Source organism: Pseudoalteromonas sp. PA2MD11 (assembly GCF_017808125.1).
Taxonomy (GTDB): domain Bacteria; phylum Pseudomonadota; class Gammaproteobacteria; order Enterobacterales; family Alteromonadaceae; genus Pseudoalteromonas; species Pseudoalteromonas simplex.
On record NZ_JADKNF010000016.1, the window covers coordinates 1 to 96,028 of the forward strand.

At 41.5% G+C, this 96,028-nt stretch carries 75 protein-coding genes and 2 pseudogenes; 35 read left to right on the top strand and 42 right to left on the bottom strand.

Going from position 1 to position 96,028, the window contains the following annotated elements:
- Nucleotides 1-172 precede the first annotated feature (172 nt).
- The 3 genes from ISP07_RS15970 to ISP07_RS15980 form a co-directional block, all read right to left on the bottom strand.
- Complete coding sequence (locus ISP07_RS15970; RefSeq protein ID WP_054553516.1) at nucleotides 173-688, bottom strand: zf-TFIIB domain-containing protein; 516 nt, start codon at nucleotides 686-688, stop codon at nucleotides 173-175.
- A gap of 20 nt (nucleotides 689-708) precedes the next feature.
- A complete protein-coding gene (locus ISP07_RS15975; protein WP_194441235.1) occupies nucleotides 709-1,296 on the bottom strand; it encodes a DUF4202 domain-containing protein in 588 nt (195 codons plus the stop codon).
- Nucleotides 1,297-1,378: 82 nt separating this feature from the next.
- The gene (locus tag ISP07_RS15980; protein ID WP_209328195.1) at nucleotides 1,379-1,831 is read right to left on the bottom strand and encodes a TlpA family protein disulfide reductase; all 453 of its coding nucleotides are present in this window, start codon (nucleotides 1,829-1,831) and stop codon (nucleotides 1,379-1,381) included.
- Between the two features lie 154 nt (nucleotides 1,832-1,985).
- On the opposite strand from ISP07_RS15980, the gene ISP07_RS15985 reads away from it, so the two are divergent.
- Nucleotides 1,986-2,552 carry a Tll0287-like domain-containing protein gene (locus ISP07_RS15985; protein WP_209328196.1) on the top strand — a complete coding sequence of 189 codons (567 nt, stop codon included), beginning with the start codon at nucleotides 1,986-1,988 and terminating at the stop codon, nucleotides 2,550-2,552.
- Nucleotides 2,553-2,737: 185 nt separating this feature from the next.
- The gene (locus ISP07_RS15990; RefSeq protein WP_209328197.1) at nucleotides 2,738-3,073 is read left to right on the top strand and encodes a zinc ribbon domain-containing protein YjdM; all 336 of its coding nucleotides are present in this window, start codon (nucleotides 2,738-2,740) and stop codon (nucleotides 3,071-3,073) included.
- Nucleotides 3,074-3,140: 67 nt separating this feature from the next.
- Here ISP07_RS15990 and ISP07_RS15995 read toward each other — a convergent pair whose 3' ends face one another.
- From ISP07_RS15995 to ISP07_RS16030, 8 genes are all read right to left on the bottom strand, one after another.
- Entirely contained in the window at nucleotides 3,141-3,545 is a 405-nt protein-coding gene (locus ISP07_RS15995) for a hypothetical protein (RefSeq protein WP_209328198.1), read from the bottom strand.
- Between the two features lie 23 nt (nucleotides 3,546-3,568).
- Nucleotides 3,569-4,549, bottom strand: coding sequence for a hypothetical protein (locus ISP07_RS16000; protein ID WP_209328199.1), 981 nt, complete (start codon nucleotides 4,547-4,549; stop codon nucleotides 3,569-3,571).
- 157 nt (nucleotides 4,550-4,706) lie between these two features.
- Nucleotides 4,707-6,320 carry an aldehyde dehydrogenase family protein gene (locus ISP07_RS16005; protein WP_209328200.1) on the bottom strand — a complete coding sequence of 538 codons (1,614 nt, stop codon included), beginning with the start codon at nucleotides 6,318-6,320 and terminating at the stop codon, nucleotides 4,707-4,709.
- Between the two features lie 178 nt (nucleotides 6,321-6,498).
- Nucleotides 6,499-7,707, bottom strand: a complete 1,209-nt coding sequence (gene arsJ, locus ISP07_RS16010; RefSeq protein ID WP_209328201.1) for an organoarsenical effux MFS transporter ArsJ — start codon at nucleotides 7,705-7,707, stop codon at nucleotides 6,499-6,501.
- A gap of 4 nt (nucleotides 7,708-7,711) precedes the next feature.
- Nucleotides 7,712-8,722, bottom strand: coding sequence for an ArsJ-associated glyceraldehyde-3-phosphate dehydrogenase (locus ISP07_RS16015; RefSeq protein ID WP_209328202.1), 1,011 nt, complete (start codon nucleotides 8,720-8,722; stop codon nucleotides 7,712-7,714).
- 2 nt (nucleotides 8,723-8,724) lie between these two features.
- Nucleotides 8,725-9,225, bottom strand: a complete 501-nt coding sequence (locus ISP07_RS16020; RefSeq protein ID WP_209328203.1) for a dual specificity protein phosphatase family protein — start codon at nucleotides 9,223-9,225, stop codon at nucleotides 8,725-8,727.
- A 13-nt stretch (nucleotides 9,226-9,238) separates the two neighbouring features.
- The gene (gene arsB / locus ISP07_RS16025; RefSeq protein ID WP_209328204.1) at nucleotides 9,239-10,261 is read right to left on the bottom strand and encodes an ACR3 family arsenite efflux transporter; all 1,023 of its coding nucleotides are present in this window, start codon (nucleotides 10,259-10,261) and stop codon (nucleotides 9,239-9,241) included.
- A 9-nt stretch (nucleotides 10,262-10,270) separates the two neighbouring features.
- The gene (locus tag ISP07_RS16030; RefSeq protein ID WP_209328205.1) at nucleotides 10,271-11,035 is read right to left on the bottom strand and encodes a metalloregulator ArsR/SmtB family transcription factor; all 765 of its coding nucleotides are present in this window, start codon (nucleotides 11,033-11,035) and stop codon (nucleotides 10,271-10,273) included.
- A 176-nt stretch (nucleotides 11,036-11,211) separates the two neighbouring features.
- Between ISP07_RS16030 and ISP07_RS16035 the strand changes: the two genes are divergently transcribed.
- A complete protein-coding gene (locus tag ISP07_RS16035) occupies nucleotides 11,212-11,994 on the top strand; it encodes an SDR family NAD(P)-dependent oxidoreductase (protein ID WP_209328206.1) in 783 nt (260 codons plus the stop codon).
- A 1-nt stretch (nucleotide 11,995) separates the two neighbouring features.
- Nucleotides 11,996-12,994 (top strand): AraC family transcriptional regulator, encoded by a 999-nt coding sequence (locus ISP07_RS16040; protein ID WP_209328207.1) that lies wholly within the window; start codon nucleotides 11,996-11,998, stop codon nucleotides 12,992-12,994.
- Between the two features lie 86 nt (nucleotides 12,995-13,080).
- Here ISP07_RS16040 and ISP07_RS16045 read toward each other — a convergent pair whose 3' ends face one another.
- The 4 genes from ISP07_RS16045 to ISP07_RS16060 are packed head-to-tail and all read right to left on the bottom strand — an operon-like array spanning nucleotide 13,081 to nucleotide 15,799.
- Entirely contained in the window at nucleotides 13,081-13,326 is a 246-nt protein-coding gene (locus ISP07_RS16045; protein ID WP_209328208.1) for a hypothetical protein, read from the bottom strand.
- Nucleotides 13,323-14,270 (bottom strand): polysaccharide deacetylase family protein, encoded by a 948-nt coding sequence (locus ISP07_RS16050; RefSeq protein ID WP_228290652.1) that lies wholly within the window; start codon nucleotides 14,268-14,270, stop codon nucleotides 13,323-13,325. Before ISP07_RS16050 ends, ISP07_RS16045 begins: the two co-directional genes overlap by 4 nt.
- The gene (locus ISP07_RS16055; RefSeq protein ID WP_209328209.1) at nucleotides 14,271-15,371 is read right to left on the bottom strand and encodes an alkene reductase; all 1,101 of its coding nucleotides are present in this window, start codon (nucleotides 15,369-15,371) and stop codon (nucleotides 14,271-14,273) included.
- An 11-nt stretch (nucleotides 15,372-15,382) separates the two neighbouring features.
- Nucleotides 15,383-15,799 (bottom strand): lactoylglutathione lyase, encoded by a 417-nt coding sequence (locus tag ISP07_RS16060; RefSeq protein ID WP_166338370.1) that lies wholly within the window; start codon nucleotides 15,797-15,799, stop codon nucleotides 15,383-15,385.
- A 97-nt stretch (nucleotides 15,800-15,896) separates the two neighbouring features.
- On the opposite strand from ISP07_RS16060, the gene ISP07_RS16065 reads away from it, so the two are divergent.
- Nucleotides 15,897-16,808: a LysR family transcriptional regulator gene (locus ISP07_RS16065; protein ID WP_209328210.1), complete on the top strand. Its 912-nt coding sequence runs from the start codon at nucleotides 15,897-15,899 to the stop codon at nucleotides 16,806-16,808.
- 39 nt (nucleotides 16,809-16,847) lie between these two features.
- Here ISP07_RS16065 and ISP07_RS16070 read toward each other — a convergent pair whose 3' ends face one another.
- The 3 genes from ISP07_RS16070 to ISP07_RS16080 form a co-directional block, all read right to left on the bottom strand.
- Nucleotides 16,848-18,809 (bottom strand): TonB-dependent receptor plug domain-containing protein, encoded by a 1,962-nt coding sequence (locus ISP07_RS16070; RefSeq protein WP_209328211.1) that lies wholly within the window; start codon nucleotides 18,807-18,809, stop codon nucleotides 16,848-16,850.
- Nucleotides 18,810-19,308: 499 nt separating this feature from the next.
- A complete protein-coding gene (locus ISP07_RS16075; RefSeq protein ID WP_209328212.1) occupies nucleotides 19,309-20,445 on the bottom strand; it encodes a serine hydrolase domain-containing protein in 1,137 nt (378 codons plus the stop codon).
- 130 nt (nucleotides 20,446-20,575) lie between these two features.
- The gene (locus ISP07_RS16080; RefSeq protein ID WP_209328213.1) at nucleotides 20,576-21,385 is read right to left on the bottom strand and encodes a sulfite exporter TauE/SafE family protein; all 810 of its coding nucleotides are present in this window, start codon (nucleotides 21,383-21,385) and stop codon (nucleotides 20,576-20,578) included.
- Nucleotides 21,386-22,027: 642 nt separating this feature from the next.
- Here ISP07_RS16080 and ISP07_RS16085 point away from each other — a divergent pair.
- The 4 genes from ISP07_RS16085 to ISP07_RS16100 all read left to right on the top strand — a co-directional run bounded on the left by ISP07_RS16085 (nucleotide 22,028) and on the right by ISP07_RS16100 (nucleotide 29,346).
- A complete protein-coding gene (locus ISP07_RS16085) occupies nucleotides 22,028-23,005 on the top strand; it encodes a DUF1852 domain-containing protein (RefSeq protein WP_209328214.1) in 978 nt (325 codons plus the stop codon).
- Between the two features lie 11 nt (nucleotides 23,006-23,016).
- A complete protein-coding gene (locus tag ISP07_RS16090) occupies nucleotides 23,017-24,054 on the top strand; it encodes a methionine synthase (RefSeq protein WP_209328215.1) in 1,038 nt (345 codons plus the stop codon).
- 710 nt (nucleotides 24,055-24,764) lie between these two features.
- Nucleotides 24,765-25,100 (top strand): hypothetical protein, encoded by a 336-nt coding sequence (locus ISP07_RS16095; RefSeq protein WP_209328216.1) that lies wholly within the window; start codon nucleotides 24,765-24,767, stop codon nucleotides 25,098-25,100.
- Between the two features lie 487 nt (nucleotides 25,101-25,587).
- Nucleotides 25,588-29,346 carry a TonB-dependent receptor gene (locus ISP07_RS16100; protein ID WP_209328217.1) on the top strand — a complete coding sequence of 1,253 codons (3,759 nt, stop codon included), beginning with the start codon at nucleotides 25,588-25,590 and terminating at the stop codon, nucleotides 29,344-29,346.
- Nucleotides 29,347-29,403: 57 nt separating this feature from the next.
- On the opposite strand, the pseudogene ISP07_RS16105 reads toward ISP07_RS16100, so the two are convergent.
- Nucleotides 29,404-29,811, bottom strand: a pseudogene (locus ISP07_RS16105) (GGDEF domain-containing protein); the annotation flags it as partial.
- 11 nt (nucleotides 29,812-29,822) lie between these two features.
- Complete coding sequence (locus ISP07_RS16110) at nucleotides 29,823-30,536, bottom strand: GGDEF domain-containing protein (protein ID WP_209328219.1); 714 nt, start codon at nucleotides 30,534-30,536, stop codon at nucleotides 29,823-29,825.
- Between the two features lie 461 nt (nucleotides 30,537-30,997).
- Between ISP07_RS16110 and ISP07_RS16115 the strand changes: the two genes are divergently transcribed.
- Nucleotides 30,998-31,474 carry a hypothetical protein gene (locus ISP07_RS16115; protein WP_209328220.1) on the top strand — a complete coding sequence of 159 codons (477 nt, stop codon included), beginning with the start codon at nucleotides 30,998-31,000 and terminating at the stop codon, nucleotides 31,472-31,474.
- 3 nt (nucleotides 31,475-31,477) lie between these two features.
- Here the strand turns inward: ISP07_RS16115 and ISP07_RS16120 are convergent, their stop codons facing one another.
- Nucleotides 31,478-32,683, bottom strand: a complete 1,206-nt coding sequence (locus ISP07_RS16120; protein WP_209328221.1) for an anhydro-N-acetylmuramic acid kinase — start codon at nucleotides 32,681-32,683, stop codon at nucleotides 31,478-31,480.
- 259 nt (nucleotides 32,684-32,942) lie between these two features.
- On the opposite strand from ISP07_RS16120, the gene ISP07_RS16125 reads away from it, so the two are divergent.
- The 3 genes from ISP07_RS16125 (at nucleotide 32,943) to ISP07_RS16135 (ending at nucleotide 37,056) form a co-directional block, all read left to right on the top strand.
- Nucleotides 32,943-35,678, top strand: a complete 2,736-nt coding sequence (locus ISP07_RS16125) for a TonB-dependent receptor domain-containing protein (RefSeq protein ID WP_209328222.1) — start codon at nucleotides 32,943-32,945, stop codon at nucleotides 35,676-35,678.
- Between the two features lie 159 nt (nucleotides 35,679-35,837).
- A complete protein-coding gene (locus tag ISP07_RS16130; RefSeq protein ID WP_054553473.1) occupies nucleotides 35,838-36,833 on the top strand; it encodes a hypothetical protein in 996 nt (331 codons plus the stop codon).
- The gene (locus ISP07_RS16135) at nucleotides 36,823-37,056 is read left to right on the top strand and encodes a helix-hairpin-helix domain-containing protein (RefSeq protein WP_054553472.1); all 234 of its coding nucleotides are present in this window, start codon (nucleotides 36,823-36,825) and stop codon (nucleotides 37,054-37,056) included. The genes ISP07_RS16130 and ISP07_RS16135 overlap by 11 nt, the downstream gene beginning before the upstream one ends.
- Here ISP07_RS16135 and ISP07_RS16140 read toward each other — a convergent pair.
- Nucleotides 37,053-37,895 carry an SMP-30/gluconolactonase/LRE family protein gene (locus ISP07_RS16140; RefSeq protein ID WP_209328223.1) on the bottom strand — a complete coding sequence of 281 codons (843 nt, stop codon included), beginning with the start codon at nucleotides 37,893-37,895 and terminating at the stop codon, nucleotides 37,053-37,055. The two genes, ISP07_RS16135 and ISP07_RS16140, sit on opposite strands and share 4 nt — an antisense overlap.
- Before the next feature lie 11 nt (nucleotides 37,896-37,906).
- Complete coding sequence (locus tag ISP07_RS16145; RefSeq protein WP_166338349.1) at nucleotides 37,907-38,341, bottom strand: hypothetical protein; 435 nt, start codon at nucleotides 38,339-38,341, stop codon at nucleotides 37,907-37,909.
- A gap of 166 nt (nucleotides 38,342-38,507) precedes the next feature.
- Between ISP07_RS16145 and ISP07_RS16150 the strand changes: the two genes are divergently transcribed.
- Both ISP07_RS16150 and ISP07_RS16155 read left to right on the top strand, forming a co-directional pair.
- Nucleotides 38,508-39,539, top strand: coding sequence for an NADP-dependent oxidoreductase (locus ISP07_RS16150; protein ID WP_222938014.1), 1,032 nt, complete (start codon nucleotides 38,508-38,510; stop codon nucleotides 39,537-39,539).
- Nucleotides 39,540-39,586: 47 nt separating this feature from the next.
- Complete coding sequence (locus ISP07_RS16155; RefSeq protein ID WP_209328224.1) at nucleotides 39,587-40,204, top strand: glutathione S-transferase family protein; 618 nt, start codon at nucleotides 39,587-39,589, stop codon at nucleotides 40,202-40,204.
- 113 nt (nucleotides 40,205-40,317) lie between these two features.
- Here ISP07_RS16155 and ISP07_RS16160 read toward each other — a convergent pair whose 3' ends face one another.
- From ISP07_RS16160 to ISP07_RS16170, 3 genes are all read right to left on the bottom strand, one after another.
- Nucleotides 40,318-41,220, bottom strand: coding sequence for a diguanylate cyclase (locus ISP07_RS16160; protein WP_228290657.1), 903 nt, complete (start codon nucleotides 41,218-41,220; stop codon nucleotides 40,318-40,320).
- A gap of 94 nt (nucleotides 41,221-41,314) precedes the next feature.
- Nucleotides 41,315-41,983, bottom strand: coding sequence for a response regulator (locus ISP07_RS16165; protein ID WP_209328226.1), 669 nt, complete (start codon nucleotides 41,981-41,983; stop codon nucleotides 41,315-41,317).
- A complete protein-coding gene (locus tag ISP07_RS16170; RefSeq protein WP_228290653.1) occupies nucleotides 41,976-43,280 on the bottom strand; it encodes a DUF4118 domain-containing protein in 1,305 nt (434 codons plus the stop codon). The genes ISP07_RS16165 and ISP07_RS16170 overlap by 8 nt, the downstream gene beginning before the upstream one ends.
- Before the next feature lie 177 nt (nucleotides 43,281-43,457).
- On the opposite strand from ISP07_RS16170, the gene ISP07_RS16175 reads away from it, so the two are divergent.
- The 4 genes from ISP07_RS16175 to ISP07_RS16190 all read left to right on the top strand — a co-directional run bounded on the left by ISP07_RS16175 (nucleotide 43,458) and on the right by ISP07_RS16190 (nucleotide 47,039).
- Entirely contained in the window at nucleotides 43,458-44,117 is a 660-nt protein-coding gene (locus tag ISP07_RS16175) for a potassium channel family protein (RefSeq protein WP_130151919.1), read from the top strand.
- On the top strand, nucleotides 44,114-45,481 hold the full coding sequence (locus ISP07_RS16180) for a TrkH family potassium uptake protein (protein WP_209328227.1): 1,368 nt from the start codon (nucleotides 44,114-44,116) through the stop codon (nucleotides 45,479-45,481). Before ISP07_RS16175 ends, ISP07_RS16180 begins: the two co-directional genes overlap by 4 nt.
- A gap of 111 nt (nucleotides 45,482-45,592) precedes the next feature.
- Nucleotides 45,593-46,117: a type IV toxin-antitoxin system AbiEi family antitoxin gene (gene abiEi / locus ISP07_RS16185; RefSeq protein WP_209328228.1), complete on the top strand. Its 525-nt coding sequence runs from the start codon at nucleotides 45,593-45,595 to the stop codon at nucleotides 46,115-46,117.
- Nucleotide 46,118: 1 nt separating this feature from the next.
- Entirely contained in the window at nucleotides 46,119-47,039 is a 921-nt protein-coding gene (locus ISP07_RS16190; RefSeq protein ID WP_138619783.1) for a nucleotidyl transferase AbiEii/AbiGii toxin family protein, read from the top strand.
- A gap of 7 nt (nucleotides 47,040-47,046) precedes the next feature.
- On the opposite strand, the gene ISP07_RS16195 is transcribed toward ISP07_RS16190, so the two are convergent.
- Nucleotides 47,047-48,981 carry a RecQ family ATP-dependent DNA helicase gene (locus ISP07_RS16195; RefSeq protein ID WP_209328229.1) on the bottom strand — a complete coding sequence of 645 codons (1,935 nt, stop codon included), beginning with the start codon at nucleotides 48,979-48,981 and terminating at the stop codon, nucleotides 47,047-47,049.
- A gap of 258 nt (nucleotides 48,982-49,239) precedes the next feature.
- On the opposite strand from ISP07_RS16195, the gene ISP07_RS16200 reads away from it, so the two are divergent.
- From ISP07_RS16200 to ISP07_RS16210, 3 genes are all read left to right on the top strand, one after another.
- A complete protein-coding gene (locus ISP07_RS16200; RefSeq protein WP_209328230.1) occupies nucleotides 49,240-50,544 on the top strand; it encodes an NAD(P)/FAD-dependent oxidoreductase in 1,305 nt (434 codons plus the stop codon).
- A 120-nt stretch (nucleotides 50,545-50,664) separates the two neighbouring features.
- Nucleotides 50,665-52,794 carry a hypothetical protein gene (locus ISP07_RS16205; RefSeq protein WP_209328231.1) on the top strand — a complete coding sequence of 710 codons (2,130 nt, stop codon included), beginning with the start codon at nucleotides 50,665-50,667 and terminating at the stop codon, nucleotides 52,792-52,794.
- Between the two features lie 85 nt (nucleotides 52,795-52,879).
- Nucleotides 52,880-53,452: a manganese efflux pump MntP family protein gene (locus tag ISP07_RS16210; RefSeq protein ID WP_209328232.1), complete on the top strand. Its 573-nt coding sequence runs from the start codon at nucleotides 52,880-52,882 to the stop codon at nucleotides 53,450-53,452.
- Here ISP07_RS16210 and ISP07_RS16215 read toward each other — a convergent pair.
- The gene (locus tag ISP07_RS16215; protein ID WP_228290654.1) at nucleotides 53,449-55,896 is read right to left on the bottom strand and encodes an EAL domain-containing protein; all 2,448 of its coding nucleotides are present in this window, start codon (nucleotides 55,894-55,896) and stop codon (nucleotides 53,449-53,451) included. The two genes, ISP07_RS16210 and ISP07_RS16215, sit on opposite strands and share 4 nt — an antisense overlap.
- Nucleotides 55,897-56,040: 144 nt before the next feature.
- On the opposite strand from ISP07_RS16215, the gene ISP07_RS16220 reads away from it, so the two are divergent.
- The 3 genes from ISP07_RS16220 (at nucleotide 56,041) to ISP07_RS16230 (ending at nucleotide 59,073) form a co-directional block, all read left to right on the top strand.
- Nucleotides 56,041-56,982 carry a diguanylate cyclase gene (locus ISP07_RS16220; RefSeq protein WP_209328233.1) on the top strand — a complete coding sequence of 314 codons (942 nt, stop codon included), beginning with the start codon at nucleotides 56,041-56,043 and terminating at the stop codon, nucleotides 56,980-56,982.
- Between the two features lie 54 nt (nucleotides 56,983-57,036).
- Nucleotides 57,037-57,438 carry an Hpt domain-containing protein gene (locus ISP07_RS16225; protein ID WP_209328234.1) on the top strand — a complete coding sequence of 134 codons (402 nt, stop codon included), beginning with the start codon at nucleotides 57,037-57,039 and terminating at the stop codon, nucleotides 57,436-57,438.
- Between the two features lie 129 nt (nucleotides 57,439-57,567).
- Entirely contained in the window at nucleotides 57,568-59,073 is a 1,506-nt protein-coding gene (locus tag ISP07_RS16230) for a T6SS phospholipase effector Tle1-like catalytic domain-containing protein (protein ID WP_209328235.1), read from the top strand.
- 18 nt (nucleotides 59,074-59,091) lie between these two features.
- On the opposite strand, the gene ISP07_RS16235 is transcribed toward ISP07_RS16230, so the two are convergent.
- From ISP07_RS16235 to arfA, 5 genes are all read right to left on the bottom strand, one after another.
- Entirely contained in the window at nucleotides 59,092-59,844 is a 753-nt protein-coding gene (locus ISP07_RS16235; RefSeq protein ID WP_138599357.1) for a substrate-binding periplasmic protein, read from the bottom strand.
- Nucleotides 59,845-60,480: 636 nt separating this feature from the next.
- The gene (locus tag ISP07_RS16240) at nucleotides 60,481-63,114 is read right to left on the bottom strand and encodes a glycosyl hydrolase family 18 protein (RefSeq protein ID WP_209328236.1); all 2,634 of its coding nucleotides are present in this window, start codon (nucleotides 63,112-63,114) and stop codon (nucleotides 60,481-60,483) included.
- A gap of 65 nt (nucleotides 63,115-63,179) precedes the next feature.
- A complete protein-coding gene (locus ISP07_RS16245) occupies nucleotides 63,180-64,787 on the bottom strand; it encodes a lytic polysaccharide monooxygenase (RefSeq protein WP_209328237.1) in 1,608 nt (535 codons plus the stop codon).
- A 52-nt stretch (nucleotides 64,788-64,839) separates the two neighbouring features.
- Nucleotides 64,840-68,004, bottom strand: coding sequence for a glycosyl hydrolase family 18 protein (locus tag ISP07_RS16250; protein WP_209328238.1), 3,165 nt, complete (start codon nucleotides 68,002-68,004; stop codon nucleotides 64,840-64,842).
- Between the two features lie 462 nt (nucleotides 68,005-68,466).
- Entirely contained in the window at nucleotides 68,467-68,658 is a 192-nt protein-coding gene (gene arfA, locus ISP07_RS16255) for an alternative ribosome rescue factor ArfA (RefSeq protein ID WP_209328239.1), read from the bottom strand.
- 234 nt (nucleotides 68,659-68,892) lie between these two features.
- Here arfA and ISP07_RS16260 point away from each other — a divergent pair, with 234 nt between their 5' ends.
- Nucleotides 68,893-70,770: a monovalent cation:proton antiporter-2 (CPA2) family protein gene (locus ISP07_RS16260; RefSeq protein ID WP_209328240.1), complete on the top strand. Its 1,878-nt coding sequence runs from the start codon at nucleotides 68,893-68,895 to the stop codon at nucleotides 70,768-70,770.
- Between the two features lie 489 nt (nucleotides 70,771-71,259).
- On the opposite strand, the gene ISP07_RS16265 is transcribed toward ISP07_RS16260, so the two are convergent.
- The 3 genes from ISP07_RS16265 to ISP07_RS16275 form a co-directional block, all read right to left on the bottom strand.
- Complete coding sequence (locus ISP07_RS16265; RefSeq protein WP_209328241.1) at nucleotides 71,260-73,803, bottom strand: TonB-dependent receptor plug domain-containing protein; 2,544 nt, start codon at nucleotides 73,801-73,803, stop codon at nucleotides 71,260-71,262.
- 313 nt (nucleotides 73,804-74,116) lie between these two features.
- Nucleotides 74,117-74,767: a UPF0149 family protein gene (locus ISP07_RS16270; protein ID WP_138599362.1), complete on the bottom strand. Its 651-nt coding sequence runs from the start codon at nucleotides 74,765-74,767 to the stop codon at nucleotides 74,117-74,119.
- A gap of 80 nt (nucleotides 74,768-74,847) precedes the next feature.
- Nucleotides 74,848-75,795: a sensor histidine kinase gene (locus ISP07_RS16275; RefSeq protein WP_209328242.1), complete on the bottom strand. Its 948-nt coding sequence runs from the start codon at nucleotides 75,793-75,795 to the stop codon at nucleotides 74,848-74,850.
- Nucleotides 75,796-75,890: 95 nt separating this feature from the next.
- Between ISP07_RS16275 and ISP07_RS16280 the strand changes: the two genes are divergently transcribed.
- Together ISP07_RS16280 and hemH are read left to right on the top strand one after the other, a co-directional pair.
- The gene (locus ISP07_RS16280; protein ID WP_209328243.1) at nucleotides 75,891-77,198 is read left to right on the top strand and encodes an HD domain-containing phosphohydrolase; all 1,308 of its coding nucleotides are present in this window, start codon (nucleotides 75,891-75,893) and stop codon (nucleotides 77,196-77,198) included.
- Between the two features lie 78 nt (nucleotides 77,199-77,276).
- Entirely contained in the window at nucleotides 77,277-78,299 is a 1,023-nt protein-coding gene (gene hemH, locus ISP07_RS16285) for a ferrochelatase (RefSeq protein ID WP_209328244.1), read from the top strand.
- A gap of 60 nt (nucleotides 78,300-78,359) precedes the next feature.
- Here hemH and ISP07_RS16290 read toward each other — a convergent pair whose 3' ends face one another.
- Entirely contained in the window at nucleotides 78,360-79,508 is a 1,149-nt protein-coding gene (locus ISP07_RS16290) for a benzoate/H(+) symporter BenE family transporter (protein ID WP_054553441.1), read from the bottom strand.
- A gap of 209 nt (nucleotides 79,509-79,717) precedes the next feature.
- On the opposite strand from ISP07_RS16290, the gene ISP07_RS16295 reads away from it, so the two are divergent.
- Genes ISP07_RS16295 through ISP07_RS16310 form a run of 4 tightly spaced genes read left to right on the top strand, consistent with a single transcriptional unit; the run spans nucleotide 79,718 to nucleotide 83,618 of the window.
- Nucleotides 79,718-81,022, top strand: coding sequence for a DUF5666 domain-containing protein (locus ISP07_RS16295; RefSeq protein WP_209328245.1), 1,305 nt, complete (start codon nucleotides 79,718-79,720; stop codon nucleotides 81,020-81,022).
- 57 nt (nucleotides 81,023-81,079) lie between these two features.
- Nucleotides 81,080-81,613, top strand: a complete 534-nt coding sequence (locus ISP07_RS16300) for a hypothetical protein (RefSeq protein WP_209328246.1) — start codon at nucleotides 81,080-81,082, stop codon at nucleotides 81,611-81,613.
- A complete protein-coding gene (locus ISP07_RS16305; RefSeq protein ID WP_054553438.1) occupies nucleotides 81,613-82,296 on the top strand; it encodes a response regulator transcription factor in 684 nt (227 codons plus the stop codon). Before ISP07_RS16300 ends, ISP07_RS16305 begins: the two co-directional genes overlap by 1 nt.
- On the top strand, nucleotides 82,296-83,618 hold the full coding sequence (locus tag ISP07_RS16310; protein ID WP_138619795.1) for an ATP-binding protein: 1,323 nt from the start codon (nucleotides 82,296-82,298) through the stop codon (nucleotides 83,616-83,618). Before ISP07_RS16305 ends, ISP07_RS16310 begins: the two co-directional genes overlap by 1 nt.
- On the opposite strand, the gene ISP07_RS16315 is transcribed toward ISP07_RS16310, so the two are convergent.
- On the bottom strand, nucleotides 83,615-84,571 hold the full coding sequence (locus ISP07_RS16315; protein WP_187489854.1) for an ATP-grasp domain-containing protein: 957 nt from the start codon (nucleotides 84,569-84,571) through the stop codon (nucleotides 83,615-83,617). The two genes, ISP07_RS16310 and ISP07_RS16315, sit on opposite strands and share 4 nt — an antisense overlap.
- 195 nt (nucleotides 84,572-84,766) lie before the next feature.
- Here ISP07_RS16315 and ISP07_RS16320 point away from each other — a divergent pair, with 195 nt between their 5' ends.
- Entirely contained in the window at nucleotides 84,767-85,303 is a 537-nt protein-coding gene (locus tag ISP07_RS16320; protein ID WP_209328247.1) for a hypothetical protein, read from the top strand.
- 302 nt (nucleotides 85,304-85,605) lie between these two features.
- Here the strand turns inward: ISP07_RS16320 and ISP07_RS16325 are convergent, their stop codons facing one another.
- The 4 genes from ISP07_RS16325 to ISP07_RS16340 are packed head-to-tail and all read right to left on the bottom strand — an operon-like array spanning nucleotide 85,606 to nucleotide 92,323.
- Nucleotides 85,606-86,799: an alkaline phosphatase family protein gene (locus ISP07_RS16325; RefSeq protein WP_209328248.1), complete on the bottom strand. Its 1,194-nt coding sequence runs from the start codon at nucleotides 86,797-86,799 to the stop codon at nucleotides 85,606-85,608.
- A gap of 10 nt (nucleotides 86,800-86,809) precedes the next feature.
- On the bottom strand, nucleotides 86,810-88,567 hold the full coding sequence (locus ISP07_RS16330) for a hypothetical protein (protein ID WP_209328249.1): 1,758 nt from the start codon (nucleotides 88,565-88,567) through the stop codon (nucleotides 86,810-86,812).
- Nucleotides 88,568-88,584: 17 nt separating this feature from the next.
- Nucleotides 88,585-90,900: a PEGA domain-containing protein gene (locus tag ISP07_RS16335; protein ID WP_209328250.1), complete on the bottom strand. Its 2,316-nt coding sequence runs from the start codon at nucleotides 90,898-90,900 to the stop codon at nucleotides 88,585-88,587.
- A 10-nt stretch (nucleotides 90,901-90,910) separates the two neighbouring features.
- Nucleotides 90,911-92,323 carry a glycerophosphodiester phosphodiesterase gene (locus ISP07_RS16340; protein WP_228290655.1) on the bottom strand — a complete coding sequence of 471 codons (1,413 nt, stop codon included), beginning with the start codon at nucleotides 92,321-92,323 and terminating at the stop codon, nucleotides 90,911-90,913.
- Between the two features lie 219 nt (nucleotides 92,324-92,542).
- On the opposite strand from ISP07_RS16340, the gene dgt reads away from it, so the two are divergent.
- Both dgt and ISP07_RS16350 read left to right on the top strand, forming a co-directional pair.
- Nucleotides 92,543-94,000: a dGTPase gene (gene dgt / locus ISP07_RS16345; RefSeq protein WP_209328251.1), complete on the top strand. Its 1,458-nt coding sequence runs from the start codon at nucleotides 92,543-92,545 to the stop codon at nucleotides 93,998-94,000.
- Between the two features lie 109 nt (nucleotides 94,001-94,109).
- Nucleotides 94,110-96,028, top strand: a pseudogene (locus tag ISP07_RS16350) (hypothetical protein); the annotation flags it as partial.

Below are 96,028 nucleotides of genomic sequence, written 5' to 3' on the forward strand. Positions count from 1 at the left end.
ACAACGATGGGCCCGCGATACCCATGCGCCTTATCGAGTACTGTAGTGCAACTTGTTGTAAACAAACAGGCCAGTAACACGCTCATAAACACCACTAATTTTTTCACACTATTGACCTTATATTTTAAAAATTATTTAGCGCTAATAATGGGAGCTTTTAAATATTCTCTTCCTAGTCATTCAAAATCGATAAATAGGCAAGTTCTGCTAGTTTTTCTAAAGGTGACGTTGCATTAGACTCAGGCTTTTTAGCATGAACCGAGTAACGCCTTTTGGGAATTTTAACTTGAATAAAACCATGATTATTGGCCATATCAATACGCAGCATTTCACGCTCTTTTGGCGTTAAATGATTTTCATGTATTTTTTCAAGCTCGCCATGATCAAGCCAAATAGCCGCACAATTTGGACATTCGTCTATTTCAACCACTTTTAGTGGCGTGAAAAAGCGTCGCATCATCACCACGTCAGGGCACTTCGGGCAATTAATTCGCTTTGCTAAATCAACGCATTCTGTTGGCAGAGTTTGTAAATGAGCCACCAGCACTTGCGCTGGTTTTAAACTTGGATCGCTAAAGTGGAATATTTGTCGATTATCAAAAAATACACCACCGCTTTTTGATAAATACACGTTAACATCGCCAATGCTCACTGCTTCAAGTGCTGTTTTAGTACGCGGGCAAAACATAGACCTTCCTTGTTTTAAATTTAACTTAGCGCTTTTGTAATTATCGGTTTAAGCGGCTCAGGTAAGCTGATGTTACCAGCTAACACAAATTCATGTGCTTCGTTTGACATTTTTTGCCAAGTTTTACGAATAATACCCAACCATTTTTGCTCATCGTAATCAGGCTTGCTAGTTGCAAAATCAAGCATGTAATGTTCGATAAACACAAGGCTTGCGATATCTTCAATCAATTGGCTATCAGGGTTTCGCTTTATATTCTTTTTAGCCACGGCTGCGTATACACGCTCACATTCACTCGTTGAGTAACCAGCGGTTTTCATAAGGGCTGTTACACGCTCGGCATGAAAATCATATAAAGCAGTGCGCCATTGATAATAACCTTGCTTACCCATAGGGAAGTCACTGCGAGGAGAGCGCCAGCGTTCAATATGTTGGCCCCGTGCAGCAATATGCATTAGTTCATCGGCTTGCGGATTAAAACGGTTAAGCATATCGGTCATACGCATAGAATATAAAGATTCTTTAGCTAACGCTTGCCCAGCATGCTTAACACGATTGGGATCTGCAGCATTCGCTGCATCTATGGCTTCTATAACAGTTTGAGACATATAACATTCTCTAGGTGGTTTATAGCCATGATTATAATGAGCAACAACTACTTTAGCTACTTTACTCTAGCAAACAACTCTATTACAAACGAGTAAGGTCCATCGCGATGCTGTGCTTAGGCTTTTCAATCATTCGAAGTAACTCTTTGCCGTTAGAGCTTACAATAAACGTTGGGGTATAACGAAGGTCGTACTGTTTAGCTAAACCATCAGGGTCAAGCTTATCGTAACCAACCGCAATTAATTGGAGTGATCCCAGCTGTACACCCGAACCATCAAGTAACTTTAGTAAACGAGGCACTTCACGCTTAGAGTCATGACACCACGTACCTAAAAATATTAATACTTGCTTACCCTCCAGTGCTTTTATAGTCCTTAGCTCTTCTTCGCTCGGCGAGAATTCATCGTATTCTTCACTAAACGCAGGGTAGTCTTTAAGTAACACTTCGGTACTTATCTCACCGATGTATGGAGGGGTTCCTGCGAATGTCAGGGCAGAAAATAATAATGAAGCAATACAAATTAGTTTTTTCATTTTTTTGTTCTCAAAATATTTTCTTCACCATAACCAATTTAGCAACGACACTCCAGCAGGCATTGTACAAAGAATCGTTATTTTTGTAGGTTAGATTGGCATGAAAAGTAAAAACGAACTAATATATTAGAAATATCTAATATAAGGTTTTACTATGCTTGCTTTAAGAACAATTATGCTTTGTACTGTGTTACTTTCACCTAGCCTTTATGCAGAAACAAAATCAACCACTTTAAAAACCCAAGCAACTGAGCGAGCAACTGAGTTTGCTACCGCTCTTAAGTCAGCATTAGGAGCCGCAATCAAGCAAGGTGGTTTAGTTGAAGGAATTAACGTGTGTAAAATTCAAGCCCCAGCCATTGCCGAAAGCTTATCAAGCGGTGGCTGGACTGTAGCGCGTAAAAGCACTAAAAACCGTAATCCAAACAATCAACCAGATGATTGGGAAGCTGAAAAAATCACCCAATTACTCGAAATGCTCAGAAACACAGAAAGTATTGACAATGTGACTTTCTCAACAAGTAAAAATGGCCAATTCCGCTTTGCTAAAGCGATGAAAATCGCGCCAGTCTGTCTAAATTGTCATGGTCTAACAATATCACCAGAGGTAAAGCAAGCGCTTAGCAAACATTACCCAAATGATTTAGCCACAGGCTATCAGCCCGGTGATTTAAGAGGGATATTCTCTATTACCAAAACACTCGAAACACCTAAGCCATAAAATAGTGCTTCAAAAGAATAAAACTATAAAGAGCAATAAAGAAGTATATTTAATTGCTATCAAATAGTTACCGACAGAATGATGAAAAACTAAATAAACGATACGACCTCGTGTTAAATTTGGGACTCGCATCGTTTGCTCTTAAACATTAAAATATGCTTTTAAAATTAACCAAGGTGCCATTTATGTCTTTTCCTCCTTGCCCACTATGTAATTCTGAATACGTATATGAAGATCAAAACAATTTAGTATGCCCAGAGTGTGCTCATGAGTGGGATCCTAATGCTATTGATACCGATGATGTGATCAATGTAAAAGATGCTAATGGCACCTTATTGGCTGATGGCGACAAAGTAACTGTTGCGAAAGATTTAAAAATTAAAGGCAGCTCACAGGTGATTAAAATTGGCACCAAAGCTGTTGTCCGCCGTGTGTTAGATAAAAAAGACCACGAATTAGACTGTAAAGTTGATGGCGTAGGTGAAATGATGGTGACCGCTAAGTTTGTTAAAAAAGCCTGATCGCATCATCAAAATTGTTATATATTGCTGCGAATAATTCCGCAGCAATTTCAATAAGCTAACTTTATTAATAGCCGAATTTTTCAACAACTATCCCTGTAACTTGGCAATTTTCGCAGCTCAACTGCCAACCTGCTGCCCAAGTTGTTGCGCTAAACTTTCCTGCACAAAGTGGGCAAACCTCACCAATAAAAGTGCTGGGGGTAATACCTTTAGCTTGCTTAGAAAACGCTCTTAAAAACCAAAGAATATTATCATCGATACTGATTGTCAGATCATGGCGTAGCGTCTCGCAATATGCATTAAACACCGCTTGTTTATACTGTTTTTCGTGCTCAGCAGATTGACTGGCATAAGCACTGAGTGCGGTTTCGATGTCTTTTAGGCGCTCGGGCCATGCTTGCGCGTCTATATTTGCTTTGCAATCTAGCAGCTCATCAAGAGTGTAACTTGCATAGTTTGGTTCAAACATAATTGCCTCCTTGCTTTGAGTTATTAATTCTTTGGGTATAGCGTACCATTTTGCTTTATTTGTAAAAGCCATTGATCAAAAATATTGTTCGCGATACTCAGCTCTTCATCTGAAAGTGTCGGGTATTGTCTTTGCTCAAACCACGCATAACGATTATACACATCGTTATTTTGCGTGATTTCCATAATGAGTCGATTTAAAGCGTAGGCCTTTGCTGCACTATGCTCACCAACTTGTTCGCTGTAATACATGCTCGCTAAACTCATCAGCGCTTGTTCACTGCCCTGCTTCGCTGCTTGCTCTAAAAATACCGTTTTACGCTCTTTAAAACTATCACGATTTTTGATGAACTCGGCACGTGACAACTTCTCAGGAAATTGCGATTTCATATAAAATTCGGGAGTTAGCCCAGCAAACGTTTGCTGCGCATAAGCCGAGCCATTTTCTGCAGCCTCTGCCAAATAACTGTAAAAAGAACGCCGTGTTGCTAAATCCACTCCTTGGCAATACTCATATTTATCTAAAACACGACTTTGTATATCGCCAGCATCACTAAACTCATAGATTTCAGCCAATTTTACTTCAAGGGCCTGTTTATCTAAAGACGCACTAAAACAATACTTAAGGTTTTGCGCGATGAGGTAGTTAGCCTCCACATCACCTTGCTCAGTGCGTTGCTTTAGCTCTGTAAAATGGTCAATAAACACACCATCAAAACGCCAATTTGACGTGTTTTTGATAATAAGTTCACGGCTGTCATTTACCTCATTCCCTTGCTCAGCTGATTCATCAGCTAACAAACTCGTGTCAGGCTTTGTGGCAGGCATGCTTACTTGTGCATCAACTTGCTGCGTAGCTATTTTATTATTTAATGGTTCTGAACTGGTTGCAAATGGAGCAGTTGGTTGGGAAACGTAACTGTTAATAAATACTATACATACTAATGCCGTAGCCACAGTTAAAAGTGGCTTTTTTCGCTGTTTAATAAAGGCTAACCCAAACATAACAACCTACTTATCATTCTTGTTGCTAAGTAAGTTACAAGAAAACAATGATTAAAGCGAAACTTAACTGCGGTTTCGCTTCATTTGCATTGCATAACTACACAACTCAATTCAGTCTGTTGTTAGCAACCTTTATAGAACACTCATATGATAATGTTTAAAAGTCTTTAGGTTTACATTTACCTAGTAACATTGTTGTTGTCATTTTTGTAATATTCATCCAACTTGGATCTACAGCATAGCGTGACATACCTTTTGCCAAACCAGCCATCACTTCTTTGTTGGTGTACAACATATGCCCTGGTGACATAAAATCAGCATAAACAATCGATTTTTCAATATTTTCATAGCATAGCAAATTGCCAAAATGACCCTCGCCTGACACAAGCTCCTGCCCATGTTCATTACCACCCCAAGTTAAATATGGGTTTAAGAATACAAATGGAGGCATGGTATTTACGGCTACTGCTCCATATTTTAGTTCAGTAACAGCTTTCGAAAGGCTATGCTCATATTTTTTCTTTGCTTTTTCATCAATAATGATTGCACAACACAAAGTACCCAAAATCTTATCGTTACAAAAATTAACCGCCTTTGCTAAAAATTGCTCAGCGGTTGGTTCGGTATCCAATGCTGTTTCACTTAAAATCTGGCAAAACGCTTCATTGTGAATAGCAAAGCTATCGTGACCTACATCTGGTATTAACATAAAGTCTGCATTTTGATATTGACCATTTTCTGGCTGCAAAATTTCAGCCTCAGAATGGTTTTCTTTAAATTGAGCAAAGACTTCTTTTGACCCAGGATAGTATGTACCAACAGCAGGCGTATCACTCAAAATTGCTTGCCTTAATGCATCTAAAAACTGTTGTCTTTGTGGCCAGTTTTTACATGTAACAATTGTTTGTGTACGGCCACACACAGCACCGCCATTCATTTTTGCAATACTCACTATTTGCAGTGCTTGATGCTCTAGTTCTTTATCAGTCCAAGGCACTTCACCAGGTACGATAATACACGGGTTATTACCGCCGCACTCAGAGATTAAGGGTGCATGACTAGAGGCCATAATAGCCTTGGCAGTTGCAGCTCCACCTGTGAAAAAAATACGACCTATACGGGAGTCTTGAGTGAGTGCTTGCCCCTGATCAGGCTGCACAAAACTAATCGCTCCAACATCACATAATGGTTTAAATATTTTTGCCCAAACCACATCTGTTTTCGCGTTTATATGATGTGGCTTATGAACAACAACAGCATTTTCCATATACAGTGCTTTAATCACTTCTAAAGCCGAGCTGTAATTACCAGCACCTAGTACTGCGATAATTTCTACAGCTTTAGTTAATGGGTTAATTTGCTTAGGTTTACCTTTAATACGAATAAAATCACTGCGATCCGCATACATGATTTTATCTTTGGTCAACTGAGGAAATACTTTTACATCGTAGTAATCATCTTCAAGTTCATTTGTGCTTAACCCCGTCATCATTTTGCCATCAATAATTGATTGGTATAAATCGATACACGCAGATACTGCTGTTGCCATAGGTACAACTGTGTTCATTTGAGATTCGTCTTCATTGTAAAGAGGCTCAGCCAAAATCTCGTTTTTCATCGCGGCATCACTAGCTGCGAGTTCAGTCGCATACTGCGCAATATTCTCTCTTACTTTTACAAGCAAGCTCAATTTTGATTCTACTGGCATTGTTTGCCAATTACTTGGATCTAGGCTCTCTATAGCGTGTGATGCTGATTTTGCAATATCCATTAATTTTCCTTGTTAAGTTAGGGGGCAATTTGTCAGTATAGATGCTACAAGAAAACATGATATAAGCTTTAAAGAGTGATTATTTGTATGACTTTCAGCAAAAGTAATGAGTAAGGTTAGATAAAATGAAGGTAAGCAATAAAGCATGCTTACCTTTATAGGGCGTGTTCAGATTTAACTAAATTTGTTTTGGTAATTTAGTCGACACAAATGCGGTAATAACAATAAATAACAGTGAGATAGCCAAACAGGCTGCTAAGCCATAAAGCTGAAACACTAAGCCCGACAACACAGTACCCATTAAGCGTCCCATGGCATTGGCCATATAGTAAAATCCAACATCAAGTGATACGCCATCGGCATCAGCCATGCTAACAATTAAGTAGCTGTGCAACGATGAGTTAATCGCGAATAACACACCAAATAACATCAATCCGCCTACCAGCATTGGTTTTACAGCCCACTCAAAGCCAATAGCAAGGGTAATGGCTAAGGTGACTAAAGCAAGCAATGATGCCCACTTAACTGTTTCTGCACTTGGTGATGTTTGCTTGTTAAGCTTAATGATTTTAGGTGCAAAAGATTGCACAGCTCCATAGCCAATGACCCAACTCGCTAAGAAGGCACCCACGGTCCAGTGATCCCAAGCAAAGGCTTGCGATAAAAACACCGGAAGTGCAACTACAAACCAAACATCACGCGCACCAAACAAAAACAACCTTGCTGCCGACAAGATATTGATTGAACTACTTTTTGAAAATACCTCGTTAAACTTAGGTTTGTTTTTGGCTTTGCCTAAATCATTTTTAAGTGCATAAATACTAAAACACCACACCACCAGCAAGGTGGCAGCCATGGTTAGCATTGCGCCTTTAAACGACATTAATGTAAGAAGTAAACCACCTAAAAAAAAGCCCACACCTTTTAAGGCGTTTTTAGAGCCTGTTAGTATCGCTACCCATTTAAACAAGGTGCCTTCTTGGCCACTGGCAACCAGCATTTTAATTGAGCTTTTAGCACTCATTTTATTGAGATCTTTGGCAATACCCGACAGCGCCTGCGCCAACATCACATAGGCAACACTCAGCCATTCAGGAGGGACTGCCAACATGAACAAGGCTACAACCTGTATGGCAAGGCCAATGTTCATGGTTTTATTTAAACCAAGCCTTGCGCCTAAATAGCCGCCCACTAAGTTAGTGACAACACCAAAAATCTCATAAAATAAAAACAGCATGGCAATACTCAAAGGCGAGTAGCCAAGCGCATGAAAATGCAGTACCACCAACATTCTCAATGCGCCATCTGTTAGCGTAAATGCCCAGTAATTCCCGGTGACAATTAAGTACTGCTTTATATCAGCGGGAAGATTAGCCAAACGCGTCATTGCTTTAACCTTGTAGTGATAACGCAACTTTACGGGCAAGTTCGGCAGTGCGGTTTGCATAACCCCATTCGTTATCGTACCAAACATACAGCTTAACTTGTGTCTCGTTGACAACCATGGTTGATAACGCATCAACAATGCTTGAGCGTGGGTCGGTTTTGTAATCGATAGAAACAAGTGGCTTTTCTTCATAGCCCAAAATGCCTTTTAGCTCGCCCTCTGCGGCTTCTTGCATCCATTGGTTAATTTGCTCAGCAGTGGTCGGCTTTTCAACTTCAAACACACAGTCAGTGATTGATGCATTTGCTAATGGCACACGAACTGCGTGGCCGTTTAATTTGCCTTTAAGTTCAGGGAAAATATGTGTAATCGCTGTTGCAGAGCCGGTTGTAGTTGGAATTAAGCTCATGCCACATGCGCGAGCACGGCGTAAATCTTTATGCGGCGCATCTAAGATAGTTTGCGTGTTAGTGATATCGTGAATAGTGGTCATTGAACCATGTTTGATACCAATTTTTTCTTGCAATACTTTAACCACAGGCGCTAAACAGTTGGTAGTGCACGATGCTGCTGTAACAATATCATGCTGATTTACATCGTATAAATCATCGTTTACACCCATTACAATATTCAGCACACCGTCTTCTTTTACAGGGGCAGTGACAACAACTTTCTTCACACCTTGATCAAGATAGGCTTGCAGCAACTCGGTTTTTTTCATCACGCCAGAGGCTTCAATAACGATATCGCAACCAGACCAATCAGTGTCTGCAATCGTTTTATTTTGCGTAACGTTAATTTCGTGGCCATCGATGATCACAGCATTGTCGTTACTTTCAACCTCATGAGGCCAAATACCGTGCACCGAATCATACTTTAGTAAGTGAGCCAATGTAGCTGCATCACCCGCAGGATCATTAATTTGCACAAACTCAACGTCGTCCCATGCAAACGCTGCTCTTAGCGATAAACGCCCCATGCGGCCAAAACCATTAATGCCTACTTTAATTGCCATTGTTAAGCTCCTACTTTTTGAAAATTGTCGAAAAATGAACGTTGTACTGGGTTATGCAACGATTTAGGGCGAATAGTCTGCACTTGATTAACTATGTCATTTTTAGCATAGCCAAGCTCATGCATTAATAAACCAATAACTAAGCCTGTACGGCCTGAGCCGCCTTTACAGTGCACAGCCACGCTACCACCGCTTTTTATGATGGCAAGAATCTCGTTAAGGTGTTTGTTGAAAGCGAGACTAAACGCTTCGCTTGGCGCGTCATCATCGATAATAGGTAATTGAAACCAGCTGAGATCTGCTTGCTCACATTCGATTGCAAGCTGCTGCGCGCCATTTTTAACAAGCTCTTCATCGTACATTAGCGTAATAATGGCTTTTGCACCTGCCGCTTTTAAATCTGCTACAGACTGTGATAAGCCAACGCTTTTTGTGCCAGGGCAAGGGGTAAAAATAAATGCCCCAGTTTCTAGCTGTAAAATATCAAATGGATGTGATTGCATTATGATTCCCCAATTACTCTTTAAACCAATGTGTTGTTTTATTAACGATTGCAACCAACGACAGCATTACAGGTACTTCGACCAACACCCCAACAACGGTTGCTAATGCTGCACCCGAGTGCAAACCAAATAATGAAATAGCCACTGCGACCGCTAACTCAAAAAAGTTAGAAGTACCAATTAAACATGCAGGCCCTGCAATGTTGTGCTTAAGCCTAAGCTTTAACGCAATGAAATAGGTGATTGCAAAAATACCGTAGGTTTGCAAAACAAGCGGAATGGCAATCAGTACAATGTTAAGCGGTTGGGCTAAAATCGTGTTCGCCTGAAACCCAAATAGCAAGACCACAGTGGCCAGTAAACCAATAACTGAGTAAGGTTTAATTTTCTCTAAAAATGACTGCACAGCAGCCTCATTTTGTGCTGAATTATTAAGAGCTTTGCGTGTTAATACACCAGCAATAAGTGGCAGTAATACATACAGCACAACCGAAATCAACAGTGTAAGCCAAGGCACATGAATATCAGATACACCCAGCAATAACCCCGCAATAGGTGCAAAGGCAAAAATCATAATGATGTCGTTCATAGATACTTGCACTAAGGTATAATTTGCATCGCCTTTAGTCAGTTGTGACCACACAAACACCATTGCCGTACAAGGTGCAACACCAAGCAAAATCATCCCAGCAATATATTCTTGCGCCGTTTCAGGACTGACAAAATCAGCAAATAACCCTTCAAAAAATAACCAACCTAATGCGGCCATTGAAAACGGTTTGATAAGCCAATTAATGATTAAAGTGAGCATAAGCCCTTTTGGATTCTTACCGACTTCTTTAATCGTTGAAAAATCAACTTGCACCATCATCGGGTAGATCATTACCCAAATAAACAGTGCAACAACAATGTTTACATGCGCCACTTCGGCTTTCGCTATTAGCTCAAATAAAGGCGGAAACATCACCCCTAGCGCCACACCAATGGCAATAGCAGCAGCAACCCATACAGATAAATATCGTTCAAAAACACCCATTTTTAGTCCTTAATTGCAGCAACGAGCAACACGGGTTGGGCGATCATCGCCCATCGCATTTAGCCTTGCTAACTCGTTTTCTATGAAATTTGGTTCGTTTACCACGGTCGAGGTAATTGTTTGTTTCATCCACATAGGTAGAGTCGGGTTTAAAGAGTAAAACACCCACTGCTGGTGTTTTCTATCCGACAAAATGCCCTGCTTTTTAAGTTGCGCTAAATGCCTTGAAACCTTTGGTTGGCTCTGCTCGTTAAGTGCCGTCATTAGTTCGCATACGCAAACCTCTTGCTCAACAGCGATAAGCAATAAGCTTTTTAAACGAATATCATCTGCAAGCGCTTTATAAAATGTAGTTGGCGAAATCGATGCTGGTTTTTCTTTGTTATGGGATTGCACAAACTGCTTAATTCGCTCATTGATCTCTTGCAAGGTTTTTTCAAAGGCATGAGGTTCAGGGCGAGTTTTTGGATCAACAAAGTCCCAGCCTAAACAATGTGTGCCATCAACACGATTTGCACATTCTTTAGCTGCCTTGTCGCACAATGTAATGACATAATCAAAATGCAGGTTAGTTACATCATTTAAGTGCTTTGAGTGTAAGTCATCGGTTTTTAGGCCAAAATGCTCAATCGTAGCAAGCGTACGAGGGTCTACCGCATAAGGTTCTGTGCCCGCACTAAATACCTCAAACTCACCTTTACCATGATGTTTAAGCAATGCTTCAGCCATAATTGAACGGGCTGAATTTTCTGTACATAAAAAGAGGACTTTCACGGCTTACTCCATAATAATTTCGTTATATAATATTTTTGTTATATACCATTTGCAAGCTGAATTTTATAAATGGCGCGTTTTGCAATAACGATGGCGCGATCTGATGTCATGTGGCACCAATAGATGGCCTACCATGCATATAACAAAACAACAGCTCAAATTAATGGAGTACAAATATGACAGCAACAGCATTGATCACTGGCGCCTCAAACGGGATTGGTTTAGAACTTGCGCATATTCACGCACAGCATGGCGATAATTTAGTGCTGGTAGCTCGTTCAGAAGACAAACTGAATGATCTTAAGCAACAGCTTGAATCAAAACACAACGTAAAGGTTACGGTTATTACTGCCGATTTATCTAAGCCAGATTCAGCTGAGTATGTTTTTACACGTACTGAGGCACTTGGTTTGCACATAGATATTTTGGTGAATAATGCCGGCATTGGCGGACATGGCAAGTTTCATGAGCGTGATCTCAGTGCAGAACAAACGATGATGCAACTTAATATTGTGACATTAACAAACCTAAGCCACTATTACTTACAAGGCATGGTTGAGCGAAATCGTGGCAAAATTTTAAATATTTCGTCTACAGCTTCCTTTATGCCCGGCCCACTGCAAGCGGTATATTATGCAACGAAAGCGTTTGTGACTTCATTCAGTCAAGCAATTGCAGAAGAAGTAAAAGATAAAAACATTACGGTCACCGCGTTATGCCCAGGAACAGTAGCAACAGGCTTTGTTGAAGCAGGTGATCTACAAGGGGTGGATGCTTGGAAGAATGCTAAATCAGCGCATTCTGTGGCACTGTGTGGTTACAAGGCAATGCAAAAAGGTCAGTTAATTGCTTTTAATGAAGCGCCGCTTAAATTTATGCTCAATTGGGTGATCCCTTTATTGCCTCGCAAAACTGTGTTAAAAATTTCTCGTCAGTTTATGGAAAAAAGCGGAAACTAATATGAAACGAGCCAGCAAGTTTTTGATCCCTCCCAACTGGCAAGTATTACTCAATGATTTAGAAATCAACCTAAAAGAGGCACTGGCTTATGCCCAGTTGCCTTCAGGTTTATTCTCTCAAGATAAAGTATACTTAACACCCGCTCAATACTTCCAATTATGGCAGGGTGTAGAGACAGCAGCAAACGGCATTGAGTTACCCTTAAAACTTGCCGAAGTCATGACAATAGAATCATTTGACGTACCAATTTTTGCCGCGATTTGTAGCCCAAACTTAAATGCTGCTTTAGCGAGGTTACAACAGTACAAACCACTAATTGGCCCTATGGAGCTAGCACTTGAAATTACCAACACTCATACAAAAGCCCAAGTAAGCTGTTATGGTTTTATTGATACGCTGCCCAAGTGCTACAGCTTGGCTGAACTGGTATTTTTTACACAACTCACTCGCCTTGCTACTCGAAAACAAATTAACCCTGTTACGGTTATTGTGCCAGAGCTACCTGAAAAGCTCATGGAATACGAAGCCTACTTTGGTTGCCCGTTGAAAGTGGGGAGTACCCCTAGCGTGACATTTTTAGCAGAAGATGCAAAAGCGCCATTTTTAACCAGTAATCAGGTGATGTTGTCATGCTTTGATGGAGATTTAAAACGTAAGCTGCAAGATGTTATCAGCGAACAAAGCCTTACTGATAAGGTATCAAGTATTTTGTTTAAATCCCTACCTCAAGGGCAAAGTAACATTGAACATGTTGCCTCAGAGCTAGCACTAAGCAAACGCTCTCTACAACGAAAACTAACAGCTGAAAAACAAAGTTATCAAAAAGTCTTACAACAAGTACGAGAAGATCTTGCACAGCACTACTTAATGCAAACTGAGTTACCAATTATCGAAATCGCCTTTTTACTCGGTTTTAGCGAAACAAATTCGTTTGTTCGCGCATACAGTAGTTGGACGGGCGTTTCTCCCGCCCATAAGCGCACACAAGTGAGACACTAGTTTTTTGTTAAGCCAACTAAAAGCCTAGCTAAAGGCTGCTTAACAATAGCAGCCTTACTGGACACACCATAACCGATACGTAAAAGCTAATGTTTCTGCCTTAAATCTCTTTCAAATTCAGTTTCTGTTTTAACTGGATTGCAACGCGTTATAACTTCAGTTTTGCCAACTTTTTCAGGTTCATCAGAGCTATAAATCGTGGTGTTATAGCTTCGATCTATTTCCCCTGGGCAGTGATGTTCTGCGATTACTACATCCTCAAACTCACCCGTTTGCTGTTGTGAGGCGCAACCAGATAAAAGTAGTGCAATAAAGGTTACGGTGTATTTCATAACAAATCCTCTGTAAAAGTACGGGGCTGATTTTTTGGCACATTGTCTTGGCGTAACATCCATTTTGCTATGTCATCTTTACGCATAAACTTAACCCCTTTGTGCTGCTTTGCATAGGTTATAAAGTCGTCCAACGCTTTCACTCTGGCGGGAGTGCCCGCTAATCTATCGTGAGCACTGATAGACATCATCCTTCTACGTTGTTTGCCTTCTTTGTAGAGCACATCAAACTCGTCTTTAAGCTCTTGTAAATATGCCTTACCAGTCATGGCTGTGCTGCCAGTGTACCGAACTATATCGTTGTTTCTAAACGTGTATGGAACAACAACAATGTCGTCACTTCCAACAGGTGTTAGCGATGGCTCATCACGAGATAAATCGTCTATGTGGTAAATAAAACCTAATTCTTTAAGAATTTTGAGGGTATTTTTTGAATGCCTCATCCAAAAAGCGTTAAAGCCCACAGGCCGCTGCCCTGTTACTTTTTCAATGATATTTGCACTTTTTATGTATGACTGTCGCTCTTGCTCTTCACTCATAGAGTATTGAGGGGTCCATGTTTGTCCGTGCCCTGATGCTTCATGCCCGCGTTGAACCACTTCTTTTGCTAACTCAGGGTTTAACTCAACAGCTCTGCCAACCATGTGAGAGGTGACTTTAATATCATGCTTATCCCATAAATCTAGCAGCCTAGGAATGCCCTCGTTCATGCCGTATTGGTACCAAGAAGGCGAAATGGTGTCAGGATACCCAACCTCTTGCGGTGGAAACGGGCCCGGATCTGATTGTTCTTGCGCTGTGGCCTCAAACTGCATCGAAATAGAGATCACAAGTTGAGCATCATCAGGCCAAAATGCAGATGTTGCCTCCTTAGCCTGAGCAACACCTAAGCAACTTAGAAAAAACAGCGACGCAATTAAAATTGGCTTTAAAAATTTCATCATTTATTCCCCCTGAAATACTGGGTAGTCTGTGTAACCTCGCTCATCACCACCAAATAAAGTAGTAGGATCTGATATTTCATTCAGAGGTAAATTGTGCTCTAAGCGATAAGGTAAATCTGGATTTGCAATAAACTTTCTGCCAAATGCAACATAGTCAACTAAGCCTTCACCAATAAGTTTATCAGCCTTTGCTAATGTGTAATTTCCTGCAACCACTATTTTGCCACCAAAGCTTTCACGTAATTTAACTCTAAACTCATCGGTTACGAGGGGAGCATCATCCCAATCAGCTTCCGCTAAATGCAGATAAGCAATGCCAAGTTCATCAAACTTTTTAGCTAAATATAGAATGACATCGATTGCTTGTGGATCATCCATGCCTCTTTGTGTAATAAAAGGTGCTAATCGAATAGCCGTTTTTTCTGGGCCGATAGCTTGACTAATTGCAGTAATGATTTGCAGCGCGAACTTTGCTCTATTTTCAATATTACCGCCGTATTCGTCACTACGTTTATTTGATGTTTGTCTTAGAAATTGATCAATTAAATAGCCATTACCTGCATGTACCTCAACGCCATCAAACCCTGCTTCAATCGCATTTAAAGCAGCTTGTTTATAGTCTTGAACGATGCCCTTTATTTCATTGGTCGATAATTCACGTGGTGTAGGACAATCAAGCATTTGGCCTTCGCCATTTTCATCAACCACCCACACTTGCGCATTTGGGGCAATAGCACTTGGTGCAACCGGCAAGCCGTCTGGATGAAAGACACTATGCGACATTCTGCCAACATGCCATAACTGAGAAAAAATGAGTCCATTGTGCTGATGAACGGCTTGCGTTACTTTGCGCCATCCGTTGATTTGCTCTTCAGTATAAATCCCGGGGGTAAATGAGTAGCCCTTTCCTTGTGCAGAAATTTGCGTCGCCTCTGATACTATAAAACCCGCACTGGCTCGTTGCGCATAATATTCTGCCATTAGACTTGTCGGAATATCACCTGGTTGAGCCGTACGTGAACGAGTCATAGGAGCCATTACTATTTTATTTGCGGTTTTATGATGACCAATTTGGTCTGGATTAAATACTCTATTTTTCATGTGTGTACCTTTTAAATAAGCTCGCTGCGTGTAAATAAAATTTCTATTTTTAAGCCATCAGGCCCTTGAATAAACACTTGATGCTCATTCGCTGCCGGCACTTCCCGCTCAACGAATGGTATTGAAGTTGCTTTTAGCCGTGCTTTAACTTCTTGATAATCAGTTGCAAAGAAAGCAAGGTGGTCAACCGTTGATAAGCCAACTGCTTCTGTTGATACCGAAGCTTGGCTTAAGTAATCAGATTGCGATTCATTTATGCCAAACTTAGCTGCTATATGAATGCATGGCGTATCCAAGTCGTCATATAACCAAACACCATCAAAACCAAATGCTGGCCTTGGCCCCTTTTTAAGGCCTAAAGACGACTCTAAAAACTGAGCCATGTGCTGGATATTCGTTGCTAAAAGCAGAGCGTGATTAAGCTGCATTTCTATCTCCTTCAAGTGATGAAATGAGTTTAACTATTTTGACTAAATTTATAATTAGCCTTAGAGTTAAATCAGTATTCATTAAAACTGAAGAATAATGTCAAAAATTGATGATATGGCGCTTTTTGTTCACGTTGTAAAAGCGGGAGGGTTAGCCGCTGCGGGAAGAAAATTGGGGCTTTCGCCTGCAAGCATGACAGCACGAATTAATAAAATTGAGCAAAATTACGATACGCGATTATTAACGCGTAATACGCGCAGTATTGCCTTAACAGATGCAGGCGAACGTTTTTATAGTGGCTGTTTAAGAGTATTAGCAGAAGTCGAAAATACTGAAAACATACTTCAAGAGTCACAACAAAGCCTAAGAGGCCAGCTAAAACTCTCTGCAACATCTGACTTTGGTCGCCAGTTTGTTGCACCCGCATTAGCAGAATTCATCAATAATCACCCAAAGGTTAAACCGCATTTAGTACTGACAGATGGGGTTACCAATATTGTTGAGGAAGGTATTGATCTGGCATTTAGATTCGGCAATTTGCCTGATAGTAACTTGATTAGCCGCCCGCTATGTAATAACCGCCGTGTGCTATGCGCCTCACCTAGCTATATAAAATCGTTTGGCTTGCCAAGGCATCCCGAAGATTTAAAAAATCATCGTTGCCTTGTACTTGAGCGACTTGGGCAACCGCTAAATGACTGGCATTTTGAGGTAGATAACACGCACTTTTCTATTAAAGTAGCTCCCCACCTTTCATGCTCAGACGGTGAGGTGATCAGACGCTGGGCAAATCAAGGCCATGGCATAGCCTTAAAATCATACATTGATATCAAAAATGACCTCAAAACAGGCGACCTTATTTTGATACTAGATGAGTATGTTCGAGGCTTTAGCCACAGCGATAAAAAAAGTGTCGGCCTACAGGTGATATATCCGAGCAGGCAATTTCAACCTCGGCAAGTGAAAGCGTTTATAGAGTTTTTTGAGTGTTGGTTTAAAAATAAGTAAGCCGCCCAACAAAGTATGAGCGGCTTGGGTATTTATTAATTAACCACCAAATTGAATTCGCATGCCTGCATTAACGGTAAAACCGTCATTTCGAGACCATATATCAGTTGTCCAGCGTCCACTTGCAGCTTGCTCAGGCAAGGTGAGCGGATGTTCTTTTGTTTGACGAACGTTAAGTAAGTTCTCTGCGTTTACAAACCAGCTTACGTTGCCCGTGGTTATTTGACCTAACAGCCCCAAATGCCAATATGGTTTGCTTCGTTCAAGGTAAGGGTTGTCTTCAAGATGCTGAGTCCCAGTATAATAGGCTTCAAAACCAACTAGATGACTGCCATGCTCCTCCCACATTACAACCAGACCAGCCGAGTGCTCTGGTGTTAGAGTGAGTTTTTCGCGACCATACCCTGCCTGATTTTGCTTCGTTGCATCGGTATATAAATAGCTGCCGGTAAACTTAATATCATGCCAGCGATAGCGCATTAAAAACTCTGCGCCTCTGATTTGTGTTTGCCCTTGGCTGTTTACAAGTCGAACGGCTTTTTCACTGCCAACTTGAGAGGCTTCAAGCTCTGTAACATGCTCAATATTTGATGAAAACAACGTTATGCTGGTTTCTAAATTACCAGCAATGTAGCTAATATCGAATGAAGCTGTATCTGCTTGCTCTGCTTGTAAGTCATTAATGGGCTCAAGCTGTGATAAACCGACCTCATCAATTTCTTCAATAAAAGGAGTTGGTGCAAAATACCCTTTGCCATATGCACCTCTAAATAGCCAGTTTTCTGGATTATAGAGTACAGAAAGTCGAGGACTAAATTGATTGCCATACTCACTGTGATCATCTGCACGAGCACTCACTGACATTGATAAGTCATCCGTTGCTTGGTAATCAATTTGTGAAAACAGTCCTGGCACCTCATAACGATAATCAAACGCCGAAAATGTCTGTGAGGAAAACTGCTCTGTTTGATATGCAACACCTAGCAACCAAGCAGTATTGTGCAAATAACCTGACACACTCGACTCAAGTAAATAACTATTATGCTTATCTTGTTCAAATACCTGACCGTACTGGTGATCATGATCTTGTTCCATTGCTGAGCCACGAACATTTAAATCAAGTTCTTCAGCTAATGCTTGATCATAAACAAAACCTAAGTCTGTTCTGAGTGTATCTTGCTGCTGCACAAATGGCAGACCATCAGGCATTAAAGCCCCAGCTTCAGTGCCACCTTTACGCTGTTCTTTCATCCCTCCAAGAGTTAAGTAGAGGTTTTCTCCATTTTCGCCTTGATAGTAAAGCCTAGGCCTTGCAGTGACCCGTTCATACTGTGCCATATCTATCCAACCATCATCATCCAGATCCTGTTTTGCTTGATGATGAATGCCCGCCGTCAGAGAGCTTGCGAACGACTCATTGATCGGCGCCGATAAATAGGTTGTTACATCTTGACCATCTTTAGATGTCGCATTAAATAATACCTCGCCGCCAAACTCGTCGGCAGGTGTTCGCGAAATTAAGTTAATTACACCACCAAGTGCTGAACCACCATATAAAGATGAGGCAGAACCTTTAATTATCTCAACGTTTGCAAGATCAGTAGGTGGAATTTGTAAAAGGCCAATCGAAGCCGTTTGCCCACCATAAAGTGGCAAACCATCGCTTAGTAGCTGGGTATATCGACCATACAAACCTTGCAAACGAATATTCGCGCTGCCTAGTGATGGTGATGTTGTTTGCACCCTAACCCCCCCTGTTTCAGCAACTAACATCGAAATATTTCCTGGCCGCATTAATGCCTTTTCTTGAACCTCTTCACCGTTAATAATCTCTGTACGAGTAGCAGATTCTGTCACAATGCGCCCTAAACGTGACGCTCTGACCTGAATTCGCTCGATACTTTTTTCTTCATGATGATGTTCATCTTCATGTGCACTTGTATAACCAGCCGATGGCAATAGCAGTGTAACCGCGGCTAATTTAAATAGTCTTTGACGCATTTTTACCTCTTAGAATGCTTATTGTAATTACAAATAAATTTTCATTAACCAGCACCTATCGGCGAGCAAATGCCAACTTATAGGTTTTGGTTAAGAGGTAAAAATGGGTGGGCGATATAATTGCCGTGCAATTAAGTTGGGGGGTTGTTGCTGATCAATGAACCGAAAACCAGCAAAATAGGGCAGCTTAATTTTTTTAACTTCAAGGTCTAAATACAAGATTGGTGAGCATAAACTGGCTATGCAAGAACACCCTAATTCACAGCAATCGATATTGCAGCAATCATTAGTTTCACTCAGGCTGATTTGTTTGGTTGCGCTATCAAGTGCAGCGAGCTGATAAATATCTTCACTTTCACAAGGTAACTCAGACGGCGACGCAATAACCTGCCCTACAAAAGAGAGCAAAACACACATTATCACCAACCAAGTTGAACAAAGCTTAGACATTTAATTTAAATCTGAAATAAGTTACGGGTCATTGTAACACTCATTGCGCTTATTTTGCTTGTAATGTTAAGTAGTCACTCATCACTTTTTCAAGCTGGGCATAGTCTTTTTGCTGAGTAACAGCTCCTGCGACCACCACCTGCGTTGTTGGCTCATACATCACCAAAGTGCCCCAAAAGCCACCATGTTGATAAACCAAAGTGCCGTTATATTCTTTTGCAAATACACCTAAACGATAAGGGCTACCTGCAGGTAAACCTTTATTAGAGAGCATGAGTTTGAGCGTTTCTGGGTGTTTGAAAACCTGACCTGAAAATAAAGCATGATAAAATTTAGCCATACCGATTGGGCTTGCAACAAGCCCACCGCCACCGTATAAATCGACAGTTGGACTCCAATTAAAGGTGTCGGTGCCGTACAAGTATTGATGCACGCGACGAGACTCATCTACAGCAACTGAATCACCCCGTTCCCAGATCACATTTTCAATACGATTTTTGTCGAAACTTAAGTATTTACGAACCGCTTCAGGTAAGGGTAAATCTGTCACTCTTTCAATAATATGGCCGAGTAACACATATCCGGTATCTGAATATGAAAAAAGCTCGCCAGGTTTGCCAACTGGGTCGCCCCACTCTACACACCCTTTAATTTGCTCGCGCATCGTAATATCTTGCTGCGGATTTGCCATTATGCCAGCTAAATACTGATCGCTTTGAGCGTGATCGTATAGCCCTGCCGTATGACTCAGCACTTGCTTAAGCGTCATTTTATCAAGGGCATAGCCATCGCTTTCAAGAAGTGCAAAAAAGTCGTCAGAAATTAACTTATCAAGTGTTGTATCAAGATTTAATTTACCTTCTTCATGCAAACGTAGCACCGTTGCTGCAGTGAAGGTTTTAGTCACGCTGGCAATTCTAAATAAACTGTTGGGGTTAATAACTTGCGGCGCATTTTCTTTACTTTGCTTTACCGTTGAAAAAGCATGTCCATCATCAACAATCACATGAAGTGCAAAACCTGTAAGCGGTGTTTGTTGGTTTGCATTGAGAATTTGGCCCATTAAAGCGTGGTGAGTTTCGAGTGGCTTTGTAGGCTCAGCAGTCACTGGCAAAGCCATTAGTGATAGAGCAACAAATAAAGAGCTTAGCGTTTTTTTACTTGCTAGAGAGCACCGACGATCCATAACAGCTTCCTTAAAAAATGAATCCTTTATTAGCGCCTAAAACCAAAATAAGCGCGCAGTTAAGCAGCCTAATTACTACTTAACTGACATTAACAAACCGTTTTTGCGTTGTCGAATTAATAAGTTAACACTATTTTGTAAGCATATTCACAGCCATAATTACCAACAGCCCTGCAAAGATTTTCTTGATGGTAGACACAGGCAAATGATGCGTTGCTTTTGCACCTAATGGTGCGGTAAACCACGAAGTACACACAATGCCAAACAAGGCTGGTAAATAAACAAAACCGGCAAAGCCCTCTTTTAATGTAAAGTACTGACTACCCGAACTGATGTAACCCACAGATCCAAATAACGCAATGACAATACCGCAGGCCGAAGCACAACCAATGGCTTTTTTCATATCGACCGAGAAAAACGTTAGTAACGGCACAAGTACCGCACCACCGCCAATACCTATCATGGCTGATAGACCACCCGTGATGGTTGTATATAGTGTCAAAAGGCCTTTATTAGGTAGCGTTCGTGTTGATTGGCTGTCGTTTTTACCGCTGAAAATCATTTTTAATGCAATAAGCACCACACTCACAGCAAACACTATTCGCACCACATTTGCCGGTAATAGCGAAGCCAAAAAACCACTGATAAGTGCACCTAGTGCAACCCCAGTCATTACCCACGGAGCCAATTGCCAAGGCACATTACCATTTTTGTGGTGAGCAATAGCTGATGACGTTGAAGTAAAAAGAATTGAGGCGAGCGATGTAGCAATCGCCACCAGCACCACTTGCTCTGCGGGTAACACCTGAAAATGCAGCAAGATCATGCTTAATATAGGCACAATCACTAGGCCACCACCAATTCCTAACAGCCCAGCTAAAAAGCCAACCCCGCTACCAAGTATGGCGCAAGCGATAATAAGCACGATTAATTCATTCATTGTATTTGTCTGTGTTGTTGATTTGTGAAACCGAGTATAACAACAATAAAGTACGGGGTTGCTCTCAAAAGTAGGGTTAAGTAGTGAATATTACTCACGTTTTATATGAAATTACTGCAACTTCAATATGCAACTTTAGAAATCTAGACGTCCAAAATAACTTTAAAGTATTTTTTCACTAGTCGTTCCTAAATGTTTTACTAAAACAGCAAATATGCATGAATCTGCCTCATGTTTTACCTGAAATTAAAACGTTTTTCTTCATGGTGATGACCACGTATAAATAGATACCCAAGCCACCTCAAGATGCAGAATTCAGCGTTTCACAGGTGCTTAATATCAAGGCGTTACTTTGCAAGAATGGCAGTCCCTTTTAAGAAGTAACAACGATGAGAGTGAGTGCCTGTGAAGCGCCCAAAGGGTTGGTTTAAAAGCGATTTATACTGCGTTATTGATTTTAACAATAGAACCACTATTACTTGCAACCAATGCCTTGTCTAAATCGCTTTTAATTCCAACTGAAACTCGCATCTTGAGGTGGTTTGGGTATTTTACGCTGCAGAGCAACCTAAGGTTAATGACCTAGCGATTTAAGGAAGGTGAGCAGCAATCATTTATCTCAGGACTTTTGGATACATTGCCATGAACAACGATTTCAGATTTAAAATTAAAAGCATTAGCCTCGACGAAAATTATCATCCGTCAAATAGCACGCGACTGACTACAAACTTTGCGAACCTAGCTCGCGGTGAAAGTCGCCAACAAAATTTACGTAATGCATTAAAAATGATTGATAGTCGCTTTAATGCGCTAGCAAACTGGGATAACCCGCAAGGCGACCGCTACTCCGTTGAGCTTGAGATCATCTCTGTTGATTTAGAAATTGCACAAAGCACAGAGGCATTCCCGTCAATTGAAGTACTAAAAACTAATATCATTGATCACCAAACTAATGAACGTATCGAAGGTATTGTTGGTAATAACTTTTCATCTTACGTGCGCGACTATGATTTTAGCGTACTGCTGCTTGATCATAATAAAGCGAAAAGCGAATTCAGCATTCCCGAAAACTTTGGTGACTTACACGGTAAACTCTTTAAATACTTTATTGATTCAGAGACTTACAAGCAGCACTTTAAAAAGCCACCGGTTATTTGTTTAAGCGTGTCTGATAACAAAACGTACCATCGTACAGAAAACCAACACCCAATTTTAGGAGCTGAGTACCTACCAAATGAGTCGTCATTAACCGAGCAATACTTTAAAAAAATGGGCTTGCAGGTGCGCTATTTTATGCCACCAAACACAGTTGCTCCGCTGGCGTTTTATTTCTTTGGCGACTTGCTAAACGATTACACCAACTTAGAGTTGATCAGCACGATTAGCACCATGGAAACATTCCAGAAAATCTACCGCCCAGAAATCTATAACGCCAATGCCGTGGCGGGCAGTTGCTATCAACCAAATTTAAGAAACGCCGATCACTCGATCACGCAAATCGTCTACGACCGTGAAGAGCGCAGTCAACTAGCGATTGCGCAAGGTAAATTTACAGAGCAACACTTTATTAAGCCTTATCAGTCAGTACTTGAAAAATGGTCTGCCAATTACGCAATTTAATGAGAGTAAAAATGAAAAAATTATTACCAACATCAACAGCTGGCAGCTTACCAAAACCAGCTTGGCTTGCTGAGCCTGAAACCTTATGGTCACCTTGGAAATTGCAAGGTACAGAACTTATCGACGGCAAACAAGACGCGCTGCGTGTTGCCTTACAAGAGCAACAACAAGCTGGTGTTGATATCGTGAGCGACGGCGAGCAAACCCGCCAGCACTTTGTAACGACCTTTATCGAACACTTAAATGGCGTTGATTTTGAAAACCGTAAAACAGTGACCATTCGTAATCGCTACGAAGCCAGTGTACCAAGTGTGATTGGCCCGGTATCACGCAGCAAACCCGTGTTTGTTGAAGACGCCAAGTTTTTACGTTCGCAGACCAAGCAACCTATAAAGTGGGCGTTGCCAGGGCCAATGACCATGATTGACACCTTGTATGACGCCCACTATCAAAGCCGTGAACAACTAGCGTGGGAATTTGCCAAAATCCTCAATCAAGAGGCGAAAGAACTCGAAGCTGCGGGTGTTGATATTATTCAATTTGATGAGCCTGCGTTTAATGTGTTTTTCGATGATGTTAATAACTGGGGCATTAAGTGCCTCGAAAGAGCAATCGAAGGCTTAGAGTGCGAAACTGCTGTGCACATTTGCTACGGCTATGGCATCAAAGCCAACACTGATTGGAAACAAACACTGGGCAATGAATGGCGTCAATACGAAGAAGTATTTCCAAAACTTCAAAAGTCGAATATCGATATTATTTCACTTGAGTGCCACAACTCTCGCGTGCCCATTGAGCTATTAGCACTCATTCGCGGCAAAAAAGTGATGGTTGGCGCCATTGATGTAGCAAGCAATGAAATTGAAACCCCTGATGAAGTGGCACAGACATTACGAGAAGCCCTGAAATATGTTGATGCCGACAAGCTTTACCCATGTACAAACTGCGGTATGGCTCCCCTCCCTCGCCAGATAGCAAGCGCCAAACTCAGTGCATTGAGTAAAGGCGCAGAGATTGTTAGGGGGGAGGTTTTAGGGGCTAGGGGCTAGGATTTAGGCTCTAGGATTTAGGCTCTAGGCTCTAGGAGTAGTTAGCGAGTAACTAGGGGAAAGTTACGAGGATCGAGATGCGAGGAGCGAGGTGCGCTACCTCACCCCTTGTCGCCATAAATAGCGACTTACATTGTAGGAGGGGCTTCAGTCCGTCAGATTTTATATTTGGTATGGACCTGATTGTGTAGCAGCCATTTTACATCGCGTTTATGGTTGTTTAATTGCGAGGGTAAGTTAGCGAATTTTTAGGAGAAAGTTGCGAGGTGCGCGTCTATCTCAACCCTTATCGCCATAAATGATGACCCACCTTGTAGGTCGGGCTTTAGCCCGTCAGTTTTTAAATTTAGTCTGAACCTGATTGTGTAGCAGTGATTTCACATCGCGTTTTACCTCGCCCATCGTATCTCGTATCTCGCCTCTCGTATCTCGCCTCTCGTATTTCGTATTTCGTTTCTCGTTTCTCGTTTCTCGTTTCTCGTAAAAATTTATCAATGCCACAGCATAAAGCCGCTGCTATAACGTAGTTGTGAAACGTGTATCGCGCATCCTATCCTCTATCAAATAACTACTGCCCACCCCCTAATACTATTAAATCAACCCATTCAGAAAGAGTTAATCCAAAAGATGCAAAATTGGATTGGCTAAATTATTTATTTTTTGCTAGTTTTATTTGTACCCAATGGAAGGGCAAAGATTAAAGGATTAATATGAACGAATTTGATATTTTCATCAGAAATATTGTCTTAGATTGCATTCGCGAACAAGGCACCTGCAGTGATATTTTCGAAGAAGACGAACAGTTAACTTTTTATGTTGATATTGAAAACCACGATAACGTGATATCGCGCAAACAGTTTAAAGTGACTTATCCTATTAGCTACTCTATTCAATCGGCACTCAAACATGAAACTGATCTGCTTAGATATTTAGACTCTGGTGAAATCAGAACCCCCTTTACAACTGATATTATCGAAGTACTTAAATCTGAGTTACAAGCCTTTATGTTTAGCAACAAACCGCATGGTGAATACCATATTTGCTAACCCATTAAGTAAACTAGCCATTTGATAACACCCTAAACAATGGTATCACTTCACACTTGGTGCCATCTATTTTTGGTTATTACTAAGATTTGAGTTCGATCGCTCTATTTAGAGCCTACTTTTGAATTTTAAATGGAATATTAATTTACAAAAAATCATTTATTAAGTGAGACAGTACACTCACCTGAGCTTACCTTTATTTACCAATAGAATTTTAACAATACAAAACAGTACCTTAAAGAAAAACAATTTTATAAGCCCCCTTAATACTTAGATTGGTGGCAAATAAAAAATCATAAATAAAATATTCTTGATTTTAACAGGGTTTGTACTATTTTAACTTAAGCAACATACTAAAGTGTTGCAATATAGCCACTCGAGAATGCAACTAAAGAATTAGCCATAATAGGCCAAACTTTCTTTTATAACCTGTAAATGCCGTGCAGTAACGAGTCTCATTACAATAATAACGATTGAAAGGTGCAACATGAAAGCTCTACGCTTATCTAAAATGACCATTGCAATTCATTCAGCAATGTTTTTGACTGCAAGTATGTCATTGCCAACCTTTTCACAAGAGGTGAAAAAGGACTTACCCACAACTAAGGTTTCTGAGAAAAAAGTAAATGATGAAGAAATCGAAGTGATTCAAGTAACCGGTATTCGTTCTTCTTTACGTGAAAACTTAAATAATAAACGCTACTCTGATGTAATTGTTGATTCGATTAATACGGAAGATATCGCCAAAAACCCTGATAAAAACATGGCAGAAGCGCTGCAACGTGTTGCAGGGGTTCAAATTGAGCGGCAATTTGGTGAAGGCTCTAAAGTATCTATTCGCGGCACATCACCCGAGCTTACAAACACATTAGTTAATGGCCAATCAGCCAAGTCTGCATCCTACTTACCTGGGCAATCAGAAAGTAATGCCTTTGACTTTTCAAATATTCCTGCAGAACGTGTTTCTAAAATTGAAGTTCATAAGTCAGCCCGCGCTGATCTTGATGCAGGCGGTATTGGCGGCACAGTAATCTTACATACTAAAAAACCTTTAGAGCAAGAAGATGGTTATGGCTACTTTAATGTTGAATCTGAATATAATGACTCTTCTGAGAAATACTCACCACAAATTTCAACAGCTTATAACTTTGTCTCTGAGAGCAAAAAGTTTGGCGCTTCTATTAGCGTTAGCCATCAACAACGTAATGCCTTTCGTACTGGCTTTGAATCCGATGGTATTGCGGGCAATGAGGGAGCTATTAGTACAGGCTTTTCACAAACAGATGCAATAGAGTGCCCAACAGAAGCGTGTAACAGTAACGACATTAACTTACGCCATATGAATGGACATGGATTAATTATTACTCGCCACATGGCAATGAACGGTTATACGTATGGTGATTTAGAGGCTGTAGCCAATAGTGGGCCCTATTGGCCAACTGATGATCCTAATAATTCAGGCGTATGGAACAACAGTACACAAAACTGGGGGCAGCCTAATGAAGTTATAGATCCAACCTATATCGACCCTGTTTGGGGACTTTTTTGGGGAAGCAGAAGAGAAGCTGGGCTTGGGCAAACACCGGGTAGAACACTGGGTAATATGGTCTATGCACCCGCTTTCTCAACCGACGAAAGTCGTCTTGATACAACACTTAACTTTCAGTGGGCACCAATTGATAACTTAAGTTTAAATCTTGAGATCAACCAAAATAAATCAGACCGAGACAATAAAAACGACAACTTATATGCTCAGCCACATCGTATAGTGCAACTGTTGTATAGTAACGAAGTACCTGGCATCGACCCCAGATTAGTAATGGATCCTGAACGCGATATTGTATTATCTGCCACTTACCCCGTTGATGGCACTAACTTAGTCCGTGGGGCTGGTATGGTCTGGGATGGTAACAACTATTACGATGGCGATATTCGCTGGGGGGAAATGATCCGTCGAGACTCCAACGATAGGAGTGGCACTGAAACAGAACAAAATCGCTACCATCTTACTGTCGATTTTGAGCACGATGATTTCGTGATGAAATTTCAGGCAGGTCACACAGAAGCAGAAAGTACCGTGCTCGATAGAGGCACCACACTTGCTAGTCGCTATGGAGACTTTGAAACCCTTTATTCAGGTGACGACGCATCTTTAAAAATTCCAACCTATGAAGGGGTCAATTTAGGTTATGGTTACAATCCTGATACCGGCAAAGTATATTGGGGACTTGAAGCTGATCCATCGCTTACAGGACAAGCACTAATTGATGCACAGCAGCGCGCGAAAAACTTTTTACTTGCTCCTACTAACGAGTTTTACCTACTAACGGGCGGTTTAAATAACTCAGAACGCGACCGTAAAAACACAGAGGACTTTTTGCAAGGTGATATCACCTGGTCTTTCGAGAATGACTTTTATATTGATAGCATCAAGTTTGGTGCTAAATATCGCGACATAGAGCGTACGCAGCGCTACTATACTGAGGGAGCACGGTTTCATGGCTATGCTAATGAATCTAGTGATTTTCCGCTGATTCTCGCAGAGCAAATTGTAGGTGGCACAGTATCTGGCTTAGATTCAGCAGGTCATGATATTCCCACTGAATATTTTGATATTGACCAAGCTAAGCGAGATTCACTGCTAAATGATCATTTCTTATTACTCAACTCCGAAGGCACACCTAATGAAGGCGCCTGTGTTGAAGCCATTGCAAACTCAGCTAACCCTGAAAACTATTATGGTTGTCGCTCAGGGTTAACTGAGTCAGTTGGCTCAGCTTATACCGTTTCAGAAGAGTTGCTCGCCTATTATGCAATGGCCAACTTTAGTGGTGAAAAATTTAGAGGTAATGTAGGTATTCGCGTAGTAGACACACAGCGTGAGTCTGTTGGCAATGAAGTCGCGAAAGATGAAAATGGCTTACTCCTTACATACCCAACCGATGAAACAGATCCAAACTATATCGCTGCTCTTGCAGGCTTCAATCAATACTCGCCATTAGTACAAAAAAGTAGTACTAAGGATTACTTACCAAGTTTTAATATTGCGTATGACTTAGCTGACGATATTGTACTTAGAGCTGCGGCGTCAAAAAATATTTCGCACCCGAGTCTCACTCAATTAAGAAGTAACTTTAGCTTAGTAACTGAACGATATAGATTTTACACCGATGGTCGACAGCAAGATCTCACACCTGCTGGAGAAGCCGAACGATTACCAATGGACTCGCAACGCCGAGGATCGGTAGGTAATCCAAACTTAGGCTCATACTCATCAGTCAACTCTGAGATAGGTGTAGAATGGTACTTTGCTGAATCGTCAATTTTTGCCATTACTGCGTTTCAAAAAGATATTAAAGATATGGTGCGTTCAACATCTCAAGTTCAAGATTTAACTTATCTCGGTGATGAAGGTCAAACAGATGATAACGGCTATACTATTAACGGCGACTACGTCGTAAGCTCTTACTTCAATACGGGTGAGCAAAAAGTTAAAGGCCTTGAACTGCAACTACAACATGATTTTGGGAATGGTTTTGGCGGTTTAATTAACTACACCTACACAGATGTACCTGATCAAAAGTTTAATACTTCTACGTTCTCTTATGAAATAGCTGATATGAGCGATATTGAGACGCATCAAAGTGATCCATCACAACGTGAGTACTTTGAAGTAACTGGTTTTAATACCAAAACAGTCAGCCAAACAGAACCTATGTTCGGGCAATCAAAAGACACACTTAATGCATCTATCTATTTTGAGAACGATACTTTCTCGGCTCGCTTGTCATATAACTATCGTAGTGAATTTGCCAATGCTAGCTTTACAGATGGTATTCGCTACACAGATGCACGCCAGCAACTTGATTTTAAAGCAACTTATCAAATCTTAGACAATTTAGTTGCAAGCTTTGCAGTAACAAACTTAACTAATGAGAATGTTGTTCAATACATTAAAACATCGCAAATTGTTAATGATCCGGTCATTAATAAAATGAAGTGGATTGATGAGATTGGCGATGATGGCGTTGCAACCGGTAACCGAGTCGTTGCACAAGATGAGAATGGTAACAACATTGTTGAATCTTCTGTAACAGGAGAAGAAGCATTTGCCATTTTATCTCAAGCAAGCGGAATTCCTGTTGAGGAGCTAAAACCTTACTACGAAAACCACCTAGACAAAATCTATGTGAACGAGTGGACAAACGGCCGACGCTATTACTTAGGCCTTAACTGGACCTTCTAAACTAGCAACCTATCAGTGGCACGATAAATATCGTGCCACTTACTTATATAATTAAGTCTAATTTGTTTCTATATACTCAACCCTATCTTTTCCGTTATTCTTCGCTCGATACATAGCCTTATCGGCCAGATCATAAAGCTGTGGTACTTCAATTTTCATCTCTGCTTTACTAAAAACAACCCCAATACTTGCCGTCACTTTAATGGCGTGTCCTTGTGTTAAACATGCTGTAGAACTCAGGCGATGCTGAAGTTTTTCTGCACTTTTGAGTATCGAGCGCGCTTGTTTTCCAAACACAATAATTGCAAACTCCTCCCCGCCGACACGTGAAATAATATCTGTTTCACGATTGAAGACCTGCTTAAGAACTTTAGCAACGTGAATCAGGCAATCATCGCCAACGGTATGACTATAGTTGTCATTGATACTCTTAAAGTTATCTATATCAAATAAAATCAATCCAAACTTTTGTTTATTTAGTTTCTATCGCTCAATGCACATTCTATACGACGGTTAAATTCTCTTCGGTTATATAGTCCAGTTAACGCATCTGTTATTGAGAGGACTTCGAGCTTAACAAGGGCGGCTTCGAGTTTTAATTTGTTATTTAAATGATCAAAATATTCCTGATGACTATTTTTAGCAGTAATAACTAAGTAGGGCGTATAGAGTAAAAGTGCGAGTGCTGCCACATCTAAAGAGGGGTGAAACATTAATATTGTTGCTGAGGTAGGCAATAAGCATAACAAACTGCAGAATAATGCTCTTTTAAGCTGAGGGCTATATTGGTGAACAATAGCCGTTGAGAAATTAATTGTACTGACTAACCCAAATATAAACGCACTACTTAGCCCTAATTGGTAAGTTGTCCAACTAAAAAACGAAGACCATGTAACTACACAAAAAAACACTAATATCCAGTGTTTTTTAATTGCGTTATCTAATGAGGCTTGAGTATTTTCAGGTGGACGAGAAACTAACCGTGCGATCGCCAGAACTAACAACAAGACGGTAGCTACAATAAAAGGTAAAGGTAACGAAGTATGAAAGTCAGCTAAAAAACCAGTTATAACAGTTGAAAAGGTATAAAAAACAGGGCCAATCTTAGATCGAGAAAACAAATCTTGACATAAATATTGATAGGCTTGCTGTTTACTATCAAGAGACTTAGTAACAAACGAATCGCTCAAAAAAACACCCTATAACTTTATATTGTCGATAGAACGACTGCTATGCGATTAAAGATTCATCCACTTTACCACTTAAAAGCAAGTCTGTAGCATTAAAAGATTATATTTATTAATAAATAATTATAGACAGTTAATACAAAAAAAGGATTGCCAAATACATTGTGTTTAGTACTGCTTGGTAAACTAGAAATCGAAGTTGCGTTATCAGACCTTAAACGGCAACCACCACTTCAATTAAGTGCAACAACTACATTCCCCTAAAGGCTTTAGGTAAGTACTTGAAAAACTGTAAACTTAGTGAGTAGAACAAACCTATAGAAAAGATGACTAAAGCGAATAATACATTCAACTTCTCACCGATTCTGAAATAAATAATCTGCAATATGACAATAGTCATAATTCTGTCATCTAACTGATCGATAATTGACGCTAATTTAATCACCTAACCTAATGAAGAAGTAATGGACAGTGCCTTGGTGCAACTTTCGTTTGCACTCCCCTCTAGTGAAGACCCTTTATGTGCTGCACTTGCGCATACAATGGAATATGAACAATTGCATTTTGCAGCTAATGAGCAAAAGCGTGTTTTATTTTGTTGTGTGCTGCCAGATGATGCCCATGAAGGTGACGTGATCTCTATCAGTGCAACGCGCCCTGATGCACGCGAATCGGCGTATTTTACTGCACACACTTTAACGCAACACGATCTAGAGCAGCACGTTATTATGCTTACCTTAGAAAACGTTACTCACAGTGGTGAATTTGTATTGCAGTTAATGCTACACGGCATGCATGCAACACTTAAAGACAGCGCCCAGTTTGATGTCAGCATTGCAGCGAGCACATCACCAGAACTGATACCTTCTGAGCAAGCTAAAAACCAGGGCTTACGCCATTACATTAGTAATATTGGCGCAAGCTTTTTAGCCTTTTTCTAGGGCCTAGTCAGCAAAGCTAATTTTACCCATGGTAATATCGGGGATCCCTTGCTCGGTATTACCAAAGCGTTGTTGCCCGCCCGACAGACATTCGTTCGCTAAAATAGCAAATAACACGGCTTCTTTTGCATCTGGATTAATCCCCAACGAATCGGTATCTTTTATCTCAGAAAGCGCTGGGCAATTAGCTAAAATAGTGTCCATTAATAATGGGTTATGAACCCCACCACCACTGGCGTATACAGCCACATCGGTCAAACCTTCGCTGCATTGGTTAATTGCTTTAGCAATCATTGCTCCTGAAAACTGCACTAAGGTTGCCATCACATCAAAGTGCGATAAGTTCTGCGTATTCGAGCGTGCTTGTGCTGCAGCTAAATACTCTAGATTAAACACTTCTGGCCCCGTGGTTTTAGGAAACCCTAAAGCAAAAAATGCATCATCACACAGCGCTGCGAGCAAATCTTCACTTACCGTGCCTTTTGCTGCAATAGCGGCATCTTTATCATAATGAAGTGGTGTAAAATAACGCTGCACATAAGCATCCATAATGGTATTGCCGGGGCCTATATCAGAGCTAAAAACTGCTCGTGCATCTGCCGATTTAGGTAAGTAGGTTAAGTTTGCAATGCCGCCCATATTAAGCAAAATACGGTTTTCGCTGGTGCTTGTGAAATACAAGTAGTCACCATATACAGCAAGCGGCGCACCTTCACCACCCGCTGCAATGTGCTTTTGTCTAAAATCAGCTATGGTTGTAATACCTGCAGTCACCGCTAAATGATCGCTGTCACCAATTTGTAGTGTTGCATTGCCATATTCTGCACGCTTGTGTTGGTTTTTAGGGCAGTGATAAATAGTTTGTCCGTGACTGGCAATCACATCAATAAGTTCTTTTGCTACTCCCCAGCTGGCTAACGTTTTGGCAACCATTTCACCATGTAATTGACCAATCCAAGGATTGAGTAAAGTGACTTCTTCAAGGTCACATTCGCGTTTGGCGAACACTCGCTTTACACGCGTTTTATAATCATCGTCGTAGTCAACCGTTGTAAACTTTATTACTTCGACATGCGTGTTCATGCCCTGCCCTGATACTTCGCATAGCGCAATATCTAGACCATCTAACGAGGTGCCACTCATTAGACCAATTATTAATTTTTTTTCTTTTTTTGCGCTTAAATACAGTTTTTCAATATGTTGATGCATAAATAAATCACTTAAAATCAGCTTATTAGATGTAAATAAGCGGGTTAACGACTTGGAATAGTTTATATTTTAAAATAATAGATTTAAAGAATAATTATTGCAAAGACTTTTAAATTGCTTTAAAACTGTACCGGTGAGCTCCCCAAAAGGAGAGCACACAAGCATCATAACAAAAAGTATGACTCATTAAATTAACTAAATGGTCTAGATCAGACACCAACCTGCGTTGATTTAAATGATAAAACGCAAGGGAATCATCATGAAAGCAAATACATCAACAGCGCATCGCTCGCTATTGCTGCTATCACCTTTAGCTCTCGCTGTAAGTTCAGTAATTAGTTATGCACACGCAGAGCAAAGCACTGAAGCAAAAAAACCTGAAGTGATCACCGTAACAGGTTCACGTATTCAACGTACTGAGCTGGTCTCAAGTAGTCCTGTAGTGAGCGTTGATGAAGCACAAATTCACCTAGACCGTGCAGTCAACGTTGAAGATATTACCGCAAAACTGCCACAAGCTGCGGCGGGTGCAAACAGCACAGGTGCCACAGTCGGTGACTCATTTGGCTCATCAACGATTGATTTACGCGGCCTAGGTCAAAACCGCACATTGGTTCTTATCGACGGTACTCGCGCGGTACCATTTAGTTTTCGTAACTCGGTTGACGTGAATACTATTCCTGCCGGGTTAATTAAACGCGTTGATGTATTAACAGGTGGTGCAGCAGCGGTTTACGGCGCCGATGCGGTAGCCGGTGTTGTTAACTTTGTTTTAGACGATGATTTTACTGGCGCTGAATTCTCAACCAGTTACGAAAGTGCCGACGGTGGTAACGAAAAGCTTAACTTTGAAGCAATTTTTGGTGGTGACATCGCCGACGGTCGCGGCCATGTAACAGGCTATATTGGTTACACCGAACGAAAAGAGTTGTTAGCTGGCGAGCGTGACTATGCGCTTGAAAACTCAACGGCAATGATCAACAGCGGTGGTTATTATACTGATGTTGCCTCTGGCAACAGCATAGGTATTGCTGACTCAGGAGCTGTAACAAGTGAGCGTCAAACATCTGATTTCACAGCTGACCGTTATTTAACTCAACCGATGGACCGTTTTTCTACGGGCTTATTATTTGACGTTGATGTAAGCGACAGTGCCATTGCCTATGGCCGCGCAATGTATTCTAAAGTGACCGTAAATGGTGCGGGTGCCAGTGGCCAAACACCCATTTTTGTTAACGAACAAGTGACCCTCACGCAAGACAACGCGTATATTCCTGATGAACTACGTGACCAACTCACGTTTGATAGCGAAGGTAATGCCCTTGTTAATGTTGAACGTAACCTAGGTTTAGGCGTGCAACACACCGAAGCGGTGCGTGATTCAATGCAATTTCAACTGGGCTTAAAAGGTGATTTAACTGACTACTTACGTTATGACGTATATGGTCAGTATGGCAAAACGGACGAAGTAGCCACCATATACAACAACGCATACCGTAATGATAACAGCGGTAATAGTCGTTTTTCTGCCCTTGCAAATTCAGTGGATATTTTTGATCCAAACCATGATTTCAGCGACTTTAGCGATCCGCTGCTTTATACCACTCGCGACCGTACACAAAGTGTGATCTCAGCAACACTATCAGGTGACTCTGGATTCTTATTTGAATTACCAGCCGGCGCTATCGATTTTGCAATCGGTTATGAATACCGTAAAGAAACCGGTAAACAAACACCGGGCGATGCATTTAGAAACGGCACCAGCTTTGCGTCTATCAGCGCATTTGATATGGATGCAAGCTTTAGCTCTGAAGAGTTCTACGCTGAAATTTTAGTGCCTATCTTTGTTGATAAACCGTTTGCTGAAGAGCTTAGCTTTGAAGGTGCCTACCGTATTTCTGATTACTCAAATACCGAAGCAGAAGACACTTACAAACTAGGTATCAACTGGGCAATAAACAGCGACATTCGTATTCGCGCCAACCGCTTAACCGCGTTTAGAGCACCTAACTTAGGTGAGTTTGCCAGCCCAATCACAGCGCTCTCGTTATCGTTATTTGACCAAAATAGCGACCAGTTTGTGCCACGACTAGCAGGGCGTTATAACGGCGATCCATGCTTACTTGGCACCGGTGATGCCACTCAATGTGCTGCGTTTGGTGCGCCGCCTGTTGGCACCGAATTCGATTCAAGTACCGCAGAGTACACCTATGGTGGTAACCCGAACATTAAGCCTGAGCAAGCCGAATCAGATACATTAGGCATTGTTTATACACCTAGCTATTTAGAAGGCTATGATTTATCACTCGATTACTACAGTATTCGTGTTACAGATGCGGTAAGCCAAATTCAGCCAGGTGCGGCACTACAAAGCTGTTATGTTGATGACCCGAACCCGAACAACCCATTGTGTGGTGCGGTACTTCGCGATCCAAACACGGGCTTTATTAGCACAGCCATCGTTAATGACTTTAACTTAGCTGCAATTGAGCAAGAAGGTATCGACGTTGCAGCAAATTATGTGATTGATGCACCTGAGCAAATGGGTGGTCGTTTTAGATTCTCGTACCAAGGTAACTTTGTTACTAAACAAACGCGTCAAAACAACAGCACAGTGCCTGAAGTTGACTGTAAGGGAACTTACGGCAGCGCCTGTTCGGGTGACTTTGCGAGCATTTTACAAGCTGACTACAAACATCGCGCAAGCATTGATTGGCAGTTAGATAACATGAACTTCCAACTTGGCTGGCGCAGAATAGGTGAAGTAGAGTATGCTGTCGACCGTTCAGAAACAATTCCAGCACAAAATTATTTAGACTTTGCTGCTGCATGGCAAGTTAACGAGGAACTTGCTGTTAACTTTGGTGTCGATAACTTATTAGACCGTGAACCACCAACACCTGAGGTAGGCGCAAACCACTTTAACACCGTGAGTGATTACAGTGTGATTGGCCGTTCAGTCGGTGTTTCACTGAGATATGCCCCAAGCTTCTAATTAATCCTACTGTTTTAGCTACACAGGATTGATCCCCTCAAGCGCACCCTGCCCGGTGCGCTTTTTTATTTTAGAAAGTACGAATATATCCAGAATAAATAGGGACAGCGCATAGATTGTTGTTTAAGATATAAGCAGTAAAACTGCAAGGAAGGTGTTATGCTCAAATCAATAAAGTCAAAAATTCCATTTATTTTCCTAATCAGTATTAGTCTTTTTTGGGGCATTTATTATCAGGGAAAGCATCCACTAAATGACTTTGGCAAAGCAAATTTTGAATGGTTATACCTGCTTGATGCACTGATAGTATTACCTGTACTTTGCTTAATATTAATTAAAAATAAGAAAGAAGCGGCTTTTAAAGCATTGATGATGTGCTCACTCGCTATTTTAGTGGGGAGTTACATTATTCCCGAACAAAACAAATTTTTAATGAATTACTTAGAGCAAGGTCGTTACGGGCTTTTAGCTTTGATTGTAATTTTAGAGCTAAGTGCTCTCATTACTGTGTACCTGGCAATAAAATCCGCTTTAAGCCAGCAGACAGATCCTGATATAGCTATCGAACGGCCAATTAACAAGCTTTTCAAACAAAGTGCTATTGCAAACTTTTTATGTTTCGAAACACGGATGTGGGCTTTCTTTTTTTACGCTAAACACATTAAACCTAGTTATTTCACTGGTGAACAGCATTTTAGTTATCATAATAAAGACGGTGCACAAGCTAACTTACTTGGCTTTATTTTTATTATCTTATTAGAACTGCCCATGATGCACTTCTTCATACACTTTGTGTGGTCATCAACAGCAGCAAACATAATCACTGGTTTAACTATATTTAGCCTTTTATTCTTCATTGCAGAATACCGAGCAGTTGCAAAGCGCCCTGTTTCTATTAGTAAATCGCAACTCATTATTCGCTATGGGCTCTATCCTGCTTACAATATTGCTTTAAAAAATATCAAATCCATTGATTTAAATACCGACTTTATTGCACGCGCTCGTTCAATCAAACGTTACAACTACTCTGGCTACCCGAATATTAAAATTAAGCTCAATGAACCTATGGGTGATATTAACACTGTTTTCCTGGGGCTAGATGACCCTCATCAGTTTATAAACGCAATGAACAAGGAACAAAAACATGCCATTTAACGAACAAGAACGCAGCGCGCTTTTAGCACTCAAGGGTGTCGGACCAACGGTTATAAAACGGTTCGAAGAAGTTGGGATTGAATCGTTTGAAGACTTAGCTGGGTTTGATGCCAACACTATTGCTGAGCGAGTAGCGTCGATGCTGCATTCAAATTGCTGGAAGAATAGTCCGCAAGCAAAAGCGGCTATCACCGCTGCTATTACGCGAGCAAAGCAAGGCTAAAGCTCAATCACTTCGATTGCCCCGCGCTTTTGCATGGTGACATACACTTTGTTTTGAGTTTCGTTGAAAGCCAAATTCGTTGGATGCTGGCCTTTTAATTGATAGCTATTTAAAAGCTTGCCGGTAGGCGAGACTTCAAGTACCTTCCCTGAGCCATAACGAGTAATAAACACATGCCCTTGATTATTAACGCGCATGCCGTCTAGGCCATGATCAGCAAATTTAATCAAAACTTTTTTATTACTAATGTTTAAGTTGTCATCTAAGTCGTATTGCCAAACGATTCGTTGCACACTTTCGTTCACATAGAGCTTGGTATTGTCGTTATTAACCGCTACTCCATTGGTAGTCCCCATGTTTTTTTCGAGTAAATGGGTGCTGCCATCCGCATTAATACGCCATAGCTGACCCGTTTCGTTCGCCCAGTTAGGGTCACTTGCAAACAGCGCCCCACTTTTGGTGATAGCAATGTCATTGGGTTGATTCATCTTGCTATTATGGGCGAACACTTCTGCTTTATTGCTGCCAGCAGGTACTTTTAAAATATTGTGGTTAACGTAATCGGCAATAAATAAATTACCTAGTGAGTCAAACTGTAAGCCATTACCAACGCTGTCATTCGGTAACCGCACAAACAACGATGTTTTGCCCATGTTATCTACGCGGCCAATCGTTCCTTGCTGGGCATAGTTCACCGCGTATAGGGCACCGTTATACATGGTTGGCCCTTCAATGCCTTGCGTGAACACGTTATCTTTAACAAAGTCTTGGCTATCAATAGCAAAACCTAACGGTGAGCTTAAAAGTAATATCATTGCCAGTGGCTTAGGTAATTTCATGGGCCTGCCTTTTACTCATCTAAACTCGTGTATACCGCTAAAATGGGGTATTCATTTTCACCAAAAGATAAAGTCAGTGAGCGCTTTTCACCATCATCTAACTTGATACCTTCATCAAAAGCTAACGGGTGTAAGCGACGCCCATCGGCAAATAAAGCCATAATATGGTCTGCTTGTAAGATACGCGATCCTGATGCTTTGTTTTCAACAGTTACCACAGCTAATCGTCGGCCGCTTTCACTGCTCATCGAAACACTGTGAACAATACTAAACTCACTTTGCTTTGGATAACGTCTTGCGTCGTTTTCAAACGCAAATACGTTTCCTGGTGTGATAGGATCAACCGATAAAACACTTGTATTAGCATGCGCACCCCTTGCCATAAAACCCGCAACAAGCGTAAAAGCTATAAGAGAAATACCTTTCATATCAATTTGTTTCGCCATTTGAATATTTTTCCAGCATACACCTTTACACTATACCGTGCAAAATGGATTGTCGTTTGAATGAAATTATCATTTTCTACTCGGTAACAATTTCGCCATTGATTTCTAATTACATGCCCGCACCTATTTATTAAACAGGATTTAAAACAAATCATAGGAGATAAGTATGCCTGAAATTAAAAACCGTCAGTATATTCTTGAATCACGTCCAACAGGCCCTGCAACAGAAAATAACCTCGTTTTAAAAACATCTACTCTTGCCTCACCTAAACAAGGTGAAGTTTTACTAAGAACAATTTATTTATCTCTTGACCCTTATATGCGAGGCCGTATGAGCGATGCAGAATCATATGCTGACCCTGTTGAAGTTGGCGATGTGATGGTTGGTGCGACAGTGTGTCAGGTAGAGCAATCAGAGCACCCTGATTATAAAGTAGGTGAATGGGTACTTGCCTATACTGGTTGGCAGGAGTATGCGATAAGTAATACTGAAGGACTGATGAAGTTAGGAGAAAGTCCAGATACTCCTTCCTATGCACTCGGTATTTTAGGTATGCCAGGGTTTACTGCTTATATGGGACTACTAGATATTGGTGAACCAAAAGCAGGCGAAACAGTGGTTGTAGCTGCAGCAACAGGGCCGGTTGGAGCAACTGTCGGTCAGATAGCCAAATTAAAAGGTTGTAAAGTCGTTGGTATCGCTGGAGGCTCACAAAAATGTAAGCATGCGATTGAGAACTTAGGGTTTGATGCATGCATAGATCATAAAGCCGATAACTTTGAAGAACAGCTTAAGGACGCCTGTGATCAAGGTATTGATGTTTACTACGAGAACGTCGGTGGTCATGTTTTAGATGCGGTACTGCCTTTACTTAACACAAAAGCACGAATCCCACTATGTGGTTTAGTATCACAATATAATGCAACTGAGTTACCACCAGGGCCTGATCGCCTATCTATGTTGATGGGCTTAATTCTTAGAAAACGTATTAAAGTACAAGGCTTTATTATCTTTGATGATTACAGCGATCGTTACGGTGAATTTGCGCAAGATATGCAACAATGGCTGAACGACGGCAAGATAAAATACAAAGAGCACCTTGAAACTGATTTCGAAAATACCCTAGACGCTTTTAACGCCATGTTAAATGGTGAAAACTTTGGTAAAACCGTGGTTCAAGTTCAGCAGCCAATTTAAAAATTTAGGCGCAACAAATAATGTTGCGCCACTATTAAGGATAACAAATGATTAAATTACACCATTTAAACAAATCACGCTCTAAGCGGATTATTTGGCTGCTCGAAGAGCTTGGCGTTGATTACGACATTATTGCCTACCAACGTAATAAAGAGACATTTTTAGCACCTGATGAGTTAAAACAAATTCACCCGCTGGGTAAGTCGCCTGTCATTGAAGATAATGGCAAAGTAATTACTGAATCGGGTGCGATAACTGACTACCTAATAACTCAGTATGGCAAAGGTAAGTTTATGCCAAGCCAGCAAAGCGATAGCTATGTTGACTATCAGCAATGGCTGCATTTTGCTGAAAGCTCTGCCATGGTGCCCCTATTACTGAAACTCTTTATTACTAAAGACGGCTGTAAAACCAACTTTATTGCAGACTATGCCGATAATGAAATTGCTAAAATACTGAGCTATTTTAACCAGCAATTACAAGGTAAGCAGTACTTAGTAGATGACACATTGACCGGTGCTGATTTCATGATGTCTTTTGTTGTAGAAAAAGTTGATGAGGCGGGATTGTTAGCCCACTTCCCTGAAATCGAACGCTACTTTGAGCAGCTAAAAACTCACGAAAGTTATCACACAGCCAATGAGCTAGAAGCAAAATACGGTTAACTCAATAAACAAAGGTACTGCCTGTACCTTTGTTTGCCGCAAAGCGATGAAGGTGGACTACAGCCATACTTTTACTTCACCAATATTTTCAAATAAGTCAGCGCAGCTACCATTTAAGCTGCACACACTCGATTGCGGCCTGACTTTTTAGCCTGATACATGGCTTCGTCAGCCCTTTCGATTGCCGCCTCGATATCGTCATCGACATTTATTAACGAAACACCAAATGAGCCTGTAACATTAATGTGTTTACTTTTGCCAATTTCAATTTTTAAAGCTTCAACGCCTGCTCTTAATCGCTCAGAAAGTGATTTGGCACCTTCTAGCTCTGTTTGCGGTAAGCAGACTAAAAACTCTTCGCCGCCATAGCGATATAGTTGGTCGTACTTCCTTAAGTGAGATTTAATACATTTAACAAGGGCTATTAATACCTTATCACCCGCAGCATGACCAAACTCATCGTTCACTTGCTTAAAGTGATCAAGGTCGATCATTATCAGTGCGCAGCTGAGCGATTTACGTTTGCAAAGCTCATGCTCTTTTTGTAGGTTTTCAACTAAATTTGTTCGGTTCGATGCCCCCGTCAAAGGGTCTCTTGTGTGCAGCAATTCAGAGAATTCATCGATAAGGGTTTCAAATAACTCATGCAGGCTATCTAAATCGGCATGAAACTGGTCCAATAAATTAGCCGGAATAACAGACTTAGACTCTTTTAACGATAACAGGACTTTGGCACCTTGGTGCATCTTTTGATGCGCACAAGCGATTTCAGAAAAGTAAGGGTGAAGGTTTAGGGTCTGTTCGGGTAGCTTATTAAACCATTGCCCAAAACGACAAAGGTTATGAGCATTATCTGCTAAGTCTTGTTCATCTGCAGGTATGTCTGCAATTAAGCACCTTAATAAGTTTCTATACCATGACTGGTGCCACTCAATGGCCTGCTCGATTTCTGCAATCATGTCTTCAAGCTGTGTATTCGACAGAGAATTAATGCCCTGCTCGGTATTTTGATGCATAGCCAATGAAAAGACTTCCGCTTATTATTTTATTTCCTAAAACAGTACCTAAGGTAAGTTACAAACTCAACCTAAAGCGCTAGAAAGAGATGGCTTAATCAACTAATCGATAACCAACAGCGGGCTCAGTTAAGATATGTTTAGGGCTTGCCGCATTTTGCTCAAGCTTTTGTCTTAACTGACCAATATGTACACGTACGTATTCAGGACGGTTAATATACTGCTCTCCCCACACCTCAGATAAAATAGCGTTATGCGTTAACACCTTGTCTTTTTGCTGAAATAACAATAGCAAAATAGCGTACTCTTTTTTAGTTAGTTTTACTTCTTCAGCGCCTTTACGGACCACATGCTTATGTGGGTCTATGTGAATATCGCCACATTGCAAAGTTAGGATGGGTGTTGTTTGTGTGCGCAGAAGCACCCGAATTCGTGCTAATAATTCGTTTGCGCTGAATGGTTTGGTCAGATAATCGTTAGCGCCGTTATCAAGGGCGGTGACTTTTTCTGTTTCTCCGTCGCGTGCAGAAAGTACCAAAACAGGGAGCAGACTCCACTGTCTAAACTCCACCAGCCAATCTTGCCCATCCATATCGAGCAAGCCTAAATCAAGCAGCACTAAATCAAACTGCTGCTGGCTTAAAAGTGCAAACGCATCAAGCCCTTTGGCGCACACACTGACTTCATGGTTGCTGGCTTTTAACAGTGTTTTTAAAAAACTTTGCAGAGGCGGTGAGTCCTCTAAAACCAAAATATTAGCCACGGCTGTTACTCCAAATTAATATAGCTGTTGCTTGCTTTGTTTGCTCATTGAGGGTTAATTCAAAGCGCCCTTGATGACATTTAGCAACCACATCGCAGATCACACTCCCCAAACCAACGCCTTCATCTTGACTCGTCTCATGCTTATTCGCAAAAGGATTGGTTAGCACAATTTGATATTCATTGTGTGTTTCAATAAATTGCATATTCGCCGAACCATCTCCGTAACGAGCTGCGTTCTCGAGCATATTGGCAAAGGCAATTTCTAGTAGGGTTTCATCGCCAAAACAGATGCTTTGTTGCTGAGCCTCGATGCTCAGTTTAAAGTTTTGTAGTTGCTGCTGACGACGAGATTTTGCTTCGCTAATTAAGGTCAAAATAGGCAGCTTTTGCCATTTAATATTCTCAGCTAACTTATTAACTTTACTGAGCTCCATGACTTTATCAAAGTGCTGGTTAAGTATTCTACTTTGCTCATAAATGTTAGCAGCTTGCTCTTTGATAACCTCAGAGCTTAGTTGGATATCATCATCAGCCAACATGCTTGATGCGCCCATAATGGTCGCTAATGGCGTACGTAAGTCATGGGATAAACTGCGCAACAAGGTGTTTTTTGACCTCTCTAGCTCCGCCTGTACTTTGATCGCCGCAGATTGCTCGCGTAATAAGGTTTTTTCTTGAACCTGATACAGTAAAGAGCACGCTGTATTCGCCAAAGCCTGTTGTTCTGCATTTAGCGCTTTGGCAAACGCAATACCGCCAAATTCAGCTTGTTGTTCGTTTAAATAAATAAACTGCTTAGAGGCTGTTGGCTGCCAGTCACATGCAACCTTTAAATGCGCGGTCATGGTTTGCAAAAACAGCTGCTTTTGCTCCTCAAGGCTATCGAGATCATTAAGTTTTTTTGCTAACTCATACAATAAGCGACTATTACTTGCATGGGCTTGCACATCGCGAACCTTGGTATTGAGCTCCCCGGCAAGGTGACTTATCACTAGACCTACAATCAGCATCACCAAAAAGGTGACCACATATTCAATATTTTCGATATGAAAAGTAAAATACGGCACCACATAAAACCAGTCCGTGCAGGCAACACTCACCAAGGTAGTAAGCGCAGCAACACGACGATTACTGCGCACCGCAACCCATGTCACCCACAGAAGCTGTAGCATCACAATATCGGTGGTTGTAAACAGTTCTCGAAATGGGAATATCGCAAGCACCACGACAAGTGGCATCAACACACTTAAAAATGCGGCTTTTAAATACTGTATTTTGAATACTGACTGCATCATCTTTTCACTTATTGTTTATCCCTATTAGATTAAAGGGTTTTCAATTTTGTCACTATAAAGTTTTTATAAAGTTTTTTTATCTCGGCATAAAATCTTTATAAAGCTTTCAAGATCTCTAGAGACTTCTGTTTTTTTGCCATTAGCATTTAGCGCGTACCCACAATAGCGAGAAAGACTATGGCTCAGTTTGCAGTAATCGGATTAGGACGTTTTGGCGTAACCGCCTGTTTAGAACTTTCAAAACAAGGTCATACAGTGTGTGCTGCCGATATTAGCGAAAGCACCGTTAATCACTATGCCGACCAACTCAGTTTTACCGTGGTGGTTGATGCCAGTGATGAAACACAATTAGCACGGCTCGATTTACCCAGTTGCCAAGCCGTATTGGTGGCCATTGGCGAGAATATTGAAGCCAGTATTTTATGTGTATTGCATTTAAAAAACTTAGGCGTAAAGCAAATTTGGGTAAAGGCCTGTACCAAAAGCCACCATCAAATACTAAGTAAACTCGGCGTTGAGCGCATCATTCACCCTGAAGAAGAAATGGGCGTGAGGGTTGCGCAAGCGCTTAACTACCCAATGGTTAATCAATATTTCCCGCTTAACCAATCCACGTTTATTGTTGAACTAGGCATTGATCTGCAGCTTTCAGGTCGCAAAATTGGCTGGCTGCTCAAAGAACGTAATAGCGATATTAAACCACTCACACTACGACGTGATGATTACTTCAATACAGAGCTGACTAACGACACCGAACTGCGTCACGGCGATAGTCTGGTGCTACTGGGCTCTAAAACTTACTTAACTAAATTAGCAAAACGGTTTCGTGCATTATGATCAACTGGCAAGCCAACGTTTATCCAAAACAATTTAGCGGTGTAAAGTGCCGTAAGCGGCAAAAAATAAACCCACCTTTAGTGCTTACTATCGGCTTTATTGTGTTAATTATGCTCGGCACGGGCTTGCTTATGCTACCAATGGCAAGCACCCAACCGATCAGCTGGCTCGATGCATTATTTACGGCAACCTCTGCGGTTACAGTAACAGGGCTGGTGGTCATCGACACAGGTACTGATCTGACTGTATTTGGTCAAAGCGTGGTCATGCTGCTGATTCAAATAGGTGGCATTGGCTTTATGACCGTGGCGGTGATTTCAATACTAAGTTTAGGAAAAACCCTAGGCTTACAACAACGCTTACTCGCTAGCCGCGCTTTTGACACTAACGATTTAACCTCGGTGATCAAAGTTGCTAAGTATGTTTTAGTGTATTCATTAGTGATTGAGTCGGTGGCATTTTGCTTACTCTTTATTAGTTGGTTCGATGACTATGGCGCACTAAAAAGCGCCTATCACAGTCTGTTTTATACGATTTCGGCGTTCAATAATGCGGGCTTTGCGTTAAGTGGCGATAGCTTATCGGCATTCAAAGGCGATATAACCGTAAACGTAGTGATCACCGCTTTGTTTATCATCGGCGGTTTAGGGTTTACTGTACTGATTGATATCTACAAACAAAAGCGCTGGTCATTACTATCAACCAATACCCGCCTGGTGCTAATTGCCACCTTATTGCTCAACTGCATCGCATTTATATTGATTTTTTTCTTTGAACACGCCAATCCCGCGACATTAGCGCCGCTATCAACGTCTGAGCAAATATTAACGACTTGGTTTCAAGCGGTGACACCTCGTACCGCAGGGTTCAATACCCTACCGATTGATGGCTTGAGTCAAGATTCAACGCTTTTGACTATGCTGCTAATGGTGATTGGCGGTGGTTCAGTTAGTACGGCGAGCGGCATAAAACTAGGCACCTTTGTGATCCTAATTTTAGCGATGCGCAGCTATTTAAAACAGCAAACCACGGTCACCGTGTTTAACCGTCAGCTGAGCGACAAGTTGGTGATCAAGGCATTAAGCGTCATGATACTGTACTTATTTATCGCTTTTACCAGCATTATGATCATCACCAAGCTTGAACAAGGGTCGTTACTTGATATCACCTTTGAGGCAATTTCGGCACTCAGTACCGTAGGCCTTTCGCGGGGTATAACTGGGGATTTAAGTGCGCCTAGTCAGCTCATCATCATACTGCTGATGCTGATAGGTCGGGTTGGGCCATTAACCTTTGCTTATTGTTTTGCTCGCCAGCACAGCCAACCTTTAACCTACCCGACTACCAGTATTCAAATTGGTTAAGTGTACAGTTTTGACACTTTTTAGTGTTAAATTTGTGAACTTGAAAAGCACTAAAATAAGTCTACAATAATGACATATAAATATGCCATTAATCATTACTTGAGAAATAAATTGAAAAAGTCAGATGCAATCAAAAAGCTATCAGAATTTGATAAACAAGGACGTTATATTTTTACAATGTCTGATTTTGCAAAGATTTTTTTTGATGATACTAATAGGAGCTTGAGAGCGGGGATTTCTCGACTCATCGATGATGGCTTTTTAATTAGAGTTTCAAATGGCATTTTTATTTACGCTCTTGCTCAGTCAAAAGGAAGTGATACGCTGGAGCTAATTGCAAAAACAATCCGCCGTGGTGAGTACAATTACGTTAGTTTAGAGTCTGCACTTTCAGAGTATGGAATTATTTCACAAATCCCCGTTGGCAGATTGACCATTATGACAACAGGACGCTCGGGTGAATATAAAACGCCTTTTGGTACAATTGAATTTACTCACACTAAGCGAGACCGTTTAGACATTCTAGAAAACACAATGAAAACAGATCGCTCTTTGAGATTTGCAACGAAAAATACTGCTCTAAGGGATTTAAAAAGAGTTGGCCGAAATACTCATTTAATTGCAGAGGAAGCATAAGATGAAAACTGAACAAGAGAACTTTGCGCAACTGGTAAATCTCGCTATGCAAACCACAAATGTTTCTCATATGCGGGCTGTTATAGAAAAAGAGTTATTGCATTACGACATCCTATTTGCTCTCGAAAGAGGTGGATTTCTTGATAAGCTGGTATTTCAAGGAGGTACTTCTTTAAGATTATGTTACGGCGGAAATCGCTTTAGTGAAGATTTAGATTTTGCTGGTGGTAAAGAATTCAATTCACTCATGTTAAAAGATATCAAAGCATGTATTGAAAAGTATATTGGCGAAAGATATGGCCTTGAGGTGACAGTTAAAGAACCGAAAGAGTTAAAAAAAGACCCTAAATACTCAGAATTAAAAATTGATAAGTGGCAAGTTGCAGTAGTAACTGCACCACAAAGAAAGGATTTACCCAAACAAAAAATTAAGTTAGAAGTTGCCAATATTCCGGCCTACACAAAGCAGCCTTTACCACTGAATGTGAACTATGATTTTCTGCCTGATGGATACAGCGATACACTGATCTTAGCTGAAACACTCGATGAGGTGATGGCTGACAAAATAATTTCATTACCAGCCACAACAAAGTATGTGCGACATCGAGACATTTGGGATCTTGCTTGGTTGCAACAGCAAGGGGCTCAATTAGATATTGAACTAGTTAAAAATAAAGTTGCTGACTATCAACTTGAGCAATATCAGTCCATGCTTTCTCATTTAATTGATAGGTTACCCGAACTTACCACGAGCCCAGAGTTTATCGGTGAAATGAAACGCTTTTTAGATACCGAAGTATTCGATAGAACTCTCGGTAAAGAAAAGTTTCAGTTGTACTTACAAAACACCCTGACAGAGTTATTCAAGACAGTTCTGTCAAAAATGTTTACCGAAGCTACAGAGCCTGATTTTAAAATGTAAGACCCTGCTACAACTGCTGTAGCAAGGCTTTAATGTCACTGTAGCGCTGCTGCTCGCAAAGGCCAAAACCTGAAAGCTGCCTGACTTTATTACGGGTAAATAAAGGCACGCTCATGCCCGCTAAAAAGCGGCACTGAGTATCGATGCTGACATCACTAATTCCTTTAGCGGCTAAGTGCTGTTTAAGCTCTGCAACTTTACTGGCAATCACATTTTGCTCAGGCATTTGATGCACTAATGAATAACTTAGCTTTACCTGCTGGCCTCTACACACTGAACAATGGCCACATTGCTGGGGTGCATTCTGGTCATCAAAATAGCGGGCTAAGTTATAACTTAAGCAGCTATCTAGCTCAAAAAAGCGCACTAAAGTGGCGATACGTTTAATTTCGGCCTGTTCTTTTTCGATAAAATATTGATGAAGTTGCGGTGCTAAATCTGCGTGGTTTATTACCGAGTTATTCACCTCATACACTTGCGTGATGCGTTTGGTCTCAAGGGCAATATGACCTTTCTCGGCCAAATAATCGAGCGCTGCAACCACACGTTTTCTATCAACTTGAGTGGCACGGGTTAACGCATCAAAATTAAGTGTGCCCCAAATTTTCTTAAACTCAGTGTGTTTGAATACCTGTTGTAAAAACGCTTGTCGGTCAGCATCAAACTGGCTAAGTAGCTCGTTTTGATCCGTTAAAAACTTATATTTAAAATCGGCGTAATAGGCATATAAAGGCGTAATAGCCCCTTGCATTTCTAACTGCACTAGTAAGGTTTTTAACGCTAAAGCACGAATATTACTTTCGCTAGATAAGCTGTACTCTTGCATTTCCCACTGGTTGTTCGTTTGTTCGTTACGAATGTTATTGATGACATAGTCAATCCCACTTTGCTCGGGCGTGTCGGCATAAACAAAGTTCTCAACGGTATTTAAGCCATCAAGGTTTGCTAGGGTAAAACAGTTTGATGGCGCACCATCTCGCCCTGCACGGCCAATCTCTTGGCTATAATTTTCAATCGATTTTGGCAAATCATAGTGGATCACAAAACGAATATCAGACTTATCAACCCCCATCCCAAAAGCAATGGTTGCCACGACGATATTGATTTTACCCGCCATAAAATCATCTTGAATTTGCCAGCGTTTATCATCCTCAAGGCCTGCATGATAGGCCACTGCATTAAAGCCCGTTCTTGCCAAGCCTTCGGCCACTTGCTCAGCGGTATACTGTAAGGTGACATAGACAATCCCTGCCCCTTGTTGGCTGGCTATAATACTTGCTAATTGCTGAGGTTTTTCTTGGCTTGCAACACTGAGCACTGATAAATCGAGGTTGCTTCGGTAAAAGCCTGTTTGCACCACACATTCTGGGGCAATAGCAAAACGCTCACACATATCGCGCTTTACTTTTTTAGTGGCGGTGGCGGTAAGTAGCAATACCAGTGGAATATTAAGCTCTTCACGATAGCGCGGCAGTTTTAGATAATCAGGCCTAAAGTTATGACCCCATTCAGATATACAGTGCGCTTCATCAACCACCAGCATCGAAATAGGCACTTGTTTAATAAATTCACGAAAGCGCTCATTCTTAAAACGCTCAACTGAGACCATTAAAATTTTCACCTTCCCTGCTCGCACATCACTCATTACCGTATGGCTTTGCTCACTGGTTTGGCTTGAATCAAGGCTTGCCGCGTAAATACCTTTGCTATTTAAAAAGCTGATTTGATCTTTCATCAGTGCCAATAATGGCGATACCACTAAGGTCAAGTTGGGTAAGTGCAATGCGGTTAATTGATAGCACAAAGATTTACCTGAGCCAGTTGGAAAAATTGCCAACGACGATTGCTGATTTAATAACTGCTCAATGGTTTGTTGCTGACCTTGGCGAAACTCATTAAAGCCAAAGTATTGATTCAACGAAGTGTGTAGTGGTGTAGTCATCCTGATCCCTCACTTTCATTCCCTTTTCAGGTAATGATAGGTCTCTTACTGCGAATTAGCCATGTTAACCCGTTTAACTCAATCTCCCAAGGCCATTGATATAACTAAGCGCACTATATTGTTCTTAACAGGTACTGACAAAACCAGTAAAAAGGCGCACAATGGGCGCGTTGCCATGGGGTATTGATGGATGGACTTGCAATACCTAAGCGCTTTTTCGCAAGAGTGTTTAGGTATTATACTTTTGAGGGCAACGTAATGATTAACCAACCTCCTAAAATCGTGATAATCGGTGGTGGCGCTGGTGGCTTAGAGCTAGCAACACAATTAGGACACAAACTCGGGAAAAAACGCCAAGCAGAGATACTTTTAATCGATAAAAACCGCAGCCATATTTGGAAGCCGTTACTTCATGAAGTAGCGACGGGGTCGATTGATGCCGATTTAGACGGCGTTGTATACTCAGCTCATGCAGCAAAACATCATTATAATTTTCAACTCGGCAGCTTTTGCCACTTAGATCAAACCAACAAAACTATCACTTTAAGTGAGTTAAAAGACGAACTTGGCCACCGAATTTTACCCGAGCGCCAAGTCAGTTATGACTACCTTGTACTTGCTATAGGCAGTGTCAGTAACGACTTTAATACCCCTGGCGTTAACAAGCACTGTTTTTACCTTGATTCAAACCAGCAAGCTGAACGCTTTCAGCATGCTCTACTCGATAACTTCACCCGTTTACATCAAGATGACGACCCACAGCATTCTTTAACCATTGCTATAGTGGGGGGTGGTGCAACCGGGGTTGAGCTGTCGGCAGAGCTTTATCATGTGTCAGACATGCTAAAAATGTATGGCCTTAATAAAATGACCGCGAAACGCTTACACATTGATTTAATTGAAGCGGGCCCGCGAATTTTGCCCGCATTACCCGAGCGCATTGCAAACTCAGCTAAGCGTGAACTGGTTAAATTAGGAGTAACAGTCCGCGAAGGCACGCAAGTAAAAGAAGCCACAGAAAACAGCTTTATTACCAAAAACGATGAACATATCAAAGCCGACATTATGGTTTGGGCTGCGGGTGTAAAAGCCCCTGATTTCATTAAAGATATTGGTATCTTTGAGCTCACCCGCAATAACCAAATTAAGGTGAACCAATATCTGCAAAGTAGCGTTAACGACGATATTTTTGTGATTGGTGATTGCTGTGCATTTACTCAAGAAGATGGCACACAAGTGCCACCCAGAGCACAATCGGCTCATCAAATGGCGCAATGTGTTGAAAAAAACCTTATAGCTACACTCAAAGACCAGCCTCTGAGTGCCTTTACCTACAGTGATCATGGCTCTTTAGTTAATTTGTCACGCTACAGCACGGTAGGCAGTTTAATGGGCAACCTAACCAGTAATAGCTTTTTTATAGAGGGTAAAATAGCGCGATTTATGTATATTTCGCTCTATCGTATGCATCAACGTGCTATCCATGGCAGTGCAAAAACTTTTGCACTGTGGATCAGCGAAAAAGTACTCCGCGTTGTTAGGCCAAAAATGAAACTGCATTAAGCTACGGCATAAAGCCGGCAAATTAGTTGTTTGTCGGCTATTTATGCACTTCGTCCCTAGGTAATTGACATCACTCTACAAAGTCATACACTTCAAGCAAGATAGATCCATGGATTGAAGATGAAAAAAGGTATTTCGCTAACCGTTTTTGCAGTGCTTTGTGCCTGTGGGGCCTACCTGATATTAGATAAACCCACACCCATCGAAGCGATAAGCAATGAAGTCTCGACATCTTCTGCTACTGTCGCTGAACAAAAAAAGGCTACGAGCCTCTTTAAACCATCAAATCAGCCTAATAGCAAAGCAACAGAGCTGGCTAAACTCAAGCTAGCCAAACGCCAGTGTAAGCAACAAAGTTTAAAAGCCACTCAAGCTGCAGCTGATCACAGTCAAATAGAAGCAGCGATTAAACAAGCACTAAAAGACGGCGACTCCCTTGAAGATATTTTAAGTTATTCAGAGCTGGTGAAAATATCCTACCGTTCATTTAATACCTTAGTTATTAACGCCATCAAACAAAATGCAGAACAGCAATTTCAATATGCCTTATCAGTTGGCATATTAAAAAACTGGCAAGGGCTTGAGGTCATTGATTATTTTGATATAGATACAATCAATCAACTAACGGCAATTGATGGACCCCTTAGTCAAAATACTGGCTCAATGATGTTTAATGTGCCATTACCTGAGCAAGTAAACAAAACAGCATTGTACAAACTATTGGATAACAACGATGATTTTAATACCTATTTAAAAACGCCGTTTAAAATCGGCCCATCAAGGCTCATTTCACCATCTATTTTGTTTCTTGTTAATGCTCATGCGCTTAGTTTAACTGAGTTTGAAAACGCGATATCTAGTAAAGAGTTTACTGTTAACGACATTGCTGTGGCTTTAAAAAGCAACTTACCTAATGATTACCTAACAGCGCTCATCTCTCAAACAGCACAGCTAAACGGCTCGCCTACAGCAATGAGTGATGACTTTATGGATGAACAACTGTATTTAAACCTTGCAGATGTCGCTGTGAGTGAATTTAACGTGCCAATTTTAAAGTTATTAAGTGAGCGAGGTATTGAGCCCACTAATCAGCCAAATGTATTTACAGCGATGGATATTGCCATTGTAAACCTAAAGGGCAGCTCAAATAGCGAAGTGCAGCCACTAGAGGGCAAACACATAAAAACACTAAGTTATCTAAAAAATAAGGGTTATCGAGCTCACGGCGAGCTTGTACGCGACACACCGAACGATAGACTACTGATGCTTAAATCTTCATTCTTACCGAGTAGCCTTTTATTTGTTGGCGACCAAATTGCTAATGATGCTTTTTCTCAGTTTATAGATTTAAAGCTAATCCCAAATAACCTAGCATTTAAACGTAAAGAAAAAGATAACTCTGCAATATCAAAAGCACTCAGCGCCTACGAACTACAAAAACAGCAAGCCAAAAAAGTATCTCCTGAGTGTGAAACGATAGATCAGCGGATTTATTCGCTAGAAGCGATAAAAACACGCTCTCAAGCACTCGAAGAATTAGAAACGCTCGAAGCGCAACAAGGCTTACTAACCCTCGACACCCTTCAAGCCATCGACCCTGTACAAGTTCATAATTGGCAATTCTTGCATTCAAATGAGAATAAATATCAAACCTCAACGCAGTATCAAACCTATAAAGAAGCAATTGTCGAAAAAGACTTTAATACTGTTGCAACGATTACCCAAACAGCAAAGCTCAGTACCCACCAGACAAATATGTTGCTTGCAGCAACAATAGAAAACGCTCAACAATTGACGTCTATTTGGCAAAACAGAGTCGCTCCAACTGCACCTGAAAATCTTTATGTTTTTACTAAATTGCCATTAGCACAATGGCAAACATTAGCTGATAACGGCTTTGATTTTTCATTAAAAGACATGCAAAACAACGATATGTATTTTTATGCAAGCATGCATTCAAAAGAAGCCGTTAAGTTTTTAATGAGCCTTGCAGTTGCGCATGACTTTTCTAAACCTGGGCTTGATATTCTCGACCAAGCACTGGAGCAAAGCTATAACACACAAACCCTCGCTGACTATATGCCAAGCGCATTAAAACTTGTTGACCAGTATGAGCCTAACCACTTTCGTCGTGCCGAGCGTCTAAAAGTTTTTGTTCCTGATGTTTATGAAGAGCTTATTAAACTTGCGCCAAAACTTGCACCCAAAGATGGCACTGTAATGAATAACTATCAGTACAGCGCTTATTAAGCTCCTTACCTATTTGAGCCGTAAATTAACCTATCTGTTTACGGCTTAGCCGCGTATAATGCCCACTTTTTGTGGGGCGCAAAAATTGAATATTATTACGCTAAGCGTTTTGTCGCTTGCAATGTCGACTGATGCTTTTGCAGCTTCAATCACCAAAGGCAGTACACTTAAAAACCCTCGTGTTCTGAGTGCAATCAAGCTTGGTTTATTGTTTGGCTGTATCGAAGCTATCGCACCGATTGTTGGCTGGCTGATTGGCAGTGCCGGTGCAGATTACGTTGAAGCCTTTGATCACTGGATTGCTTTTGTGTTGTTAGTGGGTTTAGGCATTCATATGTTGCTTGAGAGTCGTAAAGAAGATGACGACGATGAAGAGGAACTTGCACCGAATACCAAGCGAACTTTCATTGCCACACTACTAACTGCCGTTGGCACTAGTATCGATGCTATGACAGTAGGTATTAGCCTTGCTTTCATGAAAGTGAATATTTACTTAGCTGCCGCCATGATAGGCCTAGCAACCACAATTATGGTTACCATCGGCGCGCTACTTGGTAACGTAATGAGTGGCTGGGTAGGCAAAAAAGCCGAAGCAATTGGCGGTGTTGCACTTATTTTTATCGGCTGTGGCATCCTATACAGCCATACCATGACTTAAACTAATAGCTTATCAAACTCTTCTTTGGGCATGGGCTTATAAAAATAGTACCCCTGCCCAAGTTCACAGCCTAAATCGATCAACTTATTTAGGTGCTGTTTTTCTTCTACTCCCTCGGCAACAATTAATAGACTTAATGAATGAGCTAAGCTTGTTATTGTCTTGACTATATCCATACTCTGCGAATCAACCATCATGTCTCTAACAAATGATTGATCTACTTTTAAAACATCGACCGGAAAAAGCTTTAAATATGAAAGACTGGAATAACCCGTTCCAAAATCATCAATCGCAATAGTCAGGCCAAGCACCGCTAAATCATTCAGCATGCTCTTAGTTACTTCAAAATCTTCCATTAACGCACTTTCTGTAACTTCTAATTCGAGCAATTCACTCGGTAAGCCCGACATTTGGAGAGTTTGCGCCACAAAGTTGCAAAAGTTTTTATCCGTAAACTGCTTTGCTGAAATATTGACAGCAACCTTGATACGAAAGCCTTTATCTAACCACTCCTTTGCTGCGTAACAACTTTGCTTTAAAACTGACTCACCAAGAGCGTTAATAAGTCCAGTCTCTTCAGCTAAAGGAATAAATTCAACTGGCAATATAATTTGATTATTAGTATCTCGTAACCGAACAAGTGCTTCAACACCGACTATTTTTTGTGAACCCAGTGCGACCTTGGGTTGATAATAAACTTCTATCTTGTCGTTTTCTATCGAAGTACGAATCAGTTTTTCAACACTTTGGCGCTGTTTAAACTGATGCTCTAAATCATCTGAGTAATAACAAAAGCGATTACGTCCTTGCTCTTTCGCTTTATACATAGCGGCATCAGCATGAGTCATCATATCTTCTGCTGTCACTGATTCTCTAGGATAAATGCTAATACCTACACTCACTGACAAAATATAAGGTTGTTCATCAATTTTGAATGGTTCACTCATTGTATTAATGATGTCAGTAGCAATCACATCAATAATTGATGTTAGCTTTATTTCAGGGATTAATATCGCAAATTCATCACCGCCGATCCGCGCTAATGTGTAGTTTAAATCAATTAAAGATTCTAATCGCTTCGCAACAAGTTTAATTATTAAATCACCTTGTTGATGACCAAGTGTGTCATTCAAGTATTTAAAATGATCAATATCAATTAAAATTAAAGCAACTTGTTGCTCCTTGCTCTTGGCTACTTTGCAAGCATGGGAGACTCTATCATAAAGCAAGACTCGATTAGGCAAGTCGGTTAGTAAGTCATGATTAGCAAGGTGACTCATTTTAACTGCCATTGCCACTGACTCACTAACATCGTGAAAAACGATGATCCCACCACTGACACGACCATCATCATCACGAATTGGCGCAGCAGAATCTTCGACTCGATAAACACGGTTATCTAATGCTGTTAATTGGGTATTTAACGACATAGCAACAATACGATTTTCTCGCAAAGCAAGTAGGATAGGATTAACTAGGTTTTGTCCTGAATACGCATCAGTCAACTTCATCACGTCATCAATATGTTTTGCCTGAGCCTGCTGTGCTGAATAACCCGTTAGCTTTTCAGCAATGGGATTCATAAACGTAATATGGGCTTCATTATCTGTTGCGATAACCGCATCACCAATCGAGTTGAGCATTACTCGCAATCGCTCAGACTCAGCAGCTAATAACTTTTTAGTGCGCTTAATTGATGTTATATCCGTAAGCGTCAATATAACGCCTACCGCTTGTCCTTCATGAAATTGTAAATTAATTTGTGCCCTAACATGCTCAATATTATCGCTCGGATCGACAAACGGTACATTTAACACTTCCTGCGGCTTTTGCTCTTCTAAACAATTATGCAAAGCAAGGTATAGATCATCAGGAAGAATATCTTTAGCTCTGTGACCAATCATCTCATTGCCACTTACGGCAAACCACTGACAAGTCATGTCATTATTAAAAAGGTTTAGCTCTTGCACTGACCAATAAGAAATAAATACCGGAACTTGAGCTATTAGTGCCGCAACGTCATCTTTTGCAGTACTTATTTGCGCTTCCTGTTGCTTCATTTTTAGATGATTTACTATTCTCAACCGACATAGATTTAAGTCGACAGGCTTATGAATTAAATCAACTCCACCATTCTCAAAACTCTGATACTCAAATATTTGTTCATTATGCGAGGTAACAAAAATAACGATTGATAGGGCTGTTAGTGGGTTTTGTTTAATTGCTTTACATACTTCGAAGCCATTCATATTTGGCATTTCAATATCAAGTAAAATAATATCGGGCCTGAATGAAAATGCTACGCCTAAGGCTTCAACTCCTGACGCACATCCAATAACTTCACCTAAATCACCAAGAGCCTCAGTCATCACCAATAGACTTGTAGGTTCATCATCAACAACGAGTATTTTACTCTGCCGATTATTTAGATGAGAAAAAAGCAAGACTATGACCTCAATTAATGTAACTAAAAAACTCTAGTCCTATCTCATCAGTAGCGCCAATAAAAAATACAATTTTCCATTCTTTAGTTGTAGAAATTCTAAAAATTCAGTCTATGCTTAATCAACACTCAGGGAGAAGATAATTTGCAATCTAATGAAGTAAATAACAACAAACTGATTGATGATTCCATCATTTTGATAGTCGATGACGAGCCAATCAATGCGACTGTCATTGAAGGCCTACTAGCATCACATTTTAAAACCCACACGATTAATTATGGTGAAGAAGTGATGTCTGTTTGTGACTCTATTAAACCCGATCTAATATTGTTAGATGTCATGTTAGGGTCTATGAGTGGTCTTGATGTGTGTAAAGAGCTAAAAGCTCACCCTTCTTATAAAGATATTCCGGTTATATTCATCACTGCAATTATGGATCAAGAAGATCAAAACCAATGCTGGCAAGCAGGCGCTGTGGATTTTGTAACTAAGCCAGTCTATGGTGTAACCCTTCTAAACAGAGTGACTGCACACCTGACATTAAAGAAACAAGCAGATCTTTTAAAACAACAGACACAACAAGACAGCCTAACAGGATTAAAAAACCGCCGTTCTTTAAATACGACTCTGACGCAAAATCTATTACTTGCGAAACGTCATAGTCAGGCACTATCTGTGCTGATGATCGATATAGACTGGTTTAAACAATACAACGATCAGCTTGGACATCAACAAGGCGACAACTGCTTAATAAAAGTAGCTACAGAAATCAAAAATAGTATTAACCGACCAACAGACACAACTATTCGCTACGGTGGTGAAGAATTCCTCTGTATTTTACCTGATACCGATATTCAAGGAGCACAGTTTATTGCTCATAAGCTATTGGCCAACATTAAAAATCTAGCTATTAAACACCCAACTACAGAGTCAGGAATAGTCTCGATAAGCGTGGGAAGCGCAACGCTGTCAGATGATAAAAATTTTACTCCAGAAAATTTAATCAACAGTGCAGATACAGCGCTATATCAGGCTAAACAACAAGGAAGAAATCGCTGCGTTTGTATTATCGCAACCAGTGAATAATTTAAATTTTTGTAGATTTTTTCAAAATGACATAACTATAAAGGCAAATAAAAAATGAACAGTGAGATGTCAGGGAAGCAGCAAACAAAAAACTCGAAAAGCGAAAGTTTAGAATTGAACCATTGGAATAAAAAAGCTGCACTTTACCGACTCATGAACAATGAGGTCTTGCTCATTAGAGTAAGCAAAATGTTTTTAGATAGTTCTCATGTCAAATTAGCGTCACTATCTCAGTCCATACAGAACAGAGACTTTAAAACAACTACATCAGCCAGTTATTCACTTAAAGGAGCCTGCGGCGATTTAGGTGCTACAAGATTAGATCAACACCTAAGCGAATTAATTGTATTAATCGCCAATGAGCGTCACCCTTTTGAGGAGATACAATCGAAATTATTTGAAATAAAAAAAGACTACCAAGTATTACTGACAATCTTACAAAAATACACCTCTTGATAAACCACTTAGTTTTAATTTAGCAACCACGTTAGCGTAGCATCAAAAATGCTCGTCTAGATGAATCTTTGTCTTCAAATTTTCATAAAGTGGGAGTATGTTTATACAAACCACTAAAGGAATGACGCTATGACCGCTAAAACGCTGATTTTCAACTTTGATGGCACAGGCAGTGAGCCTCGTGATGCTGAACAATTCAGCGCCGCACATTTCAAAGAAGACGCCAGTATTTCTAATATTCTTAAACTTCATTTATTGTTTGGCGGCGCACTCAATAGCGAACCCGCAACACCATTTCCAACTCAACTTAGCTTTTATTATCAAGGTATAGGCACCCAAGGTAGTCGCTTTCGACGTTTATTCAATCAAGCCCTTGCGCCAAGAGGTGATGATGTTGCCAGCATTTTAAACCGGGCTATGGGCGACTTTAAAAGCTATTACAATGTAGGCGACAAGATACTTCTAACTGGTTTTAGCCGCGGTGCTGCTCTTGCTAGGCGCTTTGCCAAATGTTTAGAGCCACTTATCAGTGATGATGTGTACTTATGTGTATTCGATACCGTTGCATCAATAGGCTTTTCGAAAGTAACAAAAGCAACCCGCGGTGCTGAGCATGTCATTTTTGAAAACTACACACTAGCTAGCAATATAAAAGCTGCCCTTCATTGCGTGGCACTTGATGAAAAACGCCGTGCATTTGAACCCACACTTATAAACAGTGCACCGCATGTGCAAGAGATCTGGTTTGCAGGCGCCCATTCTGATGTGGGTGGCGGCTATTATCGTGATGGCTTAGCAGACATTTGTCTGCGCTATGCGATTGAGTGGCTGATTGAACAAACCGTTGCATTAAACTTACTTACCAGCGCGGATATCAATTACAACACTCTGCTCCCAGAAGAGCATCGTAACCTCATTGCACAAGATGATGTAACCGTTACCCCAGATCCGCTGGCTCTTAGTCATCAGCAAAACTATTTTTGGTTTAACCCGTTGTTCAAACTGGTAGATCGCGAATGCTGTGTATTGGTTGATAACGAACAAAGCGCGCTCGCACCAACCATTCATTACACAGTAGCAGAGCGCATTAATCGCCTAACGAGCTATCGTCCGGAGTCGTTAAAAAGCCTTCATTACGATGTACTTTATAGCGATGAAACCCGCTTGAAATTTAAAGGCTTAAGCCCACATATTGCGCTTGATAAACAAAATATGACGGTGTTGGGCATAGACGAAAGTAAAGATGTGTTTGTGTATGGCGCTGAAAAGTACAATCACACAGGCTTAATGTTAGAGCAAGGTGGCACGTACCGATTTACGCCTTACCCAGAGCAAACTTGGTATGACGACGGCATTAGTTGCGGACCTGCAGGTTGGCACCGCGACAATATCCAACTTGGGGTGAAAGAAATCCCAATGGCCGTGCTTGAACCGTTTAGACGTTTACCCCACGCACAATGGTTTGCGCTAATTGGTGCTATCGATAACAACGACGATCATTTATTTGAAATTGCTGAGGGTGCTGATATTCGTATTGCTAAATCAGGTGAGTTTTGTCCTTTTGCCAACGACCTAAACCGCTTTTATGGGGCGAATGCGGGGCGAATTAAATTGCGTGTGACTCGTTTAGGATAATTTAGTGATTAGGCTAGCTTAGTGCTTAACATAGCGAGCGATAATCTCAGTTATCGCTTGCTGGTTGTTTATAATTGCTGAGTTAATAGCTGCTCTGTCTTCTGCTAAAAGGGTTGTTTCACTCAGCATAAAATGAACGCTGTCATTATTGACAATATACGGATGCAACTCGATCCCCTGCTGGTTATTTTTTTGAATTAAATATAAACCGGCTAATTCATCATCAACAAAAAAATCGACCCGCTTAGCAACCAACATTGCTAGCCGCTGGCGCAAAGAGGGTACAGTAACGAGTAGCTCTTTATACTTTGGTTCTTCTTTTAAATGAGTAAAGTCAGATCCAAAGTAGCTCCCGCTGTTAGTTAAAATAACTTGCTGATGTTCGAGCAAACCTTGCAAGTCTAAAGACTCTAACCGGCCATGAGGATACCAAAACAAGCGCATCACTTCATTACGGTAAGGCTCTGAAAAGAAACTAAAAGAGTCACGCTCTGTGCTATAACTTGCGGCAGGTAGTAAATCGACTTTACCGTGTTTAAGCTCTGTAAACCCGCGTTTAGATGAAGGCATGACGACGTATGTTGCACAAAACCCTGCCTCATTTAGTACTAAGTTGACCACATCGATATCAATGCCGGTGAGTTCACCGTTTTGCGTAAAGACATAAGGCGCCCACTGCTGACTAATTCCCACTTTTAAGGTTTTATCGCAGCTAAATACCGAGTTACTAAATACAAAAACGGTAAGTAAAAACAACGCACTTAACCTCATTTATCCACCTTAGCTTAAATACTTACAGATCATATTATTCAAGTATGGTTGATAATGCCTGAAAGATCAGTGTATGAAATGAGAAACAGAAAGTTAGTAAGTTTTAAGGGGAAAGTTCCGAAATGCGAGGTGGCAGCCCGTAGGACTGGCTTTAGCCGGGAAATGTCTTAAGTTAGCGAGTTTCAAGGGGAAAGAGTAAAGTTAAGAGATTCGAGGTACGAGATACGAGTCCATATAAGAGTTTTTACATCACGCCCTAGCGCCTAAACCCCAGCGCCTATGTTTTCCCCCGTGGGCGTGAAACTTGTTTCGCGCGTCTGACCGCTGAAGGCGGAGTAGGTCGTCATTTATGGCGACACAAAACCGTTAACATAAACGGGCTAAAGCCCGACCTACAAGTTATTTTAGTGGTTTAAATACTCCTCCCGCGAAATAAATTTCAAATATTTCACTTTAATTGTCGCGGCATAAAGCCGCTGCTACAGCTCATCTGACCGCTGAAGGCTGAAAGCTGACAGCTTCTTTCCCCTCGCTAACTTTACTCTTTCCCACTTTCCCCCCACAAAAAAGCAGCCATGCGGCTGCTTTAAAGGGAAATCACATTTTAATGATGGGCATTAAATGTGGTTATTACACTTAAAGTGCTTTCCATACATCCGCGACGCCTGGCTCGTCTCCTTGAGTCCACCATTTCGCTTCGTATTTATTACCTTGGTGAGTGACTTGGTCACCACCGTTGTAGATACCCGCAGCTTGCCATACAACATCACCATTACCGTCGGTTGGTTGTGAGCTAGCTTCCCATGGGCCGCCTAAATCAGGGCGGTCACCTTGTGTCCACCATTTAGCTGTGTATTCTATGCCGTTATAAATCACCGTATCACCACCAACATAAGTCGCCGCTGCATCCCATGTGGTTTCACCATCTGGCGGAGTTGTTGTGCCAGAATCTGTTACGGTAACATTAAAGCTCACTGCAGTCGCTGTTTGCCCATCGCTTACCGAAACCGATACAACATAACTAGTATTTGCATCAACGCTACCCGCTTGTAAACTCACATCAGCACCAGAGCCCACTAACGTTAAGCCTGCTGGCACGGTCCAGCTGTATGAAAGAGCATCGCCATCAGCATCAGATGCCGAAACAGCCACGTCCACACTCGCCTCTTCTGCCACTGTTTTATCAGCAATTGCCGCAACCACTGGTGCTTGGTTCTCGCCTGTTGTTGGTGCTACAACATTAACAGTAACGTTACGGCTTACACTTGCCTCACCATCGCTCACACTCACAGCAACCGTGTATTGCGTATCAGCAGTCACTGATGGCGCTGTGATAACAAGGGTATTTGAATTTTCACCGCTTACTGTTAACGCGCTGTCAGCTGTCCAGCTAAAGCTTAGCGGATCGTTATCCGCATCTGTTGCTGATGCAATCACAGATACACTTTCGCCCGCATTCACAGATACGGTACTTGATACAGATAGAACCGGCGCTCTATTGCTAGGCTCAGTTACTGTGCCACCAAGCGCTTCGTGCATAGCGTTAAGAATATCGCCATTATCAGCGTCAATTTCCCATGCAAACAGACCACCTAGATTATATTGATTAACATAAGCACCTTTTGCCAAAACAGAACGACGGTTATCGTATGTAATTAATTTACCGTTACTGCGGTTCCATACATAAGCGGCTTCGGCTTGTTCGTCATAACCTGTTTCAAACCCATTGATGCCATTTTCTGCAGCGCCCAGCATGTAAGTTTTGATGCCTTTATAATCAATTACACCATCTTCCCATACGCCTTGCGCTGTAGTGCCTTTAAGTTTGCCGTTGCCCGGTGCTGTCATAGGGTTATCAGCGATAGTGGCATTTTCTGGATAAACGCCTTCCCAGCCACGGCCATACATAGCGGCACCTACCACGATTTTCTTCGATGGTACGTTTTGCGCAAGTAGATTTTGCACTGCGTTATCAGTTGTGTAAGCAGGGCCTTTATATGGAACGCCTTCTTCATCAACACCCGTGCCATCACACTGACCAACACGGAAATGCGATGAACAATAAAGCGCAGCCTGATGGCCAGTTACATTGCTCCATGCACCATAGTAGTCATAGCTCATTAAGAAAATGTAATCCATATATTGTTGAGCTTGTGAATAATCAACGTCTTCAATTTTGTCGTAACCTGCACCAATCGCTGATGTTAATTCATACTCACGACCTGTCTCGGCTTCAAGCTTATCAAGCATCGCGCGTAGCTCTTGCATTAACGCAACGTATGCAGGGCCGTCAGCAACTGGGTCGCCTAAATTTGGATTAGCACCCTGACCACCCGGGTATTCCCAGTCAATATCAACACCGTCGTAGAACTTCCACGTTCTTAAAAACTCTTCCATTGATGCCACAAACGTGTCGCGATTCGCTTTATCGGTAAAGTAGGCAAATGGGTCTGATAAAGTCCAACCACCCACTGATGGTAAGATTTTCAGATCAGGATAGCGCTGCTTTAACGCCATTAACTGCGAATATGTACCACGAATTGGGTCATTACTATCAACACCTGGTAGCGCTTTTTGAATCGCAGCCCACGGGTCGTGGATCACCACTTCAAAATCTTGCGAACCCGCACAGGCAGTATTTAACGCGTTTTTAGGGCCACCTGTTAACGAGTCATTAGGTCCACAAATTGGAATAAACCCATACAATATATGACTTAGGTTTTGCGCTGGTATATTGGTTACGTCGAAATCGCGACCATAAATACCCCACTCAACAAAGTAGGCACCGGTAACAAGGCCGTCTTTGGTGCCAATATCTTGGTTGTTTGGATCATAATCCATCGGCAATGGCGCTAAGTGACCGCCATCTGTATCGGCAATAACAATAGGCTTACCTTCACTGCGCGCACAGGTGGTACCGCCTTCACATAGTTCTACATATAATGTGTGACGACCCGCTTTATCATACGGGAAGCTAATAACACCACTTTTAGTGCCTGCTGCAAGTGACCCTTCATTAACCAACATATCATCGAAGTACACTTTATAGCTGTCGCCGCCGTCACCACTCCATGCGTTCCATTCAATGCTGATAGTGACTTCATCAACGCGGTTCACCAAGCTCTTGTATGAGCCTGTACCTTCAAGATCAACCTCAACAAATGAGTACTCTTGTGGCTCCCAAATAATGGTTGGTGTTGAAGGTGCTGCATTCGCTGCACTTGCAAAGAGTGCAACACCAATGGCTGCGCTTAATTGTTTTATATTCATGATTCTCTCTTATCTGTTTTTATATAGCGTTACGCTGTTATTGATAAAGTTTGAACTACAAAACTTTAGATTTCTGTCCATACTTGGCTGGCACCCGGTACATCTCCTTGGGTCCACCACTGCGCTCGATAGCGCTGTCCTTGATAGGTTACTTCGTCGCCGCCTTGATAGGCTTTGCCGCTGTTCCACTCGATTGATGCACTGCCAGATTCAAGCTGCCATGCATCACTACTGTCTGGTTGTGCGCCTTGGTTCCACCATTTCGCGCTGTAGATTCCACCGTTGAAACTCACTTTATCGCCTGTGTTGTATTGGCTTGTGCTATTCCAAGCAGGCACGCTCGGATCAACTGGATCAGGGTCGACCACAGTGCTATTGAGCACAGTCACGGTAAAACTTACTTGGCTTGTGAGCTCGCCATCTGACACCGATACACTTACGGTGTAGCTTGTATCAGCATCTACAGCAGGGGCATTTAGCGTGATGTTGGCATCGCTACCCGTAAAGCTCAGTGGTGCAGGTACATCCCAGCTATAAGTTAATGTGCTTTGTTGATCATCAAAGGCGTGTAAGTGTATCGCGGTGCTGCTTTCTTCTTCGACTTGAAGGTCATCTGGTTGATGAATAATTGGCGCGGTATTATCAGGAGCCGCTTGTACGCTTAGTGCAAAGCTGTAATTTGCATTCGTTGTAAAGACCTGATTAGTCATTAAATCAGACGCATCAAAGGCAATATCTCCAGCACTATTTTGCACGCCAATATTAACTAAGTGCGCGTAATTAAGGTTTAACAGCGCCGCAAATTCAGCCTGCCAATTAGCTTGGTTATCAGCTGTGATCTGCATTTGTTGAGTAAGTAACTCTTGGCCATTTTCATCAAATAACCTCGCTGACACTCTACCGCCAACCTCAGCGTCTTGTCCTTGACGAACAAAGTAGCTAATTGCTGCCCAATCGGTTGGCTCTGTCGGGGTCGCATCGCTGACAATATTAATATCGCTACAGTTGTAGAAGCCTTCGCCACCGGCATCATCTCGTTGCCAACGCGTGTATAAAATGGCATCGCCACTGCGCCCTTGTGGAATAGATACGCTCATTTCATAGTAACGGCCGTTGTTAGCATCAATGCTAAAATCAAGATTACCGTACTCTTCAACAAGCTCTAGGTCGTCCCAAGTAAGCACTTGAGTCGCACTATCAAAGCCCGGTTTTGTTAAATAAAACTGCCAGAAACTCGGGTTATGCGGCGTACTTGCTAAAAAACGCACTAAAATATCGCCATTCGCATTAGGAATAACCTCACTGCGTTGCCAATGCGCTGAAGGTAAATCCATACCGCGTTTTTCAGGGTCGCCTGCGGCACATAATCGGCCATCAGGCACGCTTTGCTTTACTGCATCAAGGCTTGTGTAATCAATGGTATTAGCTGAAAATTCAATGTCTTGCACAAACTGTACATGCCCTGCTTCAGCAAACGCTGCACGACAAGCAAGATTAGGAATACCCGTACCATCAGCAGGCCACCAGTACCCACCATCAGCATTACATATCGCTTGACGAGCCTTCGGGCTTTCTAAAAATCCGTGGGCATTCACATGGCTTGATGCACAGGCAAGCAGCATGCTGGTTGCCACTGCCGATAAAGACAATGCCTTTGATTTCATTACTTTCATTGTTGTTCTCGCTGTAGAAATGCGGAGCAAAGTGCTTGCTCCGCTTAGTTGGTTAAAGCGTGCAACTCACCGTCCAGTCAGCAGATGTGCCTGGCTCTGTGCTCGTCCACCACTTTGCTTCGTAAATCACGTTGTTGTGATTCATTAGGTCGCCGCCAACAGCATGGCTTGGATTACCAGCCCAGTCAGTTTGCGGCCAATTTGGATACACTGGGATGCTTGCTACATCGACACCATTACAGCTTCCCTCGCCACCCGTATCACCACCGGTATCACCGCCAGTATCACCACTGCCAGCTGTGCCATCTGGTAGCATTGGGTATTCGTATTTGAAGGCATAGGTTTTGCCATTTTTCTCAATGGTGAAGTTAGTTGGCCCCGTAATTGGCATGTAGTACATAACTTGCGCCTCAACGGTTTCACCTGTGTTAAATGACTTTTCGATACCGCCCCACTCATTCACTAAGGTGATTGAAAAACGATGGAACTCATTTTCAAAGCCGCCGATATTATCGCCAGCTGCATTAGAGCCATTCGCTTCAACAGCCATACCGAGCTTTTCTTGTGCATTCCAATTTGATTTGAAAATTGCCGAGGTAGAAACGGGCACATCAAAGCTGATTTTTGCGCCGCTTAAGTCGATACCTGAGTTATTGGTGAATGCAAATGTAGGTGCGATTGGGTAGTTATCATCACCAATTGGGAAGTCTTTCACTGTAAAGCTTACATCAACCGCTTCGCTTGGCAGGGTGAAATCGACATTGCCTTGATGAGTGTTGTAAGCCACACCACTTTGGTTAAATTTATCGTAAGCAAGTGTGGTTAAGCTTGAGCCCATGAAGTACTCACCTTTCGCTGAGTCATAATCATAGTCACCAGCAAGCTCCCAGAACATGATGCCACCAAGGCCATTGTTGATAACATAATCAACTTTGGTTGCCATTGATTGCTCATCTTCAATTGATAAGAAAACCTTTTTCTCTGCATTCCAAAGCCATGGAGCAACTGCTACATCATCGTAAAAACGTGTATAAGTTCCTGTTAACACATCATCTGCATCGGTTTCTGGCGTTAGACCATAGATTTCAAGGTAAGAAGGGTTAATGCCGTTTTCGAGATTTTTCGCATGCCATAGTGGGTTCGAACCTGCTGGCATTTCTTCACCCACATCGTTCTTATCGTGCCATAAGTTATCTATGCCAAGTGCACCATTACCGCATTGGTTTTTCTCACCAACCCCAGTCCCTTTCGCACATTTTGATTGATCTGGCAGCGCTGCTTGGCCCCATAAACCATTAGTACCACCGGATACATCTTTAAAGCCACGGGTATAATATGGAATACCAATATTAATTCGACCTGCAGAGACCGCGCCGCGGAAGTAACGCACAGCCCAATCCGTATTTAAGTAGCCAATACCTTCAAACTCAGCGGTGGTATAAACGCCCCATTGCGCTAATTCAGAATCAAGACCGGTATCAAACAAGGCTGCGTTATGGCCTACATGTGAATTCCATGCACCATGTAAGTCATAAGACATAATGTTAACGTAGTCGAGATACTTCACGCTTTGGAATGTTTCCATGCCACGTAATAAGTAACCTGAAGATGGCGAAGCAATCGTTAGTAAGTAATGTTTACCTGCCTTTTCACCTGCAATATCAAGCTCTTCACGTAGTTTTTGCATCAATACACGATACGAGGCGTTAAGACCTGCGCGACGAGCATTAGAGATAGGAAAATCATCAGGGTGGCCTGAGTCATTCATTGACGATGGGTATTCGTAATCAATATCGACACCATCAAAACCGTAGGTTTCAATAAACTCAACGGCACTTTTCGCAAAGGCATCAATCCCCGCTTGGTTCACTGAACCATCGGCATTGGTTGTCATCGTGTAGAAACCACCGCTGTTTACGCGAGTACCGTCTTCACCAAAATAACCACCGGTTTCAGCCCAGCCACCTACAGAGATTAAGGTTTTTACATCTGGGTGTTGTTTTTTGAATTTATTGAGTAAGTTAAAGTGACCTGTGTAACTAAAGCTTGGATCCATTTCAGCGCCTGTAACGCCCGGCCAAGTCATGTTTGTCGCTGGGTTGCCAGCTGCATTTGGATCACCAATCGAGACCTTGTTATTACCATCAACATGCGCAAAGGCATAGTTGATATGGGTGATCTTGTCCCAAGGAATATCGTTAACTAAGTAGCTTGGCTGACCATTGGCACCATTTCGCCAACTCGTAAAATAACCAATAACGCGGCGTGGATGATCTGGGCCCATTTTCTCGCGGCCATTTGCATCATACACGCTACAGTATGGGGTATTTACACCCGGCGTTTGGTATAAACCTTGCGGTTTACAATCTGTGCCTGGCTCTGTTGCTTCAACAACATTCACAACTTTGCTTTGTGTATCCGTCGCGCCTTCGTTATCGGTCACCGTTAAGGTAAATGAAAATTGCCCAAGTGCTGGAGCCTGCCACGTGTAACTTGAAGAAGCAGCACTTGCTTGATGAACTTCAGTGCTGTTTTCAGTTAACGATAACGCAGTCACTTGACCATCGCTATCAGTGCCAGAAAGCGCAAACACCACACTGTCACCCACCGTTACTTGTGACGGCAGTGAGCTAAATTCAATGCTTGCCACCGGTGCTTGGTTGACCGGCTCAACGTCATCAGACACATTCACTGAATGTGCAACCGCTGTAGAGGTTAACCCTAAATCATCCGTTGCGACCGCGCTGATTACATGGCTGCCTAGGGTTGCTTGCCAGCTCGCTGAATAAGGTGCGCTTGTCACAACACTCAGCGAAGTACCATCAACAAAAAACTCTACACTTGCCACACTACCATCAGGATCAGCAGCGATCGCACTTATGACAGCGCTATCACTTGTACTAAATAAAGAACCCTCTGCGGGTGTTAAGCTGCTAATTTGAGGTGCTTGATTTTCATTGACAACGCTGTCACAAACACCCAATAAACGCCACTCTTGATCGACACCAGAAGTCTCCACAGGGTTGGTTTGCGTCCACCACTTGGCTTCATAAGCGCTACCTTGTGCTTGAACCTGATCACCACCAACATGTGTTTGCCCTTGTTGCCACACTTCTAAGTTGCTGCAATCAATCGCAGCCTGTGCTGTAAAGCCGTATAAACCTAGTGACAGCGCACTCAGTTTAAAGGCATTTTTTATTAATTTATGCGAGCTCATTCGCTCCCTCCGCCCAAAGTTTAAATAACATTTATTTTACAATTCCAACTTTAAAGTAACACAAAGCACTATTACGTCAAGCTTGCATTTACCCATAAAAGGTAAAATAAACACACTTTTTGATGCAAAATTTAAATATAAACACTAAAAAAGAATTAATTATTTTTATTGAAAAGCAAAAACGAGGATGATTCTACAGAGTAAAAATGAACACAAAATTAACAATAAATTAACCACAAAAGTACGGTTTATCTGGTTTGCGCACAAATAGTCAGTGGTTTTGTGAGGAAAAACAAAAATAATTACCGTATCGATTCTTGGTATATAACGAATAAATTAGTTTTCAGGTAAAAATTTCTATCAAAATTGGGGGAAATTTATTCTTAACACGAATTTTAGTCATAAAAAAAGCAAACACTCAGTGTTTGCTTTTCACAAAAATCCTATTTGATCACAACTTAATTAAGCAGCGATTAAATAGGACTCTCGTCCTGCATGTTTAGCCTTACGTTGATATGCACCTTTACCTTTTTTAGGTTTCTCTACTTTTACTGTGAACAGCTTAGATGTCACCATTGCAGCGTACACATTGTCGTTGATTACACCACGACCAGTATCAACTTGGCCTTGTGCGCGTTGTTTCTTTTTGCTCATTTTTTGCTCCTATTAAACGTGCTGCGAGTATATACCTAGCCTAGCGCTACGCAAGTATTTTTAATAAAAAAACGATGATTTTTTACCCCTTATTTTGTCTTACTCGTTTTGACTAAACACCATTCCTTGTTGTCATTTTACTGACTAAATTCGCTTTTTGATTGCATTCACTACCTAACTACTGGCAAAACTAGCGAAACCAACCATAGTTAATTAAAAACAAACAGGATTACGATGACTGACTTTCTCTTAATCGCCTATATTTTCCTTATTGCAGGCATTATTGCCGTGCCTATTGCCAGCAAACTGGGGTTAGGCTCAGTACTTGGCTACTTACTCGCTGGTATTATTATTGGGCCAACACTGACATTTTTAAATGTTGATGTGATTGCCATCCAGCATTTTGCTGAATTTGGTGTGGTAATGATGCTGTTCATTGTTGGCTTAGAGCTTGAACCCAAAGCGCTTTGGTCAATGCGAAAACAGCTTATTGGACTTGGTGGCGGACAGGTGGTTTTATCAGCTGCCGCCTTTACGGGTATTGGTTTAGCATTTGGTCATGCTTGGCAAACAGCACTTACAATAGGCTTAATTTTATCACTTTCATCGACCGCGATTGTGCTGCAAACGCTTTCAGAGCGCGGGCTATTAAAGTCAGATGGTGGTCAAGCCTCATTTAGCGTATTACTTACTCAAGACATAGCCGTTATTCCTATGCTTGCGTTTATTCCCTTGCTTGCTTTACCTGAACTAGCGCCAGCCATTGCAGATACAGCCCATACAAGTGAAGACACTCATGCTAGTTTAAGCTTGGTGGCGGGTCTTGAGAGCTGGCAAGCAGCGCTGGTTACTTTAGGTATGATAGCGCTCGTTGTTTTTGGTGGTAACTACTTAACCGCACCCATTTTTAGATTTGTAGCACAAGCACGGCTTCGCGAATTATTTACTGCAACAGCCCTATTCTTTGTTATTGGTATCGCTTTGATGATGTCGTTAGTAGGCTTATCACCTGCGCTTGGTACTTTTTTAGCGGGTGTTGTGCTTGCAAATTCACCTTATAAACACGAACTCGAAAGTAATATCGATCCCTTTAAAGGGCTGTTGCTAGGATTATTCTTTATCACCGTTGGCGCTAGTATCAATTTTCAATTACTCGCAGATAACCTAGCTACCATTGTGCTCTTAACCAGTGCATTGATTGTAACAAAAACAGCTGTACTGCTTATTTTAGGTCGTATTTTTGGTCTTAGAGGCGCCGCACTCTGGTTGCTAGCACTGGGGCTTGCTCAAGCTGGTGAGTTTGGTTTTGTACTACTTGCTTACAGTGTCTCTAATAATGTATTGGCAGACAACATCGCCGACCAACTTTTACTGGTTGTTACTTTATCCATGCTACTTTCACCTGGGTTATATATCCTTTATCAGCGTGTGATAGCACCCCGTTTCATTTGTGAGCAACCAGGAAAAGAAACAGACGAGTTTCCCGATGATAGCCATGTGATCATTGCAGGCTCAGGCAGAATGGGTGGGCTGGTTGACCGTATTTTACAAGCTGGCGGCTATAAAACGACTGTGATTGATTACAACTACAAGCAACTCGAAGCCTTAGAGCGTGTTGGTATTCGTAATTTCTTTGGTGATGCAACTCGACCAGACTTACTCAGTGCTGCAGGCATTGAAGATGCAAAACTGCTGATTGTTGCGCTTGATGACGCCGAACAAATCACTAAATTAGTTCGTTATGCGATGCAGAATTATCCGCATTTACATGTAGTTGCCCGCGCAGTTGATCGCCACCATGTATACGATTTATGGGCTTACGGCTGTCGAGATATTATTCGCGAAACATACGACAGTACCATGCGTATGGGCCGCTCAGCTTTTGAAGCACTCGGTGTTGAGCAAGAGAAAGCCCAAGAGATGGTCGATATTTTCAGTGAGTTCGATAAAGAAATGCTACGCGAAGCCGCCGATGTCTACGAAATCGGCGTGCCATTCGAAGAAAACCATGCCTATATCGAGCGGATCAACAAAATATTCGATGAAAAAGAACCCGAAATAAAACAACAAATGCGCGAGATTTGCGACCGAGTGGTTAATGGTTCGAAATAGCAAAAATATTACAATTATGGAGGAGGTGTTTTCACTTCCTCTTTTTCTTCTCATAAACTTCTCTTTGTGAAAATAATTTTAACCACAGACAACAAAAAGGCGCTTCGCGGTACACAGTGAAAACAAAAACTCTCAAAGAGGCTGCGAATTGAATAGGATAAAACGCGATATGAAATCGCTGCTACAAATTTGATGTCGTTCGTAGGAATGGCTTCAGCCATGAACTCTCAAACACCACACCTATGTAAAACGACTAGACGTAGGCGTGAAATTTATTTCGCGCGCCATGCAAGCTTACGCCTACGTAGCTAGCTGCAAGGTGTAAGAGAAACACGATATGAAATCGCTGCAACAGGCTCGTGTCTCTTGTCTCGAAACTCGCAAACTTTCCCCTTGCAACTCTCTAATTGAAGACAAATGTCGGACACTACAATTCAGCAAAAAAATAGCGCCGTTAGGCGCTATTTAAGTTTCATATCAACTTAGGAATTAAAAACTAAAACTTAATTTTGCGTAGTAGGTCATACCATCAAAACCATAAGGTAGTGCTCGAACAGGGTATTTGAATGCTTTATTCGTTATAAAATCAAGCGCTTCATCTTCACCTAGCTCGTCTGGCGTTACATCAAAGATATTATCAATACCCGCCGATAGCATGAGTTCGTCAGTTAGCTGATAGCCCATGTTAACATCAACTAATACCGCCGATTCTACCGTGCTTGTGTCTTTAAACTCACCGGTAGGTGATAGCTCATCAGGCAAACCAATGTGGTCATTACCAAAGTATTTAACGTCTGTTTCACCATAGTAATTAAAGCGTAGCATGCTGTTGAAATCGCCACGATCGTATTCAAACGTTAGCGTTGCACGCTCACCTGGTTGACCGTCTGTTAAGAAACTACGTTGTAAATCATCAAGGGCGATTGATTCAGGAATACCCTCAGGTGCATTTACATCATCAATTTCAGTTTCGTTAATGTTACCCGCGAAGGTTGCTGAGAAATTACCGTCGTATAAATCGGTGCGGTACGAAGCAATAATATCAACCCCTTTAGTGGTTGAATCAACTGAGTTTGAGAAGTAGTTGGCTTGCTGTGCCCCTGTTGCATTAAGCGCAGCCACAGCCTCGGCACTAAATGCCACATCGTCCGCCGACATTAAGCTGCCAAGGGTAATTCTGTCTTTGATCTCTACATGATAAAAATCAACAGTTAATGATAAATCGCTGGTTACGTTATAAACAAAACCCGCACTTAAGTTTTCAGAGCTTTCAAGGCCTAGACTATCAACGCCAAGTGCTGATGGGAAATCAGAGCCAGCAGTTGCTGTGAATGACTGCAATAACACACCACCAGCACCTAGGTTTGTAGTGTAAGCAGTGTACGCACTTTGTTGCAATGATGGCGCTCTAAAGCCAGACGAAATCGCACCACGCACGGCAAAGTCATCGGTAATTTCATAGCGCGTAGCTAGCTTACCAATGATGTCATCACCGGCATCAGAGAAGTCTTCATAACGAAGCGCTGTACTTACTTGCCATGCATCCGTGATCAACGTTTCGGCATTCACATAAAATGCATAGCTGTGACGACTCTCTTTATTTGACGCTTCAGGGCGTAAACCGTTATAAGCTTGGAAACCACACTCAGCAAATACGCTGCTGTCGTTTACCGCAGGGTATGAGCTATCTGAATTAGCTAAACCACACGCATAAGACGCTTCTTCGCCCGGCACGATTTCATAATTTTCTTTACGGTATTCCGCACCCACTGATACATATAAAGGCTCACTGCGGCCAATATCAACAATACCATTCAGGTCTGCATTTACTGTTGTTTGATCAAACCTAAAGCCACCTGAGTAGCCACCATTAGGGCCTGCATTTGCAACAATATCAGCATCGCTTGCATCAGGGTTATTCGCAACATATTCAGCAGCATACGACGCATTTAGGGTGTTTTTTGACGTAAAATCATAACTGTTTTCACCATATACTGCAGATACGTCATAGCTCCAATCTGGATTTAACTCACCGCGTAAACCAAATGAAAACGAAATATCTTCGGCTTCGTTATCGATGCGAGGTAAAAAGCCATCGCCATATACTTGCACCACGTTCTTCGCTGCTTGGTTAAAGTTACGATAAAAACCATTACCTAGCGCAGTACGGTTTGAGTATCCGCCAAATGAGTAAAGTTCGGTCTCACCGAATGGTAACGCCATGTTATAAAACACAGAGGTAAATTCGCTATCAGCATTACCCTGTCCCCAACGAACCTCGTCAGACAGCGTACCAGCTGGTACATCAACTGAGCCACCAGTATCACGCTGGGCGCGGTTGGTGCCATCAGCATCACGGTATTCTAAAGAAAAGTTAATGAAGCCGCCTTCATCACCTAAATCAAAGCCACGGTTTAAGCCCATTGAAATAGTGTCACCATCGCCTTCACCTGTGCTACCTGCTTGCACATAGCCCGTTGTAACACCCGTTGAATCGTTTAACGATAAGTTGATAACACCAGCAATCGCATCTGAGCCATACTGCGCCGCAGCACCATCACGAAGTACTTCAACGCCTTTTAACGCAGTAAGCGGAATCGCGTTCATATCGGTACCCGCAGCACCGGCACCTACAGTACCATTTAAGCCAAAAATAGATTGGTTATGGCGGCGTTTACCATTGATAAGCACTAACGTTTGGTCAGGCTGTAAACCACGAAGAGTCGCTGGTCTAAATAAGTCAGAGCCATCTGACACTTGCGTGCGTGAAAAGTTAAATGAAGGAGCCGTCGCTTGCAGACTTTGGCCGAGCTCAGTAAAACCACCTTTGTTTAGGTCATCTGCATCAATTAAATCAACGGGTGATGTTGATTCGGTAGCCGTACGATTAGCAACCCGAGAGCCTAATACAGAGATTTGTTCGATGTTTTTATCTGCTTTGGCAGCAGGTGCTTGCTCAGCTGCCTGCACTGAAGTCGCAGAAACAGCCACACTGACCGCAACGGCCAGCATACTTAAAGAATGTGTTGTCATGTGTATCCTGTTGATATTCTGGCTTTCCTTAAAACAAAAGACGCCCCTTTTGGAGAAATTTAGAAAAGCACTAAGCACGTATTATTGATTTTAAAATCACAAGTTTGAAAGCTAACTCAAGCCTGCGAGTTAACCTTTACAAAACATCCTATCAACAAATCCACAAAATGAAAGAAAAAAGAGGTACGACTTAGGTATAAATATTTCTATTTATAGTATTAATAGAGTTTCAGTGGTGGGAATTATTCACTTTACAGCAGAAATAAGCAAAATAATGCAACTATCAGCTTATCTCTACTGAGGTGAGGAGTATTTACTTATCTTGTTCCAACATCGCCAGCTTTTCATCTTCAAGCATTAACGCCATAGTGGCTATTTCAGATAAACTCTCGTCTAGTGCGTTAAAGAAGGTCACAAACCCTTCGCCTAGTTTATCTGGTTCAGGGTGGTTTGCTAGCGCCTGATCCCACATTGCAAAGGTGGTAAGCAAATCGAGAGTTGCTTCAAAATTATCAATAAACAATTGACCATCTTCGCTTTCATTTTCTTGTTGACCATCCGCTTGCAGTAGAAATTGTAAATCGCTGTGCCAAATTTCTTGATTCACGATATAAGCTGCAATATAGCCGCTACAAAAATCTTGCAGTGCTTGGCTTGGCTCATTGCTGTTTACTTCATTTGGATATAATTCGGCTAAAATCTTCTTTTGTTCAACTTGTGCTTCGGTCACATTATCGAGCAGCTCAATCATTGCATCGCGTGGCTCAGAATCCGTCATTAAGGTGTTGAATACCGCTTCATCATTATCAGCAATGTAATTGGCAAGCTCTGACTCTCCAAAAAACTCTGAACAGGCTAACAAACCAGACATATAGCCAAGCACTTGATCCAAACTCACTTGATTCGTTGCACTTTGACTGGCGAGATAGTTGTTAAAAACATCTGAACTTTGTTGATTGAGCATAACGTGCCTTTTCAATAATTTTAAATGGGTTTAGCTCTACACTAGCGAATCCACAAATTTTTGCAACAACTGAAATATTGTCAACTAGTTACCTGACTCAAAACAGGAAATACGCAACTCATTCTTGTGCCAATTCCTTGCGAGCTTTGAATATCAATTCGACCTTTATGTTCATGCACAATAGCATACACCATCGTCATTCCCATGCCGGTACCTTCTCCTACTGGTTTAGTAGTGAAAAAAGGATCATATATTTTAGCGATGGTCTCTGCTGACATACCAATGCCATTATCTTCAATGTCGATATATATGTGTTGCTCTAGCTCATAAACATTGATAGTAATTTTTGTTTGAGAGTCTTGATTATCGCAAGCTTGTTTAGCATTAATTAAAAGGTTAACAATTACTTGGCTAATAGCAGCTAGATTACACCAGCTTTGAGATATTGGGCTATATTGCGATTGCAAATGACAATTTCTTAATTGATTAGCAAGAAGTTTCACCGCACTTGTCACTGCATCTGTCATATCAGCAAACTGCATATCCTGACTTTTAGGGCGAGAAAAATTCAACAAGTTCGACACTATTTTACTAATCCGTTGCAAACCTTGTTCTGTATCATCAATTAAATCAGGTAAATCATCAGCAACAAACGCAAAAGAGTGTACTTGGTTTAGATCCACCAGCTGTTGATGAAAAGCCTCTTTGTCTATGTGATTTTCACTAAACTCGCTGCATAATTTCAGTAGCTTGCTGAAGAAACCACAGTAGCTTTTCAAACTATCAAGGTTACTCATACTATAAGCAAGCGGGTTATTAATTTCATGTGCGACTCCAGCACACAATGTGCCTAAAGTTGCCATTTTTTCAGCTTGAATAAACATAGCTTGATGATGCTCTAAATCAGCAACTTTTTGTTCAAGCTCACTATTAACAGCTACCAGAATCCGGCTTTTATCGGCAAGCAATTGTTCGGCCTCTTCTCTGGCCGCTTTCTCTAATAAATATGCTTGTTTAAAATCATCCATTTTAATCTCAAACTGTGTTTGTCTCTTTTAAAACCTAGCACAAGGCTTAATTTAAGGCTATGTTATTGATTAACGATGATTCATAGTAAAATGGCATGGCAGAGCAAATTAGCAAACAACATATTCAGGTTTTATGCATTGATGATGATGAAATAGTGCTGCGAACTCTTTTGCGGTTATTATCAGCTAACAATATCACCGTAAAAGCCTGCTCAGATCCCAAAGATGGACTTAAAACTCTAGCTAATTATAGTTTTGATGTAATTATCTGCGACATGCGTATGCCAAGCATGAATGGGGCTGAGTTTTTCGCGCAGGCACTCACCATTGCTCCTGAACCACAGCGCATTTTGCTAACCGGTTACTCAGATATAGAAAACACGATTGCTGCAGTCAATATCGGTAAAATTCATACTTACATACAAAAACCATGGCAAAACGAATTACTACTAAGCAATATAAATGATGCGATAGAAAAAACATCTTTGAAACGCCAGAATCAGCAGTTAGAGCAAAAAATTAAAGCGCAAAACAGCCAACTAAAAGAGCTAAACAACAACCTTGAGCAAATGGTAGAAAAGCGTACGTTACAAATTCGAAAAGTGCTCAAACAACTCGAAGAAGTCAACGAGCGTGAAAAACACGAGCACCGTACCACCTTCGAAATCTTATACAACTTTATAAACGCTAACCCCTACCTAGATGGTAACCAAGCGCAAAATATCGCCACAACTTGTAAGCAACTAGCACAAAGCCTTGGCTTAGAAAAACAGCGAATTGAAAGAGCAGAAATAACAGGTTATCTTGCACAAATTGGCTTGCTCGCCATGGAGCCTGAGCTTTATAAAAAGCCAACAAGAGAACTAACCGAAAACCAAAAAAAAATCTTTTACACCCACCCAAGTACCGCTCAGCTGATGCTTATGCCAGCGACCCATTTACATGATGTCTCTGAGGCGATTTATTACCAATTTGAACACTATAATGGGACAGGCCAACCTAAAGGCTTAAAAGGAAAAGAAATTCCGATAAAAGCTATGATATTAGCGGTAGCAAGAGATTTTTGGCTAGCAGTTGAACAATTCAAGAGCGCAGACGAAAGTGACTTTGAAAGAGCACGTGATCAACTACAGCTATATAGCGGAACCTATTATCACCCTAAAATTCTAGAAGCCCTTAACAGCATAGAAATTAAGTGTGCGAGCGATCAAAAAGTCGGCACTATGAAAATTCTTTCAGCACAAAACCTTAAAAATGGCATGGTGCTTGGTCACGCGCTCAGAAATTACGACGGTATTTTACTGTTGCCAAAAGGGCATGTATTTGGCCCTAAATCGATTAATAAACTGCAACAACTAGAATCGAAAAAACCGAACCCTTTCAGGATCATGATCAAAAATTAGCGAATAAAGTGATCACATAGCCAGCTTACTTCGTTACAATGTGATTTATATTACGATTACTTCATACAGGAGCACTCAGTGTCGCGATTTTCCGCCATTACCGATAAGCCGCACGACGGCCGATTCAACAAAAAAACGGGCATTTTACTGACCAACTTAGGGAGCCCAGACGCCCCTACTACCGCGGCACTTAGAACATATTTACGCGAGTTTTTATCAGACCCACGAATTGTCGAGATCCCGCGTTTCATTTGGATGATCATCCTTTATTGCTTTGTACTTACGTTACGCCCAAAACGTTCAGCAGCACTTTATAAAAGTATCTGGACTGAAAACGGCTCACCGCTTACTCATATTACCCGAGAGCAAAGCAAAAAGTTAGCAGCCCTTTTAAAAGACAAAGGACACCACGACACCGAAGTAGTTATGGCCATGCGCTACGGTAACCCTTCAATTGAAGCAGGCCTTGAAGAGCTGCGCGAAAAAGGTATCACTCGCGTGATTGTGCTGCCTATGTACCCGCAATATTCAAGCACCACGATTGGCTCAACATTTGATGCAGTATCAAATGTGCTTCGCAAGTGGCGCTGGGTGCCAGAGCTGCATTTTATTAATGGCTATCACGACAATCCGACTTACATTGATGCTCTAGCCGCTAGCATTAGCGAAGATCTAAATGCCCATGGCACGCCACAAAAGTTGGTGTTTTCGTACCATGGTACACCTAAACTGTTTTTAGAAAACGGCGACCCTTACTACTGTTTTTGTATGCAAACTACCCGTTTAGTGGCTGAGAAACTTGGCTTTGAAAAAGACTTTGCTGTAACAACCTTTCAAAGCCGTTTTGGTAAAGCTGAATGGTTGAAGCCATACACAGACGCAACCCTTGAAAGCTACCCTGCTGAAGGCATTAAAGACGTTGCAATTTTAAGCCCTGCGTTTAGTGCCGACTGTTTAGAGACACTAGAAGAACTCGAAGGCGAAAACCGCGAAAACTTTGAGCATGCAGGCGGTGAAAAGTACCGCTACATTCCTGCATTGAATACCCGCGATGACCATATCAATGCGATGTTTGAAGTGATAAAACCATTACTTAATTAACGAAAGGCCCTAGCTATTATATACAGTAACTAGGGCCTTTTTTAATATTGAAGCGTGTCACTAATCTTTGCGTGTCATAACCAAAGTCACCGTACCTGCAACAATTCCCCAAAATGCAGAACCAACCGAGAACAAAGTTAGATTAGACGCTGTGACCAAAAAGGTCACGATAGCGGCTTCGGTATAATACGCCTCAGTTAAAGCTTGCTGTAAGCTACTGGCAATAGTGGCAAATAGTGCGATACCCGCCAACGCCAAAATCAATGCCTGTGGCAAGCTTGCTACCAAACCAACCAAGGTTGCCGCGAGTAGCGCCATAATAATGTAAAACACCCCACCAGCAATGCTTGCCCAATAACGTTTTCTTGGATCTTTATCAGCCTCAGGGCTCATACAAATGGCAGCGGTGATAGCCGCTAGATTAATGGCATAGCCACCAAATGGTGCAATAAATACATTTAATAGCCCGGTTACATTTAACGCTGCCGACACAGGGGCTTTATAGTGATGCGCTTTTAATACAGCAATACCCGGTAAGTTTTGCGACGTCATAGTCACAATAAACAGCGGTAAACCAACACTTATCATGGCGTTTAAATCAAACTCAGGTGCAATGTAAGCAAACTCGCTCATTTTCCACTGCCAGCTAGAGGTATCAATTTGCCCAGTTACACCTGCTATTAAAAATCCCGCCACAACCACTGCGAGCATAGCAAAGCGTGGAAAGTAACGTTTTCCACATAAATAAACAGCCACCATTAACCCAATCACTAAAGGCAGCTCGTTCATAAAGTTGAACACATCAATACCAAAATTCACCAACACGCCTGCAAGCATTGCACAGGCCAGTTGACTTGGGATCTTATTCATCATTTTTTCGAACACGCCAGTAATGCCAGACAAAAACACCAGCGCAGCGGAGAACATAAACGCGCCAACAGCTTGATTTAAGCTATAGCCTTGGGCACTTGAAATAAGGAGTGCCGCTCCGGTTGTTGACCACGCGATAAGAATAGGCACCTTGTAGTAGTAAGACAACGCAATTGAGCTGACGCCCATAGCAAGACCAAGCATTAATACCCAGCTAGCAACCAAATCAGGTGTGCCACCTAACACCATAACGACCTGATAAATAAGTGCAATTGAGCTAGTAAAACCAATAATAACGGCCACTAACCCCGCAGTTGCTCGACTGATGAGCTGACTCATGTACACACACTCCTTGCAATTAAAAATCTACCATATCCTATGATTTGCCAGATGGCACTGTACACTTTTGTAGTATTTTAAGATTAATTTACTATACAGAAGAGGCATTTACTGCAATGCCAAACATTAACAAAATTTAATTTTCTCTCCACCTTCAAGCAATCCTTACTTAGTTAAACTGCAAACACTGACTAATTTAAGGACCAATCATGACAAAACTAATCAATCAAAATCGCCTATCTATTATTTCGTTAGCAACAATCAGTGCACTACTTTCAGGCTGTGGCAGTAGTAGTAAGAGTGAGGAACCGGTACAAAATACTCTCACTTTGCCAAGCTTATTAGTCGGTGAGGTAAGTGCGATATCAAGTAACAGTATTACAGTTAACCATCATCAAATAGCCACAAATAATGCTGACATTGAGGTGGATGACAACCACGCATTAATCAGCGATCTAAAAGTGGGTATGATGGTTGAAGTTGAAACAAATGGTAAAGAAGCAACTCAGATTGATTATGATCCAAGTTTTAAAGGGCCTGTTAGTATCAATGAACAAGGCGCTACAATTGCGGGCTTCAAGTTAAATAATTTAAATACCGAAAACCTTTCAAATGGTAGCCTGGTTGAATTAAGCGGTTATAACAATAGCCATAGTGAATTCACGGTTACCTACCAACAACCATTATCTAACAACGCAGAATTAGAACTCGAAGGTTTCATAACAAATCTAAACACTGCCTCTTATACTTTTAAACTAGGTGATTTAACTGTTCAATATCAACAGGCAGGCATCGACGGCGCATTAGAAAACAATCAATTCGTTGAAGTAGAGGGCCGCTTAGAAGGTAACTTATTAATGGCACAAGAGGTTGACGCTGAACATAACTTTACAGCTGATGACGATCTAGATACAGCGCTTTTTGGTACAATTACCTTCATCAACAATGACGCTTCCTTGGTTACCCTGAACAATCAATGGCAAGTGAGTATTACCGATCAAACTAAATTTGAAGATACCACTCGCGCTACATTAACCATAGGAGATACGATAGAAGTAGATGCCATCTGGCAGCAAGCTAATAATTGGTTTTTAGCCCACGAAATAGATCTGGAGAAAAGCCACACTTCGCCTAATTTAAGCAGTAATTTTAGTGTTTCTGGCTTTGCCAATTACAGCAATGGCAACATTATTATCAATGGCATCAGCTTGAAAATCACAAATAGCACCGTTTTTGAAGATGGGTTAACAGCAGATACTCTTTCAGGTGAATGGTTAGAGCTTGAAGGTCTTATTGATGGACAGAGCTATATTGTCAGTGAAATCGAACGTGATAACAGCAATGAACCTCTTGAATTAAAAGGCATAGTAACAGTAACTGAATCGCAACAGGCTAGTTTATTCGGCTACATCAGTGAAGATAACAGCTTAGCGAGTTTTACAGAACAATATGTTGATCTAGAATGCCAGTGGGTACAAGATAACATCGTACGTGCATGTAAGCTTGATGATTAACAACAAAATACAACAATGGCAGCACTAAACGTGCTGCCAAACTAATGTCGAAATATTATGAAAAAACTAGTTTTAACTTGCCTGTGCTTAATTTCTGGCCTTGCTTTTGCTGCAAGTTCAGCCATTTTTAATATGCTAGATTCAAGCACAGCCCCCGCCCCGACTGAAGTTTTATATAACATAGAACAGCACTATGCGAAAAATGCCGTTATTGTTGAGTTTGAGCTGGAAATTGAAAATGGTCAAAGCGTATTCGAAGTCACTTTATATGAAGCTAAAAAACAACGATTTATCGAATTACTTTTAGACAGTGCGGGAAAGGTAATAGAGCTTGAATATGAAGCTCCGGAGCTTGATGAACAAGAAGAAATAGCAGCTGCTAATTTGATGAGCCGTAAAGGTTACACATTACATGGCTTAGTAACACAACTAGATAGTGTGCCAACACACTACCTAATTGAAGCCCAATTAGAGCAAGACATGGGGATCACATACATGGTCGCCACATTCGTAACCAGCAAAGGGCGTCACAAAAAAGCGATTGATCTTGAGACGGGTAAGAACTTACCTTTGCTTCGTTGGGGCAATTAATGAAACTATTATTAGTTGAAGACGACCAGCAAAATCGCGAGTTTTTATACAAGGCTTTTATTGAGCAAGGCTACACATTAGATTGCGCAGAAGATGGTCAACAAGGGCTTATGCTAGCGACGTGTGAACATTACGACGCGATTATTCTAGATCGTATGCTTCCTAAGCTTGATGGTTTACAGGTATTGTTAGCATTAAGAGCAACCGGCAAAACAACGCCAGTATTAATACTATCAGCACTAGATAAAGTAGACGACAGAGTGACAGGTTTAAAAGCAGGCGGTGATGATTATCTAACAAAACCCTTCTCTTTTTCTGAATTAGCTATTCGAGTCGAAAACTTAATAAAACGGCATACCTTTCATGCCCCACTGAGCACTAAAATTAGTCTTGCCAATTTATCGCTCGACTACAGTAATCAACGAGTTGAAGTAAACACTAAAACTGTTAATTTACAGCCCAAAGAATTTAAATTGCTTAGGTATTTATTAGATCACCAAGACAAATTAGTCACCCGTACCTTATTGTTTGAATCGGTATGGGAATATCATTTTGATCCTGGCACCAACGTTATTGACGTGCATATTGCGAGGCTTCGTAAAAAGCTCACAGAAGCGTCCGCGCAATTAGAAATCGAAACTGTTCGCGGTGTCGGCTACCGCTTAAAAGCTAGTGAGAGTTAATGTACGAAAATAACCTACGTTTGTTCGACCCAAGAAAAAGCTCAGTTTGGCGTTTAACATTGGCCTTTGCAGCAATTACCGCTGTTACTTTATTACTTGCGATTACTTTAATCTACCAACTGTTACTTGGCGAGCAAAGCCGTCAAGTTGAACGGCGCCTTGATGCCGAAAAAACACGTATCGAAGCGCTCGCCTCCGAATTTGACAAGCAAAGCTTTTTTCAACAGCTTGATGTTTTCAGAAGCGAAGGTGATATTTTAATTTTTTGGCAGAGTGATTATGAACAAAGCCAGCAGCTAAGTTTTTTACCCGATAATATCCCCTCACTCCCTGAAACAGTTGTTTTTCCTGTTCTTGATACCGGACGAGGTCAAATACGCCTACTCACAACAGGCAAAGTTAAAACCGTTTATGGCAATATCGTGCTCGCCACTGCCACAGAGCATTTACAACGTTTAATCATCGATTTCAAATCAATCGCTAGTTGGACTTTTATCTTAGCAATAGCGTTAACAGGCTTGTTTGGTTACCTATTTTCTCGTCGACACTTGCGTCGTGTAAACTACTTCAATGCAACAGCCGAACAAGTCCAAAATGGCAACTTAAGCGCGCGTTTATCCCATAAAGATAAAGGTGATGAATTTGATCGTTTAGCAGCTCACATCAATACAATGCTCGATGCAGTAGAGGAAAATTTCGCTTTGGTACAGGGAATTACCGATAATATCGCTCATGATCTAAAAACCCCACTGACACGATTAAAACTTAATTTAGAGCAGCGTTTACAAAAGCTGCCAGAAATGGGCTACGAGCTTGAACAGCTCAATAGTATCATTAACACCTTTGACGCCATGCTAAAGCTCACACGTTTAGAACATGGACAGTTTCCGTTGCAGCTCGAAACAATTGATAGTAGTCAACTTGCCAATGATATTAGTGAAATTCTACAACCCAGTGCCGAACAAAACGGTCAATCAATTGATGTCGCTATTTCTTCATCTTGGCAATTAAGCGGTGATCGAAACCTGTTGTTTCAAGCAATTTTTAACCTAGTCGAAAATGCTATAAAGTACGCAGGTAAGGGCGCAACGATTAAAATAATAATTGCTGAAAAAAGTATATCAGTTGTCGACAATGGTAAGGGTGTCAACGAACATGATTTACAACAGCTCACAAAACGCTTTTATCGCAGCGATCCGGCGCGTCAAAAAGAAGGGTTTGGTTTAGGCCTTGCAACCGTACAAGCAATTTGCAACCGCCATTCACTCAACTTATTTCTAAGTTCAGAAAATGGCTTTTGTGCAAAAATAACCGAAGATTAAGCTGCGCTCTCAGCTGCTTTTTCTTGCGCTTCTGGTTTTGTGGGCTTATCAAAAATACCTAAACGAATGCGAATAAAGTGCAAAATCTCTTTGGCTACGTCAATACCCAACGCACCTTCTAAGCCTTCAAAGCCTGGACTTGAGTTTGCTTCACAAATTTTAAAGTGCTGCTCATCAAACAATAAATCGATGCCTGCTACATCAAGGTTGAGTACGTTCGCTGTTTGGGTTGCAAGCCATTCGATTTCTGGCGTAATAGGAAATGACTTACCTGTGCCACCTGCACTAACATTGGCTTTAAAGTTTTTACCCTGTGAGTTACGTTCCATACATGCAACAGCACGACCACCGATAGTAAGTACTCGCAAATCACGGCCATGACTGGACTTAACAAACTGCTGTAAAATGATGTTTGCTTGTGGATTTGCCGCTTCAATCAGCTGCATTAAGTCATCAAACTCTTCTTTTGATTTTGATAAAAATACACCACTCCCCTGCGAGCCCGATAAGGTTTTAATAACCACAGGAAAGCCAATTTGCTTTTCAACCAAATCAATATTCACCGGAAATTTAACCAACATGGTATTTGGCGTTGGTAAATTACACTCTGCAAGAATTTGCTGTGCAAATAATTTGTCTTTTACTGTTTCGATGGATTGCGAACTGTTAACACAGTACACACCTAAACGTTCAAGGTGGCGAATAATCGCTAGCGCAAAATAAGTTGTACTTGCCCCCATGCGAGGGATAACAAAATCGGGGAGCTCAACTGACTTACCATCAATTAAAATACTTTTACCGTCTTCACGGGTAATAGTCAGGTCAAATTGATCAGGCGAATAAACTTGTAAATCTATGCCCTCTTCTTCGGCTGCAGCAAGTAAACGTTCTACTTCATAGGTTTCTTGTTTTAACAAGCCTTGGCTATCTTTATAAATGATCCACCCGCGCATGCTTGGTACCTCTGGTCTTTGAGTTTCGGTGACAAAAAAACGCGGATTATGCTGAGCATTCAAAGCCGAGTAAAACAAATTAATTTTATCGACACGATAATAAAAACCACTACTTAGTGATTAACCATTGACCGGGTTGTTAACTTAAGGTAAAAACTAACAGTGAATTAACATAAAAACCCGTAAGAGAAACATGTGAACAGGACGCTTGCATTAATCTTCATTCTGCTACTTACAGCATTTGCACTGAATGAATGGCACATTCAAAGTGATGGTTTTAAAACAAAACCAAGCACACAGCAGTTTGTTGCCTCTTACAAAGCGCAGGCCGACCAAATAGCCCCACAGCCCATTGTGAACTTAACTGCGCCGCTTAATCAGCTATCTAATCATGCGCACGATTATCTATATAAACAAGGCCGTTTGCCTGACCAATTAGCAAACACCGCATTCAGCGAATTTGATTTAGACACCCTAAAAACCTTACAACCCGGCGATCACTTTATTTTAGTGATCGACGAATACCTCAGTTACACCGTCGAAATTAGTAACATTATTGAAGCCAGCAATGGCGATAGAAGTGTGTTTGGCAAAGTCAATGATCAAACTAAAGCAGGCCATCAAGCCGTGATGACCCTCACAGAAAACACCCTACAAGGCCAATTTGATGCCGGTAATCAAAGCTACAAGTTTCAAAGCCATGGTGAGTACGGGTGGGTAACGAAGTTGTAGGTAACGGGTGCGAGTCTGTAGCTGCGATTTTACATCGCGTCCAAGAACCTAAATCCTAGCATCAATTGTTTCCCCGTAGGACTGGCTTTAGCCGGGAATGGTTTGAGTAAGTGACGAGATACTAGGTGCGAGATAGGAGTCTGTAGCAGCCATTTTACATCGCGTCCAAGAACCTAAATCCTAGCGCCCAGTGACTAATGTATTAATTCGTAGGCGTGAAACTTGTTTCGCGCGAAATAAATTTCACGCCTACGGTATCGTATTTAGCCTTAGTAATGTGCTGGCACAAACTAACTCAAAGCTTACTGCTTCATAGCCGGCCACAAACTTGCGCCGTCGCTGTCGATTGGGCTTAAAATCTCAAGGCCTAGAATTTTAGCGATCAGCGGGTACACATCTAAATTACTTACTTCGTCTAAACGAAGGCCTTGTTTAAAGGCGGGGCCGGTGGCGATAAAGGTTGCGGCCATATCTTCGCTGTAAGCGTAACCATGAGTGCCTAGGTAACCAGCCATTTTACTGTCGGTAAACACACGAGGTGCGTCGGTTTGTAAAATAATATCGCCAACGCGCGGGCCTTTATTATAGTGATAATCGCGCTTTTGCTGCTCGCTTAGCACGACGTAACGACCATCTGCGGCTTTAGCAAGCTTTTTGCTGAACTCCTTGATGTCTGCTTTGCTATCTGGTTTTGCATAATATAAAACCCGAGGGCCAGTGTTTTGCACGATGAAGTTTTCATCTTGCGGCAAGCTATCAATTTTAATGCTAAGGCTTGGATCTACCGATGTCATTCCGTGATCAGACACAATCACCAAGTTAATGTTTTCATCAAGCGCTTTTAAACGGCTCGATAAATCAGCCATTAAACTATCGAGCTTTTGCACTGCGTCATAAGTCTCTTTGGCATCTGGGCCAAACTCATGCCCCATGCTATCCACCAGCGAAAAGTAGCTTACAACCAAACGTGGACGCTGCGCTTTTGGTAAGCTCAACCACTGAATAATTTGATCAACACGCTTTTGGTAATCACTGTGTTTTGAATAATGATAAAAGTAATCAGGCAACATACCGTTAAAGCGCGCATCTGATTCAGGCCAAAAATAGGTTGCGGCTTTTAAGCCCTGCATTTGCGCTAGGTTCCAAAGCGGAATACCACTCACCCAAGTGCTATCGTCTTTCCCTTTCCCCATTTTGTAACAGTCGTTGCGCTCAGTATCACAAAAGCGGTTCTCGACAATGCCATGATTAACCGGCAACAAGCCGGTAATAATCGACAAATGATTCGGGAAGGTTTTGGTCGGGTAAACAGGACGCATTTTGCTAGCTCGTACGCCCTGCTCACTGATTGCTTTTAAATGTTTTGCATGGTGTTTTTCAATATAATCCCAACGAAAGCCATCTATCGAAATAAGGACCACAGATTGCTCTTGCTCCGCTTTTACAGCCGAGCTAAACATTAATATACCCGCTAAAACTAATTGCCAAATACGCATGCGAAACCCTTTAGTTCAATTTGTTAATTTGCTCAGAAACGTTACCAAACTGTTTTGAAAATTTTGTGATCATGCTCTCAAGCTTTTTCACACTACGCTTTAAACGTGAGCCGTTTATTAGGCTATAAATAAAGCCCCAAACGCCTGTAACCACACTTAATACAATAAACACAGCAACCGGAAGCCCATCTAAATGTTCGACCACTTGCGGGTAATTATTGAGTAAATCAATCCCGGCCTCTGGTACGAGTGTATTTATCAACGGGTAAAAATCTTGAGCATCAAAGTACCACGCTAGCCCTATTGACGTAAGGCCAAGCAGTACCATACGGTTAAAACCATGTACCATACCAAAGCTACGTACTGATGAGTTGCCATAGGCAATGTCTTTACTCACATTAACCGCATACTCTCGGTAATACTTATAATAACGCTTTGTGTCTACACTGCTGTAGGCGTAATACACCCAATCGCCGATATCAACTGAGCCCAATAAATCTTCACCGGCTTTAAAAACAAACGGCTCACTTGTGGCCGTTTCAAGCATAATTTCGCCTTTTAAAGTCGTGCTACGATTGCGATATACCTCTACGCGCTCTTTTACATCGCTACCCACATACATGCCACCTCGATAGGTGGTTGTTGTTTCAGTGGTGGTTACTGTTTCACGTGTTTCATTGGCATGTGCGCTTTGCTCTTTTTCTAATACTTTACCAAGCACAGCACGATGACGAATAGTGCCTTTTTCGTTACGTGCCCAAACATTTTTATGCACGTAATCGTTTTCATACGCAAGACTATATTCATCCATAATGGCATGCTCAAGCTCAGCGATACTAGTTGGTTTGGTTATAGTTGGCTCTAACGCTTTTTGAATGCTAATAGCTTGCTCATCATCTTTTGCAAGCGACTGTTCGTTAGCAGCAATCGCTTCAACATGTTGCTTAGCACCACAGCAATAGCAATGTGCCGCATCTTGGCTGATACGCTGCTGGCAAGAGATACAAATAACATCTGACTTACTCGGTGTTCTTGCCAGCATGTTATAACCCAATTGATTTAGGGTGGTCGATAGCATCACATCTGTTGCCGCTAAAATCGCATCATACTTTGCTTCTTGTTTGGCTTTGGCTTTTTTATGGTAGTTTTGCTCTGCCATAAACACCCCAATTGCCACAGGCAATGACGCAAGTAGCGCAGGCAAAAACTCAAGCTTTGCAGCGAACAACATGATTAAGAATGTAATAACACTTAGCACCAGCCACAATATCGTTCCACCAGTGTAGTTTCGGCTAATGGTTTTGTCCCAGCTGCGATATTGTTGATCGGCAAAATGCACAATCACAACTGGCATAAAGCGGTCATTTTTAACTACCCGCCTAGCATTGCCATCAGCAATGCGATAATTAAGCGTTAACGGTGTTTCCTGAAAAGCAGTGATCACATTACCCTTTTGTAGGTTAGCAATCACATCTTTTTCAGCATCAACACTAAACTCATGAATAATGCCGTCTTTGTCTTCTACTTCTAGCCACCAATAACCATATAACATGTTGTCGTTATTGGTTTTATAGCGGCGCTTATAGTAATACATTGACTTCACAACACCTGTGATCGTACTCGCTTGTGGCGCATAATTTTTTACATCAACCAGCAAGTCAGGGCTGAGTTCTTCAACCGTGTGCATTTGTCTTTTTTGCTCAAGAGCTTCTCCACAGTCACAACAGTGAAGATCGGTGGCATACACCGTAGTTTGGCAATGTTGCATTTTCATTCCTTGCTTAATTAATTGCTTAAATCAATGGTTAATGTTTGTTCGCCAGCATCTACTTGGTGCCAACGTCGATACGTTTTATGCCCAGGCGCCGACACTTGAATATCATAAGCACCCGTTTTTAAAGTCATGCCAGGGCGGTATTTAGGGCCTATATTCATAATGCGAATAGTGGCATTCGCCGGATTTGTGATAACGGTAAGTTTAGTTTTTTGCTCAACCAGATATTGTCTGCGCTGTTGCTGCTCAGCACTTAAGTTGGCATCGCCATGACGCAAAATATCAACCTTAGCTAAAGCATGGCTCAGCGGGCTAAAGTTCTCGTAAATATGCAGTTTTTCTTCAAACTTTAAACCAAGAGGATGCAGTAAAGGCTGGGCATGTAAGGTCCAACGAATCGCATAACTAAACACCGGATTACTCGACTCATCGACCTTGTCTAAAAAGTAGTTAACAGGGCTTTGGTCGTCTTCGGTAAAGGTGTTATGCACAAACATTACTGGCACTATCAAAATCAGCGCTGGCATAATCAGCTTTTGCAAAACAGATACAGCAGTGGTTGGTTGCTTTTCTTGCTGAGGTTTAATCAATTGCCATAGCTTTAACGGCAGCTTGCTAAAGGTTAAGCAAATCAAAAACAGTGACAGCGACATCGAAATAGGCGGAATAATCACCGAACGGAGTGCTTGTTTACCGTACTCAGCATACTCGCCACCATCTGCAAATTTACCTTCTGAGCTATTAAGCATAGCTAGGTATTTGTCGGTGCGTTTTGCAATGTTTGGATCAAGCACCTTGTCTTTAAAGTTCTTTTTGTTCCAATCGGCGCGAATGTTTTTTACGTATAAATCGCCCATTCTGTCGGCAATTTTAGCTTGAATTTGCGGGTGTAACTGAAACGCAACCCAGCTTAAGTTTGGCTCTAAGCTCATGCCACGTTTACGCATTTCGCTTTGCCATTGTGCATTCGCTTCGTTGGTAACTTTGGTTGCGACTGCATTAGCAAACGCTTGGCGTTGATTCACATTCCAATTGCTTTCAAGTTGTAAACCTTTACTAGCAAAGTGTGCTCTAAGCTTGTTTTGCGTTGTTTCGTGAGTACGAAACGCCACTAAGTTTTCAACCGTAAACGGGTAACCTGTCTCGCTAACAAACATCTTATGAAAGTTCGGATGCTGTAAAAAACGCAGTTGATAATGATCGGGATCATCGGTGTATTTGTAGCGTTTATCCTTAAGACCACCATCGCCACCGGTTGCTAAACTTGCCGCTTGCAGAGCTGTATAAACACCGCCAGTGAGCACCCCCATCAAAATAGTGCCTGCGGCATTTTCTGCAGCCGAGATTTCTTCTTCGATAAGCCAGTAATCAGGCTCTATATAGCCAATACCCGCTTTTAAAATAGTGCTTCGGTAGTCTGCTGCTTCGCGCTCATAGCAGCGATTACGGCGATCTTTTTCGCTGCTCTTATCATAACGCTCACGGCATTTAGCGATACTGTGATGGTAATCATAAATCTTAGGGCCATACTTTTGCGCTCGTGCCGATGCTTTGGCGATGTGGGCTTTTTGTGCTTGCTGATACTTGCTCCAGCCACTGTTGATCTCTTGCTCAACTTGCTGCCAATAACCTTGTTCACGTTCACCTATTCCAGCCAAAGTGTTGTTATACTTTTTACTGCCATCAGCATAGGCTTTGTATTTAACCACCAGCTCATCATATAGCTGGCTGTAGTTTTTATAATGTTTATCAAAATCTTGATACGCTTTCTTCTGCACAAAAGCAGCGATGATCTTACGTTTATCTTGCTCTAAATTATCTGAAAGTGCGGCATCGCTATACAGTAAGCCACCAAATAGCGCCAAAAAGGTTAAGTTCTCTGAACTATGTAATTGCTCAGGGTTATAATCGAGATCATTCACTTTAATTGAGTTAATCGCCAGTGCATCACGCAGTGCTGCACTGTAGGTAGCAAACTGGCGCTGCTCTGCGGTTGAAGGCTCAATTAAAGTTTTTTCAATGGCATACTTTTGACCAAAAAACACCACCGGCCAAACTAAACACAATAAAGCGATAAACGAGATAATGCCACGGCCTACTTTGGCAACCATGGCTTTAGGTAAAAAGTCAGCTAACAGCAGTGCAACACCTACTCCAGATACAGCTCGGCCATAAATTTCGAGGTGTTCAAGGTCTTCAGCAGAAGGCGTTCCTAAACCGACTAAAGAGACTAACTGGGCATTAAAAATTGCTTCGGGTAATAAATATAAAGTAGCTAAAACAAATAGCAAGCAGCGCCACCAAAACGGCTTTATTAAATCAGTCATAGTATTGTTCTTATTGTTTTTTACGTAGTTCTAGTTCAACAGCAGGATCTGTTTCTAGGCTAAAGTCTTCATCGGCTTGGCGAGTCCCTATTTCTAAATTAGGCGCTGAAGGAGTCGATGTTACTTTGGGAATATAAGTTTGTGCTTGCGTTGATTTAAGCGTGCCGCCCACCGCAGGATAAAGCTGATTCGCTTTATAAGCATACAGCTCATCTAAGCGTTCTAAATCAAGGTCTGCGGGCATACTAGCAATTAACTTAGCTTCTGGGTCATCACTAAAAAACGGCTGCATTTTTGGCAACTCGAACACAGAACAAAAACCATATACGGTGTCGTCCATGATCACCGAGTCTGGACGCAGCGAACGTGACTGCGCTAATAAGCTACGCTCATGGTAGTCGTGGCCGTTAATAGAATAAGTGGCAATCATAATACCGCGCGCTTTAGCAACTGGTTTCAAGCGAGCTGCACTTTGCTTGTAATGACGAATATCAAGCACATAGCCAAAGTTACGTTTTAGCTGCTTTGCCAATTTATCAAGTTTAACAGGGCTGTCGTAACGCTTTTCACGATGGTAACGATTTCCAAGTGCTTGCAAGCTTTCAAGTTCTTCTTTGTTACGCTCATAAATAGGATCACTCCCAGCACCGCGTTTTAGATCACTTGCTAGCTTATTCATTGAGGCTTTTGCCGGTGATTGAATAAATGCCAAGTAAATGTCTGGGTTAATATCGCGCATACGAGTAAGGTTGCGCATTTCTAAGCTACTAAAAAAGTAGTTTCCGCCGCCAACAAACTCATATGCCAAGTAATCAAGCATTTTTAAATCGTTAACTGAGGCCTTTGATTTTATTTCGATATTCAGTTTTTGATGGGGTTTACGATAGCGCGCAAACGTAGCTGCTAGCTCTCTAAATGATGGCGGCATTTTATCGGTAAGTAGCCCAGTATCTTGATTACGATGACGTAAATAGCCCCACTCTTTTTTGTAGTTCATCGACTCAATTTTACGACGCTTATTATCAACCGTGCCTGTTTCGCGGCCGGTGCGAGCATCATGATGCACAACCCACACATCATCACGGGTAATACGCACGTCAATTTCAACAACATCAAAGTTGTTGTCGATAGCATCAATTACTGCGTTAAGCGAGTTTTCGGCGTAGCGAATTGAGCCACGGTGACTTTGTAAATTAAAGTTACTGCATTGCCTCGTTGTAGCGTAATTGATATTACCTAGCTGACTTTCGTAAAAACCACGGGCGCGGAGTGCATCCTGTTTGGCCTTAATGGCATTTTTTTCGACTACTGTTAAGGTGTTTTCAGTACTTGTTTCAGGGGTACTTTTACAAGCAGTTAAACCAATACAATACAAAAGAATACTGGCTAGCAGCCATGTTTTTTTAGACAGAGTTTGCATCATTGCTATACAGCCAAAAGGCTTTCCTTTCTAATTCAAGATAATGAAGAAGTGCGTGAAACTGAATAATATATGAATAAAGGACTTAATTTAAAGTAATAACTTTAATAAAAATGAATATTTTAATTTAAGATACAAGCTGTTAGATTAAATTTAATAACTAGCAAAGTTTTGCTAACAACATATAAAAGCCCGATTTTTACCGCTTTGTGGGAACGAAAAATGATCGATTTTGGTAAAAAAATTACCCCAGCACGCGAAATGCGTTCTACCAATAATTTACACACTGCGCTTGAAAGTGATCGGGGTCGTATTATTAACAGTGCAGCAATTCGCCGCTTACAACAAAAAACCCAAGTATTTCCACTTGAGCGCAATGCCGCAGTGCGTTCACGGCTGACTCACTCGCTTGAAGTGCAACAGGTAGGCCGCTTTATTGTGCAAACCATTTTTAATAAGCTCAGTGATGCAAAGCAAAAAGAATATGGCCTAGCTGGACTTGAGCGGCCACTAGAAAGCCTCGTTGAAATGGCCTGCCTAATGCACGATATTGGCAACCCACCGTTTGGTCACTTTGGCGAAGCAGCCATTAATCAGTGGTTCGAGAAACACTTAGACTCACTAACCCCAGAACGCTGTAAAAGCATTGGCATCAGCGTGATTTTTAAACACTTAGCCCAAGATATAAAAAGCTTTGAAGGTAATGCCCAAGGTATTCGTATAATTCATTCATTACTTTCACTAAATTTAACCTACAGCCAAAGTGCCGGAATTTTAAAATATACCCGCCCGGCCAGCATGGCAAAAAAAGACAGCCCACAAGATAAAAACTACTTGATGAAAAAAGTGGGTTACTATTTTAGCGAAAAGCCTTTTGTTGAAGCACTGCAAAATGAGTTAGAGATTGAACAATATTGCCGCCATCCTGCAAGCTACATTATGGAAGCCGCTGACGATATTTCGTATTGTTTAGCCGACATAGAAGATGCGGTCGAAAAAGGCATTATTAGTGTCGAGTCGCTCTGCGACAAGCTAAAAGAGCAATACACCCGCACACTCACAAACCTAACCATAGACGATACCAAACACAGCGACTTTGCCGAAAAAGCCATTGATTATGCGTTAAGTAAAGCACAAGAGCAGCCATACAATTTTAACAGCGAATTTTTTATTTACCTGCGTGTGACCTTGCTTCATCCATTAGTGAGCTACGCAGCAGAACGGTTTATCAGCAACATAGAAGCCATTTACCATGGTGATTTTAATCAAGCGTTATTAGAAGATCGTAGCCATCTGCACGCCGTCACGCTCACCTTAAAACAAGTGGCATTAAAGCACGTTTTTTGCCACAAAGAGGTAGAGCGCTTAGAGCTGCAAGGTTATCGAATCATTAGCGGTTTACTTGATTGCTACAAACCCTTACTTGCCCTTGACGCCGATGCTTTTAAACGGGTTTTAAAAGGCGATCAACACTACTTAATTGAAACTCGTCTGGTGAAAAAACTATCTAATAAACATTTAAATAGCTATCAAAAAGCCATTGATGCCCTAAAAGCCGAACCGGATCATTTTACCGCCTACGAGTTCTATTATCGCTGCCGCTTAATTCAAGATTACATCAGCGGAATGACCGACCAATTTGCTTATGACGAATACCGAGCGCTCATGGTGATCGATTGACTTTGCTATTTCGCTGAAATTATTTAATGAATGTGGATAAATTGCCCTACTGGGCTTAGAATTAACTCATTGTTTGGGTAACCAGATAAACCTTACTGGTCAGGAAACTATGCCAATTATAAAAACAACTTTATTACTATTACTTGCAAGTCTGAGCTTTACATCAAAAGCACAGTACAACGAAGCTATGTGTATTTTGTTAAAGCAACAAATGCATGAGTATCGTAACAACACTAGTAACAAAAATTATCGTTCAGCTGCCAGAAATTACGAAAAAAATTGCCAAAATCCTACCCCACTCAATAATGGTTCAAACCTTAAAGTTCAGCAACAGCCAACACAACCCGTTGAACCAGTAATTCAGAGTAAAAGCACCCGCTCAACTCAACATTCAGGAGCAATACAAGGTACACCTGAAGAACCAACACAGCCTACAGTTGAGCAAGCATCAGAGATTATTGAGCCGCAACAGCCTGCAGAACAATTACAAATAGAGCCAGAACCACTAGAAACGCAAAATACACAGCTAACACCACCAGTGCAGCAAACAGAAGAGCCCGCTGACGTTGATCGCATTATAATCTCTGATACCCCGACAGAAACTGTGGCCGAGCCTGTAACCTCTCCTGTGATGGAACAACAGCTTGATAACGCAGCGCCTGACAGTTCGCAAAACAGTGAAACTACAGATGTAAGAAAAGCTGTCGAGGCAGAACCTGTTGAGCCAGCATTTACACCGGAGCCTGCTGCTCCTTATGAAAGTGAAAATAGTTCATCAAGCTCATTATTAATGCCAAGTTTAATTGTCTTGCTAGTACTACTTATTGCAGGCTTAGTGATTGTTCGTATTCGTCAAAATAAAAATACTGATGCAGACTCAGAGCTTGAGCAAAGCTTAATGCAAGCTAAAGCCCTAAAAGCAGCGGCCCAAGCGCAAGCTTCAGCAGAAAAAGAAGCCGAAGAACTTCAAGCAGCAACGGCTGCCGTTCTAAATGAAAACTCAGAGCAGTCACAGCAAGACACTGATTCATTTCCTGACTTCACAAACGAATTAACCGAGAAAAATGATAACGACGATCTCTCTGAACTAATGCACTTTAGTGCACAGCATGATAGTGAAAAGCCACAAACCCCATCTGCACAAACAGCTGATGATTTTGCTGACGCCAAGCAATTTAATGATCTTGAACTTGGTTACGACGATAAAGACGTAAACGACTCTGATGACGACTTCTTAGATGAGCAACGAGGCCTAGAGCAAGAGCTAAAATTAGCGAGCCTTGCTTCATCTTACAGCATCAATGAAGAAACAGCTCCAAAAGCAGAGGAATCTAAACAAGATGAACCTGAACTAGAAGAACCGAGAGATTCCGCTTCGTCATCATTCGGCTTTGATGAGTACACAACAAAAGAACCAATTGCCGACGACGAGCCAGTTTTAACTGAGATAGAAGAGCTAGAAAAACCTGAAATCGATAAGCTTGAGAAACCTGAGATTGACGAGCTAAGCTTTACGAGTTCGTCATCATTCGGCTTTGATGAGTACACAACTAAAGAACCAATTGCCGACGACGAGCCTGTTTTAACTGAGATAGAAGCGCTAGCAAAACCTGAAATTGATGAACTTGAGAAGCCAGAGATTGACGAGCCAAGCTTTACAAGTTCTTCATCATTTGGTTTTGATGAGTATAAAGCTAAAGAACCTATTGCTGACGATGAACCAGTGTTAGCTGAAATCGAAGCGCTAGAAAAACCTGAAATCGATGAGCTTGAGAAACCTGAGATTGACGAGCCAAGCTTTACAAGTTCGTCATCATTTGGTTTTGATGAGTATTCAACAAAAGAACCTATTGCTGACGATGAACCAGTGTTAGCCGAGATAGAAGAGCTAGAAAAACCGGAAATCGATGAGCTTGAGAAACCTGAGATTGACGAGCCAAGCTTTACGAGTTCGTCATCATTTGGTTTTGATGAGTATTCAACAAAAGAACCTATTGCTGACGATGAACCAGTGTTAGCCGAGATAGA

What these genes read in the sequence shown, in the direction of transcription:
- ISP07_RS16230 (WP_209328235.1), top strand. Translation starts at nt 57,568, where the DNA reads ATGACCGCTAAAACGCTGATTTTCAACTTTGATGGCACAGGCAGTGAG.
- ISP07_RS16155 (WP_209328224.1), top strand. Translation starts at nt 39,587, where the DNA reads ATGATTAAATTACACCATTTAAACAAATCACGCTCTAAGCGGATTATT.
- ISP07_RS16330 (WP_209328249.1), bottom strand. Translation starts at nt 88,567, where the DNA reads ATGCAACATTGCCAAACTACGGTGTATGCCACCGATCTTCACTGTTGT.
- ISP07_RS16075 (WP_209328212.1), bottom strand. Translation starts at nt 20,445, where the DNA reads ATGGATCGTCGGTGCTCTCTAGCAAGTAAAAAAACGCTAAGCTCTTTA.
- ISP07_RS16015 (WP_209328202.1), bottom strand. Translation starts at nt 8,722, where the DNA reads ATGGCAATTAAAGTAGGCATTAATGGTTTTGGCCGCATGGGGCGTTTA.
- ISP07_RS16290 (WP_054553441.1), bottom strand. Translation starts at nt 79,508, where the DNA reads ATGAGTCAGCTCATCAGTCGAGCAACTGCGGGGTTAGTGGCCGTTATT.
- ISP07_RS16310 (WP_138619795.1), top strand. Translation starts at nt 82,296, where the DNA reads ATGTACGAAAATAACCTACGTTTGTTCGACCCAAGAAAAAGCTCAGTT.
- ISP07_RS16340 (WP_228290655.1), bottom strand. Translation starts at nt 92,323, where the DNA reads ATGATGCAAACTCTGTCTAAAAAAACATGGCTGCTAGCCAGTATTCTT.
- ISP07_RS16315 (WP_187489854.1), bottom strand. Translation starts at nt 84,571, where the DNA reads ATGCGCGGGTGGATCATTTATAAAGATAGCCAAGGCTTGTTAAAACAA.
- dgt (WP_209328251.1), top strand. Translation starts at nt 92,543, where the DNA reads ATGATCGATTTTGGTAAAAAAATTACCCCAGCACGCGAAATGCGTTCT.
- ISP07_RS15985 (WP_209328196.1), top strand. Translation starts at nt 1,986, where the DNA reads ATGCTTGCTTTAAGAACAATTATGCTTTGTACTGTGTTACTTTCACCT.
- ISP07_RS16245 (WP_209328237.1), bottom strand. Translation starts at nt 64,787, where the DNA reads ATGAAAGTAATGAAATCAAAGGCATTGTCTTTATCGGCAGTGGCAACC.
- ISP07_RS16120 (WP_209328221.1), bottom strand. Translation starts at nt 32,683, where the DNA reads ATGCATCAACATATTGAAAAACTGTATTTAAGCGCAAAAAAAGAAAAA.
- ISP07_RS16035 (WP_209328206.1), top strand. Translation starts at nt 11,212, where the DNA reads ATGACAGCAACAGCATTGATCACTGGCGCCTCAAACGGGATTGGTTTA.
- ISP07_RS16000 (WP_209328199.1), bottom strand. Translation starts at nt 4,549, where the DNA reads ATGTTTGGGTTAGCCTTTATTAAACAGCGAAAAAAGCCACTTTTAACT.
- ISP07_RS16260 (WP_209328240.1), top strand. Translation starts at nt 68,893, where the DNA reads ATGACTGACTTTCTCTTAATCGCCTATATTTTCCTTATTGCAGGCATT.
- ISP07_RS16175 (WP_130151919.1), top strand. Translation starts at nt 43,458, where the DNA reads ATGGCTCAGTTTGCAGTAATCGGATTAGGACGTTTTGGCGTAACCGCC.
- ISP07_RS16250 (WP_209328238.1), bottom strand. Translation starts at nt 68,004, where the DNA reads ATGAGCTCGCATAAATTAATAAAAAATGCCTTTAAACTGAGTGCGCTG.
- ISP07_RS16060 (WP_166338370.1), bottom strand. Translation starts at nt 15,799, where the DNA reads ATGCAGCTTAATCACGCTCTGCTTTTAGCAACGAATATCCAGCACATG.
- ISP07_RS16125 (WP_209328222.1), top strand. Translation starts at nt 32,943, where the DNA reads ATGAAAGCAAATACATCAACAGCGCATCGCTCGCTATTGCTGCTATCA.
- ISP07_RS16150 (WP_222938014.1), top strand. Translation starts at nt 38,508, where the DNA reads ATGCCTGAAATTAAAAACCGTCAGTATATTCTTGAATCACGTCCAACA.
- ISP07_RS16140 (WP_209328223.1), bottom strand. Translation starts at nt 37,895, where the DNA reads ATGAAATTACCTAAGCCACTGGCAATGATATTACTTTTAAGCTCACCG.
- ISP07_RS15970 (WP_054553516.1), bottom strand. Translation starts at nt 688, where the DNA reads ATGTTTTGCCCGCGTACTAAAACAGCACTTGAAGCAGTGAGCATTGGC.
- ISP07_RS15990 (WP_209328197.1), top strand. Translation starts at nt 2,738, where the DNA reads ATGTCTTTTCCTCCTTGCCCACTATGTAATTCTGAATACGTATATGAA.
- ISP07_RS16005 (WP_209328200.1), bottom strand. Translation starts at nt 6,320, where the DNA reads ATGGATATTGCAAAATCAGCATCACACGCTATAGAGAGCCTAGATCCA.
- ISP07_RS16085 (WP_209328214.1), top strand. Translation starts at nt 22,028, where the DNA reads ATGAACAACGATTTCAGATTTAAAATTAAAAGCATTAGCCTCGACGAA.
- ISP07_RS16265 (WP_209328241.1), bottom strand. Translation starts at nt 73,803, where the DNA reads ATGACAACACATTCTTTAAGTATGCTGGCCGTTGCGGTCAGTGTGGCT.
- ISP07_RS16205 (WP_209328231.1), top strand. Translation starts at nt 50,665, where the DNA reads ATGAAAAAAGGTATTTCGCTAACCGTTTTTGCAGTGCTTTGTGCCTGT.
- ISP07_RS16300 (WP_209328246.1), top strand. Translation starts at nt 81,080, where the DNA reads ATGAAAAAACTAGTTTTAACTTGCCTGTGCTTAATTTCTGGCCTTGCT.
- ISP07_RS16100 (WP_209328217.1), top strand. Translation starts at nt 25,588, where the DNA reads ATGAAAGCTCTACGCTTATCTAAAATGACCATTGCAATTCATTCAGCA.
- ISP07_RS16280 (WP_209328243.1), top strand. Translation starts at nt 75,891, where the DNA reads ATGGCAGAGCAAATTAGCAAACAACATATTCAGGTTTTATGCATTGAT.
- arfA (WP_209328239.1), bottom strand. Translation starts at nt 68,658, where the DNA reads ATGAGCAAAAAGAAACAACGCGCACAAGGCCAAGTTGATACTGGTCGT.
- ISP07_RS16040 (WP_209328207.1), top strand. Translation starts at nt 11,996, where the DNA reads ATGAAACGAGCCAGCAAGTTTTTGATCCCTCCCAACTGGCAAGTATTA.
- ISP07_RS15980 (WP_209328195.1), bottom strand. Translation starts at nt 1,831, where the DNA reads ATGAAAAAACTAATTTGTATTGCTTCATTATTATTTTCTGCCCTGACA.
- ISP07_RS16200 (WP_209328230.1), top strand. Translation starts at nt 49,240, where the DNA reads ATGATTAACCAACCTCCTAAAATCGTGATAATCGGTGGTGGCGCTGGT.
- ISP07_RS16090 (WP_209328215.1), top strand. Translation starts at nt 23,017, where the DNA reads ATGAAAAAATTATTACCAACATCAACAGCTGGCAGCTTACCAAAACCA.
- ISP07_RS16180 (WP_209328227.1), top strand. Translation starts at nt 44,114, where the DNA reads ATGATCAACTGGCAAGCCAACGTTTATCCAAAACAATTTAGCGGTGTA.
- ISP07_RS16295 (WP_209328245.1), top strand. Translation starts at nt 79,718, where the DNA reads ATGACAAAACTAATCAATCAAAATCGCCTATCTATTATTTCGTTAGCA.
- ISP07_RS16045 (WP_209328208.1), bottom strand. Translation starts at nt 13,326, where the DNA reads ATGAAATACACCGTAACCTTTATTGCACTACTTTTATCTGGTTGCGCC.
- ISP07_RS15975 (WP_194441235.1), bottom strand. Translation starts at nt 1,296, where the DNA reads ATGTCTCAAACTGTTATAGAAGCCATAGATGCAGCGAATGCTGCAGAT.
- ISP07_RS16170 (WP_228290653.1), bottom strand. Translation starts at nt 43,280, where the DNA reads ATGATGCAGTCAGTATTCAAAATACAGTATTTAAAAGCCGCATTTTTA.
- ISP07_RS16130 (WP_054553473.1), top strand. Translation starts at nt 35,838, where the DNA reads ATGCTCAAATCAATAAAGTCAAAAATTCCATTTATTTTCCTAATCAGT.
- ISP07_RS16270 (WP_138599362.1), bottom strand. Translation starts at nt 74,767, where the DNA reads ATGCTCAATCAACAAAGTTCAGATGTTTTTAACAACTATCTCGCCAGT.
- ISP07_RS16135 (WP_054553472.1), top strand. Translation starts at nt 36,823, where the DNA reads ATGCCATTTAACGAACAAGAACGCAGCGCGCTTTTAGCACTCAAGGGT.
- ISP07_RS16275 (WP_209328242.1), bottom strand. Translation starts at nt 75,795, where the DNA reads ATGGATGATTTTAAACAAGCATATTTATTAGAGAAAGCGGCCAGAGAA.
- ISP07_RS16190 (WP_138619783.1), top strand. Translation starts at nt 46,119, where the DNA reads ATGAAAACTGAACAAGAGAACTTTGCGCAACTGGTAAATCTCGCTATG.
- ISP07_RS16195 (WP_209328229.1), bottom strand. Translation starts at nt 48,981, where the DNA reads ATGACTACACCACTACACACTTCGTTGAATCAATACTTTGGCTTTAAT.
- ISP07_RS16080 (WP_209328213.1), bottom strand. Translation starts at nt 21,385, where the DNA reads ATGAATGAATTAATCGTGCTTATTATCGCTTGCGCCATACTTGGTAGC.
- arsJ (WP_209328201.1), bottom strand. Translation starts at nt 7,707, where the DNA reads ATGACGCGTTTGGCTAATCTTCCCGCTGATATAAAGCAGTACTTAATT.
- ISP07_RS16225 (WP_209328234.1), top strand. Translation starts at nt 57,037, where the DNA reads ATGAACAGTGAGATGTCAGGGAAGCAGCAAACAAAAAACTCGAAAAGC.
- ISP07_RS16070 (WP_209328211.1), bottom strand. Translation starts at nt 18,809, where the DNA reads ATGCGTCAAAGACTATTTAAATTAGCCGCGGTTACACTGCTATTGCCA.
- ISP07_RS16145 (WP_166338349.1), bottom strand. Translation starts at nt 38,341, where the DNA reads ATGGCGAAACAAATTGATATGAAAGGTATTTCTCTTATAGCTTTTACG.
- ISP07_RS16055 (WP_209328209.1), bottom strand. Translation starts at nt 15,371, where the DNA reads ATGAAAAATAGAGTATTTAATCCAGACCAAATTGGTCATCATAAAACC.
- ISP07_RS16020 (WP_209328203.1), bottom strand. Translation starts at nt 9,225, where the DNA reads ATGCAATCACATCCATTTGATATTTTACAGCTAGAAACTGGGGCATTT.
- ISP07_RS16160 (WP_228290657.1), bottom strand. Translation starts at nt 41,220, where the DNA reads ATGCATCAAAATACCGAGCAGGGCATTAATTCTCTGTCGAATACACAG.
- ISP07_RS16240 (WP_209328236.1), bottom strand. Translation starts at nt 63,114, where the DNA reads ATGAATATAAAACAATTAAGCGCAGCCATTGGTGTTGCACTCTTTGCA.
- ISP07_RS16050 (WP_228290652.1), bottom strand. Translation starts at nt 14,270, where the DNA reads ATGATGAAATTTTTAAAGCCAATTTTAATTGCGTCGCTGTTTTTTCTA.
- ISP07_RS16335 (WP_209328250.1), bottom strand. Translation starts at nt 90,900, where the DNA reads ATGACTGATTTAATAAAGCCGTTTTGGTGGCGCTGCTTGCTATTTGTT.
- ISP07_RS16305 (WP_054553438.1), top strand. Translation starts at nt 81,613, where the DNA reads ATGAAACTATTATTAGTTGAAGACGACCAGCAAAATCGCGAGTTTTTA.
- ISP07_RS16065 (WP_209328210.1), top strand. Translation starts at nt 15,897, where the DNA reads ATGTCAAAAATTGATGATATGGCGCTTTTTGTTCACGTTGTAAAAGCG.
- ISP07_RS16095 (WP_209328216.1), top strand. Translation starts at nt 24,765, where the DNA reads ATGAACGAATTTGATATTTTCATCAGAAATATTGTCTTAGATTGCATT.
- arsB (WP_209328204.1), bottom strand. Translation starts at nt 10,261, where the DNA reads ATGGGTGTTTTTGAACGATATTTATCTGTATGGGTTGCTGCTGCTATT.
- ISP07_RS16325 (WP_209328248.1), bottom strand. Translation starts at nt 86,799, where the DNA reads ATGCGTATTTGGCAATTAGTTTTAGCGGGTATATTAATGTTTAGCTCG.
- ISP07_RS15995 (WP_209328198.1), bottom strand. Translation starts at nt 3,545, where the DNA reads ATGTTTGAACCAAACTATGCAAGTTACACTCTTGATGAGCTGCTAGAT.
- ISP07_RS16235 (WP_138599357.1), bottom strand. Translation starts at nt 59,844, where the DNA reads ATGAGGTTAAGTGCGTTGTTTTTACTTACCGTTTTTGTATTTAGTAAC.
- ISP07_RS16115 (WP_209328220.1), top strand. Translation starts at nt 30,998, where the DNA reads ATGGACAGTGCCTTGGTGCAACTTTCGTTTGCACTCCCCTCTAGTGAA.